Raw genomic sequence first — 113,084 nt, 5'->3', positions numbered from 1 at the left:
ACGCGGGCGGAGTGCGGGTAGGTGATGCTGCTCAACTGGTCGTTGCCGTTGTAGGCGTAGCGGGCGGTGAATACCTGGCTGTCGAGGGCGACGGTTTCGCTGGCCAGGTTGCCGGCGGCGTCGTAGGTCATGCTGTGGTTGCCGCTGGGGCTGACGCTGGCGAGCAGCTTGCCGGTGCGGTCGTAGGTGTTGCGGATGCTGTGGCCGTCGCTGGGGTAGAGCGCGGTGACCTGACGGTTCTGGCCATCGTAGGCGAAGGTGCTCACAGCGGAGGCGCCGACCTGGCGGCTGGTGAGGTTGCCGGCGATGTCGCGGCCGTAGGTGGTGGTGCCGGTTTCCGGCTGGGTGACGCTGGTCAGGTAGCCGTTGGCGTTGTAGCCGTAGGTACGGGTCTTGCCGCCCTGGGTGACCGTGGTGAGGCGGTCGGCACCGTCGCGGGCGAGGGTGACGCTGGCGCTGGGCTCGGGGGCGGCGATGGCCATCAGCTGCGGCTGGTTCGGGTCGCCATAGGCGCGGTAGGTGTAGGTGGTGGTCTGTCCGCGCTCATCGGTGACGCTGCGGCTGCCGGGGCCGTAGGCGATGGCCTGGAAGCTGTTGTCGGCGTGGGTGACGCGGGTCAGGCGGCCCAGCGGGTCGTACTGGTAGCGGGTGCCGGTAGCGGCATTGGGGGCGGAGACGAAGCTGCGCCGGCCCATGGCGTCGTACTCGTAGCGGGTGGTGATGCCGCCGAGGGTGGTGCTGGCGACGCGGCCGAAGGGGTCGTACTGGGTGGTTTCCACCAGGGCGCCACGGCTGGCGGTCTTGCTGGTGGCGGTGTAGGCGGTGGTCTGCGCGGTGCCCAGCGGCGGGGTCATGGCGGTGACGCGGTTCAGGCCGTCATAGGCGTAGCGGGTGGTGTGCTGCTCGCCGTCGGTGTAGGCGGTGACGTTGCCGGCGTCATCGACGACGCGGGCGATGACGACGCCTTCGGGCTGGGTCTCGTGCTGGGCGATGCCGCGCTTGTAGTTGGCGTAGCCATGCACGCGATTGCCGGGTAGGGTCTTGCTGGCGAGGTTGCCTTGGGCGTCGTAGGTGTAGCTGACGGGCACGCCGTTGCGGGTCATGTTCAGCAGCTTGCCGTTGGCGTCATAGCTGCGGGTGATGGCCAGGCCCGGGGAGGTCTCGTCCTTGGGCAGGCCGATGATCCAGCGGGCCGGGTCGTTGTGCCAGGTCAGGGTGGTGGTGCGGCTGCCGCCGTTGGGGCCGGTCTCGGTGCGGGTGCCGGGGTTGCCGTAGGCGTCGAAGGCCGAATAGACCGTCTTGTAGGTGGCGCCGTCGCGGACCACGGTCCGGCTCTGCAGATCGGCGGCCCAGGTCTTCTGGTCGGTGATCACGCCCAGCTCGAACATCCGGTCCCTGATACCCGAGACTTCGCGTGGCTGCCATTGATAGGTCTCGTAGCTGTTGTCCGGGAAGGTGTGCTTGATCAGCTTGCCGACACGCCACAGCGAATCCTGGAATGTCTGCTGGCCGGCCTGGTAGCTGGTGGCGATGGAAAAGCCCGGGCCCGCGAATTCATAGCGGTCGACGCCGTCCGGGCCGCTGACCTGGGTGGTGTCGTACTGGCCAATGCCGCCTCGAGTATAGGCATAGGTCCACTTCTGACCGGTGGACAAGGTCTTTTCCACCACCCGCTCCTGGCGCTTGGCCAAGGTGGTGGTGTTCTTGCCGCTGGAATGCTTGCTGGTGAACGGGACGGTCAGACTGACGAACGAGTAGCGGAACGTGGTGCTTGCGCCTTCCGGTCGTTCGATGGCGATGAGCTTGCGCGACGCGATGCCCACATCGGTCAGTGGAATCGTTCCGTAAGGTGACATGGAGCGGTGGAAGGTGCCGGGCTGGTACCTGTACTTCCAAGCCTCGCCGGTTGGGCCGGTGGCCTGGATCAGTACATTCGAATTGAGGGTGTCTTCAGGGCTGTAGGCGTATGTGACGCGCCGCTGGGCATTGTCGGCGATCCACTGCAAGCGACCGGAGGTCGCGTCATAGGTAAGGGTGACTTCACGGCCATCGCTGCTGCTGATTCGGGTCAGCTGATAGTTGCCGGTCGCGCTGGGATGATTGTACTGGGTGCCAGGAATTTCCCACTTTCCGGCATTGCCGAACTGGGTGTAGCTGTAGTTGACCCAGTTACCGTAGGCGTCGCTGGCTTTTTTCGCCACGTAATAGGTTTCTGACGAGGCGGGGTACCTGATGATGGTCGTGCCTTGGCTGAATGCGCCATCGGAGAACAGGAAACTGCCAAATTTCTTGTCACTCTGGTAGTTGCCGAGGTCGTAGTGAATGCCCTGTGGCGAGCGCAGGGTCAAGTTGCCCGCCGTGCACTCGAGCTGCCAGTTTTCCTTGCTGCGGGCCACGTACGGCGTGACGGGGTACAACGCCTGGTCGCTACCGTCGGCGAGTTGCACGCGCAGGCTCGGCGCGCCGTAGAGCCCGGCGAACGCACTGCCGGAACACAGGTCTCGAACGGTGTTGGTGACATAGCTGGCGCCAGGGCCCGTGCCGATCAGTCCGTAGGGGTTGGGCTGGTAGAGGCGCGGCGCGGCGGCGATCGTCCAGCCTGGGCCGAGCGCCATCCATTCGTAGCTGCGCTTGAAAGACGCCTGCAGGCCCGCCGAACTGCGCAACAGGTCATAGGTACGGTGCACGGTGATGTCCAGGCCTGCGGGGCCGGGCAACATCAGGTCCACATGATGCAGGGTCAGGTTGCCGGAGTGCGGGTCGACCCGGTCCACCTGTTGCGAGGGTGACTGGCGTTCCTGACGGCCGACGGTATCTTCATCGGAGGGAAGATCGGCAGCGCTTGCCGTGCCGAACGACATGGCGATGCCGAGCATCGCCCATGCGCCGCGCGAGGCCTGAGACTTCGTTGTCAATGGATAAGTCCTTTTGATCGAAATGACACCGCAAGCCGAAAAAAGAAGTTCTTCTGGCTCATTCATCTGCTCGAAACGAATGGTGGTGTTTTCGATTTACTGACAGGGACTTAAGTCTTGTGCCGAACAGCGAGTGGCCCTGTCAGTCAGAACCCATCGACTGGAACCGCGCTCATCGTTGGACGGGGCGCAACACCAGCCACAGCGCCGCGCCGATCAAGACTCCGCCATACAGGTGCGCCAGCGACAGCGGTTCATCCAGCAGCCACGCTCCCCACAGCACGCCAAACACAGGAATCAGGAAGGTCACGGTGCTGGCTTTGACCGGCCCGATCTCGTTGAGCAGGCGGAAGTACAGAATGTAGGCGAACGCCGTGCACAGCAGCCCGAGCCCCAGCAGCGACAGCCAAACCTGCCAGCCACCCCAACTGGCCGGTGGCTGGGTCAGGGCACTCCAGGCGAACAACGGGCTGAGCAGCAGCGTGGCGCCGAGCATGCTGCCCAGGGCCGACAGCCGGCTGTCCAGCGTGCCCACCCAGCGCCTGGCCAGAAAGCCGGCGAAGCCATAGCAGGTGGTGGCCGCGAGGCAGGCCAGGGCCCCCTGCGCCAGCGCCATGTCCAGCGCCACCGGCCCCGCGCCACTGAGAATGCCAACACCGAACAGCCCGAGGAAGATCCCGCAGAGCTTGGGCAGGGTCATCGCTTCGCGGAAGAACAGCGTGCCGATCAGCACGCCCATCAACGGCGTGGTGGCGTTGAAGATCGCCGAATAGCCGGCTGGCAACACCTGCGCCGCCACGGAATAGAAGGTGGCGGGGATGCCGGAGTTGATCATGCCCAGCACCAGGCAGGCGCCCAGCTTGCCCTCGAAGTCCCAGCGCACGCGGGCGGCGGCGAGAATGGCCATCAGCCCCAGGCAGGCGATCGAAACGCGAAAGAAGGCGGTCGGCACGGTGCCGAGTTCCGGGGCGATGATGCGCATGAACAGAAAGCTGGCACCCCAGACGGCGGCAAGGGTCAGCAGGCGGGCAAGGGCGATGGGGCTCACGGGGGGTCTCCGGCGGTGGGGCAGGGGCGCGAGTCTACGTCAGGGTGGGGGGGCGATTCTTGTGCTTTCTTGCTGTATGAGTCTGTTCGGTCGATCGCGGGGCAAGCCCGCTCCCACGATCCATGGCACGCAGCCTGCGAGCCGCCTGCGGACGACTAAGCTGTCTAACTCCACCTGCCTTGAGATCTCGCGCATGACCCAACCCTGGCCCGCCGTCGATATCGCCCGGATGATCCTCGATGGCTTCGACGACTACCGCGAGCATTTCCGGCGCATCACCCTGGGGGCCCGCGAGCGCTTCGAACAGGCGCGCTGGCAGGACATCCAGCTGGCCGCGGCGGCGCGCATCAATCTCTACGAAGAGAAGGTCGCCGAGGTCAGCGGCTGGCTGCGCAAGGCCTTCGACGCTGCCGTGCTGCTCGATGTCGAGCAATGGCCGCTGGTCAAGAACGCCTACATTCGCCTGATCGACCCCCGGCTCGACGATGAGCTGTCCGAGACCTGGTACAACTCGCTGTTCTGCAGTTTGTTCAGCCACGACCTGATCAGCGATGGCTGCATGTTCATCCACACCACGCGCCCATCCATGCGCGGTCACGAGCGAGCGGCGCAGACTCGCACCTATGCGCTCGATGGTGGGCTGAAGGGGTTGTTGCGGGCGATCTTTGCTGATTATGCGTTCAGCGTGCCGTATGGGGATCTGGAGGGGGATCTGGCGCGGATGGAGGAGCAACTGCGCGAGTGCCTGCCCGACTGGGTATGCAAAGACCCGGCGCTGGCCGTGGAGCTGTTCACCCCGGTGCTCTATCGCAACAAGGGTGCCTATCTGGTCGGTCGCCTGTACACCCTCGACGAGCAGTGGCCGCTGGTGATTCCGCTGCTGCACCGCGAAGGCCATGGCATCGAGGCCGATGCGTTGATCACCGACGAGGCGCAGGTGTCGATCATCTTCTCCTTCACCCGTTCGTACTTCATGGTCGATGTGCCGGTACCGGCGGAGTTCGTCAACTTTCTCAAGCGTATCCTGCCGGGCAAGCACATTGCCGAGCTGTACACCTCGATCGGCTTCTACAAGCATGGCAAGTCGGAGTTCTATCGCGCGCTGATCAACCACCTGGCCAGCAGCGACGACCGTTTCGTCATGGCGCCCGGGGTGCGCGGGATGGTCATGAGCGTGTTCACCCTGCCGGGTTTCAACACCGTGTTCAAGATCATCAAGGACCGCTTCTCGCCCTCGAAGACCGTCGATCGCGCGACCGTGATCGAAAAGTACCGCCTGGTGAAAAGCGTCGATCGGGTCGGGCGCATGGCCGACACCCAGGAGTTCGCCGACTTTCGCTTTCCGCGCGGCAAGTTCGATCCCGATTGCCTGGCGGAGCTGCTGGAGGTGGCGCCATCGACCGTGGCGCTGGAGGGGGACACGGTGTTGATCCGCCACTGCTGGACCGAGCGGCGCATGACGCCGCTCAACCTGTACCTCGAACACGCCAGCGAAGCCCAGGTGCTCGAGGCGCTGGAGGATTATGGGCTGGCAATCAAGCAGCTGGCGGCGGCGAACATCTTCCCGGGTGACATGCTGCTGAAGAACTTCGGTGTCACCCGTCATGGCCGGGTGGTGTTCTACGACTACGACGAGATCAGTTTCCTCACCGAGGTCAACTTCCGGCACATTCCGCCGCCGCGCTATCCGGAGGACGAGATGTCCGGTGAGCCGTGGTACTCCATCGGGCCACATGATGTGTTCCCCGAGGAGTTTCCGCCGTTCCTGTTCGCCGATATCGGCCAGCGTCGGTTGTTCAGCCGGCTGCATGGCGAACTGTATGACGCCGATTACTGGAAAAGCCTGCAGGAAGCGATTCGGGCAGGGAAGGTGATCGATGTGTTTCCGTATCGGCGCAAGGGGCGTTGACTGACGCTCGAACACGTCGCCTTGTAGGAACGGCCTTGTGTCGCGAAAGGGCCGCAACGCGGCCCCGGCAATTTCTGTTGCGAAGCTGAAACCCTGGGGCTGCTTTGCAGCCCTTTCGCGACACAAGGCCGCTCCTACACAGGGATTGCTTATGGCCTGGAGATGAGCTGCGCAATAGCCTTGTGATCTTCAACCTTTCAGGCATTTGAGCTCACTGAAATCCGCCCGCACCTTGATCAGCCGTTGCTGCAGGAACTGCCGTTGCGCCGCAGTGCTCTGCTTCATCAGGTCGACCATCAGGCTGCGTGCCTGTCGTTCGGTATTCTGGAACGCCTGACGGTACGCTGGCGTCCACAGGCTCTCTTTGCGTTGCAGCAGCTGCGCCAGGCGCGGCTCGAAGGCAGGGGTGTCGCGCTGGTTCATCGCCAGCACCAGTTGCTGCTGCCAGTGGGCGCGATTGGCGATCCACTGGCGATTCTGGTCGCCCAGGGCCTGCGACCAGCTCATCACGCGCAGGCGCTGCTCGGCGTTGAGCTCGCCCAGCCAGGGTTCGAGGCGCTTGCGCATGCGCGCGGCGCGGTTGTCGACCTGCTTGGCCAAGGGCGTGTCGACGTACTCCTTTTGACGTTTGTCGATATCCGCGCGAAAAGCCTGGCGCATCTCGTCGACCTGTCGGTCGCTCATGCCACGCAGCAGCTCGGCGGCGGACGGGGTGATCGCCTCGGTGACCCGGCCGATGGCCAGGCGCGCCTCGGCGGTACGCTGTTGCAGGGCTTCGTCGGTTACCGCGTCATTGGCGACCATCAGCCGCACACGATCGAGCCAGTCGAGGTAGCCGGGCAGTTGGGTCCTGCAATGCCAGGCCAGGTGTGTCTTGAGCCGTTCGTCGAGCAGTTGCTTCTGCTCGCGGTTCATGTCCAGGTAATCGTCCAGCGACCAGGGGACCAGGCGGTCGAGGTTGCGGTAGGCCAGGTCGATGCGGCTGCAGGCCGTCAGGGCCAGGGCTAAGCCGATGACGAGTAGCAGGGCGTGGGTCAGGCGTAGGGGCATGAGCGAATCCTTGCACGGGCTGGCCAGGCGGTGGACGCAAGGTGGGCCCGAGGGTTCCTGCGCATGCGCGCTCGGGCGGTCGGGCGGGTCAGGTGTTAGAATAGCCGCCTTGTCTTGAGGATCTTCGGAAATGGCTCTGCTTGGGCGTTACAACAGTTTGCAAATCGTTAAACACGTGGAATTCGGCCTGTACCTGGATGGCGGCGCCGACGGCGAGATCCTCCTGCCACGGCGTTACTTCCCCAAGGATGCCGAGCTCGAGCTGGACGACTGGCTCAACGTGTTCATCTACCTCGACAGCGAAGACCAGCTGATCGCCACCACCGAAAAACCGAAGATGCAGGTCGGTGAGTTCGCCAGCCTCAAGGTCAAGGACATCAACGGCGCGGGCATCTTCCTCGACTGGGGCCTGTCCAAGGACCTGTTGATGCCGTACTCGGAAGAGTCCCGCCCGCTGAAGATCGGCGACTACTGCGTGGTCCACGCCTACCTGGACAAACGCACCCGGCGCATCACCGCCACCGCCAAGCTCGATCGCTACCTGGACCGCACGCCGGTCGACTACCAGGTCGGTCAGCCCGTCGAGCTGCTGGTGGCCGGTGAGACGCCGATGGGCTTCAAGGCAATCATCAACAACCGCCACTGGGGACTGATCCACAAGAACGAGGTGTTCAAGTTCCTGCGCTCGGGCATGCACGAGAAGGGTTTCATCAAGGAAGTGCGGGCCGACGGCAAGATCGCCCTGAGCCTGCAGCCGGTGGGGCAGGCTCTGGCCGACGGCCTGCACGAGCAGATCATGCAGCGCCTGGAAGCCGCCGGTGGCGTGCTGCCGGTGTGCGACAAGAGCGATCCGGCGCTGATCAGCCAGATGTTCAATGTCAGCAAGGGCAATTTCAAGAAAGCCATCGGCGCACTGTTCAAGCAGGGCCGGATCGTCATCCATGACGATCGCATCGAGCGGGCCTGATCAGGCCTGCACGAAGCTGCGGAAATCCAGCTGCTCGCCGCCCGGGCGGGTGTCGCGCAGCAGCGAATCGCGATCGGCGCTCAGCGCCAGGCTGATGGTCGAGCGGCGCTTGCCGGCGTTGCGCACTTCCATCTGCTCCTGGTGCGCGCGCAGGAAGTTGGTCGGCACCTTCAGGTGCTGCAGTTCGTCGGTTTCCGGGGTGTGCAGCAACAGGTTGACCCAGTCGGGCTGGCCTTTGCGCAGCAGCGCCACCGGTACCTCGAACCACCACAGGTTGCGCTTCTTGTCGAGGATGGCGAAGAGGGTGTTGTCGCGGTCGAGCACCGGCCGGGTCAGCGCTTCGTTGCGCCGAGCAATGGCGGTGGGCTTGTCGAGTTTCATGCAGGTTCCTGCGGGTTGACGCTAGATTGGCCCGATATTGTGCGGGCGGGCCAATCGCGGGGCAAGCCCGCTCCCACGCAGGTGATCGTTATCACGGCGTTCGCTGCATGCCAGCGCAGCCCAAAGGGCAGGGCAAGCACCTGCCAGGCGCGCGCGAAGCCGTTGAGCTGGCGGCAGGCAAACCGATTGAAACTCCTGCCGATGGCCGTGGGTCGACTGGTTGTCGACACGATTTCCCGTGTCTTTCTCACTAGGAGACATCCCATGAGCGGCACCAAGGATAAAGCGAAAGGCCTGGCCAACGAGGCCGTGGGCAACATCAAGCAGGGCGTCGGCAAGGTGACCGGCAACGACAAGCTGCGCGCCGAGGGCAAGGCCCAGGAGCTCAAGGGCGAGGCGCAGCAGGCGGTGGGCAAGGTCAAGGATGCCGTGAAGAAACCTTGACCTCAGTGGCATTTTCGCGGGGCCAGCCCGTTCCCAACCGGTGGGAGCGGGCTGGCCCCGCGATTGCATTGTGCGCCAGCGAACAGCACGTCCGCCCTCTGGTCTATTAGACTTGTTGCATTGTCACCCCGATCAAGCGGCGAAAGGAGACGCTATGATTTTCCCCGACCTGCGCGGCCTGCCCCTGCACCGCGTGCTGGTGCGTACCGTCAAAGAGTTTCTCGACGACGAGATGTCCACCTATGCCTCCGCGCTGGCCTACCAGATGCTGTTCTCGTTGTTCCCCTTCCTGCTGTTCCTGATCGCCCTGATCGGTTTCCTGCACTTGCCCGACTTCTTTTCCTGGCTGCGCCTGCAGTCGGAGCTGGTATTGCCGCCCCAGGCGCTGGAACAGGTCAACCCGGTGATCGACCAGTTGCAGCAGTCCAAGGGTGGCTTGCTGTCGGTGGGTATCGTGATCGCCCTGTGGACGGCCTCGGCGGGCGTGCGCCTGATGATGAGCGCGATGAACGCGGCCTACGACGTAGCGGAAGGGCGTCCGGTGTGGAAGCGCTTTCCGCTGTCGATCATCTACACCGTCGGCATCGCCGGCATGTTGCTGGCGGCGGCGGCGCTGATGGTGCTCGGGCCGCAGGTCATGGAGTGGATCGCCGCCCAGGTGGGACTGCAGGAGGCGGTGGTCGTGGTCTGGACGGTACTGCGCTGGCCGGCGATCATCATCCTGATGATGGTGGCGGTGGCGCTGATCTACTACGTGATGCCCGATGTGAAGCAGAAATTCCGTTTCATCACCCCAGGCTCGGTGCTGGCGGTGGTGGTGTGGATCATCGCGTCGCTGGGCTTTGCCTACTACGTGAAGACCTTTGCCGACTACAACGCCATGTATGGCAGTATCGGGGCGATCATCGTGCTGTTGCTGTACTTCTACATCTCCGCTGCCGTGCTGCTGCTGGGGGCCGAGATGAACGCGGTGATCGAGCATATGTCCGCCGAGGGCAAGAACCCCGGCGAGAAGGAATTCGCCCAGGACAATCCGCAACAGACTGTCACCGTGCTAGGCCATGAGCACCCGGTGACTTCCGAACCCCAGACCCGCGAGCCGAATACCTGATGATCCGCGACATTCTCAAGATGGGCGACGAACGCCTGCTGCGCATCGCCCCGCCAGTGCCGGAGCACATGCTCGGCAGCCCCGAGCTCGAGCAACTGATCGACGACATGTTCGAGACCATGGCCCATGTCGGTGGTGTCGGCCTGGCCGCGCCGCAGGTCGGCATTGACCTGCAGCTGGTGATCTTCGGTTTCGAGCGCAGTGAGCGCTACCCGGACGCCGAGCCGGTACCGCGGACCATCTTGCTCAACCCAGTGATCACGCCGCTGGCAAGCGAAGTCGAGGATGGCTGGGAGGGCTGCCTGTCGGTCCCGGGTCTGCGTGGCGTGGTGCCGCGCTACAAGCACATCAGCTACTCGGGCATCGACCCGCAGGGCAACCCGATCAACCGCTTTGCCGACGGCTTCCACGCCAGGGTGGTGCAGCATGAATGCGACCACCTGATCGGCCGGTTGTACCCCTCGCGCATCCAGGACTTCAGCAAGTTCGGCTACACCGACGTGCTGTTCCCCGGGCTCGATGTGGCCGACGACTGATCCCGCACCAGCGCCACCAGGGGCTTGCTGCGCTGATAACGGGCCAGGCGCGCGGCCAGGGCTTCGGGCAGCGTGGTGGCTGGGGTGAAGGCCAGGCGCTGGTAGAAGGGCGTCAGATCCGGATGGCAGAACAGCCAGGTTGCGCAGCTGCTTTCGGCAAGCGCGGCGTCCACCAACTGAGAGGCGATCTGCTGGCCACGCCATTGTGGGGCGACGAACAGGCCGGTCAGCCAGTAGCCGCCCGCTATGGGTGACAGGTTCAGCCCGCCAATGATTTCACCGCTGCGCGTCACCCACTGCTCGCCGTCGCCAGCGGCGCGCATGCGCGAACCATGCTGGCGATAGAACAGGTCCAGCAGGCGGCGCTGGATCAGGGGTAGGCGGGAGCAGGTCAGGGGCGGCATGTGTGGTTCATAGGGCAGTGCAAGTCGCTGTCGCGGGCCAGGCAGAAAAAATGACGGTGCTTTGTCGCAGATTGTTGCAAATCCGGCAAGGGTGAATATCCGACTCCGGGGTTCAACTATTCTGACTGCGGAGTAGACTTTCACTCATCCCCCCGGCAGTACGATAAAGCGGGATCGGTACTTCGTGTCATCTTCGCAGTCGATGACAACTTCTCCGCGCCATTGACGGCATCAGAAGTCACGCGATCAGCTTGATAGCCATCAAGGTCGATACCCATGAAAGCCCTACTGATTCTTGCATTGGTCGGTATGTCCTCGCTCGCCTTCGCGGACCAGGTCAAGACCGCAGACACCCAACCCGTGGTCGAGCAGTACGACTATTCCACCAACCTCGACATCAAGCGCGTGATCAGCCTGTCGACGATCCCCAACGTCTGTGAAGTGGTGCCCGCCACCATGACCTACGAGGACCATCAAGGACAGGTGCACACCCTTCAATACCGCGCCCTGGGTGAGGGCTGCCGGTTGAATTGAGCCTTGCAATAGAGCCGTGCGCAATCCCTGTGGGAGCGGTCTTGTGTCGCGAAAGGGCTGCGTAGCAGCCCCAGGTTCAGTGTTGGCTTAGAGATCGCCGGGGCCGCGTTGCGGCCCTTTCGCGACACAAGGCCGCTCCCGCAGGGGCATGTGTATATCTTGAGCCCCCTGCAAGACTGTTGCCCCCACAAGCTCCAGCCCCTGCTTCAATTGCGCCCGGCTGTGCGCCGCCGACAGGCTGACCCGCACCGCCCGCACGCGCTCCGTGCCCACCGCGAACACGCTGGCTGGCACGATCTCCACCCCTTGCGCCCGACACCGGGCCACCACTGCCTCGGCTTCTCCAGGCGTGGCCAGCCAGGCATGGGGCGACGGCACGCCGGCGATCGGCAGTGCATCCCCCAGCAGTGCACGCGCCAGACGCCAGCGCTCGCCGAGTTCCTCCCGCTGCCAGGCCAGGCGCCGGGCAGCGGTCCCATCGGAAATCCATTGGCAAGCGATATGCAGGTTCAGCGGCGACACCGACCAGTGGGTGGCCTGGGCATAAGGATCGATCTGCTCCAGCAACCCTGGCCGGGCCACGATCCAGCCCAGGCGCAGACCGGCGGCCACGGTCTTGGACAAGCTGCTGATCAGCACGCCGCGACCTTCGAGCAAAGGATAGAGTGGCGGGCTATCGGTCAACGCGCCATACACGTCATCTTCGATCACCAGCAACTCATGACGCCTGGCGACCTCGGCCAGCGCCTGGCGCCGAGTCTCGCCCATGCACGCCCCGGTCGGGTTGTGCAGGGTCGGGGTGCTCACCAGTACCCGCGCGCCACTGGCTCGCACGACGCGGTCCAGCTCGTCCGGGCGCAGCCCCTGTTCATCCAGGGCCACGCCCTGCACCGGCAGGCGCAGCTGGCGGCAGGCCGCCTTGATGCCAGGGGCGGTCAGTGCTTCGACCATCACCGGTTCGCCCGGCTGGCACAACGACTGCAACACCAGGGTCAGGGCCTGCTGGGCGCCAGCGCAGAGCAGCACTTCCTCGGGTCTCAGGTCCAGGCCGCGGTTGCCTAGCCAGCGCGCGCCCTGGATCCGCCCCAGCAGCAGTCGCTCCGGTCCCAGGTAATGGTCGAGCAGGGCGGTTTCTCGCTGTTCGAGCAGTCTTTGCAGGCTGTGCTCGAGATCGAGATTGCGCGGGTCGGCCACCGGCACGTTGGTCGACAAGTCGATCACCTGGTGCTGGCGGTTGGGTTGCTTGAGGCGAAACAGCGTCGCTTCCTTGCTGCTGGCCAGCACATAGGTGCCGCGGCCCACCTCCCCGGATACCAGGTGCCGCGCCGCGGCTTCGCGATAGGCTTGTTGCGTGGTGCTCGGATTCAGGCCCAACGCCCAGGCCAGGCGGCGCTGGGGCGGCAGGCGTTCACCGGCTTTGAGTTCACCTCGTTCGATGGCGCCGGCGATGGCCTCGACCAGCGCCAGGTAACGCGGCTGGTCGTTGTCTGGCAGGGATGGAGTCCACACGAAATTGCTACCCATGCAATATATATTTGGACCCATACAATGAGCGGCGTTTAGGATCGCATCAAGCCCTACCGATGAAGGAAGATCGCCATGTTCGACTTGCCCGCCCTGCGTGAAGCCGCCGACTTTGTTCACCAGCACGTTCCGCCGACTCCGCAGCACGCCTGGCCGTTGCTGGCCGAGCGGCTGGGTTGCCAGTTGTGGGTCAAGCATGAGAACCATGCCCCCACCGGTGCCTTCAAGGTGCGTGGCGGGCTGGTCTATGTGCGTTCCCTGTTGGCCGGTGGCGACGTGCCCCGTGGGTTGGTCACCGCCACCCGAGGCAATCATGGCCAGAGCATGGCCCTGGCGGCGCGTCAGGCGCGGCTGCCGCTGGTGATCGTGGTGCCGCAAGGCAATTCGCGGGAGAAGAACGCGGCCATGCGCGCCCTGGGCGCGGAACTGGTGGAGCACGGCGTGGATTTCGACGTTGCCCGTGAGGAGGCGGCGCGCCTGGCCGATGAGCGCGGCTACGCGATGGTCCCGTCGTTCCACCCGGAACTGGTGCGCGGCGTGGCCACCTATGCGCTGGAACTGTTCGAGGCGGTGGCGGATCTGGATTGCGTGTACGTGCCGATCGGCATGGGCTCGGGCATTTGCGGGCTGATCCAGGCGCGCAACCTGCTGGGGCTGTCCACCGAGATCGTCGGCGTGGTGTCCTCTGCCGCGGACGCTTACGCCCGCAGCTTCGAGCTGGGCCGCATCGTCACCACCGCCAGCGCCGACACCTTCGCCGACGGCATGGCCTGTCGCGTGCCACACCCCGACGCCTTCGCTTTGGTCCGCGAGCATGCCGCACGTATCGTGCGAGTGAGCGACGACGAGATCGCCGAGGCCATGCGGCTCTATCACGAGACTACCCACAACACCGCCGAAGGGGCCGGCGCGGCCGCCCTGGCCGCATTGATGCAGGAGCGTGGGCGTCAGGCCGGCAAGCGTGTGGCGGTGGTGCTCAGTGGCGCCAACGTGGATCGCGGGCGCTATGCACAGGTGTTGATGGGGAATGAAAAATCCTGAATGAATGTTGGTGACGGGGATGCTATCTTTATTTGATAGCATTTTCCGATGAACACTCGATATCGCAAGATTCTGGACTGTATCTTCAGAACACCGACCACGCCTACGCTGCCGTTCGCCGAGATCGAGGCCCTTGTGCTGCACCTTGGCGGCCAGGTGCTCGAGCGCCAGGGCTCCAGGGTCAAGATCCTGCTGGGCGAGCAATGCTGGCGGTGTCATCGTCCCCATCCTGGCAAGGAGGCCAGGCGATATCAGATAGAAGAAGCCCGCGAGTTCCTGTTGCGGGCGGGAGTCCGACCATGAGCTGCATGCGCTACAAAGGCTACGCCGCCCGCATCGAGTACGACGAGCGCGACGACATCTTCGTCGGTCGTGTGCTGGGCATGCGCGACATCATCAGTTTCCACGCCAGTTCCGTCCCGGAACTGCACGAAGCGTTTCGCGAGGCGCTGGAGGACTATCTGGCCGATTGCGCCGAACAAGGCATCACCCCCGAGAAGCCGGCCTCAGGCAAGGTCATGCTGAGGATTCGTCCCGAAGTCCATGCCGCCGCGAGCATCGCCGCACGGGCGGCCGGAAAGAGCCTCAACCAGTGGGCCGACGAGGTATTCGAGCAGGCGGCGATGGCCTAGTGTGGTGTTTCACAAATAACGACCATAACTCGCGGCGCTTTTTGCAAAACACCACACTAGCGGGCGCAATTTTTTCCAATACGCACGTGGCCCGGCCACGGTTGAATGGCGTTTCCTTCCTCCTGTTCCGAGTGCTGCATGGCTTTTTCCAACGGTTTTCTGCTTAGCCTTTCCCTGTGCCTGGACATCGGCATGGCCAATATCGCGATGATCACCCTGGCCATGCAGCGCGGCTTTCTGCAGGGCTTCTGGCTGGGCCTGGGGACCTGTGTCGGCGACCTGGTCTATGCCATCGCCGCCTTGGCCGGGATGGCCGTGCTGCTGCAGTTCGAAGCCGTGCGCTGGACCCTTTGGCTAGGCGGTTCGGCGCTGCTGGTGTGGTTTGCCGTGAAGATGCTGCTGGCGGCCTGGCGTGGCGGGCATCTGGAGTCGCGGGGGCAGGTGGTGGCGGAGTCGGGCTGGCGCGAATTTCTGCGTGGGATCTTCCTGGCCATGTCCTCGCCCAGTGCGATCCTCTGGTTCGCTGCCGTGGGCGGGGTGCTGATTTCTCGTTCCGGAACTGGCGGCCCGCTTGAGGCCGGGCTGTTCCTGGCGGGGTTCTTCGCGGCCGGGTTGTTCTGGTGCGTGTCGCTGTGCGCTGTGGCCAGCCATGGCGGGCGGTTGCTCGGTGACCGGCTGCTGACCTGGTCCTATGTGCTGTCGGCGGCGATCTTCTGCTACTTCGCCGTCTACGTGATCGTTTCCGGCTATCGTGAGTTCATTCTCGCCAGCCCACCCCTGTAGCTCGCCGCATAGTGTTGCGGGGTGAAACCATGGGCGCGACGGAAGGCGGTGATGAAGTGGCTCTGGTCATAGAAGCCCAGGTCCAGCGCCACGTCCTGTGGATGCAGCCCCCGGCGCAGCCGATGGCGGGCCTCGATCAGGCGCAGTTGCATGTGGTACTGCAAGGGGCCCAGGCCCGTGGCCTTCTTGAAACAGCGGGCATAGTGGTACTTGCTCAGCCCGGCCAGTTCGGCCAGTTGCTCAAGCTCGAGGCGCCCATTCAGGTTGGCCCGCATCGCAGCCTGGCTGCGGGCGATGGCGGCTGACTGCTCGCCCGGCGTTGCGCAGGGTTGCTCCAGCAGTTGCGCGAGCAGCAGCAACAAACCTTGTTCTCGCTCGTCGTCGCGGGCCTCGGCCAACTCGGTCAGCGCTGAATAGAGCCCCTGGTGTGGCAGGACGCCCTGTTGAAAGGTCGGGGGCTGGTCAGTGGAGCGCAGGTTTTCGGCGCCGATCACCTGGCGCAGGGTGTCGGTCGGCAGGTGCAGGCTGATGTACTCCACGCCATCCGGGCCGAAGTTCGAACCCTGCACGGCCAATGGGTTGTACAGGGTGGCCTGACGGACCGGCACATCCATTTCCCGGCCATCCAGCCAGATCCGTTCGTGGCCGCACAGGTTGGCGCCCAGCACGTACTCGTCGTGGGTGTGCCGGGCAAAGCTGGCTGCGCCCTCGGCGCGGACCCAGGAAAGCTCCAGGTCGCTGCTGGTGTGCAGGGGGGCACAGGTCATCGGCATCGGTCGGCTCCCTCGGTCTGATCGGCGCTACGCTAGCGGAGGTCCAGGGCTGGGGTCAAAATTTTCCGTGGCTTGTCGATTTGCCGTTTTCCCGTTCGACCAGTGTTGAAAGCGTCACCACCAACGTTGATGAATCTTCGGAGGAAACACCGATGAACACTGCAGCCGAGCGTGAACTGGAGCAACTGATCGAACGGTGGATGCAAGCCGTGCGCGAGCGTGACGTGCACCGCATCGTCGCTCCCTACGCCGACGACATTGTCGCCTTCGACGCTATCCAGGCCTTGCAGTTCAAGGGCAAGGCCGCCTACCGCGCCCATTGGGAAATGTGCATGGGCATGTGCACCGGACCGATGGTGTTCGAGTTGGCGCAACTGACTGTGTACGCCGACGGCGACCTGGGCCTGGCCCACTGGCTCAACCGCTGTGGTCCGTCCGATGACGAGAGCCAGTGCGGGTTCATGCGGGCCACGGTCGGCTACCGGCGCAGCGGCGGCCAATGGCAGGTCATCCATGAACACTGGTCGGCACCGTTCGACATGGAAACGCAAAAAGCGTTGTTCGATCTCAAACCCTGAACGCCCATTGCCACTTCGCCCCGGAGACGATCATGAAATACCTGTGCCTGGTCTATTGTGATGAAGCACTGTTGCACAGCCTGCCCGATAGTCCGGAGGACGCCGAATGCATGGCCTACGCCGAATCCATCCAGACGTCCGGGCGCATGCTGGCCGCCGAGGCGCTCAAGCCGGTGCAGACCGCCACCACGGTGCGCGTGCGCGGTGGGCAGATGAGCCTCACCGATGGTCCGTTCGCCGAGACCAAGGAGCAACTGGCCGGCTTCTACCTGGTCGATGCCCGTGACCTGAACGAAGCGCTGAATATCGCCAGGGGCATTCCGGCGGCACGCGTGGGCAGCGTCGAGGTGCGGCCGGTGCGGGACCTGCAACCCTGACCCAGACGGAGAACAACAAGAATGACGCTGGTACAACCTGTGGTGGCGCAGCATGAGCTGTCCATCAGCCGCCTGATCGATGCGCCACCGGCCAAGGTGTTCCGAGCCTGGACCGACCCCGAGTGGCTGAAGCAGTGGTGGGGGCCGCACGGCATGACGACGCCTGAATGCGAGATGCAACTGTGGCCTGGAGGCCTGTTCCGCACGCTGATGCGAGCCCCCGACGGCACCGAATACCCTCATCAGGGGGTATTCCTGGAGATCCATGCGCCTGATCGCTTGGTGTTCACCGACGCCTTCCGCCCTGGCTGGGCGCCTTCGGACAAGGCGTTCATGACCGCGGTGGTGACCTTCGAACAGGAACAGGGCCGGACGCGCTACACCGCCCGCGCCTGGCACTGGAATGCCGCCGACCGCCGGGCCCACGAAGAAATGGGCTTTCACCAGGGCTGGGGAGAAAGCCTGGACCGCCTGGTGGAGGTGGTGACTCAGCGGATGCCGGACTGATGCTGGGCGATGCGCGCGCGCGCCAGGAAGTCGAGGCGGTCTATCGTCGCGACTCCCGGCGCATCCTGGCGACCCTGATTCGCCTGCTGGGGGACTTCGACCTGGCTGAGGAGGCCCTGCACGATGCCTTCTTCATCGCCGTCGAGCGCTGGCAGCGCGACGGCATTCCGGACAATCCGCGGGCCTGGCTGGTCTCCGCGGGCCGCTTCAAGGCCATCGACGCCTTGCGTCGCCGGGCCCGGTTCGATCGCTCCCAGGCGGACCTGATCATGCTGCTCGAAGGCCAGGCACACGACCCCGGCGATGAACAGCTGCTGGCCGATGATCGCCTGCGCCTGATCTTCACCTGTTGTCATCCGGCGCTGGCCTTCGACGCCCAGGTGCCGTTGACGTTGCGGGAAGTCTGCGACCTGACCACCGAGCAGATCGCCCGGGCGTTCTTGCAGAGCCCAGCGACCATCGCCCAGCGCATCGTGCGGGCCAAGGCCAAGATCCGCGACGCGCAGATTCCCTACCAGGTGCCGGAGCTGGCCGAGTTGCCTGAGCGCCTGGAGAGCGTGCTGCGGGTGATCTACCTGGTATTCAACGAGGGGTATTCGGCGTCCTCGGGCGAGGACGTGATCACGCGAGAACTGACCGACGAAGCTATCCGCCTGGGCCGATTGCTGGCGCAGCTGCTGCCGGATGCCGAAGTGCTCGGGCTGCTGGCGCTGATGCTGTTGCAGGCTTCGCGCCAGCAGACCCGCAGCGATGCCCACGGCGACCTGATCCTGCTCGACGAGCAGGATCGCAGCCTGTGGGATCGGGCGCAGATCGATGAGGGCTGCCAGCTGGTTCGGCGGGCGCTGCGCAGTCGGCAGTTCGGTCCCTACAGCGTGCAGGCGGCGATTGCCGCGCTGCATGCGCAGGCGCCCAGTGCCGAGGCCACCGACTGGGACGAGATCGTTGGCCTTTACGATGTGTTGCAGCACCACTGGCCGTCACCGGTGGTGGAGCTGAACCGGGCGGTGGCGCTGGCCAGACGTGACGGCGCCGCGGTGGGCTTGCAGGCGGTGGAGGCGATTCTCCAGCGCGGGGAGTTGGGCGAGTATCACCTGGCTTACGCGGCGCGGGCCGAACTGCATTGCCAGCTGGGCAATACCGCGCAGGCCCGCGAGGCCTGGCAACAGGCGCTGGCGCTGACCCGGCAAGGACCGGAGCGCCGGCACATCGAGCGGCGCCTGCGCGAGCTTGGCCGGCGATCCTGAGCCGTGCCTGGCGGAGCGGGCAAACCCGCTCCCACAGGGGGCGATCAGCTAGCCACGAAGTTAGGCGGGCTCACCAGTTCGACGGTCTGTTGCTTGCGTGGCGCGAGGATCTCGGCGACACCTTCGACCACCAGCTCATCGTTCTGGTTGTAGACGTTGGTGGCGATGCGCACCTTGAACTTGGGCAGTTTCTCGAGGATTTCCAGGCGCACGGTCAGCTGGTCGCCGATCTTCACCGGCTTCTGGAAGCTCATTTGCTGGCCCAGGTAGATGGTGCCAGGGCCGGGCAGGGTGCAGGCCACCGCGGCGCTGATCAGCGCGCCACTGAACATGCCATGGGCGATGCGTTCGCGAAACATGCTCTTGGCGGCGAACTCGGCGTCCAGGTGCACCGGGTTGTGGTCGCCGGACATCGCGGCGAACAGCTGGATGTCGCGCTCTTGCACGGACTTCTTGTACTCGGCTTTCTGGCCGACTTCGAGGGCTTCGTAAGGCGTGTTGGTGACCTGGGTCATCAGGGCTTCCTAGTTGGGGACGAGGGCCTGTCACTCGCTGCGGGCGGGCCGGCCAAGGGCCAGCGCCTGCTCCAGCCAGGCAATGATGTCGGCGCTGACCTCGTCGCGATGGGTTTCGTTGAGCACTTCATGGCGCGCGCCGGGGTAGACGTGCAACTGTACATGACGGTTGCCGGTCGCGCGCAACGCATTGGCCAGATCGGTGAGACGCTTGCCGGCGCTCACCGGATCACATTCGCCGCCGGTAACCAGTATCGGCAGGTTCGGATCGATCTGCGCCAGGTGCCGCGCCTGGCTGATCTGCGCCAGGCCATGCAGCAGGTCGAGCCACAGCTGGTTGCTGCAGCGAAAGCCGCACAGCGGATCGGCGACGTACTTGTCCACTTCGGCGTCATCCCGGCTGAGCCAGTCGAACGCGGTGCGATTGGGCCTGAACGCCTTGTTGAACGAGCCGAACGACAGCCAGTCGATCAGCGCGCTCTTGCCCAGTGGCCCCTGGCGCCAGGTCTCGAGCCGGGCGATCAGGCGTGCCGCGCGGTACAGCGTCGGCGACTGGAAGTTCGAGCCGCTGAGCACAGCGCCCTGCAAGCTGGCGCTGTGGTGCAGCAGGTAGGCCTGGGCGATGTAGCTGCCCATGCTGTGGCCGAACAGGAACAGTGGCGTGCCGGGGAATTGCTGGCCGATGTGCTGGGCGAGCAGGCCCAGGTCGTTGACCACGGCATTCCAGCCATTCTTCCGGGCGAACAGGCCCAGGCAGCCGAGCTCGGCGGTGCGGCCGTGACCGCGCAGGTCGGGCGCGAACAGGGCGTAGCCCGCCTCGTTGAGCGCATGCCCCAGGCGCTGGTAGCGCCCGGCATGCTCGGCCATGCCATGGGCCAGCAGCACCACGGCCTTGACCGGTGTGGCCGGCAGCCACTGGTGTACGTACAGGCTGCAATGCTCGCTGGCGGGTAGCCAGAAGGCGTCATAGGGCATGGCGGGTCCTTGCGCGCTGGGGTTGGTCAACAGTGTATGCGCAAAGCGGTGGATTGCAGGAAGGCCAGAAAAGAGATTCACAATGTTAATGGCGGTGCTTGGCGTATTTGCCACCTTCGACATTGCTGCTAACGTCGGCGCAACGCCTTTTTGCCATCAGGCGATCAGGTCAGGGATGCTCCCGGCAGAGGAACAACAATAAATGCAAGCCGATTTCTGGAATGACAAGCGCCCGGCGGGCGTGCCTTCCACCATTGACATGAATGCATACACATCCGTCGTCGACGTCTTCGAGCGCTCCTGCAAGCGCTTCGCCGACCGTCCGGCGTTCAGCAACCTGGGCGTAACCCTCAGCTATGCGGAACTGGAGCGCCATTCGGCAGCCTTCGCCGCCTGGTTGCAGCAGCACACCGACCTGCAGCCGGGGGATCGCATTGCGGTGCAGATGCCCAACGTTCTGCAGTATCCCATTGCCGTGTTCGGCGCGATGCGCGCCGGGCTGATCGTGGTCAACACCAATCCGCTGTACACCGAGCGCGAGATGCGCCACCAGTTCAAGGACTCCGGCGCGCGGGCCCTGGTCTACCTGAACATGTTCGGCAAGCGGGTGCAGGAGGTGTTGCCCGACACCGGCATCGAGTACCTGATCGAGGCGAAGATGGGCGACCTGTTGCCCAGCGCCAAGGGCTGGCTGGTCAACACCGTGGTCGACAAGCTGAAGAAGATGGTTCCGGCCTATCAGTTGCCCCAGGCCGTTTCATTCAAGCAGGTCCTGCGCCAGGGCCGCGAGCTGGGCCACAAGCCAGTTGTTCAGGCGCTGGGGGATGTCGCGGTGCTGCAGTACACCGGCGGCACCACGGGCCTGGCCAAGGGCGCCATGCTCACCCATGGCAACCTGGTCGCCAACATGCTCCAGGTGCTGGCCTGTTTCGCCCAGCACGGCCCCGATGGTCAGCCGCTGATCAAGGAAGGGCAGGAGGTGATGATCGCGCCGCTGCCGCTGTACCACATCTATGCCTTCACCGCGAACTGCATGTGCATGATGGTCACCGGCAATCACAACGTGCTCATCACCAATCCACGCGATATCCCAGGCTTCATCAAGGAGCTGGGCAAGTGGCGCTTCTCGGCCCTGCTCGGGCTCAACACCCTGTTCGTCGCGCTGATGGACAACCCGGGCTTCAAGTCCCTCGACTTTTCGGCGCTGAAGGTCACCAATTCCGGTGGCACCGCGCTGGTCAAGGCCACGGCCGAGCGCTGGGAGGCGCTGACCGGTTGCCGTATCGTCGAGGGCTATGGCCTGACCGAAACCTCGCCGGTGGCCAGCACCAACCCCTATGGCCAGCTGGCGCGCCTGGGGACTGTCGGTATCCCGGTGCCCGGCACCGCGTTCAAGGTGGTCGATGATGAAGGTCTCGAGCAGCCTCTGGGCGAGCGGGGCGAGCTGTGCATCAAGGGGCCGCAGGTGATGAAGGGCTACTGGCAGCAGCCGGAAGCCACCGCGCAGGCGCTGGATGTCGATGGCTGGTTCAAGACCGGCGACATCGCGATCATCGATGCCGATGGCTACACCCGCATCGTCGACCGCAAGAAGGACATGATCATCGTCTCAGGCTTCAACGTGTATCCCAACGAGATCGAGGACGTGGTGATGAGCCATCCGCAGGTGGCCAGTTGCGCGGCGATCGGCGTGCCCGACGATCGCTCCGGCGAAGCGGTGAAGCTGTTCGTCGTGCCGCGGGCGGGCGGGGTAAGCGTCGATGAGCTCAAGGCCTTCTGCAAGGCCAACTTCACGGGTTACAAGGTGCCCAAGCACATCGTGTTGCGTGAGTCGTTGCCGATGACTCCGGTGGGCAAGATCCTGCGCCGCGAATTGCGTGACATCGCCTGAAACGATAAAGCGGCAGGGTCGAGCGGGTGAAACCTCTCTAACCTGCCGCTTTCGGCCTGAATTGCGACATTTTGTATAATTACTCTAAAAATGACTTGCATTGTTCATTGAGTCATTTTTGTGACCTGTCGGCCCATTTCGGCCTCTAGGCGACCCCTGGCAAAGCTGTTACTCTCGGCGCGCTTTTGGAGGATCCGGTTTGCAATGAACCGGCCTCTCATATCAATAATAAGCGCATCGACGCGTACCGAATTCGCTGTTGCTGAAGGAGCGGGCTTCCATGATCGAACATTTTTGGAAGGATAAGTACCCAGCCGGAATTACGGCGGACATCAATCCTGACGAATTCCCCAATATCCAGGCGGTACTCAAGCAATCCTGCCAACGCTTTGCCGACAAACCTGCCTTTAGCAACCTGGGCAAGACCATCACCTACGGCGAGCTCTATACCCTGTCCGGCGCTTTCGCCGCCTGGCTGCAGCAGCACACCGACCTGAAACCCGGTGACCGCATCGCCGTCCAGTTGCCCAACGTCCTGCAATACCCTGTCGCCGTGTTCGGCGCCATGCGTGCCGGATTGATCGTGGTCAACACCAACCCGCTGTACACCGCGCGCGAGATGGAGCACCAGTTCAATGACTCCGGCGCCAAGGCGCTGGTCTGCCTGGCCAACATGGCGCACCTGGCCGAGAAAGTCGTGCCCAAGACCCAGGTCAAGCACGTCATTGTCACCGAAGTGGCCGACCTGTTGCCACCGCTCAAGCGCCTGCTGATCAACAGCGTCATCAAGTACGTGAAGAAAATGGTGCCGGCCTACAGCCTGCCGGGCGCCGTGCGCTTCAATGATGCCCTGGCACTGGGCAAGGGCGGCGCGGTTACCGAGGCCAACCCGCAAGCCGGCGATGTCGCCGTGCTGCAGTATACCGGCGGCACCACCGGCGTGGCCAAGGGCGCCATGCTGACGCATCGCAATCTCGTCGCCAACATGCTGCAGTGCCGGGCGCTGATGGGCTCGAACCTGCACGAAGGCTGCGAAATCCTCATCACCCCGCTGCCGCTGTACCACATCTACGCCTTCACCTTCCATTGCATGGCCATGATGCTGATCGGCAACCATAACGTGCTGATCAGCAACCCGCGCGACCTGCCGGCCATGGTCAAGGAACTCGGCAAGTGGAAGTTCAGCGGCTTCGTCGGCCTGAACACCCTGTTCGTTGCCCTGTGCAACAACGAGGCGTTCCGCAGCCTGGACTTCTCGGCGCTGAAAATTACCTTGTCCGGCGGCATGGCCCTGCAACTGAGCGTGGCCGAGCGCTGGAAGACCGTGACCGGCTGTGCCATCTGCGAAGGCTACGGCATGACCGAGACCAGCCCGGTGGCGGCGGTCAACCCGTCCGAGGCCAACCAGGTCGGCACCATCGGCATCCCGGTACCTTCCACCCTGTGCAAGATCATCGACGACAACGGCCAGGAACTGCCCCTGGGCGAAGTGGGTGAGCTGTGCGTGAAGGGCCCGCAGGTGATGAAGGGCTACTGGCAGCGCGAAGACGCTACCGCCGAGATCCTCGACGGCAATGGCTGGCTGAAGACCGGTGACATCGCGTTGATCCAGCCGGACGGCTACATGCGCATCGTCGACCGCAAGAAGGACATGATCCTGGTGTCGGGCTTCAACGTGTACCCCAACGAGCTCGAGGACGTGCTTGCCGCGTTGCCGGGCGTGCTGCAGTGCGCGGCCATCGGCATCCCGGACGAGAAGTCCGGCGAGGTGATCAAGGTGTTCATCGTGGTCAAGCCGGGCATGACCCTGACCAAGGAGCAGGTGATGGAGCACATGCGTGCCAACGTCACTGGCTACAAGGTGCCCAAGGCCATCGAGTTCCGCGACGCGCTGCCGACCACCAACGTCGGCAAGATCCTGCGCCGCGAGTTGCGTGATGAAGAACTGAAGAAGCAGGGCCTGAAGAAGATCGCCTGACTCGCAGCCTATGCGATCGATGTAGGAGCGGCCTTGTGTCGCGAAAGGGGTGCGAAGCACCCCCATCGATTGATGCTTTATCGTTGATACCCCGGGGCCGCTTCGCGACCCTTTCGCGACACAAGGCCGCTCCTACGGAGAGATTGCGCAGAGTTGCGGCTCAGCGCAGTTTTTCCAGCATCTGGTAGTACCACATCCCCGCCGCCAGCAGCGGATTGCCCAGCAGATCCCCCATCGGCACCTTGATGTGCTTGCACGCCGCGAAGGTGTCGAATTTCTCCAGCGTCCCGGTCAGCGCCTCGGCCATGATCTCGCCCATGATGTGGCTGGTGGCGATGCCGTGTCCGGAATACCCCTGGCAGTACCAGACGTTGTCCGACAGCTTGCCCAGCTGTGGGATGCGGTTGACCACGATACCCATGGCACAGCTCCACTGGAACGCGATCGGCACGCCCTTGAGCGCCGGGAAGGTGCGCTCGATGCACGGGCGCAGCTCGCCTTCGATGTCCCGTGAATCTCGCCCGGAGTAGTTGGCGCCACCACCGAACAGCAGGCGCTTGTCGGCCGTCAGACGGTAGTAGTCGAGCACGAAACGACAGTCGTAGACCGCCAGGTCTTGCGGATTGATCTGGTCGGCCAGCTCGCCCAGCGGCGCGGTGGTGACGATGCCGCCCATGGCCGGAAAGATCTTGCCCTTGAGCTGGCGTTTTTCCAGCTTGTGGTAGACGTCGCCGGCCAGCATCACCTGGCGCGCCTCGATCCGCCCCTGGGCGGTGACCACTGCCGGGCGTGGGCCGTGGACGATGTCGAGGACCTCGGAGTTCTCGAAGATCAGCGCGCCCAGTCCATGGGCGGCGCGGGCTTCGCCCAGACACAGGTTGAGTGGGTGCAGGTGCAGGTTGCGGCGGTTTTTCAGCGCGCCGAGGTACAGCGGGCTCTGCAGGTGGCTGGCCACCTCGGCGCGGTCGAGCAACTGCACCTGGTCGCCCATGCCGCGACGCTGGGCCTCGCTCTCGAAGGCGCGCAGCTCATTCATGTGCGAGGGCTTCATGGCGGCGTGCAAATGTCCGTGCTTGAGGTCGCACTGGATACCGTAGCGCTCGACGCGCTGCTCGATGACCTGGTGTCCGCGCCAGCGCAGGTGCCAGATGAAATCATCCACCTCGCTGCCCAGGCGCTGGCGCATCTGGGTGCGCATGGCTTCGTCACCCGACAGGCTGCCGGTGACCTGCCCGCCATTGCGCCCGCTGGCGCCCCAGCCGATGCGGTTGGTTTCGACGATGGCCACCTTCAGGCCGCGTTCGGCCAGTTCCACCGCGGTGGCCACGCCGGTGAAGCCGCCGCCGATGATCGCCACGTCCACCTGCACCGTGCCCTCGAGCGTGGGGTATTCGCTGTGGTCGTTGAGGGTGGCGCTGTAATAGGACGGCGCGCGCTGGGCCGGTCCATTGCGGGTTGCTGCGTTCATGAGTGTTCCTTGTTGTAATGCATGTCTCAAGCCTGGTGCAGGTACCAGCGCCAGTCCTGTTCGCCGACTTCGGCCATGAACTGGCGGTACTCGGCGCGCTTGACCTTCAGGTAGACGCCGAGGAAAGCCTCGCCCAGTGCTTCCCGAGCCCAGTTCGAACGCTCCAGGGCATCGAGGGCGGTCAGCCAGTCGGTGGGCAGGTGTTCGCTGGCCTGGGCGTAGCCGTTGCCTTCTACCGGCGCACCGGGATCCAGCTGCTGGCGGATGCCCGCGTGGCTGGCGGCGAGAATCGCCGCCGCGGCCAGGTAGGGGTTGGCGTCGGCGCCACAGATGCGGTGTTCCACATGACGGCTGTTGGCCGGACCACCAGGGACCCGCAGGCTGACGGTACGGTTGTCTACCCCCCAGGTGGGTGCCAGCGGGGCGTAGCTGTTGGCCTGGAAGCGACGGAACGAGTTGGCGTTCGGGCAGAACAGCAGCAGCGACTCGTGCAGATGGCGCAGCATGCCGGCCACCGCCTGGCGCAGCAGCGGGGTGCCGGCCTTGTCCTCGCTGGCGAACAGATTGTTGCCGGCGGCGTCGGCCAGGCTCAGGTGCATGTGCATGCCGGTGCCGGCCAACCGAGCGAACGGCTTGGCCATGAAGCAGGCTTGCATGCCGTGGGCGTTGGCCACGCCTTTGACCAGGCGCTTGTAGCGCACCGCCTGGTCCATCGCGGCGAGGGCGTCGCCGTGCTCCAGGGTGATTTCCACCTGGCCCGGCGCGTACTCCGAGATCGCCGTGCGGGCCGGAATACCCTGGGCCTTGCAGGCGGCATAGAGATCGGCGAGGAACGGCTCGATCTGCTCCAGTTCGCGCAACCCATAGACCTGGGTGTCACGCGGGCGGCCACCGTCGCTGTCCAGCGCCGGCTGCGGATGGCCTTGTGCATCGCGCTGCTGGTCGAGCAGGTAGAACTCCAGTTCACAGGCCATCACCGGGTGGTAGCCGTCGGCCTTGAGTGCGTCGATGACTTTCAGCAGCACATGGCGTGGATCGGCCACGCTGGCCGGCAGGCCCTCGCTGGGGTGCATGCTGACCTGCACCGCGGCGGTCGGCACCCGACGCCAGGGCAGGCGTACCAGGCTGTCGTCCAGAGGGTAGGCGCGGCAATCGATATCGCCGACATCCCAGACCAGGCCGGAGTTTTCCACGTCGTCGCCGTTGACGGTCAGGCCAAGGATGGTACTCGGCAGTGGTCGACCGCTCTCGTACACCGCCAACAGCTCGTCGCGGTGCAGCAGCTTGCCGCGTGGCACGCCGTTGGCGTCGAGGATGAACAGCTCGATCAGGTCGATATCGGGGTTGTCGGCCAGGAAACGCCTGGCGTGTTCTGCGGGGGCAAAGTGCATGGTGAATTCGCTCTGGGGCACACGGGACCGCCGCGCAGGCGAGCGGTCAGGCTGAGTCAATCGGCCAGAGGATGGCCGGGTCGGGTCAGGGGTGCGTGAGCGAAGTGTCCGGTGGGCGCGCGTGACGGCAATGCCACAGCGCCCAGAACGCCAGGATGATATGGACCAGTGGATTTTCACCGGCACGGGCCCGGGCCTTCGGCAGCGAAGGGGGGGGCAGCGGGCGGGCGATCATCGGGTCGGGAAGCATCCCCGGATACTCACATGGCCTTTAAGGTTGATTAAAGCAGTGAATGGCGACGTTCATTCCGGTGGCAGCTAAACATTGGCAAGGTCTTTCCGCCGCGTCGTAGCAGCTTAGGAAGCTTCCCATAGTTTTATCGGACCCAGGCTAATTGGCAGGGCCGGGGCCAGAGGTGAAAGTCCCTATGTTTTGCCGGATAGGTAGGCGACAGGGACAGCCATGCAAGCGCAAAGGACTTATCAGGTAATCGCCCATCACGCGATCGTCTTCGATGTCAGCGAGTTCATCATCCAGCCAGGGGAATGTTGTCAGATCCGGCAAACGGGCCTGCCACGGGTGCATGCCGGGCACTATCGGGTCGTTGAAAAAATGGCGGAGCTTTACGACCGGATGCTGGCAGGGCAGCGGCCTTGTCTGATGACGGTGGCGGTATCGCGGCCGTTAACTCGCCAGCAGGGGGACAGCCTCAATCAGCAGAGGTACAGGGTTTCGGGCATTTTCAGTACCGCAGCGGGTAAAGCGACGGCGGATGTTGCGCTAGCAATGGCAGGTGGGCCTGCGGCGGCGGTCGCAGGGATCGCCGTCTCCGGAGCTGTGGCGTGGTTGATTCAGAATAAGATTCCTACTTTTCATGCTGGGGATGTACTGGCATCGCTGTCAGCAACCGTGAAAGGCGGTATTGGTCCCCAATCCAGCAGCCTGATGTTGATTATCTGAAGGGGAGCGGATATGTGGGTGCTTTATGGTATTTGCTATGCCCTCGTGGTCGGCACGTTGGTCGACTGGGCATGCCGGTCAAGGTGCATCAGGTTTCTTCTCTATATCGTCTTCAACGTCACGGGGATTACCGCCTGTAATCAACTGGGTGAAGAGCAGTTCCTGCAACTTGATGGTATTGGCTGGTCAGCTTTTTTCGTGGCAATTGCTACCCCGTTGTTGTTCAAGCGCTCCCGCTATTTCGAGCGTGATCGCGACTGAACGGCGGGCACAGGCAGCATCGATTTCGCAAATCTGCGACAATCCGGCCTCTTACGCCTGCCGATCATGAAAAAGCAGCACTCGCCTGCATCATTAAAAAGCCCCATGACAGACCACGCCATCGACCAACTGCTGAACAACCTCGACCACGCCATGATCGCCGACCGCCATCGGTTGCGCCGGCAATTGCACGAGCTGCGCAAGCGCCCCGACGAGGGCAAGCTCGCGCAGTGGGTGGAAAAGGTCCAGGCCTCCTGCGCCCAGGTCACCGCGCGCCAGCAGAGCGTGCCGAGCATTCGCTACGACGACAGCCTGCCCATCGCGGCCAAGCGCGACGAGATCAAGAAGGCCCTGGCCGAGCACCAGGTGCTGGTGATCGCCGGCGAGACCGGCTCGGGCAAGACCACCCAGTTGCCGAAGATCTGCCTGGAGCTGGGGCGCGGCAGCCATGGCCTGATTGCCCACACCCAGCCCCGGCGGATCGCCGCGCGCAGCGTGGCGGCGCGGGTCGCGGAGGAACTGGGCACGCCGCTGGGGGCGCTGGTCGGCTACCAGGTGCGCTTCGAGGACCAGAGCGATTCGAACACCCTGGTCAAGTTGATGACCGACGGCATCCTGCTGGCCGAAACGCAGCACGACCGCTTTCTCGAGCGCTACGACACGATCATCGTCGACGAGGCCCACGAACGCAGCCTGAACATCGACTTCCTGCTCGGCTACCTCAAGACCCTGCTGCATCGCCGTCCGGATCTGAAGCTGATCATCACTTCGGCGACCATCGACCTGGAACGTTTCTCCAAGCACTTCGACGGCGCGCCGATCATCGAGGTGTCTGGCCGTACCTACCCGGTGGAGACCTGGTATCGGCCGCTGACCAGCGAACAGGACGAGGAGGGCAATCAGGTCGAGGAAGACCTTTCCGTCGACCAGGCGATCCTCGCCAGCCTCGACGAGATCGCCCAGCACGAACGCAGCCAGGGCAAGGGCCCGGGCGATGTGTTGGTGTTCCTGCCCGGCGAGCGCGAGATCCGCGACGCCGCCGAGATCCTGCGCAAGGCGCAGTTGCGCCACACCGAGATCCTGCCGTTGTATGCGCGGCTGTCGCCGGCCGAGCAGCAGCGGATCTTCCAGTCCCACAGCGGTCGTCGCGTGGTCCTGGCCACCAACGTCGCCGAAACCTCGCTGACGGTGCCGGGCATCCGCTACGTGATCGACAGCGGCACCGCGCGCATCAGCCGTTACAGCTACCGGGCCAAGGTCCAGCGCCTGCCTATCGAGGCGGTGTCCCAGGCCAGCGCCAACCAGCGTAAAGGCCGTTGCGGCCGGGTCGAGCCGGGCATCTGCATTCGCCTGTACAGCGAGGACGATTTCAATGGCCGGCCGGCGTTCACCGACCCGGAGATCCTGCGCACCAACCTGGCTGCGGTGATCCTGCAGATGCTGCACCTGCGCCTGGGCGCGATCGATGCCTTCCCGTTCATCGAACCGCCGGATGGCAAGGCCATCAGCGACGGCTTCAACCTGTTGCAGGAACTCTCGGCGGTCAACCGCGAGAACCAGCTCACGCCGCTGGGCCGCCAGTTGGCGCGCCTGCCGATCGACCCGCGGCTGGGGCGCATGCTGCTCGAAGGCGCCCGCCAGGGCAGCCTGCAGGAGGTACTGATCGTCGCCAGTGCGCTGTCGGTGCAAGACCCACGCGAGCGTCCGCCGGAGCGCCAGCAGGCCGCCGACCAGGCGCACGCGCAGTGGAAGGATGTCGACTCCGACTTCGCCGCCCTGGTCAATCTGTGGCGCGGTTTCGAGGAGCAGCGCCAGGCGCTGACCGCCAACCCGCTGCGCAACTGGTGCCGCAAGAACTTCCTCAACTACCTGCGCCTTCGCGAGTGGCGCGACGCCCATCGCCAGCTGGCGCTGATCTGCCGTGACCTGCAATTGGCGGTGAACAAGGAGGCTTGTGACTATCAGCCCCTGCACAAGGCGATTCTCAGCGGCCTGCTCAGTCAGATCGGCCAGAAGACCGAGGAGGGCGACTACCAGGGCGCGCGTCAGCGGCGTTTCTGGATTCATCCCTCGTCGGGCATCGGTCGCAAGCGTCCGCAGTGGGTGATGGCTGCCGAGCTGGTGGAAACCACCAAGCTCTATGCACGCATGGTGGCCAAGATCGAACCAGACTGGATCGAGCCGCTGGCCACCCACCTGATCAAGAAGAACCACTTCGAACCGCACTGGGAGAAGAAGCGCGGGCAGGTGGTGGCCTACGAGCAGATCACCTTGTACGGGTTGATCATTGTCGGCCGCAGGCCCGTGCACTTCGGCCCGATCGACCCGGCCACTTCGCGCGAACTGTTCATCCGCGAGGGTCTGGTAGGTGGCGAGATCCAGTCGCGGGCCAAGTGCCTGGCGGCCAACAAGCGCCTGCTCGAGCAACTGGACGAACTGGAGGCCAAGGCTCGCCGACGCGATATCCTCGCCGACGAAGAGACGCTGTACGCCTTCTACGAGGCCCGCCTGCCCGAAGAGATCCACCAGACCGCGACCTTCGACAGCTGGTACCGGATGAACAGCCAGAAGGATCCTAACCTGCTGATCATGCGTGAAGAGGACGTGCTCGCCCGCGAGGCCAGCGAGGTCACCGCAGCGCAGTATCCCGACCACCTGCAGGTGGGTGAGCTGCGCCTGTCGCTGAGCTATCACTTCGAACCGAACCATCCGCGTGACGGCGTGACCGTGCGGGTGCCGGCGCCGTTGTTGCCGAACCTGCCGGGCGAGCGCCTGGAGTGGCTGGTGCCCGGCCTGCTGGAAGCCAAGTGCATCGCCCTGGTGCGCAACCTGCCCAAGGCCCTGCGCAAGAACTTCGTGCCGGTGCCGGACTTCGTCAAGGCTGCCCTGTCGCGCATGGTGTTCGGCCAGGGTGCGTTGCCGCAGGCCCTGGGCCAGGAGTTGCTGCGCATGACCGGGGCGCGGGTGTCGGACGAGGCCTGGGCTGAAGCGGCGGGGCTGGTGGAAGGGCACTTGCGCATGAACATCGAGGTGGTCGACGCCCAGGGCAAGTTCCTTGGCGAAGGCCGCGACCTGGCCGAACTGACCGCGCGCTTCGCCGCCGCCAGCCAGGCCGCCTTGGCCCTGCCGCGCAGCGAGAAGGCCGAGCAGCCGGTACAGGCCAAGGCCTTCGCGCAGGTGGCGCAGACCGCCCAGCAGAAGATCGCCGGGCTGTCGATGACGGTCTATCCGGCGTTGGTCGAGGACAACGGGAGCGTGCGCGAAGGGCGTTTCTCGACCCAGGCCGAAGCTGAGTTCCAGCATCGTCGAGCCTTGCAGCGCCTGTTGCTGCAACAGCTGGCGGAACCGGCCAAGTTCCTGCGCGGCAAGCTGCCGGGGCTGACCGAGCTGGGGCTGCTGTACCGCGAGCTGGGCCGGGTCGAGGCGCTGGTCGAGGACATTCTGCTCGCCAGCCTCGACAGCTGTGTGCTGGAAGGCGAAGAGCCACTGCCGCGTGATGGCGCGGGCTTGGCTTCGCTGGCCGAACGCAAGCGCGGCAGCTGGACCGAGCATGCCGAACGCTTGGCCCGCCAGACCCTGGAGGTGCTGAAGCTGTGGCACGGCCTGCAGAAGCGCTTCAAGGGCAAGATCGACCTGAGCCAGGCCGTGGCGCTCAACGACATCAAGCAACAGTTGGCCAATCTGGTGTACCCGGGCTTCGTGCGAGAGACGCCGGGCGCTTGGTTCAAGGAGTTGCCGCGTTATCTGAAGGCGGTGGAGCTGCGCCTGGAGAAGCTGGGTTCGCAGGTGCAGAAAGACCGGGTATGGAGCGGCGAGCTGGCCAATTGCTGGGCGCAGTACCAGGCCCGCGCCGACAAGCATGCCCAGGAGGGCAAGCGCGATGAGCAGTTGACCCTGTACCGCTGGCTGCTGGAGGAATACCGGGTGTCGTTGTTTGCCCAGCAACTGGGGACGAAGGTGCCGGTTTCCGACAAGCGACTGAGCAAACAGTGGAGTCAGGTGGAAGCCTAAGCGCCCCAAGTTGTGGCAAACTTGGTGGAATTTGGGCCGCTTTGCGGCCCATTCGCGGGCAAGCCCGCCCCCACAGGATTATCGTCGGTTCTGAAAATGGCGATGTCCTGTGGGAGCGGGTTTACCCGCGAACGAGGGCGAAGCCCTCGTCTACAAACTGGTACCAAGGTGCCAGTATCGACCTTTTTTCGGCCAGCGCCCGTTTGGCGATGGCCTCTGACAGAGGAACGACCGTGCACAACGTCGTGATCAGCGGCACCGGCCTGTACACCCCGGCTCAAAGCATTTCCAACGAAGAACTGGTGGAATCCTTCAACGCCTGGGCGCAGCGTTTCAACCGTGACAACGCCGCCGCCATCGAGCGTGGCGAGGTCGAGGCGGCGCCGCTGTCCGACGCCGCTTTCATCGAGAAGGCTTCGGGCATCAAGAGCCGCTTCGTCATGGACAAGGCCGGCATTCTCGACCCACAGCGCATGAAGCCGCGCCTGCCGGAGCGTTCCAACGACGAGCAATCGATCCTCTGCGAGATGGGCGTGGCCGCCGCCCGCCAGGCCCTGGAGCGTGCTGGCCGCAGCGCCGCCGATGTCGATGGGGTGATCGTCGCCTGTTCCAACCTGCAGCGCCCGTATCCGGCCATCGCCATCGAAGTGCAGCAGGCGCTGGGTATCCAGGGCTTCGCCTTCGACATGAACGTGGCCTGCTCGTCGGCCACCTTCGGTATCCAGACCGCGGCCAACAGCGTGCAGCTGGGTCAGTCGCGCGCCGTGCTGGTGGTCAACCCGGAAATTTGCACCGGCCACCTGAACTTCCGCGACCGCGACAGCCACTTCATCTTTGGCGACGCCGCCACTGCCGTGCTGATCGAGCGTGCCGACCTGGCTACCTCCGAACACCAGTTCGACATCGTCAGCACCAAGCTGCTGACCGCGTTCTCCAACAATATCCGCAACAACTTCGGCTTCCTCAACCGCGCGGCGGAAGAGGGCATCGGTGCCCGTGACAAGCTGTTCGTGCAGGAAGGCCGCAAGGTGTTCAAGGAAGTCTGCCCGATGGTCGCCGAACTGATCGGCCAGCACCTGGCCGAGAACGACCTGCAGCCTTCGGACGTCAAGCGTTTCTGGCTGCATCAGGCGAACCTGAGCATGAACCACCTGATCGTCAAGAAGCTGCTGGGGCGTGAAGTGGCCGAGGAAGATGCGCCGGTGATCCTGGATCGCTATGCCAACACCAGTTCGGCGGGGTCGGTGATTGCCTTCCACCTGTATCAGGATGACCTGGCCAAGGGTTCGCTGGGGGTACTGAGCTCGTTTGGTGCTGGATATTCGATTGGTAGTGTGGTTCTGCGTAAACGCTGATACCTACTTTTACTTCTCTATCGCTGGGGCCGCTTTGCGGCCCTTTCGCGACACAAGGCCGCTCCTACAGGAGAACGCATTCCCCTGTAGGAGCGGCCTTGTGTCGCGAAAGGGCTGCGAAGCAGCCCCGGCTTTCTGACAGGTAAACAAAAAAAGCGAGAAATGCCGGATGGGGTCGGCATTTCCCGCCTCAGGGTGAAGCAAAGGCGCGTAGTGCTTAGAACTTGGCTTCCAGGTCGACCTGCAGGGTGTCGACGTCAGCATTGTTGTTCGGCAGCTGCGACAGGTCGGTCTTGGCCATCAGGTAGGCCGCGCCCAGGGAGAAGTTCTTGTCGATCTCGTAGCCGACCTTGAACTTGTGACCACGCGAACCGGTGAAGCCGGCACCGAAGTCGGAGTCGGTGAACAGGCTGACCACGGCGTTGCGCTGCACGTCGCGGTAGTTGTAGTCCAGGCTCCAGGCGCCCAGCTTGGTCTTCAGGCCAGCCAACCAGGCTTTGTCCTCGCCGTCGGTGCTGTCGGTGTTCTTGACGAACTGGCCATAGGCCGACAGCGGGATGGCGAAGCCGGTGAAGTCCACCTGGCCAAAGCCTTCGGCCAGGTTGAACTCGGTGGTGGTGTTGCCGAAGCTGCGCAGCACGGCCGACTTCTTGTCGTTGTCGAAGCCGTAGAGGCTGCCGCCGACGGTGACCTTGACGCTGTCGGCCAGGTTGAACTTGGTGCCCAGCTGGCCATGGTAGAGCTGGGCGTCGTGCTTGAATTGCACGCCGTCGCCGTCGACGTTGTCCTTGAGCGTGTAGTGACCGGCGCTGCCGAACACTTCGGCGCCGCCCAGGTTGGTCTTGTAGGTGACGGCCACGCCTTCAGGGTTGATGTCGCTGTCCCAGATGATGTCGCCCATGCTCACCCAGGGCTGCATCATCTTGCCGCCGATCAGGTGCAGGTTGGGCACGGCGGTCGGGTGCCAGTCGAGGTAGGCAAGGTCCACCCACAGCGATTTCTTGTCGAAGTAGTTGTCCAGGCTCTGGTTGGTCGAGCGAGCGTCCGAACTGCTGCCAGTGGCCACGCGAATACCGGCGTCGACCTGCGGGTTGATCTCGCTGTAGAAGCCGACGCGGGCACGTACGCGCTCGCGGTCCTGGTTGCCGCTGCGGCTGTTGGGGTTGTCGACGTTGACGTCTTCGTAGCGCAGGCGCACATCGCCCTTGATCTGGGTCTTGGCGGCCCATGCCACTTTCTGTTCGAACGAGCTCAGACGCTCGGACTGGGCTTTCTGGTCGGCCTTTTCCTTGGTTTCCTTTGCCAGGTCGCCCTGCAGTTCGTTGTACTGCGCCTGGTTGATCGAGCCATTGGCGCGGAGCATTTCGAGCAGCTTGGCGTCGACAGCAGCACTGGCCGGAGTACTCAGAGCCAGCATCATGCCGGTGAGGCTCACCCCGGTAAGTGTAGAAACAAGACGCATAAGGTTCTCCCTGTTGGAAAAAGTGGGGAGGCTCAAGCGCCCGCCCCCAAGTTGGCATGTCTTCGGAAAGGGCCTGTATAGACAGGTTCTGGGGTTCCGGAAAACAGGCGCAAGTATTGCGGGGGCGAATGACAGAATAATGTCTAAACAGTGGCACTGTTGTTAAGTAAACGGCGCGTCATTTGAGTGTCACGGCCGCTTTGGCAATACTGGCGCTCTGTTCCCAAGCGAGTCGGTATCGTGATCAGCCTTCACAGCCTTGCCCATCTGCGCGACCTGCCGGCAGCCACCTGGGATGCCCTGGTGCCAGCCGGCCAGCCGTTCCTGCGCCATGCCTTCCTCACGGCCATGGAGGACAGCGGCAGTGTCGTTCCTGCAACCGGTTGGGCCGCCGAGCATCTGGTGCTGGAGCGCGACGGCGAGGTACGAGCGCTGTTGCCGGCCTACCGCAAGTGGCATTCGTTCGGCGAGTACGTGTTCGATCATGGCTGGGCCGATGCCTGCGAGCGCGCGGGCGTCGCCTACTACCCCAAGTTGCTCGGCGCCGTACCGTTCAGCCCGGTGAGCGGGCCGCGGCTGCTGGCTGCCGACCAGGCCGATGGCATGCTGCTGTTGCAGGCGATCCCGGAGTACCTGGGCAAGGGCGGATTGTCCGGGGCGCATATCAACTTCACCGACCCGGCACTGGATGAAGCCATCGGCGGGCTGCCAGGCTGGATGGAGCGCCTGGGTTGCCAGTTCCACTGGCGCAATCCTGGCTACCGGGACTTCCAGGATTTTCTCGACACCCTCAGCTCGCGCAAGCGCAAGCAGATGCGCAAGGAGCGCGAGCAGGTGGCGGGGCAGGGGATCGACTTCGCCTGGTATCGCGGTGGTGAATTGAGCGAGGCGCAATGGGATTTCATCTACCGCTGCTATGCCAACACCTATGTGGTACGGCGACGGACGCCGTACCTGACCCGTGAATTCTTCAGCCTGGTGGCCGAGCGCATGGCCGAGGCGATTCGCGTGGTGATCGCTCGACAACAAGGACGCGAGGTGGCCATGGCTTTCAGTCTGGTGGGTGGCGACAGCCTGTACGGACGTTACTGGGGTTGCCTGGACGAATTCGACCGCCTGCATTTCGAGACCTGTTTCTACCAGGGCATGGACTTTGCGATCGGCGAAGGCTTGCAGCGCTTCGATGCCGGTGCCCAGGGCGAGCACAAGCTGATTCGCGGGTTCGAGCCGGTGATCACGCGATCGTGGCATTACCTGCTGCACCCGGGGTTGCGCCGGGCGGTCGCGGACTTCCTGAGCCAGGAGCGCGAAGGGGTGATGGCCTACGCCGAGGAGGCGCGGGGGATGTTGCCGTATCGCCAGGTTTGACTGCCTTTGCGTAGGAGAGCGGGGGCGTGGGAGCGGGCTTGCCCCGCGATAGCGTACGTCTCGGTCATCGCCATCGCGGGGCAAGCCCGCTCCCACGAACACCCGCCCATCAAACCTGCGTCAATCGACGCCGACGAACCCACCGGTCTGGTGATGCCACAACCGCGCATACAACCCGCGCTGTGCCAGCAACTCACCGTGGCTGCCGCTCTCGACGATATGCCCTTTGTCCAGCACGATCAGCCGATCCATCCGGGCGATGGTCGACAGGCGGTGGGCAATGGCGATCACTGTCTTGCCTTGCATCAGCGTCTCCAGGCTTTCCTGGATCGCCGCCTCGACCTCGGAGTCCAGCGCCGAGGTGGCCTCGTCCATGATCAGGATCGGCGCGTTCTTCAGCAGTACCCGGGCGATGGCGATGCGCTGGCGCTGGCCGCCGGAGAGCTTGACGCCGCGCTCGCCGACATGGGCGTCGAAGCCGGTACGGCCTTGGGCATCGGACAGCTGCGGGATGAACTCGTCGGCCCGGGCCCGGCGCACCGCCTCCCAGACCTCCTCGTCGCTGGCATCCGGCCGCCCGTACAGCAAGTTGTCGCGGATCGAGCGGTGCAGCAGCGAGGTGTCCTGGGTAATCATGCCGATCTGCGCGCGCAGGCTGGCCTGGTTGACTTCGGCGATATCCTGGCCGTCGATGAGGATGCGTCCGCTGTCGATGTCGTACAGACGCAGCAGCAGGTTGACCAGGGTCGACTTGCCGGCGCCGGACGGGCCGATCAGGCCGATCTTTTCACCAGGGCGAATGTCCAGGTTCAACGCATCGATGACCTTGCCGCCCTTGCCGTAGTGGAAGTCCACATGGTCGAAGCGTACCGCGCCGCGGCTGACCTTGAGCGCGGGGGCCGCGGGCTTGTCGCTGACGGTGACGGGCTGGGCGATGGTCTGCAGGCCGTCCTGGACCATGCCGATGTTCTCGAAGATGCCGTTGACCACCCACATGATCCAGCCGGACATGTTGACGATGCGGATCACCAGGCCGGTGGCCAGGGCGATGGCGCCCACGCTGATCAGCGACTGGCTCCACAGCCACAGGGCAAGGCCGGTGGTGGTGACCACCAGCAGGCCGTTCAGCGAGGTAATGACCACATCCATGCTGGTGATCACCCGCGAGGCCAGCTGGGTCTTCTCGGTCTGTTCGCTGATCGCTTCGCGCGCGTACTGCTGCTCGTAGTCGGTGTGGGCGAACAACTTGAGCGTGGCGATGTTGGTGTAGCCATCGACAATGCGCCCCATCAGCTTGGAACGGGCATCCGAGGAGATCACCGAGCGCTCCTTGACCCTTGGCACGAAGTAGTACAGCGCGCCGATGTAGCAGGCGATCCACACCAGCAACGGCAGCATCAGCCGCCAGTCCGCCTCGGCGAACAGCACCAGCGAGCTGATGGCGTAGATCAGCACGTGCCAAAGGGCATCCACGGCTTGCACTGCCGAGTCGCGCAGGGAGTTGCCGGTCTGCATGATGCGTTGGGCAATGCGTCCGGCGAAGTCGCTCTGGAAGAAGTTCAGGCTCTGCTTGAGCACGTAGGTGTGGTTCTGCCAGCGGATCAGGCTGGTCATGCCCGGGCTGATGGTCTGGTGCACCAGCAGGTCGTGCAGGCCGAAGAACACCGGGCGCAGCACCAGCACCACCACCAGCATCCAGATCAGCTCGCCGCTGTGCTCGCTGAAGAAGTTGACGTTGGGCGTGCCCTGGGCCAGGTCGATGATCCGGCTCAGGTAGCTGAACAGCGCGACCTCGATCAGCGAGGCGACAAGCCCGACGATCAGCAGGGCGAGAAAGCTCGGCCAGACCTGGCGCAGGTAGTAGAGGTAGAACGGCCAGACCTTGCCGGGAGGCGCCTCGCTGGGCGCCTCGCGGAAAATATCGATCAACTGCTCGAAACGACGGTACAGCATGGGTGACGACACTCCTGTTCGACCCGACTCACATCCCTGTGCGAGGCGGGATCAGTCGATGCGTTTGGCCGACTTGATGTACACCGGGTCCGCCGGTACATCGCGCATGCCTTTCTTGACGGTGGTTGGCGAGTTGACGATCTGGTCGACCACCTCCATTCCCTTGGTGACCTTGCCGAACACCGCATAGCCACGGTCGCGGCCCGGGTTGAGGAAGTCGTTGTCGGCAACGTTGATGAAGAACTGGCTGGTGGCCGAGTTCGGGTCGGAGGTGCGGGCCATGGACAAGGTGCCGCGGGTGTTCTGCAGGCCGTTGCTCGCCTCGTTGCGGATCGGGTCCTTGGTGCTCTTCTGCACCATCTGGTCGGTGAAGCCGCCGCCCTGGACCATGAAGCCCGGGATCACCCGATGGAAGATGGTGTTGTTGTAGAAGCCGCTGTCGACATATTCGAGGAAGTTCTTCGTGCTGATCGGGGCTTTTTCTGCGTTCAGCTCGATCTCGACCTGGCCGAAGCTGGTGTCCAGCAGCACGTGCGGGGTCTTGTCGGAAGCCATGACGCTGGTGGCGAAGGCGACCGAGCAGGCGGTGAGCAGAAGTTTTTTCAGCATGGGCTCAAAGATCCTTGAGAGGTGGAGGCGGCTGCGAGGAATTGCAGTAGCGTGAGGTTGAAGACCTCGGGTTGGTCAAGCGGCGTAGCGTGCCGCGAATCGTCGATGACCGCCAGCCTGGCATTGGGCATCATCGCAACATAACGCTCTTTCAGTTGTATCGGTGTGTAATCGTGGTCGGCGGCGATCACCAGCGTGGGACAACGGATCTGGCCGATGCGTTCCTGCACGCCCCAGTCGACGATGGCGTCGAAGCTCTTGAGGTAGGCACGTTTGTCGTTGCGCGCCCAGCGCTCGGCCATCTTGCGCCGCAGCTCGGCCTGCTCCGGCTTGGGAAACAGCCGTTCGGCCAGGCCCTTGCCGACCGTCTCGACGCTGAGCAGGCGCGCCAGGCCCCAGCGCTTGAACCACCAGATCCAGTCGCCGCGGGTGCGGCGCTTGACCTCGGGGGCGCTGTTGACGATGCACAGGCTGCGCAGCCAGTCGGGGTGGTCGACGGCGAACTGGAAGCCGACCATGCCGCCCATGGACAGGCCGACGAAGTGCACCGGGCCGGTGTCCAGGTGCCTGAGCAGGGCCAGCAGGTCCTCGCTGAAGGTCTTTATCTGGTAGCCCGCGCGTGGCTTGGAAGACTGCCCATGGCCGCGGATATCCATGAGGATCACCCGATAGTGACGGCTGAGTTCGGGCACCTGCAGTTCCCAGTCCTGGCTGCTCGAACCCAGGCCATGCAGCAGTACCAGGGGCTGGCCCTGGCCGTGTTGCTCGTAATGCAGCAGGCATCCGTCATGTTCGAAACAGGCCATGGGCGCGGTCCTCTCAGGCTTGCGGGGGGGCTGCGAAGGGCACGTCCAGCGGTGCGGTGTCGAAATTGCGCAGCAGTTCGATGAGGATCTGCGTGGCCGGGCCCAGGGTCTTTTCCTTGCTGGAGTAAAGGTAGAACAGCGGATGGCGACTGCCACCCTGATCCAGCGGCAGCGGCTTGAGCACGCCGTCACGCAGCTCGCGCTCGATCATGTGCCGAGGTAGCCAGGCAAAGCCCAGGCCGCTGCTGACGAAGGTAGTGGCGGTGCCCAGGCTGCCGACGGTCCAGCGCTGTTCGGCGCCGAGCCAGCCGACATCGCGCGGTTGCGCCCGACCGGAGTCGCGAATCACCACCTGCAGCTGGCTTTCCAGGTCCTGGAAGGTGATCTCGCGCCCCATGCGGTGCAGGGCGTGTTCGGGGTGGGCGACAGCGACGAACTCCACCGGGCTGAGTTCGGTGCCCAGGTAGCCGCCGATGTTGAAGCTGCTGATGGCAAGGTCGGCGATGCCTTCGTGCAGCACTTCCTCGACGCCCGATAGCACCTCCTCGCGCAGGCGTACCCGGCAGCCGCGGCTCTGCGGCATGAATGCGCTCAGGGCTCGGACCAGGCGGGCGCTTGGGTAGGCGGCGTCGACCACCAGTCGCACCTCGGCCTCCCAACCTTGCTCCATGTGGTGGGCCAGGTCCTCGAGCTGGCTGGCCTGCTTGACCAGTTGTCGCGAACGGCGCAGCAGCACGCTGCCGGCCTCGGTGAGCACCGCCTTGCGCCCGTCGATGCGCAGCAGCGGCACACCCAGTTGCTCCTGCATGCGCGCCACCGTGTAGCTCACCGACGACTGCGAGCGGTGCAGGGCGTCGGCGGCCTGGGCGAACCCGCCGTGATCGACCACCGCCTGCAGGGTCCGCCACTGATCAAGAGTTACGCGCGGCGCTTTCATCCAAGGCTCCTGTTGTCCTAAGCTGCGCTCTTCTCAAGGAGAGCGCCCGTATGAAGAAATGTTGTGCGGCTTTGCTGCTGTGCCTGCCCCTCGGGGCGATGGCATACCCTATCGATGTGGAGAAGGAAATGACCGGGGTCAAGGTCGACTACACCGCCTACGACACGGCCTACGACATCGGCTCGATCAGCCTCAACAACTATGGGCAGGTCCCGGCCGCCTGCAAGGTCACGTTCCGCAATGGTCCCGAGGCGCCGCGCGTGCGTCGGGTCAATGTGCCGGCCGGCAGGAGCGTGGATGTCACCGCCAAGTTCAACCGGCAGATCATCAAACTGCGCATCGCCGTGGACTGCAAAGCGGAATAAACTGATAAATCGATAGATTGATCCCACTTTTTACGCTTTTTTATCGATAGGTCAACATTTAATCTCACCTCCATCGAATCGCCACCCCTTACCGCCGATGGAGGCACCCATGTCCCGCGTACTGATCATCGAAAGCAGCGCCCGTCAGCAGGATTCCGTTTCCCGTCAACTGACCCAGGATTTCATCCGGCAATGGCAGGCGGCTCACCCAGCCGACGAGATCACGGTGCGCGACTTGGCCGTGACCCCTGTGCCACACCTGGATGCCAACCTGCTCGGTGGCTGGATGAAGCCGGACGAGCAGCGCAGCGCCGCCGAGCGTGCAGCGTTGGAGCGTTCCAATGAACTGACCGACGAGCTGCTGGCTGCCGACGTGCTGGTGATGGCCGCGCCGATGTACAACTTCACCATCCCCAGCACGCTGAAGGCCTGGCTGGACCACGTGTTGCGCGCCGGCATCACCTTCAAGTACACCCCGACCGGGCCACAGGGCCTGCTCAACGGCAAGCGCGCCATCGTCCTCACCGCCCGCGGCGGCATCCATGCCGGTGCCAGCAGCGACCACCAGGAACCCTACCTGCGCCAGGTGATGGCCTTCATCGGCATTCACGATGTGGACTTCATCCACGCCGAAGGCCTGAACATGAGCGGCGAGTTCCACGAGAAGGGCCTGAACCAGGCCAAGGCAAGACTGGCCGCGGTGGCCTGAGCCGCGACGAATTCCCAACCCTGACACCTTGTTGCTCCTTTGGGTGTGCCTGCCCGGCCAGTTCATGGCCGGGCTTTTTTATGCTCGTAAGAACGACGTGGGAGAACGGCGTGGGAGCGGGCTTGCCCCGCGATAGCGCCAGATCGGTCGATGATGTTTGCCGGGCCTGTGCCATCGCGGGGCAAGCCCGCTCCCACGCCTATCCGCCAGGCGAGCGTGCAACCAAGGAGGGCGATGACCCCAAGCACCCGCACATTTCCCATGGTTGAACTGCCCGGACCCAACCCGCTAAGGTCGCCGCCTTGATCCTCGAGAGGCCACCATGGGCTACCTGATAATCGTCGCGCTGATCCAGGCGTACTCCTTCAACCTGATCGGTGAATACCTGGCCGGCCATGTCGACAGCTACTTCGCCGTGCTCGCCAGGGTGCTGCTGGCCGGGCTGGTGTTCCTGCCGCTGACCCGCTGGCGCCAGGTCGAGCCGCGCTTCCTGCGCTCGATGCTGCTGATCGGCGCGCTGCAATACGGCATCACCTATGTCTGCCTGTACCTCAGCTTCCGCGTGCTGACGGTGCCGGAGGTGCTGTTGTTCACCATCCTCACCCCATTGCACGTCACGCTGATCGAGGATGCCCTGAACCGGCGCTTCAATCCCTGGGCGCTGCTGGCCGCGCTGGTGGCGGTGGCCGGGGCGGCGGTGATTCGCTTCGATACCATCTCGGGCGAGTTCTTCATCGGCTTTTTGCTGCTGCAACTGGCCAACTTCACCTATGCCGCCGGCCAGGTGCTGTACCGACATCTGGTTGCCCGTCACCCCAGCGACCTGCCGCACTACCGCCGATTCGGCTACTTCTACCTGGGCGCCCTGATCGTGGTACTGCCGGCATTCCTGCTGTTCGGCAATGCCCAGCACTTGCCGAGCACCGATACCCAGTGGCTGGTGCTGCTGTTCCTGGGCCTGTGCCCGACGGCGCTGGGGCTGTACTGGTGGAACAAGGGCGCCTGCCTGGTCTCCGGTGCCACCTTGGCGGTCATGAACAACCTGCATGTGCCAGTGGGTTTGCTGCTCAACCTGCTGATCTGGAACCAGGACGAACCACTCGGGCGCCTCGCCATTGGCGGTTCGGTGATCCTGGCATCGGTATGGTTGAGCCGCTTGGGTGGCCAGCGTGCGAGGGTGCCGGGAGCCGCCTGAGGGTCATTGCCGGCGCGGCAGGCCAGTGTGCACGGCCAGGCACAATGGCAGGGTCAGCAGCAGCGTGCCTGCCAGCGCCATCAATCCCTGTTCCACCCCGGTGTGGTCGGATATCGCGCCGATCAGCACCGGCGCCAGCGCGCCGCCACCGACGGTGCCGGTATAGAAGCAGGCGAACACCCGCTCGCGCTGTTCGCGGCCGGCGAAGTCCGGCACCAGCCCGGTCAGCACCGACGAGGTGCCGTTGAGGGCCACGCCGATCAGAGGCATCACCAGCATCAACGGCAGGTAGGGCAGCAGCAGCGCCACCAGGATCAATCCTGCGGTCAGCAGTTCGGTACAGATCACGGTGCGTACCGGCCCCAGCCGGGCGCCCAGGTAGCCACAGAACAGCTTGCCGAAGGCGCCGCCGATGAACAGCAATGTCAGGGCCAGGCCTATCTGCGCGGTCGTCGCGCCCTTGCTCTGCAGCAGGAACGGCAGGAAGGTCAGAAAACCCATGCGCACGCCACTGTCGAGGGTGCCGGTGGCGATCAGCGCCGCCAGCCCCGACCTTGAGCCAACCCGGTCCTGGCCCGTGGCCTTGCGCGCTGATCGTCCTGCGGGTGGCGCCTGGCGCAACAGCCACCATAGCGCCGCTGCCGCCCCCAGGCCGAGCAGGCCAAGCGCGGTGGCGTTGGCCTGCCATGACACATACACCAGCACCAGGCCGACCAGGCCCGGGATCAGCGCCTTGCCGATATCCCCGGCGAAGTTGTATTGGGCCAGGGCCTGCTTCACCTTGCCGCTGCCTTCGTAGGCATCGGCGACCAGCGCGCTGGCCAGCGGATGCTGGGTGCTGGCGCCGAGGCCGGCGAGCATCAGGGCGATCAGCAGAAGGCTGAGGTCACTGGCCTGGGCGGCCAGCAGGTAGGCCAGCCCGGCCAGCGCGGTGCCCCGGACCAACAGGGCTTCGCGGCCCCAGCGCCGGGCGCCTTTGCTGGCCAGCAGCTGAAAACCCGCCATCATGCCGGCGTAGGCGCCGCGCAGCAGTCCGACCTGGGCGTAGCTGAGGCCGAAGGCGACCTGCCAGAGGGGCAGCAACACGTAGATGACATCGGTCAGGCCGTCATGCACGCCATGGGCGAGGCTGGCGGCGACGAGGGCCTTGCGCCGAGGCGATGGCGGGGCGTCTTGCAGTGAAACGCTGGAAATGTCCTGGGGCATGGCTCGCTCACGAAGGCTGTGGCAGGCGTCTGTCGAGCGTCAGGGATGGGCGTGGCGAGTGGGCCGTCGATCTTCCGTGATGACGTCGTCCTGGATGGCCCTAGGGTAGTGCGCCTTGGGGGCGCAATGCAAAGGGCGCCCGGTCGGGCGCCCCGGTTGCACGGTCAGGCCTCGCTTAGCGCGTCCAGGCTGCGTGGCTGGGGCTGAGGCTGCGGCCTGGCCGCCAGCCCGGCACGCATGTCGTTGCCGCTTGGCTGCTGGTACAGGCTCAGCCCGAACTCCGGCAGCACCGCCAGCAGGTAGTCGAAGATATCGCCCTGGATACGCTCGTACTCGGCCCACGCCGTGGTGGTGGTGAAGCAGTAGATCTCCAGCGGCACGCCTTCGGCGGTGGCCTGCATCTGGCGGACCATGCAGGTCATGTTCGCATGCACGTTGGGATGGTTCTTCAGATAGGCCAGGGCGAACGCGCGGAAGGTGCCGATATTGGTCAGTTTGCGCCGATTGGCCGCCAGTTCCGCCACCGGTCCCAGCGCTTCGTTCCAGCTGTGCAGCTCCTGGCGTTTCTGCGAGAGGTAGTCACCGAGCAGGCGGATCTGGCCCAGGCGCTGTTCTTCCTCCGCGGTGAGGAAGCGCACGCCGCCGGCATCGATGAACAGGCTGCGCTTGATCCGCCGCCCGCCCGACTGCTGCATGCCGCGGTAGTTGCGAAACGACTCGCTCATCAGGCGCCAGGTGGGGATCGAGACGATGGTCTTGTCGAAGTTCTGCACCTTGACCGTGTGCAGGGTGATGTCCACCACGTCGCCGTCGGCACCGGCCTGGGGCATCTCGATCCAGTCGCCGACGTGCAGCATGTCGTTGCTGGTCAGCTGCACACTGGCGACGAACGACAGCAGGGTGTCCTTGTACACCAACAGCAGCACCGCCGACATGGCGCCCAGACCCGACAGCAGCAACAGCGGCGAGCGGTCGATCAGGGTGGCGACGATGACGATGGCGGCGAAGATCCACAGCATCATCTTGGCCAGCTGCATGTAGCCCTTGATCGAGCGGGTGCGGGCGTGTTCGGTGCGTGCGTAGATATCCAGCAGGGCGTCGAGCAGGCAGGACAGGGCGCGGGTCATGAACAGCAGGGTCACGGCCAGGGCGAGGTTGCCGAGGAAGTGCTGGGCGGTGGCCGACAGCTCCGGCACCAGCTTCAGGCCGAACTGCACCACCAGTGACGGGGTGGTCTGCGCCAGGCGGTGGAACACCTTGTTGTGGCGCAGGTCGTCCAGCCATCTGAGCGCCTGCTGGCGGGCCAGCAGGCGGCTGGAGTGCAGCACCAGGAAGCGCGCCAGACGGCCGATCAGCAGTGAGACGAGCAGCAGCACGATCAGGCCGAGCGTGGCATGCAGCAGCGGGTGTTGGTCGAGGGTGCCCCAGAGGTCGAGGGCATCGCGCCAGAATCGTTGGATGTCCATAGGCGTATAAACAGTCTGTGTTGCGGTACGAAGCGGCATTAGAGCGTGGATCGGTGCAAAGTTGCCAAAAGAAATTCGGTTCTGGCCACGGAAAACGTTACCCTATGCAACTTGAATTTTTCGCACTTGCCCGAGGTTACCCCCGTGTTTTCCCAATTCGCCCTGCACGAACGCCTGCTCAAAGCCGTGGCCGAGCTGAAATTTGTCGAGCCGACGCCGGTGCAGGCAGCGGCCATTCCCCTGGCCCTGCAAGGGTGTGACCTGCGGGTGACGGCGCAGACCGGCAGTGGCAAGACCGCCGCGTTCGTGCTGCCGCTGCTCAACCGCCTGGTCGACCGCAGCGGCCCGAGCGTGGAGATTCGTGCGCTGATCCTGTTGCCGACCCGCGAGCTGGCCCAGCAGACCCTCAAGCAGGTGCAACTGTTCTCCCAGTTCACCTACATCAAGTCGGGCCTGGTCACCGGCGGTGAAGACTTCAAGGAACAGGCCGCGATGCTGCGCAAGGTGCCGGACGTGCTGATCGGCACCCCCGGTCGTCTGCTCGAGCAGCTCAATGCCGGCAACCTGGACCTGTCGCACGTGGAGGTGCTGATCCTCGACGAAGCCGATCGCATGCTCGACATGGGCTTTGCCGAAGACATGGAGCGCCTGTGCAAGGAGTGCGAGAACCGCAAGCAGACTCTGCTGTTCTCCGCCACCACTGGCGGCGCGGCCCTGCGCGACATCATCGGCAAGGTGCTGAAGGACCCCGAGCACCTGATGCTCAACAGCGTCTCGCAGCTCGCCGAAGGCACCCGCCAGCAGATCATCACCGCCGACCACGACCAGCATAAAGAGCAGATCGTCCAGTGGCTGCTGGCCAACGAGACCTTCGACAAGGCGATCATCTTCACCAATACCCGCGCTCTGGCCGACCGCATCTACGGCCACCTGGTGGCCAAGGATGTGAAAGCCTTCGTGCTGCATGGCGAGAAGGACCAGAAAGACCGCAAGCTCGCCATCGAGCGCTTCAAGCAAGGCAGCTCCAAGGTGCTGGTGGCCACCGACGTCGCCGCCCGTGGCCTGGACATCGATGGCCTGGACCTGGTGATCAACTTCGACATGCCGCGCAGCGGCGACGAATATGTGCACCGCGTGGGGCGTACCGGCCGTGCCGGCGGCGAAGGCCTGGCGATCTCGCTGATCACCCACAACGACTGGAACCTGATGTCGAGCATCGAACGCTACCTCAAGCAGCAGTTCGAGCGTCGCGTCATCAAGGAGGTCAAGGGCACTTACAGCGGACCGAAGAAGGTCAAGGCCTCGGGCAAGGCGGCCGGCAGCAAGAAGAAAAAAGTCGAGAAGAAGGCCGGTGCCGACAAGAAGGGCGCGGCCAAGAAAAAGCCTACCGCCAAGCCGAAGGCCAATGCTCCTCTGGCCAGCTCCGACGGCCTGGCACCGCTGAAAAAGCGCAAGCCAGCGGCTGAGTAAGTTTTCGTGCTGCAAGCCCGCCACCGCAAGGGTGGCGGGTTGTTTCACCGTTTTCCCCAAGGCTCGTAGCCTGTTTCCCAAAGCGCGTTTTGCCCCGCGCATTTTGCCGCCCGCCCCCCACACTCCCTCTGGCGTGATTCACGAAGGAGGAGTAGCGTATGTACAGCTGTCAATACGAGGTGTCCCATGCGCTTTGAATGGGACGCGGAAAAGAATCTGCTCAACATTCGCAAGCACGGCGTCGATTTCAATGATGTGCCCGAGATGTTCCGGCACCCGATGTTGGCGCTGCAGGACGAACGATTCGATTACGAGGAAGCGCGCTGGATCAGCATGGGATGGATCAATGCCTGGGTCAGCGTGGTTGCCTATACCGAACGGCAGGGTGAGGTGATCCGCATCATCTCTGCCAGAAGAGCTACCTGACGCGAGGTGATGCGCTATGTCGAAACCGTCCAGACACCCTGAGCAACAGACTGTCGATACTTCGGATATTCCCGAACTCGACGATGACTTCTTCCGTCGTGCCGAGCTGCGGGTACCCGCCAAGCAGGCGGTAACCATCCGCCTGGATGCCGATGTCCTCGAGTGGTTCAAGGAGCAGGGCGCCGGTTACCAGACCCGTATCAACCAGTTGCTGCGCCAGTACATGCTCGCCCAGCAGCGCCGCTGAACCTGAACAGCTTCAGGTTTTTTTCTCCGCTTCCTTCAGCTCCTCGATTCGCTTGTCGATCAGCTGGCATTTGTCCGGCAGGTCCTTGCTGGCTGTCCCGAGCTGCATGTGCTGGAGCTCGTCGTTTATTTCCTTGGCCTTCTGTGGATTCTGCTCGGTCAGGCGGCTGACCAGCCCGGCCAATTCCTCTCTTTTCTGCGTGGCTTGCTCCGGTGTGCATGCCCAAGCGGGCAGGGCGCAGAGCAGGCTGGTCGCACAGATGATGGTCAGCAGTGGTTTCATGCTGTTTCCCTCCAGTGATGTGCCTGCCCGGTGGAGTGAGCCCGATGCCGGGAAGTTCAGTCGGTTGTCATCGAGCCGAGCACGCAGTGCCAACGGAGAAATTTAGGCTGGCATCGGCAACGCCGGGCACCCGATAATCTGGATCCATTTTCACTGCCGAGCCTTGCCCATGACATTCATCCAGCACAGGGGGCGCTCATGACCGCGGCCCGCAAGAACCCCGATGCGTTCGCGTTCCAGATCATGCTGGGGCTATGCCTGATCTGGGGTTGCCAGCAGGTGTTGATCAAGTCGGCCGCGGTGGACATCGCGCCGGTGATGCAGGCGGCATTTCGCAATGGCATCGCCGCCGTGCTGGTGGGGCTGTTGATCTGCTGGCGAGGTGGCTGGGGCCAGGTGGGTAGCACCTGGCGTGCCGGGTTGCTGGCTGGCGGATTGTTCGGTGTGGAGTTCCTGTTCATCGCCGAGGGGCTGAAGCTGACCTCGGCGGCGCACATGTCGGTGTTTCTCTACACCGCGCCGATCTTCACCGCGTTGGGGCTGCATTTCATGATGCCCAGCGAGCGGCTGCGGTTGTTGCAGTGGCTGGGCATCCTGCTGGCGTTCGGCGGAATCGCCCTGGCCTTCGCTGGCGGCGTTTCGCTCGAGCATCTGGACGGGCGCATGTTGCTGGGCGATGCCCTGGCGATCCTGGCGGGCCTGGCCTGGGGGGCGACCACCGTGGTGGTGCGCGGCTCGCGACTGTCGGAGGCGCCGGCGACCCTGACCCTGTTCTACCAGCTTGCGGTGGGGTTTGCCGGGCTGGTGCTGATGGCCCTGGTGAGCGGGCAGATCGGCGACTTCTCGTTCACGCCGCTGGCGGTAGGCAGCGTGTTGTTTCAGGGCATCATGGTGTCGTTCGTCAGCTACCTGACCTGGTTTTGGCTGCTGCGCAAGTACCTGGCGTCCAATCTGGCGGTGTTTTCGTTCATCACGCCGTTGTTCGGCGTGACGTTTGGCGTGCTGTTGCTGGACGAACCATTGAGCCTGAACTTTGTGATCGGGGCAGTGATGGTGCTGCTTGGCGTGATCATGGTCAGTGCCGAAGCCTGGGTGCGTCAGCAATTGCGCAGGGTGCTGGGTTAAGCGTTCGGCCGACCCCATCAGCCTGCCTCAGGCTGGCGCAGGGTTGCGAGCGCGAGAAGCCTGCGACCAGCACGCCGGCCAGCCCCATCCCGGCTGCTGCCAGCAGCAACGCTGGCTGCAGCCCGCCACTGAAATAGCTGCTCGAGGCCGCCAGCAACGGCCCACTCAGCTGTCCAAGGGCGAAGCACGCGGTCAACAGTCCGGCATTGCGCTGCGTGGCATGGGGCGCCAGCTCTCGCGAGCGTTGCATCACCAGTTGCATGCAGGCCAGGAACGGCCCGCCGCACAACAACACCCCCAGTGCCAGGCCGGCGCCGCCACCCAGCAGGCAGGCCAGCACGCCCACCCCTTGCAGCCAGAGCGTCGCGGCGAGCCAGCGCGAGGTTTGCCCTGGCCGGCGCAGGCTGACGATCACCACGCCCAGCGCCGATGCCAGGCCGAACGCTGGCCAGAACAAGTCCGCCAGCCATTGTCCGTGAAAGTGCTGGCTGGCCATCTGCGACAGAAAGGTGGCTGGCAGGATGTAGCCGATCCCGTAGAGCCCATAGACCAGGCCCAGCCGACCGATGCCGTGGCCACGCCCCTGGTCGGCACCGGTAGCCACGCCGGCAGCAGGCTGCACGGCCCTTGGCAGCCATGGCAGCACGACCAGGAGCATCACCAGCGCCGCCACGCCGTAGACCAGCCACAGGGCCGCCGAATCCAGCTCCAGCAGATGTGCGCCCAGTGCCAGCACGCCGGTCACCGCGATACCCACGCCGGGCCCGGCGAACACCATGGCGCCCAGGCGCTGGTGGCCGTGGGCACTGGCCAGTTGCTGGCTGAGGCTGGCGATCATCACCAGGACCCAGGCACTGGCCACGCCGGTGCCAAAGCGCAGCAGCAAGTGGCCCCAGAACCCATTGGCCGCCCAGGACGCGAGGGTCAACAGCACGCATAGCCACAGGCCGCCATGCAGACGCAGGCGCACCTGGGCCGGCTGGCGAGCGTGCATGGCGTCGACGGCGCCGAGGAAGTAGCCCAGGTAGTTGGCGGCAGCGATCAGGCCGCCGGCGGTCAGGTCCAGCTGGCCCTCGGCAATCAGCCGGGGCAATTGCGGGGTGAGGGCGAAGCGGCCGATACCCATGGCCATCATCAGCGCCACGGCGCTGGCCAGCAGTTGCACGATGGGCGACATGGAAAGTCTCCTGTACGAAGGGATGCGATGGCTGGCAGGGTAGGGCGGATTGACTTTCAACAAAATTGAATAATGATGATCAAGTTATTCTGTTTTGGAGAACGATGTGGAATTCAGCCAGTTGCGTATCTTTCAGGCCGTTGCTGAGGAGGGCTCGGTGACCCGCGCCGCCGAGCGCCTGCATCGGGTGCCATCGAACCTGTCGACTCGTCTGCGCCAGCTCGAAGAACAGCTGGGCGTAGAGCTGTTCCTGCGCGAGCGTCAACGTTTGCAGCTATCGCCGGCCGGCAAGGTCCTGCTGGACTATGCCAATCGCCTGTCGGCCTTGCGCGACGAAGCCGTGGCGGCGGTGCAGGGCGGGCAACCGGCTGGCGATTTCGTGCTGGGCACCATGTACAGCACGGCGGCCATTCATTTGCCGCCCTTGCTGGCGCGCTACCATCAGGCTTACCCGGCGGTGAACCTGCAGGTCCAGGCGGCGCCCAGTCGGGACCTGCTCGAAGGTCTGCTCGGGCACAAGTTGGATGCAGCACTGGTGGACGGGCCATTGAGCCTGGCCGGCCTGGACGGCGTGCCCCTGTGCGAAGAGGAACTGGTGCTGATCACCAGTCCCGAGCATCCAGCCGTGCGCAGTGCCCGGGACGTCGCCGGCAAGGCCGTGTTCACCTTCCGCCAGGGGTGTTCGTATCGCATGCGTCTGGAAGCCTGGTATGCCCATGCCCATACGCCGATGGTGCGGGTGATGGAGATCGAGTCGTACCAGAGCATGCTGGCCTGCGTGATCGCCGGTGCCGGCGTGGCGATGATGGCGCAATCGATGCTCGACAGCTTGCCAGGGCGTGATCGGGTAATGGCGCACCGTTTGCAGGCACCGTTCGATCAGGCCACCACCTGGCTGATGTGGCGACAGGGCATGCGCGGGGCGAATCTGCAGGCGTGGATCGACCTGCAACAAAGCGAAACGATTAACCGGCCGTCGGAAGCTGCCGCCTCGGCTTGATCCGGGTCAAAATCGCCCCTATCTGTAAGAGCAGAGGCATGCGCAATACAGGACATCGGACTATGATCTGTATGACGCATCGCAGGATTGATTGACCGTGAGGCTGACCCGTCAAGGGGGCAATATGAACGAACGCATGTACAACTGGCTCCACGACCTAGCCGTCGCCTTGGGCTTGCTCCCGCCACCCCTACAGCCGGTGCCGATTCCTACCGACGAAGAACAGCGCAAGCGCCAGCCGCGTCGGCGCTGACAACCGACAAAAGGCCGCCGCATCTGCATGATGCGGCGGCCTTTTGCGTTTTGACGATCGCTGTAGGAGCGGCCTTGTGCCGCGAACGGGCCGCTCCTACAAGGTTTGGCGTGGGGCATCTGGCCTCAGGCCAGGTTCACCGCGCTGACCGGTTTGCGCGAGGCCAGGCTGACCACCACGAAGCTGACCAGGCCGATCGCCAGGCTGTAGTAGATCGGCGAGTTGGCGTCCAGGCCATCCTTGAACATGAAGAACAGTGCGGTGGCAAAGCCCAGGGACATGCTGGCGAGGGCGCCGGCGGTGGTTGCGCGCTTCCAGAAGATCGCACCGATCAGCGGGATCAGCATGCCGCCTACCAGCAGGTTGTAGGCCAGGGTCAGGGCACTGATCACATCGTTCACTGCCAGGGCGATGCCCAGCACCACCAGGCCGGTGATCAGGGTGAACAGGCGGTTGATGCCCAGGCTCGACTGCTTGCCGCCACGCAGCTTGGGCAGCAGGTCCTCGGTGAGCGTGGTCGAGGCGGCCAGCAGACCCGCGCTGGCGGTGGACATCATCGCGGCCAGGGCGGCGGCCATCAGCAGGCCGCGGATGCCTTCGGGCAGCTGCCCCTTGATCATCTCGGCGAAGGCGTTGTTCGGGTTCGCCAGGTCAGGCATCAGCACATGAGCGGCCATGCCGATCAGCGCGCAGGCCAGGCCATACAGCACGCAGTAGATACCGGCGGTGGTACCGGCGCGCTTGCAGACCTTCTCGTCACGAGCGGTGAACACCCGCTGCCAGATGTCCTGGCCGATCAGGATGCCGAAGAAGTAGATCAGGAAGTAGGTGATGATGGTGTCCCAGCCGATGGTGGTCCAGCTGAAGCTGGCCGCTGGCAACTTGGCCACCAGGGCATCCCAGCCACCGGCCTTGTACAGGCACACTGGCAGCAGGATGAACATCAGGCCCACGGTCTTGATGACGAACTGGACGATGTCGGTCAGGGTCAGTGACCACATGCCGCCGATGGTCGAGTACACCACTACCACGCCACCACCGAACAGCAGGGCCATCCAGAACGGCACGTCGAGCAGGACCTGCAGCACGGTGCCCATGGCCAGGGTCGAGGTGACCGCGATCATCAGGGCGTAGGCGAGCATGATCGCCGCGCTGGCCTGGCGGGCCATCGGGTTGTAGCGACGCTCCAGTACCTGGGTGACGGTGAAGATCTTCAGGCGCAGCAGCGGCTTGGCCAGGAACAGGTTCAGCGCGATGATGCCCAGACCCAGCGCGGCGCACAGCCAGAAACCGGAGATGCCGTGAACGTAGCCCAGGCGCACGGTGCCGACGGTGGAGGCGCCGCCGAGCACGGTGGTGGCCATGGTGCCCATGTACAGGGTCGGGCCGAGGTTGCGCCCGGCCACCAGATAGTCTTCGTGGGTCTTCGCGCGCCGCATGCCGTACCAGCCAAGCCCGAGCATGCCGGCGGCATAGATCAGTACAACGATGATGTCCAAGGCCATTGGGGGTCTCCCGATTATCTTTATTATGGCGAGATCGGCCGTCCGGGCGCTGCACGGCGCCCGGCGGTCCTGTCTTGTGTTGGCGGGCCTCTATGGCCCTCCCGAATGGCTCCTGCCGGGGTCAAGCAATCGATTGCAGCGCAGCGCCTTGTAGGAGCGGCCTTGTGTCGCGAAAGGGCTGCAAGGCAGCCCCGGCCTTCTATGCGAAAACGCCGGAAATCGGGGGCGCTGTGCGCCCCTTTCGCGACACAAGGCCGCTCCTACACGGGTGGTGCTTTACGGCTAGCGGCGCACCACGCCCGGCAGCACGCAGAGCATTTCGAACAGCAGGTTGGCCCCCAGCAGCGAGGTGTTGCCGGTGGTGTCGTAGGGTGGGGAGACTTCGACCAGGTCGCAGCCGATCAGGTCCAGGCCGTGGCAGCCGCGGATGATCTCCATCGCCTGGATGGTGGTCAAGCCGCCGATCTCCGGCGTGCCGGTGCCGGGCGCCCAGGCCGGGTCGATACCGTCGATGTCGAACGACAGGTACACCGGGCCGCCGCCGACCTTCTCGCGCACTTCGGCCATCAACGGTGCCAGTGACTTGTGCCAGCATTCTTCGGCCTGGACCACACGGAAGCCCTGGCGGCGGCTCCAGTTGAAGTCGTCGGCGGTGTAGCCCTGGGCGCGCAGGCCGATCTGCACCACGCGTTCGCAGTCGAGCAGGCCCTCTTCCACGGCGCGGCGGAAGGTGGTGCCGTGGGCGATCTTCTCGCCGAACATGTGGTCGTTGACGTCGGCGTGGGCATCGATGTGCACCAGGCCGATCTTGCCGTGTTTCTTGTGCAGGGCACGCAGGATCGGCAGGGTGATGGTGTGGTCGCCACCCAGGGTCAACGGGATGATGTTGTGCTCGAGGATTTCGTCGTAGGCCTCTTCGATGATGCGCACGGCGTCGAGCAGGTTGAAGGTGTTGATCGCCACGTCACCGATGTCGGCCACCGACAGCGAGTCGAATGGCGCGGCGCCGGTGGCCATGTTGTACGGGCGGATCATCACCGACTCGGCGCGGATCTGCCGTGGGCCGAAGCGGGTGCCGGAGCGCAGCGAGGTGCCGATGTCCAGGGGCACGCCGATGAACGCGGCATCAAGGCCTTCGGCGCTTTGCAGGTGGGGGAGGCGGAGCATGGTGGCGATGCCGCCGAAACGCGGCATTTCGTTGCCGCCCAGTGGTTGGTGGAGAATCTTGTCCACGGTGGGCCTCATCAGTCGGTCGATTGTTCTGTTTGTTCGAACCTGTGCCGCCGCGCGCCTCGTTCGTCTGGTCTTGTCGGCGGGCAGGGACATTTCGGCCAAGTCTGCGCAAGGTAGTGCGCTGGAAGAATCGCTACCGACAAATACTTACTTCAGGAAAATCTGAACTATCGACCTGCAGGCAGGTTAGACTCTGGTGCTTTCCAGCCTGCGGAACCCAGCGCCATGGCCTCATCGCTGCCCGATCTGAAACTGCTGCGTATCTTCGCCAGCGTGGTGCGCCATCAGGGGTTCGCCACCGCCCAGCGCGACCTCAACCTGTCCACCTCGGCCATCAGTACCTACATGAGCCAGTTGGAGGGGGCGCTGGGGATCGTGCTTTGTCATCGTGGCCGTGGTGGTTTCAGCCTGACCAGCAAGGGCGAGCTGTTCCATCAGGAGACGTTGCGCCTGCTCGGCGAGCTGGACGGCTTCGAGCAGTACGCGGCGGCGCTCAAGGGCGAGCTGCGCGGCACCCTCAACCTGGGCGTGATCGACTCCACCGTCGGCGATCGCGCCCTGCCGCTGGCCGAGGCGATCGGCGCCTACAGCCAGGAGCACCCGGCCGTGCACCTGCACCTGTCGGTCTCCAGTCCCTACGAGCTGCAGTTGGGCGTGCAGGACAATCGCCTGGATCTGGCGATCGGTGCGTTCTCCTCGCGCATGAGCGGGCTGGTCTACCAGCCGCTGTATCGCGAGCAGCACTGGCTCTACTGCAGCAATCGTCACCCGCTGTTCGGCGAGCGGCGTATCCCGGAGCCGGTGATCACCCAGCAGCGCATGGTCGGGCGTGGCTACTGGAGCCAGGCGGAGCTGGCCCGGCATGGCTTCAAGCACAGCGCGGCGACGGTGGAGAGCATGGAGGCGCAGCTGATCCTGATCCTTTCCGGCGCCTACATTGGCTACCTGCCCGAGCATTACGCCCAGGCCTGGGTCGACAAGGGCGACCTGCGGGTACTGTCGCCCGCGACGTTCGGCTACCAGGCACCGTTCTCACTGATCATTCGCCGTGGCCGGAGCCGTGAACCCTTGATCCAGACGTTCCGCGACCTGCTAAAGAGCCAGCTCAACGTGGGCTGAGCGAGGTCGTTTTCAGCGCATTCCGTCTGCTTCAGACCATTTCCTACAAAACTTGACCGATGGCGTGCTGGCCATCTGCTAAATATCTACTTGCTCTGATGATTTTCCCATTCATCTGGATAAGCAAGGGACCGCCAACGATGCGCATGAATTTGCCCGTCACTGAGCACGAAAGAACCTTTCCCCAGGACCAGCGGCTGATCTCCACCACCGACCTGAACAGCCGCATCACCTATTGCAACGACGCATTCGTGGCCATCAGCGGTTTCACCTACGACGAACTGGTCGGCCAGCCGCACAACCTGGTACGCCACCCCGACATGCCGCCAGCGGTCTTCGGTCATATGTGGGACACCATCAAGCAGGGCAAGCCCTGGATGGGTGTGGTCAAGAACCGCGCCAAGAACGGGGATTTCTACTGGGTCAGCGCCTATGTCACGGCGGTTTACGAGAATGGTCGGATCAGCGGCTACGAGTCGGTACGCTCGGTACCGACCCGGGACCAGATCCGCCGTGCCGAGAAACTGTATGCCCGCCTGCGTGCCGGGCGCTCGCCGGTACCGCTTGCCGCACGCCTGGGGCATGACGTCGGCCATGGCTGGCCGCTGATCGTCGCGGGACTGCTGTCGGCCGCCGCTTATCTCTGGCTGCCGTCCTATGCCGCGCTGGGCGTGCTGACGGCCAGCCTGCTGGCGGCCTGGTACGTGGTCGAGCACCGGCAGAACCAGTCGATTCGGCGCACGCTCGACGAGCACCCCAAAGCTTTCACCAGCCCGCTGGTGGCGCTGACCTACAGTGACAATCCGGGCCTGCAGGGGCAACTCGACCTGGCGATCATCAGCGAGGAGGCCCGTCTGCAGACCGCGCTGACCCGGCTGGTCGACGCCGGTGTCGGGGTCAAGTCGCGGGCTGCGCAGTCCGCCGGTCTGTCCGATGCGCAGGCGCAGATGCTCGACCGCCAGCGCAGCGAGACCGACCAGTCGGCCACCGCCATCGCGCAGATGGCGGCGACCATCCAGCAGGTCACCCACAACGTGCAGACCACCGCCCATGCCGCCAGCGACGCCGACCAACTGGCCCAGCAGGGCAGCGAACTGGCGCAACAGAGCTTGCGGGCCATGGGCAGCATGAGCGAGGCGGTGAGCGATATCGGACAGGCGGTCAACGCCCTGGCCGAGCAGACCCAGTCGATCGGCAGCGTGGTGGATGTGATCACCTCGATCGCCGAACAGACCAATCTGCTGGCGCTCAACGCGGCCATCGAGGCGGCTCGGGCCGGCGAGCAGGGCAGGGGCTTCGCCGTGGTCGCCGATGAAGTCCGTTCCCTGGCGCAGCGCACCCGTGCCTCGACCGACGAGATCCATCACATCATCTCCACCTTGCGTAGCGGGGCCGATCGCGCGGTGGCCAGTGCCAGCCGTGGGCAGCAGATCTCCAGTGACAGCGTGCACAGTGTCGAGGCGGTGCAGGGGGCGTTGTCGGGCATCGCCCAGGCGGTCAGCCGCATCACCGGCATGAGCCAGCAGATGGCCACGGCGTCCGAGCAGCAGAGCCATGTGGCCGAAGACATCAACCAGCAGATCGTGCGCATCGCCCATCTGTGCGACGAGAGCGCGGGTCAGGCCAAACAAGGAGCCGAGATCAGCCAGGACCTTGAACGGATGGCGGAGTACCTGCATAGCCTGGCTGAGCGGTTCAACCGATAAGCCCAGGTTTGCAGGCCCATTCGCGGGCAAGCCCGCTCCCACAGCGGCCAGGCTGACGTCAAGTCATGTGCTGTTTCTGTGGGAGCGGGTTTACCCGCGAACAGCCCGCAAAGCGGGCCCAAGATCCCGGTCTGTGGCAAAATCCCTCCGCCAACGGAGCCCCTCATGTCCAGACCTCGCTGCGAGCGTTGCCAGCGCCCGCTCACCCATTGCCTTTGCCCACTGATCCCGCGCCTCGACAGCCGCACCCGCGTGGTCGTGCTGCAACACCCCAGTGAAACCAGCCATGCCCTGAACACCGCACGTCTTGCTGCCCTTGGGCTGGCCAATGCCGAGCTGCGGATCGGCGAAGTGTTCGACAATCTGGACGCGCTACTGGCCACGCCGGGCTATCGCCCGGTGCTGCTGTTCCCCGGTGACGAGGCCGAGGTCCTGCAAGGCTATGGGCAAGGCGCCGGCCTGCCGCTGATGCTGATCGTGCCGGATGGCACCTGGCGCAAGGCGCGCAAGCTGCTGTACCTGAATCCACTGCTCGATGCATTGCCACGGGTGACCCTGGGCAGCGTCCAGCCATCGCGCTATCGCTTGCGCAAGGCACCGGAGCCGGGCGCCTTGTCGACGCTCGAAGCGGTGGTGCGAGCATTGAATGTGCTGGAGGCACCGGCAGGGTTCGATGCCTTGTTGCGCCCGTTCGAGGTATTGATCGAAGGCCAGATCGAGGCCATGGGGGCCGAGACGTTCCAGCGCAATCACGGGCCAGGCTGAGGGGGCTGTCAGCGCTCGCGCAGGGCCTCCGTGCGCGCCTTCATCACAGGTTTCAACAGGTAGTCCAGCACGCTCTTCTGCCCGGTGATGATATCCACCGTGGCCACCATTCCCGGAATGATCAGCAGCGGCTTGTTGTCGCCGCCCAGGTGGTTCTTGTCGGTGCGCACCTGGATCAGGTAGAACGCATTGCCCTTGTCGTCGGTGACGGTATCGGCGCCGATCAGCTCCAGCTTGGCCTTCAACCCACCGTAGATGGTGTAGTCGTAGGCGCTGAACTTGACCATCGCGGTCTGCCCCGGATGCAGGAACGCCACGTCCTGCGGCCGCACCTTGGCTTCGATCAGCAGGTTGTCCTCGATCGGCACGATCTCCACCAGGTCGCTGCCGGGCTGCACCACGCCGCCGATGGTGTTGACCTTGAGCAGCTTGACGATGCCGCGCACCGGCGACACCACGGTGGTGCGGTTGACCCGGTCGTCGATGGCGATGCTGGTGGCGGTGATCTTGGAAAGCTCCGTGCGCTTGTCGTTGAGCTCCTTGGCGGCGTCGGAGCGGAAACTGGCGTCCGATTCCTGGATCTTGCTGCGAATCTCGGCGATCGCCGCCTCGGCGCGGGGGATGGCGAGGTTGGTGGCGTTGAGCTGGCCGCGCGCTTCGACCGTGCGCTGCTTGAGGCGCAGGATTTCCACCGGGGAGATCGCGCCCTTGCCCACCAGCGGCGCGGACATGTCCAGTTCCTGCTGCAGCAGGCCGAGGGCGGAGCGGTACTGCTCGACCTTGGAGCGGAACTCGGCCAGCTCCTGGGTCTTCTGCCGCAGCTGTTCGTTGAGGGTCTGCTTCTCGCTGGCCAGGCGGCGCTGGCGCGAGTCGTACAGGGCGGCTTCATCCTCGGCGACCTGTGGCGCCTTGGCGCGTACTTCCTGCGACAACACGAAAGGACGGCCTTCGGACTCGGCCGATAGCCGTTCCACCTGAGCGGTGAGGGCATAGCGGTCGGCCTCGCTCTCACCCTTGTTCGATTTGAAGCGGGTATCGTCCAGGCGCAGCAGGGTGGCGCCTTTGTCGACCATCTGGCCTTCGCGCACGAAAATCTCGGTGACGATGCCGCCTTCGAGGTTCTGCACCACCTGCACCTTGCTCGACGGAATGGCTTTGCCTTCGCCGACGGTGACTTCGTCGAGCACCGCGAAGTTGGCCCAGGCCAGCGCCACCAGCAACAGGATCGCCGCCAGCCATACGGTCAGGCGTGACAGGCTGGGCGAGTCCTGCAGGGTGGCGCCAGCCAGCTCCGGCATGTAGTCGCGTTCGGCGCGCTTGTCGGTGCCCTGGAGGTAGCTGCGTATGCTGTGGATGAGGGGCATGTTTTACCTCCGATGCAGACCGGGGCCTTTGTGGGAGCGGGCTTGCCCCGCGATGACGCTATCGCGGGGCAAGCCCGCTCCCACCGGGATCTCTGATAGTTGGTTCACAACGCCGCGCCGATACGGCCCTTGCGCAGCGCGTCGATGACTGCGTCCTTCGGCCCGTCGGCGACGATCTTGCCGTTGTCCAGCACCAGTAGCCGGTCCACCAGGCTGAGCATCGAGGTGCGGTGGGTGACCAGCAGCAGGGTCTTGCCCGGCACCCAGTTCAGCAGGCGCTGGCGCAGTTGCTCCTCGCTGCTGTTGTCCATGTGGCTGGTGGGCTCGTCGAGGATCAGGATCGGTGGTTCCAGCAGCAGTGCCCTGGCCAGCAGCACCGCCTGGCGCTGGCCGCCGGAAAGCAGTTGGCCGCGCTCGCCCACCGGGCGGTCGAATCCTTGCGGATGCTGGCGGGCCAGCTCGCTGACACCCGCCAGTTCCGCCACTTCGAGCATGCGCGCGTCGCTGACGTGACGAGCGCCCAGGGTCAGGTTGTCGCGCAGGCTGCCGGCCAGCAGCGGCAGATCGTGGGCCACGTAGCCGAGCTGATTGCGCAGGTCGGCGATGTCCAGTTGGCGCAGGTCGAGGTTGTCCAGCAGCACCTGGCCTTCGTCGGGATGATGGAAGCCCATCAGCAGGCGCGCCAGGGTGCTCTTGCCCGAACCGCTGCGGCCGATGATGCCGATCCGCTCGCCTGGCTTGACCGTGACGCTCACGTCATTGAGGGCCGGAGCGCTCTGGCCCGGGTAGCGGAAGGTGGCGTGGTTGATGCCGATGCCGCCCTGCAGCGCGGTGTGTTCCAGGGCCTGCTGGTCAGCCTGGCGCTCCTGGGGCAGGCTCATCAGCGCATCGGTGCTGCGCATGGTCAGTTGCGCTTGCTGGTAGCGGGTGATCAGCCCGGCGATCTGCCCCAGCGGCGCGAGCACCCGGCTGCCGAGCATGTAGCTGGCCACCAGCGCGCCGACGCTGAGGTTGCCGGCGATGATGCTGTAGACCCCGGCGACGATGGTGGCCATGCCGCAGAACTGCTGGATGAACAGGGTGCCGTTGCTGGCCAGTGACGACAGGTTGCGGGCATGGGCGTCGAGGCGGGCGATGGCGCCATTGGTGTGCTCCCACTGGTACTGGCGCTCGCTTTCGGCGCCACAGGCCTTGAGGGTTTCCAGGCCGCCCAGGGTCTCGATCAGCAGGGCCTGGCGCACCGCGCCCAGGCTCAGGCTCTTTTGTACCGTGTCACGCAGGCGTACCTGGATGAACAGGGCCAGGCCCACGGCCACCGGGAACGCGATCAGCGGGATCACCACCAGCCAACCGCCGAGCAGGCCGATCACCAGCAGCATCAGGGCCACGAATGGCAGGTCGATGATGCTGGTCAGGGTCACGGCGGTGAGGAATTCGCGCAGCCCCTGGAAGTCATGGATGCTCTGGGCGAAGCCGCCGATGGTGGCCGGGCGGGCCTTCATGCTCATGCCGGTGATGCGTTCGAACAGGGTGGCGGAGAGAATCAGGTCGGTCTTCTTGCCGGCCTGGTCCAGCAGGTGGGCGCGCACCGTGCGCAGCACCAGCTCGAAGGCGGTGCCGATGAACAGGCCGGCTACCAGTACCCACAGGGTGGACGTCGCCTGGTTGGGCACCACGCGGTCGTAAGTCTGCATGACGAACAACGGCACCATCAGCCCCAGCAGGTTGATCAGCAGGCTGGCCAGCAGGGCGTCGCCATATAGCCAGCGGGAGTGGCGCAGGGTGTCGCGGAACCAGGCGTTGACCCGAGGGATCAGGGGCGCACGCACGTCTTCCAGGGTGTGCCGGGGGCGCGCGAACAGCGCCTGGCCACTGTAGGCCTCGGCCAGGGCCTCGCGCTCGACCCACTGCTCGCCGCCTTCGGCTTCGCACGGCAACAGCAATGCCCGGCCATGCTCGCCCCAGCGTTGCAGCACGGCGCTGCGGCCGTCATTGAGGATCAGCAGCACGGGCAGGTTGAGCGGGGAGATGGCGTCCAGGTCGCGCCGCAGCACGCGTGCCTGCAGTCCGGCGCGGGCGGCGGCGCGAGGCAGCAGGGCCAGGTCCAGGTGCTGCTCGGCCAACGGCAGGCCGCTGCACAGACTGGCACGGCTGGCCATGCAGCCGTGCAGCTTGCACAGGATCAGCAGGCCATCGAGCAACGGATCATCAACATCCAGGCGCGGTTGCGCACTTTGCATACTGGTCACGATGGCCTGCTCCTGCCGCGGTGGACGGGAAATGGGCGCTGGCGGAACGTCCCTGGTCGGCTCCAGAACCTAACGCATGTCGGGCAACCTGGCTTCGTTGCGCACTTCGGTCTTGGCGATGGCCTCCGGCGGCAGCGAGATGCGTTGCTTGCTCAGCAGTTCGCCCATGGTCGCCAGCACCCGGTACATGGAGAACTCTTCGGTGTAGCGCACCTCGGTGTAGCGGCGGTTGGCGTTGTACAGCTCGTTCTCGCTGTCGAGCACATCGAGCAGGGTGCGCTGGCCCAGGCCGAACTGGTCCTGGTAGGCGGCGCGCACCCGTTGCGTGGTTTCGGCGTACTCGCGGGCGCTCGGGGTCTGCTTGCGGGCGTTGTTCATCGCGTTCCAGGCCAGGCTCAGGTTCTCGTTGAGCTCGCGCAGGGCATTGTTGCGGATGTCCATGGCCTGGTTGATCTTGTGCGCGTCGGACTGCAGGCGGGCCTTGTCGCTGCCGCCGCGGAACAGGTTGTAGCTGAGCTCGACACCTGCCTGCCAATCGTTGTTGGCGTGGCCTTCCTGGCCGCCGATGTTGTTGTTCGCGCCGGTGGCCAGCACCGCATCCAGACGTGGATAGAAGGGCGACTTGGCCACTTCGTATTGCTGCTCGGCGGAACGCACGTCGGCCTGGGCCGACTTGAGGTAGGGGTTGTTCTCCAGCATGCCCTGGCGAGCATTCTGCAGATCGCCCGGCATTTCGCCCTTGACCGTGACCGGCGTCTCCAGCTCGTCGGGCATGCGGCCGACTACGCTGTAGAAGTTGGCCTCGGCGTCGGCCAGGTCGACCTCGGCGGTATCCAGGTTGTTCTCGGCCAGGGCGCGACGGGCGCGGGACTGGTCGAGGTCGGCGGTGCTGCCCACGCCACGTTCGCTGCGCAGGCCGATCTGGTCGTTGACCCGCAGGTGGGCCTGCAGGTTGTTCTTGGCCAGGGTCACCAGCTCGCGGCGCTTGAGCACTTCGAGGTAGACCTCGATGGCGCGCAGGGCCACGGTCTCGGCGGTGGCCTGGGTGTAGTAGGCGCGCGAGGTGGCCACCGCTTCGGTGCGGGCGACCTCGTTGGAGGTGTTGAAGCCGTCGAACAGCATCTGCCGCAGGCGCAGTTCGGATTGGGTGTAGTTGAGTGTCTTCTTGTCATGGTTCCGCGTGCCGTCGGTGTCGAACGTGCGGGTGTTGGTGTTGTCGGAGCGTTGCCGGCCATAGCCTGCGACCAGATCGACGGTTGGGTAGTAGCCCCCGCGCGCGAACTTCACATCCTCGTCGGCGGACAGCCTGCTGTTGCGGCTGGCGCTGATTTCCGGATGCTGGTCCACGGCGTTCTGGACAGCCTCGGTGATCGACATCGCCTGACTGTTGGCACACGCCATGGCCAACAAAATCGCACTGGTGATGGGGGTTAAAGCGCGCATGGGGTACATCTCCCTGGTCTCGAATAATGTCCTGCTGTTCGCCAAAAAAATGACGAAAATTTAGAATCAAACCGTTTCAGGTTTGTAACAACAGAGCTAAGAACATTTAACGGGCGAGCTAAGAAGATTTTTTCATAAGTTATATGCAAAAAAAAACTTATGCGGTCTAAGAAATCCGGGACATTGTTTCATTCAGGTGGTTACGGGAATTGGCTGGGACAAGCGATTTTCGGGCCTCGGAGAAAGTTCCAGATTTTTTGCAGCTAAGGAGACAGGGGAGGAAGGCGAAAGCGGAATTTGGCGACAAAAAAATGGCACTAAATAATGGCCATTCACCATCTTCTCTATCGCGGCAGTCGTCACAAGGAGCGTGTTTTCTCACGAACGTGACAGCAACGATCCGTGAACCCGGAACGTTGTGGGATCTACTACCCGACCAGCCTTGAACTGCGAAAAACCCATCGGCAGGGGAGGCGTACGCTCATGGCTAAATTAGTCGGTGTGGTCAGCAAGGTAGTCGGCCAGGTATTCGCGGTAAGTGACGACGGCCATCGCCGTGCGCTGGTGGAGGGCGACCGCCTGTTCGCCGGCGAGCAGCTGGAGACCGGCAGCGCCGGCGCGGTGGCCGTTCGCTTGCACAACGGCGCCGAACTTACCCTGGGCCGTGGCAGCAGCCTGGAGATGACCCCCGACCTGCTGGCCAATCGCGCGCCCCATGTACAGGCGCCGGACTCGGCGCCCAGCGAGGCCCAGCTCAGCGATGTCGAGCAGTTGCAGCGCGCCATCGCCGCCGGGGCCGACCCGACGCAGGAAGGCGAGGCGACCGCGGCGGGTGGCAATCCCACTGGCGTGGCGGGCGCGCTCGGCGGCGGGCATAGTTTCGTGATCCTGACCGAGGTCGCCGGACGGGTGGATCCGACCATCGGATTCCCCACGGCGGGGTTCAACGGTATTCCCGAACTGGCCAACCGCGAACTTGGTGCGCTCGACGGCAATGACGACCGAGCGCCGCTGCAGGACAACCCGCTACCACCTGACAATCCCGTCAGCCTCCAGGGGCTGGATGTCAGCCCCGCCGAACTGACCCTGGACGAGGCCAATCTGCAGCAGGGTTCGGCCAGCAACCCGGCGGCGCTGACCCAGTCCGGCAGCTTCACGGTCGTCGCGCCCGACGGCGTGTTCAACCTCAGCGTGGGGGGCATCAACGTCGTCACGGGTGGCGTGGTGACTGGCGTCGGTCAGTCCATCGTCACTGGGCTGGGCAACGTGCTGACCATCACCGGCTACAACCCGACCACCGGCGTGGTGAGCTACAGCTATACCCTGACCGGCGCAGAGCAGCACCCGGATGGCGCGGGCAGCAATTCCCTGGGCGAGCACTTCCCGGTGCTGGTCAGCGATACCGACGGCGATGTGGCCAGCGGCACCCTGGATGTGATCATTCGCGACGACGTGCCCAGGGCCGTGAACGACAGCAATGCCGTCACCGCCACCGAGCAGCATGTGGAACTCACCGGCAACGTGCTGGATAACGACATCCAGGGCGCCGACCGTATCCCCAGTGGCCCGGTGGTGGCCGGGACCTTTGTCGGCACCTATGGCACGCTGGTGCTGGCAGCGGACGGTTCCTACACCTACACCCTCAACACGGACGACCCTGACTTCAAGAACCTGCACGGCGGCGGCAGTGGCGTGGAGACCTTCAGCTACACGTTGAAGGACGCCGACGGCGATACCAGCACGGCGACGCTGACCCTCAATGTCACCAACCTCGATGATCCGGTAACCCTTGGCGGCCTGGACGTCAACGGTGGCGAGCTGACGGTCTACGAGAAGAACCTGGCCGACGGCAGCGCACCGAACAGCGGTGCCCTGACCCAGAGCGGCACCTTCACGGTCACCGCGCCGGATGGCCTGCAGAGCCTGAGCGTCGGTGGCATCACGGTGGTCAGCGGCGGCGTGGCGGCGAGCTTCCCGCAGTCGATCACCACGGCGTTGGGCAATACCCTGACCATCACCGGCTACAACGCGGCCACCGGGGTGGTGAGCTACAGCTACACCCTGCTGGACAATGAAAACCATGCCAACGGCGACGGTGCCAACAGCCTTTCCGAGCACTTCACCGTCACCGCCACGGACACTGATGGCAGCACGGCCAACGGTTCGCTGGACGTCAACATCATCGATGACCTGCCCAAGGCCAACCCGGACTCGGCCAGTGTCGCCGAGGGCGGCACGGTCAGTGGCAATGTGCTGGACAATGACGTTTCCGGCGCCGACCTGAGGGCCGACGGTCGTTATGTGGTCGGCGTGCGTGCCGGTTCCGATACCTCCACCTCGGCCAGCGGCAACCTCGGCAATCCGATCCAGGGCCAGTACGGCTACTTGACCCTCGACGCCCAGGGCAATGCTACCTATCACGCCAACCCCAACAGCGTGGCGCCGGCCGGGGCGAGCGATGTGTTCGTCTATACCGTGCGCGACAACGATGGCGACGAAAGCACCACCACCATCACCATCGACGTGCGCGATTGCTCGCTGATCGCCGGGCCGGACAGCGAGGTCACGGTCTACGAGAAAGCGCTGGACCTGAACAAGGACGGCAACGACCTGGCTGGTGGCACGGTCACAGGCAGCGAACCAGGGTCGACCGGCGAAACCGCCAGCGGCTCGCTGGCCGGATCGGTCAGTGGTGGGGTCGGGGCCTTGACCTTTACCCTGGTCGGCAACGCGACCGGTCAATACGGCCAGATCCAGCTCAATGCCGATGGCACCTATACCTACACCCTGACATCCGCGCCCAACTCGCCGAACCATGTCAACGACGGCCCGAATGTGCTGACAGAGTCCTTCACCTACGAGGTGAAGGACTCGCTGGGCAACTCGACCACCAGCACCATCGTCATCAACATCGTCGACGATGTGCCCAAGGCCTACAGCGACTTTGCCAATGTCTACGAGGGCGGCAGCGTCAGTGGCAATGTGCTGGTCAACGATGTGATCGGCGCGGACGTGCCCGCCGATGGCAAGTACGTGGTCGGCGTGCGGGCAGGCTCCGACACCTCCACCTCGGCCATTGGCCAGCTGGGTAGCAATGTGGCCGGGCAGTACGGTTACCTGACCCTCGACGCCCAGGGCAACGCCACCTATCACGCCAACCCAAACAGCGTGGCGCCGGCCGGGGCCACGGATGTGTTCGTCTACACCATCCGCGACGCCGACGGTGACGAAAGCACCACCACCATCACCATCAATGTGCACGACAACTCGCTGGTCGCTTGCCCGGACGATACGGCCAAGGTCTACGAGAAGGCGCTCGATCTGGTCAAGGACGGCAACGACCTGGCCGCGGGCACTGTCACCGGCAGCGATCCGCAATCGAACGCGGAGACCACGGGCGGCTCGCTGGCCGGATCGGTCAGCGGGGGCATCGGTGCCTTGACCTTCAGCCTGGTCGGCAGCGCCACCGGCCAGTATGGCCAGATCCAGCTCAATGCCGATGGTACCTATACCTACACCCTGACATCCGCGCCCAACTCGCCGAGTCATGTCAACGATGGTCCGAATGTGCTGACAGAATCCTTCACTTACCAAGTGAAGGACTCGCTGGGCAATACGACCACCAGCACCATCGTGGTCAGCATCGTCGACGATGTACCCAAGGCCCACAGCGACTTCGTCAACGTCTACGAGGGCGGCAGCGTCAGTGGCAATGTGCTGGTCAACGATGTGATCGGCGCGGACGTGCCTGCCGATGGCAAGTACGTGGTCGGCGTGCGGGCCGGCTCCGACACTTCCACCTCGGCCATTGGCCAGCTGGGCAGCAATGTGGCCGGGCAGTACGGCTACCTGACCCTCGACGCCCAGGGCAACGCCACCTATCACGCCAACCCAAACAGCGTGGCGCCGGCCGGGGCCACGGATGTGTTCGTCTACACCATCCGCGACGCCGACGGTGACGAAAGCACCACCACCATCACCATCAACGTGCACGACATCTCGCTGGTCGCCTGCCCGGACGACACGGCCAAGGTCTACGAGAAGGCGCTCGACCTGGTCAAGGACGGCAACGACCTGGCCGCAGGCACTGTCACCGGCAGCGATCCGCACTCCAGCGCGGAGACCACCAGCGGCTCGCTGGCCGGCTCGATCAGCGGGGGCATCGGCGCCTTGACCTTCACCCTGGTTGGCAATGCCGCAGGTCAGTACGGTCAGATCCAGCTCAATGCCGATGGCTCCTACGCCTATACCCTGACGTCCGCAGCCAATTCGCCCAACCACGCCAATGATGGCCCGAACGTCGTGACCGAGAGTTTCACCTACGAGGTCAAGGACTCGCTGGGCAACTCGACCACCAGCACCATCGTCATCAACATCGTCGACGACGTGCCCAAGGCCCATTGCGACGAGGCGTCGGTCAAGGAGGGCGGCAGCGTCAGCGGCAATGTGCTGGACAACGATGTGATCGGCGCTGACGTGCGTGCCGACGGGCAATACGTGGTCGGGGTGCGCGCAGGTTCCGATACTTCGACTGCAGCCAGCGGCCATGTGGGCGAGACGATCGTCGGCCAGTACGGCTACCTGACCCTGGACAGCCAGGGCAATGCCACCTATCACGCCAACCCCGATAGTGTGCCGCCCGCCGGGGCGACCGACAGTTTCGTCTACACCATCCGCGACGCTGATGGCGACGAGAGCACCACTACCATCCGCATCCATGTGCAGGACAGCAAGCTGGTTGCCTGCGAGGACAGCGATGTCACTGTCTACGAGAAAGCCCTGGACCTGCACAAGGATGGCAATGATCTGGCCGCCGGCACCGTGACCGGCAGCGAGCCCGGCTCAAGCGGTGAAACGGCGTCCGGCAGCCTGGTGGGATCGGTTGGTGGTGGCGTTGGCGCATTGACCTACAGTCTGGTTGGCAATGCCGTAGGCCAGTACGGTCAGATCCAGCTCAACGCCGATGGCTCCTACACCTACACCCTGACCTCGGCGCCCAAGACGCCGGGCGGTGCCAACGATGGGGCCAACACCGTCAACGAGTACTTCACCTACAAGGCCACCGATGCGCTGGGCAACAGCGTGACCAGCACCATCGCCATCAACATCGTCGACGATGTGCCGAAGGTCGAATGCGCGGTGCGCAGCATCACCCCGGGCCAGGTGGACTCCAACATCCTGCTGGTGGTGGATGTTTCCAGCAGCATGGCCGCAGGCTCAGGCGTGCCGGGACTGACCCGCCTGGAGCTGGCCAAGCAGGCCATCAACGCCTTGCTCGACAAGTACGACGAAATGGGCGACATCAAGGTGCAGATCGTCACCTTCGGCACCGGCGCCGAGGTGAAGACGCCGATATGGGTCTCGATCAGCGAGGCCAAGAGCCTGATCGCCGGGCTCACCCCTGGCGGCTCGACCTACTACGACTCGGCGGCCACCAAGGCCCAGGAAGCCTTCGCCACCACCGGCAAGCTGGTGGGGGCGCAGAACATCAGCTACTTCTTCTCCGACGGCGAGCCCACCAACGGCCACGCCATGACGGCGCCGCGCGAGGCCGCCTGGGAAACCTTCCTCGACAGCAATGGCATCAAGTCCTACGCCATCGGCATGGGCAGCGGCGTCAACGAAGGCAACCTCAACCCGTTGGCCTATGACGGCAGCAGCCATACCGACACCAACTCGGTGGTGGTCACCGATCTCAGCCAGCTCAGCGCGGTGCTCTCCGGCACGGTGCAGGGCGCACCGATCACCGGCAGCCTGATGAGCGGCGGCGACTTCGGCGCCGACGGCGGCTTCATCAAGGCATTGCTGGTGGATGGCACCACCTATACCTACGATCCCAAGGCCAATGGCGGGCAAGGCGGCTACTCGGTCAGTGGCGGCGCGGACAAGGCGTCGTTCGATACCGTCAGCAACAGCCTGAACATCAAGACCGGTCTGGGCGGCACCCTGGTGGTGAACATGGACAGTGGCGATTTCACCTATACGCCGCCGAAGGACAACGGCAGCGGGCAGGTGGAGAAGATCGGCTTTACCGCCAGCGACAACGACGGCGACACCCGCAGTGCCAGCCTGACGGTGCATATCAACAGCAATGGCGCGCCGGTGGCTGGCGCCGACCACATCATCACCAACATTGCAGGGGCCACGGTGACCGTGCCGGCAGAAGCCCTGCTGGCCAACGACAGCGACCCGGACCACGACCGGCTCAGTGCCGCGCCCATCACCTTCAATACCGGCTTCGGCGACAAGGGGGCGGGATTCACCGCTGGCACGCAGGCGCAGACCATCAAGTTCGACGCGACCCCCAACAGGGCCGAGAACCAGTTCCGCGACCTGGCCCGCAGCGAGTTCACCAGCCTCAACGGCACCATGACGGCGGCGCTGGTGGTCGCGGGCTACCTGGGCTCGATCAGTACCAGCAATGCCAATGACGAGGACACGCTGACGGTCACCCTGCGCAAGGGCGAGACCCTGACCCTCGATCATGACCGCCCCGCCGGCAACCTGCTGATGGAGTGGAAGGATGCCAGCGGCAGTTACCAGACCATTGCCGATGGTGGCAGCTTCACCGCCAGCCATGACGGGGTGTACAGCATCCATGTGATCAACACCGAGAACGCCTCCGGCAACAGCAAGGCCGCCGAGAACTACAAACTGAGCATGGTGGTGGACTACAGCAACGCCAGCAATGACGTCTATCACGGTAGCTACACCGTCAGCGACAACCATGGCGGCACGGCCACCGGCGCGGTGGACATCACCTACCAGTCCGGCAATGTGCTCACGGGCACCGCGGCGGACGACGTGCTGCTGGCCGGAGCGGGGGATGCCACCTTGCACGGCGGTGCTGGCAACGATGTGCTGGTGGCTGGCAGCGGCAACAACAGCCTGTATGGCGGTGAAGGTGACGACCTGCTGATCGGCGGACCGGGCAATGACCTGCTCGACGGTGGGGCGGGCAACGACACCGCCAGCTATGCCAGGGCCGGTAGCGGCGTGACCGTCGACCTGAGCCATGTCGGTCAGCAGAACACCGTAGGTGCGGGCCTGGACACCCTGACCGGCATCGAGAACCTGGTCGGCTCCGACTACAACGACACGCTGATCGGCAATGACGGCGACAATGTGCTCAACGGCGGGGCGGGCAATGACGTGCTCAAGGGCGGTGCCGGCAACGACATCCTGATCGGTGGGCCCGGTGACGATATGCTGACCGGTGGCAGCGGCAACGACACCTTCGTCTGGCAGAAGGGCGACACGGGGCATGACACCGTGACCGACTTCACTCCGGGCAGTGACCGGCTGGACCTGTCGCAGTTGCTGCAGGGCGAGAGCGCCACCAGTGCTTCGCTGGACGATTACCTGCAGTTCAAGGTCAGTGGTAGCGGCGCGAATGTCGTGTCGACCATTCAGGTCAGCAGTGTCGCTGGCGCGGCACCGACCCAGACCATCGACCTGGCCGGGGTGGATCTGGCGCAGCACTACGGGGTCTCGGCCGGGGCGGGCGGGGTGATCGCATCGGGGCATGACACGGCGACCATCATCAACGGCATGCTCAATGATCATTCGTTGAAGGTGGATACGGTGTAAGCGGCGGGGAGATGAACCGAGGCGTGCTGTTACGCATTCCCCTGTAGGAGCGGCCTTGTGTCGCGAAAGGGCCGCAAAGCGGCCCCGGCGATCTTTGCATCAATGCTGAAATCCTGGGGCCGCTTCGCGCCCCTTTCCGACCGGTCCGACGCCTCGGCAAGGCCGCTCCTACAGGGGGATTGTGCTTGGCCATCCGGCTCAATTCGGTCGCTGCAAGGTCTTCTGCTTGAGGATGTAGAGGCTGACCAGCACCGCGCTGGTCAGCATGAACACCCGTGCCCAGAACAACGGCACCAGGTAGCAGGACAGCCCGATGCTGGCCCACATCAGGCCGATCGCATAGACCTTGCCCCGCAGCGGAATCCCCTCGCCGCTGAGGTAGTCACGGATCCACGGCCCGAGTTGCGGATGATTCACCAACCAGTGGTGAAAGCGCGGCGAGCTTCGGGCGAAGCAGGCCGCCGCCAGCAGCAGGAACGGGGTGGTGGGCAAGACCGGCAGGAAGATCCCGGCCACCCCCAGCGCGACGCTGAGCCAGCCGATGGCCAGCAGCAGGTAGCGCACCACCGCGATCAGTGGTGACGTGGCTTGAGCAGGGCAGGTTTTTCTTCCGGCGCGTGCAGCAGCAGGAACAGCGCGCTGAGTGCCTCGGGAATCTGCACGATCATGTCGTCCTGCAGGTTGGCGTTGCTGGCGATGTCGGCGAACTCCGGCTGCTCGTCGAACAAGCCCGAGCCGACCATGATCGGCAGCAGCATCTCGCTGACTTCTTCCTCGGCGTTCTCGAACCAGGCCTCTTCACGCAGGAACACGCCTTCCATGAAGCCGATGCACCAGCCACGCAGGTCGGAGTCGTCCGGCTCGTCGGTCAGGTCCAGCTCGCAAGGCAGGTCGAATTCCTCGTCGCTGGCCAGCTGGCGGGCGATGTGGCCCTTGAGGGCGACCAGGGTGGCCTCGATCTCGGTGCGCTGGGCATCGCTGGCGTAATGGGGTTCTTCGGCGAACAGCGCGTCGATCCATTCGCGTTCGGGTACTTCCTCCGAGCAGATCGACAGCGCGGTCAGGTAGCCGTGGGCGGCGACGTAGTCCAGCGCTTCTTCGTGCAGCTCATCGGCGTCGAGGAAGGCTTGCAGGCGGGTCAGTTGCTCGGCGAAGGACATTACAGGGCTACCTTGGGGGAATAAACGATAGTGGATTCTAGCACCTTGCGGCAGCCGAGGGGCAAAGGGAACGTCTGTCACCGGGGCATGCCGGGGGAGGGGCAGTCGGGTATACTCTGCGGTTTTTCGTGCCCGGTGGCGTTTTGCGGCCATCCGGCAAAAACCGCTTACGCATTCGATGTGTGCGCGGCGGATTTATCGTCCAGCCTGAGTCCAGGATGGTACGGCGATTTTGGAGTGGCAAATGCTCGAACAGGCTCAGCGCGTCCTCAAGGATGTCTTCGGTTACGACAGTTTCCGCGGGCGCCAGGCAGCGATCATCGAATGCGTGGCAGGTGGCGGCGACGCCCTGGTGCTGATGCCCACCGGCGGCGGCAAGTCGTTGTGCTTCCAGGTGCCGGGGTTGTTGCGTCCGGGCCTGACGGTGGTGGTGTCGCCGCTGATCGCGCTGATGGACGATCAGGTCGCCACCCTCGACGAGCTAGGGGTGGCCGCCGCCGCGCTGAACTCCACCCTCAGCGCCGAGCAGCAGCGCGAGCTGGCCGGTCGCCTGCGCCGTGGTGAAGTGAAGATGCTCTACCTGGCCCCCGAGCGCCTGGTGCAACCGCGCATGCTGGAGTTCCTGCGCGACCTGGACATCGCCCTGTTCGCCATCGACGAGGCCCACTGCGTGTCGCAATGGGGCCACGACTTCCGCCCGGAATACCTGCAGTTGGGTCAGCTCGCCGAGCTGTTCCCCCACGTGCCGCGCATCGCCCTGACCGCCACCGCCGACATGCGTACCCGCGAGGAGATCGTCCAGCGCCTGCACCTGCAGTGTGCCGAGCGCTTCCTGTCGAGCTTCGACCGACCGAACATCTTCTACCGCATCGTGCCCAAGGAGTCGCCGCGCAAGCAGTTGATGGCCTTCCTCGGCGAGCGCCGCGGCAACGCTGGCATCGTCTATTGCCTGTCGCGCAAGAAGGTCGACGAGACCGCAGCGTTCCTCTGCGACCAGGGCTTCCCGGCACTGCCGTACCACGCAGGCCTGGCCGCCGAGACCCGCGCCGCCAACCAGCACCGTTTCCTCAACGAGGAAGGGCTGATCATGGTCGCCACCATCGCCTTCGGCATGGGCATCGACAAACCCAACGTGCGCTTCGTCGCCCACCTCGACCTGCCCAAGTCGCTCGAGGCCTATTACCAGGAGACCGGCCGCGCCGGCCGCGACGGCCTGCCCTCGGACGCCTGGATGGCCTACGGCCTGCAGGACATGGTGATGCTCAAGCAGATGCTGCAGAACTCCGAGGGCGACGAGCGTCACAAGCGCATCGAGCAGCACAAGCTCGACGCCATGCTGGCGCTGTGTGAGGAAACCCGCTGCCGCCGCCAGTCGCTGCTGGCGTACTTCGACGAGGTACTCGAGCAACCCTGCGGCCACTGCGACAACTGTGTCGACCAGGTGCAGACCTGGGACGCCACCGAGCCCGCGCGCCAGGCGCTGTCGACGGTGTTCCGCACCGGCCAGCGCTACGGCGTCGGTCACCTGGTCGACGTGCTGCTGGGCAAGGACACCGAGAAAGTGCGCAATTTCGGCCACGAGAAGCTGTCGGTGTTCGGCGTCGGCAAGGCGCTGGCCGAGGCCGAGTGGCGCTCGCTGTTCCGCCAGTTGGTGGCTCGTGGGCTGGTGGACATCGATCTGGAGGGCTATGGCGGCCTGCGCCTGTCCGACAGCTGCCGACCGCTGTTACGCGGCGAGGTGAACCTGCAGCTGCGCCGTGATCTCAAGCCGCAGACGGTGGCCAAGTCGTCCGGCGGCAGTGGTGGCAGCCCGGCGAGCCAGCTGGTGCGGGCCGAGGAGCGCGAGCTGTGGGAAGCGCTGCGCACCCTGCGGCGCAAGTTGGCCGAGGAGCACAGCGTACCGCCCTACGTCATCTTCCCCGACTCCACCCTGCTGGAGATGCTGCGCAGCATGCCCACCAGCCTCAGCGACATGGCCCAGGTCAGTGGCGTCGGCGCGCGCAAGCTGGAGCGCTACGGCCAGGCTTTCCTCGAAGTGCTCAATGGCGCCGGTGGCACCGAGGAGGCGCCGAAGGTGGTGCTCGACCTGCGCCACGAACTGGTCAGCCTGGCCCGCGCCGGCATGACCCCGGCGCAGATCGCCGGGCAGTTGAACTGCAGCGAGAAGAACGTCTATGGCCTGCTGGCCGAGGCCATCGGCCGCCAGGAACTGAGCCTGGAGCAGGCGCTGGACCTGCCGGAAGAGCTGATGATGGAGGTGCAGGATGCCTTCCTCGACGGTGAGGGCGAGCTGCCTGCGGTGTCCACCGTGGCGCCGCTGTTTGGCCAGCGAGTGCCCGAAGGTGTGCTGCACTGCGTGCGCGCGGCACTGGCGGTGGAGTTCGAACTCTGAGCGCTGGCATTTGCGCCAATTGCTGATCTTTGTCATACGCTTACATCGATATCAGTCATTTCGGCAGCGCTGAGCCTTGCCTGATCGCTCGGGGCATGATTAGCTGACTAATAATTAGTTCTATTCATTGAGTTGCTTATGCCCTTGACTGACAACCAACACCGTTTCGGCATGCAGCTGGCCCAGATGTCCCGGGGTTGGCGTGCCGAACTGGATCGCCGCCTGGCCGGGCTCAATCTCTCGCAAGCGCGCTGGCTGGTGCTGTTGCACCTGGCGCGATTCGACGAGGCGCCGACCCAGCGCGAGCTGGCCCAGAGCGTGGGCGTCGAAGGTCCGACGCTGGCCCGCCTGCTGGACAGTCTGGAAAGCCAGGGCCTGGTGCGTCGCCAGGCGGTGATGGAAGATCGCCGCGCCAAGAAGATCCTGCTGTGCCCGCCGGCCAAGCCGTTGATCGAGCAGATCGAGACCATTGCCAACGCCTTGCGGGTCGAGTTGTTCACCGGCATCGACGAGGCCGACATGGAAGTGTGCATGCGGGTGCATGCGAAGATCCTGGGTAATCTCGAGAAGTCCTGACCGCAGCTGCAAGCTTCAAGCTGCAAGCTTCAAGAAAAAGCGGATCGGTTTATCTACGCGGTCCGCTTTTTCTTGCAGCTTGCAGCTTAGAAGGTATGCCCCAGGTTCAGGTAAACCGCCTTCTCATGGGCATCGTTGGCCCCATAGCTCAGGTTCAGCGGCCCCAGCGGCGTCTCCAGCCCCAGGAATATGCTCGCGGCGTTGATGTAGCCGCTGTCGAACTCATTGTCGTTGTTCCATGCCCGTCCGCGTTCCAGCGACCCGCCCAGGTACAGCGGGAAGTCCAGCGGCAGGTAGGCCCGTGGCGTCAGGCGCCGGTAGTAGACCATGCGCAGCAGGCTCATGTTCTGCCCGGAAATCGAGTCCTGGCGGAAGCCCGACAGTTGCCGGGCACCGCCGAATACGAAGCTGGAAGTGACCACTTCGGCCTCATCCAGGGTGCGCCCGTAGCGTCCGCCCAGCACCAGGGTGTTCGGCCCGCTGCTGAAGGCCTTGTCCAGATTCAACAGCCACTGTCGGTAGTTTTCGTCCGAGTCCAGCGACTTGTCGTACTTGCGCACGGTCAGGCCGATCTCTTCGCCACTGTGGGGGAAGTAGACGTTGTCGAAGGTGTCGAAGGAATACTTCAGCTCGTAGAACCCCTCGTTGAAGCTGACCTTGGGCAGGTCCTGGTCGCCGATGCGCACCTCGGCGTTGCCCCAGGCCTTGCCCACGCCCAGGCGTACCTCGCCGTAGGTGCCGATCTGCCGCCCGACGTTGAGGCCGAAGCCATAGCGCTCCAGGCGGTACTCGGCGACCGGGTCGTTGTCCAGGGTGGCCTCGACGTTCTGCGAGCCCAGGGCCAGGTAGGGGGCGATGAAGTAGCGTGAGCCCACGTCCAGTGGCTGGTAGAACTCGCTGTACAGTTCCTGCTCGTCACCGATCTGCGCGCGGGTCAGCCATTCCGCGCCGAGCCGGTTGATGCCGTTGACCCGGTAGCTGGCACCCAGGTTGAAGGCACTGTCACCACGCAGATCATCGGACAGGTTCAGGCCCAGGCGCAGATAGTCGGTGCCGCCACGCCGGCCACGGGCGTTGATGACCAGGGTGTGCTCATCGCCTTTGTGCGTCACGCGATATTGCACCTGGTCGAAGTAGTCCAATCCGTACAGCGTCCCCATGTCGGTCTGCAGGCGGTCGAGGTCCAGTGGTTCGCCGATCGGCTGGCGGACGTAGTAGCGGATCACATCGTCGCTGACCTTGGAGTCGTTCTCCACCTTGATGGCGGTAATGATCGGCGTGCGCAGCTTTGGCGAACGTGCCACCGCCAGGTTGCTGTCGCCCTCGGCCTGGCGGAGCGACGCCAGCCGTGGATCCAGGGCGCGGGTGGCGCGGTAGCCTGCGTCGATCATGTCCTGGGCACGGCCGAAGTCGGTGACGCCGAAGCTGGCCAGCGGCGGTTGCACCAGGATGTCCTCGCGGCGCAGCGTGGCCAACTGCTCCTCGGAATTGCGTCGGGTCATCAGGGTGATCGACTGGTTGAGCACATCGACCACCGTGGCCAGTTGTTTGCGGTTGCGCAGCGGCGTACCGATGTCGACGACGATGGCCAGGTCCACGCCCATCTCGCGCACCACGTCCACCGGGATGTTGTCGGTCATGCCGCCATCGACCAACAGGCGTCCACCGAGCTCGACGGGAGCGAACACCGCGGGTATCGACATGCTGGCGCGGATCACCTGGGGCAGATGGCCGCGGCTGAAGACCACTTTCTCGCCCGTGGTGATGTCGGTGGCCACGGCCCGGAACGGAATCGGCAGCTTGTCGAAGTCGCGGATGTCGGCGGTGTGGGCCAGCTTGCTTTCCAGCAGCAAGGCCAGATTCTGGCCCTGGATCACGCCCAGCGGCAGGCCAAGGCTGCCGTCGTCGCGAAAGCTCAGCTTCTGCTTGACCAGAAAGTCACGGTCATCCTGCTTGCGCCTGAACGGCACATCCTTGCGCGGCGGGGCGTCGGACAGGGCCTGTTGCCAGTCCAGCGTGGTGGCGAGCTTCTCCAGTTCGGCGATGCTGTAGCCGGAGGCGTACAGCCCGCCGACCACCGCGCCCATGCTGGTGCCGGCGATGGCGTCGATACGCACGCCTTGCTCCTCCAGCGCCTTGAGCACACCGATATGGGCCAGGCCGCGGGCGGCCCCACCGGACAGTACCAGGCCGATCTTTGGCCGGGATGCCTCGGCGGCAAGCACGCCGAAGGAAGTGAGCGTCAGCAAAAGGCAGAACAGCAGGCGGCGCATCGTGAGTCTCAAACCTGAGGGTAAAGACCGGTAGTATAAGCGGCCCCTTACCTGGAGTTGCGCGACATGGCCGACAGCAAACCGCGAATTGTCATTACATATTGCACGCAGTGCCAGTGGCTGCTGCGCGCGGCCTGGCTGGCCCAGGAGCTGCTCAGCACCTTCGCCGACGACCTCGGCCAGGTGGCACTGGAGCCTGGCACCGGTGGCGTCTTTCGCATCACCTGCGATGGCGTGCAGCTCTGGGAGCGCAAGGCCGACGGTGGTTTCCCCGAGGCCAAGGTGCTCAAGCAGCGTGTGCGCGACCAGATCGATCCGCAGCGCGACCTGGGGCACAACGATCGTTGATCAGGCGCCTTCGGCCGCTGTCGGCCTTGCCGGCTGCTCGGCGGCCATGCGGCTGGACAGCGCGATGGCGAAGATGATCAACGCGCCACCGGCGAGCATGCGCAGGGTCGGTTGCTCGGCGAACACGACCCAGGCCACGGCAATGCCATAGACCGGTTCCAGGGTGAACACCATCGCCGCGGTTCGCGCCTTGATCACCGCCAGGCTGGCGACGAACAGGCTATGGGCGATGCCGGTGCAGAAAATGCCGAGCAGGGCGATCCACAGCCAGTCCATCGGCGCCACGGCGGCCAGGCCCGGCGCGGCGAGGGGCAGCAGGCAGACGGTCACCACCAGGTTCTGCCACAGCGCCGCCTGCACCGCCGGCAGGCGCCCGGAGCCGGCGCGGTTGGTCAGTGACAGCAGCGAGAACAGCAACCCCGACAGCAGCGCCCAGAGCAGCCCGCCAGTGGCATTGCTGGCCAGGTTGAACTCTGGTGTCACCAGAACCAGGCCGATGCTCACCAGCAGCACCAGGATCGCTTCGTTGCGACGGATGCGCTCACGGAACAGCAGGCTTTCGAGGATCACCGTGAAGGCCGGAAAGCTGGCGAAACCGAGGGTGGCGATCGCCACGCCACCGACCTTGACCGCGATGAAGAAGCTCACCCAATGCCCGGCCAGCAGCAGGCCGCCGAGCAACAGGCGGCGCAGGTCCTGGCCATGCAGCGGTTGCCAGGCCTGGCGTGCGAGGCTGGCGAACAGGCCCAGCGCCAGCACCGCGAACGCGGCACGGCCGAAGACGATGATCGAGGGGCTGGCGCTGGCGGCCAGCTTGCCGAAGACGCCGGTCAGGCCGAAGAACAGCGCGCCGATGTGCAAGGCGCCGAGGGCGGTGCGGTGGTTCATGGTGGTCCTTTGCATTCGCAGGTGCCTGTGCCGGCCTCTTCGCGGGTAAACCCGCTCCCACAGATTTCGCGTTGGCCTGTGGGAGCGGGTTTACCCGCGAAAAGGACGGAGCAGGCAGAGAAGATCTTGGCGGTCAGTGTAAGAGCCTGGTCTGTGGGTGTCTGTCGCCCACCTCGCGTCAGTTGTCGCCAGACTCGCGCCGCAACGCCAGCGGCGTACAACCGAATGCCCGCAGCACCGCGGCGCTGAAGGCGCTCTGCGAGCCATACCCCACGCGCGCGGCGATCTCGCCCACCGGCAGCAGGCTCTCGCGCAGCAACTGCCGCGCCATCAGCAGCCGCCGCTGGCGGATGTAATCCATGGGGGTCATGCCGGTCTCGCCGACGAACCGGGCGTGCAAGCGCGCGCTGGAGAGTCCGGCCAGTCGCGCCAGGTCGGCCACCTGCAAGGGGTAGGCGGCGCATTGTTCGATATGGGCGTCGAAGGCGGCATAGGGCAACCGCCTGCTGGCCTGCACCGGGGCGCCGGCCCTGGCATTGAGGCTGGCCAGCAGCAGCACGGCACCTTGCCGGGCGATCAGCGGGTCGTCCACGGGGCTTGCGGCCAGCCAGTCCACCAATTGCTGCTGGCGACTGTCCAGGGCCAGCGCACCGGGGTGATCGAGCAGGCGGCGGCTGTCGTCGGCATGCTCGCCAAGGTGTTCGGCGAGCCAGGGCTCGCCTGGAATGTCCAGCACCAGGCAACGGCTGCCACCGGGGCTGCCGCAGGCGTGGTGGGCGCCGGCTGGCACCACCATCAAGTCCTGGCGGTCGACTTGTCCGCCACGGCCATCGACCTCGAAATCCAGGCGCCCGCCGAGGCCGAACACCAGCTGTGGGTGATCGTGGCTGTGGGCGATCAGGTCATGGCGGTAGCGGCGCAGCGACAGCAATGGGCCGGTGGTCATGGTGAGTCCTCGCGGGGCAGGGCAGCAGTGTACACCCTGCGCCGCGCGCGACGCCGGTTCAGGATGGTCATCGGACTGCCACCAACCTGTCACCTGCGCCTGCCAGTCTCCAGCAAACAGCGCCGGAGCCTGCTCATGACCCAAGCCGAACCTCTTCGCCCTTCGCGCAAGCAGCGGGTGCGCACCTTGTGGATCTCCGATGTGCACCTGGGCACCCGCGACTGTCAGGCCGAGCACCTGTCGCACTTTCTCAAGGGCCACCAGGCGGACCGCATCTATCTGGTCGGCGACATCATCGATGGCTGGAAACTGCGCGGCGGCATCTACTGGCCGCAGGCGCACACCAATGTCATCCGCCGCCTGTTGACCATGAGCAAGCGCGGCACCGAGGTGATCTACGTCACCGGCAACCATGACGAGTTCCTGCGTCGATACTCGAAACTGATCCTCGGCAACATCCACTTGGTCGACGAGGCCGAGCACCTGACCGCGGATGGCCGGCGCCTGCTGGTGATCCACGGTGACCAGTTCGACGTGATCACCCGCTATCACCGCTGGCTGGCTTTCCTGGGCGATCGCGCCTACGAGTTCACCCTGGTGCTCAACCGTTGGCTCAACCATTGGCGTGCGCGCTATGGCTACGGTTACTGGTCGCTGTCGGCGTACCTGAAGCACAAGGTCAAGGGCGCGGTGAATTTCATCAGCGACTTCGAGGACGCGATTGCCCACGAATGCACCCGGCGCGGCTTCCAGGGCGTGGTATGCGGGCACATTCACCATGCCGAGATCCGTCAGGTGGGCGAGGTGGAGTACCTCAACTGTGGCGACTGGGTGGAGTCATGCACGGCGCTGATCGAGCACTGGGACGGGCGGATCGAGCTATACCGGTTTGCCGATGCCCAGGCGCGCGAAGCCGCGTCGCGGCTGGCGGAGCTGGGCGAGCCGGCCTAGGTCGGCTTGCGCGCCTCTTCAGGTCATGCGCAGTCCTTGTAGGAGCGGCCTTGTGTCGCGAACGGGCTGCGCAGCAGCCCCGACCAACTTGAGACATACCCAAGATCCTGGGGCTGCTGCGCAGCCCTTTCGCGACACAAGGCCGCTCCTACAGGTGACGGGGACCCAGAATCAGGCTGAGGCCTTCAAGGCCGCCTTGTATATCGATTGCCTGGGCTGGGCGAACACCCGCTCCATCATCGGCTCGAAGAACGACAGCGGCAGGCTCTGGTAATCCGGGTCGAATGCCGCGGCATCGTAGCGTGCGCAGAATTCGATGGTCCGCTGGTACTGCGGGTGGTCGCTGAATTGCTCGCGCAGGTGCCGGTCCATGCCCAGGTGGTGGAAGAAGTAGTAGCCCTGGAAGATCCCGTGCTTTTCGATCATCCACAGGTTCTCGGCGCTGACGAAGGGCTTGAGGATCGCCGCCGCGATATCCGGATGGTTGTAGCTGCCCAGGGTGTCGCCGATGTCGTGCAGCAGCGCACAGACCACGTATTCCTCGTCACGACCGTCACGGTAGGCGCGGGTGGCGGTCTGCAGGGAGTGGCTCAGGCGATCGATGGGAAAACCGCCGAAGTCGCCATCGAGCAGGCGCAGGTGCGCAACAATGCGCTGTGGCAGCTGGCGGGCATAGGCGCGGAAGTCGTCGGCGATGATCGCCCAGTCCTGGGCGGTGCCATCGCGCATGTGGCTGAAGTTCGCTTGCTTGTTCATCGCGTCGAGGCCACTCGTATCGGGAGTCTGCCGGCAGTGTTGGCCAGGGCCGTGGCTTTGGCAGTGGCCAGGCGAGACGCGAACCTGGCCTTGCGGGCCGATTCAGAGGCTGATGCGGCCCAGCAAGATGTCGCGGAACATCGCGAAGTCGCCGACCAGGCTGTACCAGGGGTGGGTGAAGGTGGCCGGGCGGTTCTTCTCGAAGAAAAAGTGCCCGACCCAGGCGAAACCATAGCCGGCCAGCGGAACGGCCAGCAGCAACGGCCACTTGCCGCTGCCGATGCTGTAGGCGAGCAGGGCGATCACCAGGCTGGTGCCGATGAAATGCAGGCGTCGGCACGTGGGGTTGCTGTGCTCGCCCAGATAGTAGGGATAGAACTCGGCAAAACTGCGGAACTGCACGGTGCTGGTCATGGCGAGGGTTTCCGAATCTGCGGGTCTTGCAACAGGATACACGGCGTGGAGCCTGAATCGAGTCTAGAGTCACGAGGGGCGGTGACCAGTGACAATAAGCGCCAATTGACTATCCTTTCGATTCACCGCAGGAGCGGTCAGCATAAGAAGCCTGTCATGAGTGAGAGAACCACGTCAGCCAGCTGGGCATCAGGGATCGTCAAGGCGCTCGAGCTGGAAGGGCTCGATTGCCAGGCCATGTTCAAGCAGCTGGGCCTCGATTTCGCCGCGCTGGACGATCCGGATGCGCGCTTTCCCCAGGATGCCATGACCCGGCTGTGGCAACTGGCGGTCGATCTGTCGGGCAATGAAGCCATCGGCCTGAACATGGCACGGGTGGTACGCCCGGCCTCGTTTCACGTGGTGGGGTACGCGCTGATGTCCAGCCGCACCCTGGCCGAAGGGTTCGAGCGCCTGGTGCGCTATCAGCGGATCATCGCCGAAAGCGCGGAGCTGAGCTTTCGCCGTGAGCCCGACGGCTACGCCCTGGTGTTGACCGTGCACGGTGATCACCTCCCTCCCACCCGGCATAGCGCCGAGGCCTCGCTGGCCTGCGCGCTGGCGCTGTGCACCTGGCTCAGCGGGCGGCCGATCCAGCCGCGACGTGTGTTGATCCAGGGGGGGCAGCCCAAGCATGTCGAGCCGTACCGGGTGGCCTTCCATGCCCCGTTGCAGTTCGGCGCGGCCCATGACGCGCTGGTGTTCGAGCGCGCCGACATGGAAGCGCCGTTGCCCACCGCCAACGAGGCGATGGCGGTGCTGCACGATCGTTTCGCCGGGGAATACCTGGCGCGCTTTTCGGAAAGCCGCGTGACCCATCGGGTGCGCCAGGTGCTGTGCCGCATCCTGCCGCAGGGCGAGCCCAAGCGCGAAACGGTGGCCCATGCCCTGCACCTGTCCCAGCGTACCTTGCAGCGGCGCCTGCAGGACGAGGGCACCAGCTTCCAGACCTTGCTCGACGATACCCGCCGCGAACTGGCCGAGCAGTACCTCGCCCAGCCTGGCACCACTTTGCTGGAAACCGCCTACCTGCTGGGCTTCGCCGACCCGAGCAACTTCTATCGGGCGTTCCGCCGCTGGTTCGACGCCACCCCGAGCGAGTACCGCGCGCGGTTGGCGGTCAGTGGCGCCAGAACGCCGGCATGCACAATACCAGCACCGTGATGATCTCCAGGCGGCCCAGCAGCATGCCACCCGCCAGGATCCACTTGGCGGCGTCCGGCAGGCTGGCGTAGTTGCCGGCCGGGCCGATCACCTCGCCGAGGCCCGGTCCCACGCCGGATACCGTGCCAGCTGCGCCGGTCAGCGCGGTCATCCAGTCCACGCCCAGCAGCGACAGCAGCAGGGCGATGAAGCAGATGGTGAAGGCGAAGAAGAACGAGAAGGTCAGGATCGAGCGCACGATCTCTTCGTCGAGGCGATGGCCGTTGTACTTCTGCTTGATCACCGCCCGAGGGTGGATCAGCTGGTTGAGGTTGGCCTTGAGCAGGATGTAGGCGACCTGGAAACGGAAGATCTTGATGCCGCCGGCCGTGGAGCCGGAGCAGCCGCCGACGAAGCCGAGGTAGAAGAACAGCATCAGCGAGAAGTTGCCCCACATGCTGTAGTCGCCCAGGGCGAAGCCGGTGGTGGTGACCACCGAGGTGACGTTCAGCGCCACGTGGCGCAGGGCGTCCAGCCAGTGCAGGTTGGTCGTGGCCCAGTACCAAGTGCCGAGCACCAGCCAGGTGCCCACCAGCATCAGGAGCAGGCCCTGCACCTGCTGGTCCTTGATCAGCGCCCTGCGGTGGCCGCGCAGGGTGGCCACGTACAGGGTGAAGGGCACGCTGCCCATGATCATCACCACCACCGCGACCCAATGCACCGCCGGAATGTCCCACTTGGCCAGCGACTGGTCGGAGGTGGAGAAACCACCGGTGGAGATCGCCGACATGGCATGGTTGATCGCGTCGAACGGGCTCATGCCGGCCCACCAGAAGGCCAGGCTGCCGAGCACGGTGATGCCGACGTACACCGCGACGATCGACTTGGCCACCATGTGCGAGCGCGGCATGACCTTCTCCGAGCGGTCGGAGGACTCGGTCTGGAACAGGCGCATGCCGCCGATGCGCAGCAGCGGCAGGATCGCCACCGCCATGCCGATGAAACCGATGCCGCCCAGCCAGTGCAGCATCGAGCGCCACATCAGGATGCCCGGCGACATGTTGTCCAGCCCGCTGAGCACGGTGGCGCCGGTGGCGGTGATGCCGGACATGCTTTCGAAGAAGGCATCGGTGTAGCTGATGTGCTGGGTGAGCAGGAAGGGCAGGGCGGCGAACACGCACACCACCAGCCAGCTGCTGACGGTCAGCAGGTACATGTCGCGAGGGCGCAGGTGCACATGTTCGGGGCGACCCGGCACCACCAGGCCGAGCCCGGCGATGAAGGTGATGAGGCTGGACCAGAGGAACGAGGGCATGTCGCCGGTGCGTTCGAAGACCACCAGGGTCGCCATGGGCACCACCATGCTCACCGCCAGGGTGATCAGGAAGATGCCGATGATGAAACCAATGATCCTTAAGGTCGGCAACGCCATGTGATCTGCTCTGACTCGCTACGGAAAGGGCGCCATTTTAAGGCGCAAGTTGCAAGCTGCAAGCGTCAAGCACCAATGAGGCTTGCGAAGGCTGTTTTTCTTGTGGCTTGCAGCTTGATGCTTGCAGCTTGAGAATGGCCGCACTTTCAATCTGCCAGGAGGGTAGCCGATGGAGGCTCTCGATGCATTGCTCAACCGTGTTTCCGTGCCACGCCTGACTGAACCTGCGCCCAATGCCGCCCAGCGCGAGGCGCTGTTCCAGGCCGCGTTGCGGGCGCCGGATCATGGCCAACTGCGTCCCTGGCGCTTCCTGACCATCGAGGGGCAGGGCCGCGAGAAGCTCGGCGAGTTGTTCGCCGAAGCGGTGCAGGCCAAGGGCGATGCAACCCAGGCCGCGCTCGACAAGGCCCGGGCGATGCCGCTGCGGGCGCCGCTGCTGATCGTGGTGGTCGCCAAGCTGCAGGACCATTTCAAAGTACCGAAGATCGAGCAGCAACTGGCCGCCGGCTGCGCCGCTCATGGCATCCTGATCGCCGCCCATGCTCAGGGTATCGGCGCGGTGTGGCGCACCGGCGACATGGCGTTCGATGCCCATGTGCGCAAGGGGTTGGGGCTGCAGGCGAATGAAGAAGTGATCGGTTACCTGTATGTCGGCACGCCTGTCGGCGAGCCGCGCACGGCGCCGGTCCTGGAGACCGCCCAGTACGTCAGCGCCTGGGGTGAGTGATGTGAGGCGGGGCCGCTCTGCGGCCCATCGCGGGTAAACCCGCTCCCACAGGATTTATGGGAGCGGGTTTACTCGCGATGGGCTGCAAGGCAGCCCCGAGAAACATCAGGCAGTACTCACATTGCAAGGCAGCTCCAGCGTCGCGATGAACCCACCCTGCGAATGATTGCCCAGCACCAGGCTGCCGCCATGGCGCTCCGCCGCCTTGCGTGCGATCGCCAGCCCCAGTCCATGCCCCGGCGTCTCCTGTCCCGGTGCCCGGAAGAACGGTTCGCCCAGCTGCGCCAGATGTTCTGCCGCCACCCCAGGCCCATGGTCGCGTACGCTCAGCACGATGCGATCCTGCTCGCGGCGGGCATGCACCTCGATCGGCTGTCCTGCCGGATTGAAGCGCAAGGCATTGCGCAACAGATTGTCCAGCGCCCGCTCGATCAAGGTCGGCCAGCCCTGCAAGGTCAGCCCGGGTTGCATCTCCAACCGTACCTCCTGCTCGGGCGCGGCCAGCTGGGCGTCCTTGCGCACGCCGCCAAGCAAGGCATTGAGGTCCACGGATTCGGCATGGGCCTGTTCGGCATCCACTCGGGCCAGTACCAGGATCTCGCTGATCAGGTCCTCCAGGCGGTCGCACTCGCGGGTCAGGCGCGGCCACAATGCCTGGCGCTGCTCCGGTTCGGCGCGCTCGGCCAGGGCCAGGGCGATGCGCAGGCGCGCCAACGGTGATCGCAGTTCGTGGGAGACATCGCGCAGCAGCTGGCGTTGGCTGCCGATCAGGCTTTGCAGGCGCGCGCCCATCTTGTTGAAGTCGTTGGCCAGCACGCCGAACTCGTCGCGACGCACGGCCAGGCGCGCCAGGCTGTTCTGCTGGTAGCTGGTCTGCCCCAGGTCGTGCACGGCACCGCGCAGGCGGCTGAGCGGGCGGGTGATCGACAGGGTGACCAGCAGGCTGAACAGTGTCAGCACCACCAGGGCTATGCCCAAGGCGCTGAGCGGCCAGATCAGGCTCTCGCGATGCCAGGCTGCCAGCTCCGGGTGTGGAATGCGGTAGATCAGCAGGTAGGTTTCGCCGCTGCCGGGGCTGGTGTATTCCTCGGTCAGGCGGCGCCAGGGCAGGCGGCGTTCGTCGTTGTGCTGGCGTGCCTCGAAGGCGGCGGCGCGGCGCGGGAAGGTGCCGGGCACCACCGCGTCGCCGCTGTCGTCCAGCACCTGCACGTCGATCTTGTAGCGCTGCTTGCGTCTTTCGAGGAAGCGCTGCGACGACTCCAGGCCTTCCTGCTCGTAGTGTTGGGCCCAGTGGCTGGCCAGGTTGCTCAGGCCCGGGTGGCGGCTGAGGATCCAGGTGTCCTGGTTGAGCATGTGCCCAAGCAGGATCGACAGCCCGGCGACCAGGGCGATGGCCAGCCAGAAACTGGCCAGGATGCGCCAGAACAGTGAACGCAAGAAGCACCTCCAGGAAATGGCCAAGGCCCGGCCCGCTTTGGGGCGGGCCGGGCATCGGCAGACAGCTTACTGGGCCTTGCCGGCTTTTTCAGCCTTCCAGGCCTGGAACTCCTTCCATTCGGCCTTGCGCGCGGCGCGCTCTTTCTGCAGGTCGTCGAACTTCTTCTGCTGCTCTGGCTTGAGCAGTGCGCGGATCTGACCTTCGGTCTTGTCGTGGCTGGCCTTGAGCTCGTCCTTCAGGGCTTTCTGCTCGGCGGCCGGCAACTTGTCGATGTAACGCTCGGTGATATCGCGGCGTTGCTTCATCTGTTCGCCCATCAGCTTGCCGATCTGCTGGCGTTGGTCGCGGCTCAGGTCCAGCTGGGCGAAAGGCGCGTCACCGCGGTGATGCGGGCCGTCGTGGCGCGGGCCACCTTCGGGCATGGCCATGGCCACGGTCGGCAGGGCGGCGGCGAACATCAGGGCGATAAGGGTCTTGCGCATGGTGTCTCTCCTTTCAGGGGCCGGTGGTTACCGGATGAGCCCAGTCTAGGGAGATCAAGGTCAAGGGCGGTCAGGCGAGGGTAAAGACAGCGTAAAGTTGGCGGTAGCCGCCGTGCGGATCCTGTAGGAGCGGCCTTGTGTCGCGATGGGCTGCACAGCAGCCCCGGCAATTTTGCATACCGTCGTGATTCTGGGGCCGCTTCGCGCCCCATCGCGACACAAGGCCGCTCCTACAGAGATCGTGTTGTCTGTCAGAGGCTGTAGTAGTAGCCGCGGCTGCGCAGGGCGACGATGCGTGGGCGGCCATCCGGGTGCGGGCCGATCTTCTTGCGCAGGTTGCTGACGTGCATGTCCAGGCTGCGGTCGTAGAGCGTGAGCTTGCGGCCCAGGCCGATCTGCGCCAGCTCCTGCTTGTCCAGCGGTTCGCCGGGCTGGCGCAGCAGGGCTTCGAGGATGCGGCTTTCCGAAAGGGTAAGGGTCATTTCGCGCTCGTCGATGCTGACCACGCCGCGTACCGGGCTGAACGTCAGGTCACCGATCTCGACCTGGCCGCTGGGCGAGCTGGGGTGGCTGCGGCGCAACACGGCGCGCAGCCGGGCGGTGAGCTCACGGGGATCGCAAGGCTTGGCCAGGTAGTCGTCGGCGCCCAGCTCCAGGCCCAGGATACGGTCCAGCGGCTCGCCCCGGGCCGACAGCATCAGCACCGGCAGTTCGGCGTGTTCGCTGCGCAGCTGCTTGAGCAGTTCCAGGCCGCTGCCGTCGGGCAGCATGACGTCCAGCACCACTGCCGCCGGGGCATGGCTGGCCAAGGCCTGTCGCGCGCTCTGGCCATCGTGGCAGGCGCGTACCGCGAACCCTTCCTGGGTCAGCCAGCTGCCGAGCAGCTCGCACAGTTCCTGGTCATCATCAATCAGTAACAGCTCGCTCATGTCTCACTCAATTCAACCATTGACGGCGTCTTCTGTGTCCGCCGCTGGCTAAGATACCGCAGACTGCCGACAACAGTGCAACGACCGAGCCGATCAGGAACCACTGCTGCTGCTCGGTGAGCAGGCGTTGCGGGGTGTTGGTGCCGGCCTGAAGCTCCTTGATCGCCATCTTCAGGCGTTGGTTGTCCTGACGCAGGCGGGTCAGCTGGGCGCTTTCACGCTCGCTGTCCTGGTGTTGCAACTGTTGGGTCAGTTGGCTGCGTTGCTGCTCGCTTTCTTCCAGGCGCTGCTGCAGCTCGGTGATCCGCGCCCCGGCTTCCAGCGACAGCGGCTGCTCGGCCGCGGCGAAAGGGGAGAGCAGCAACAGGCAAAGCAGCAGGGACATCGGACCTTGACGCATTGGAACTCCTGATTGATATCGGTTCAGGAGGTTGTCGGCCGGTTGTCGGAATAAATGAGTGGTCAAGAACCGAGTCGCCCCCTTCGCGGGCAAGCCCGCTCCCACAGATTCGGCGCAACGCTGTGGGAGCGGGCTTGCCCGCGAAGGGGGCGATTCGAGCTTGAACTATGGCAGGACTTGCTTGAACGGCTTGACCACGACCTTGTCGTAGACGCCCGCGGCGATGTACGGGTCGGCGTCGGCCCAGGCCTGGGCGGCGGCCAGCGAGTCGAATTCGGCGACGATCAGGCTGCCACTGAAGCCGGCCGCACCGGGGTCGTTGCTGTCGATGGCCGGATGCGGACCGGCCAGGACCACGCGGCCCTCGGCCTTGAGCTGCTGCAGACGCTCGATGTGGGCAGGTCGGGCTGCCAGGCGTTTTTCCAGGGAGTTGGCGACGTCGCTGGCGATGATGGCGTAGAGCATGTCAGTCCTTGGGCTTGGAGGGAGAGGGGTCGGTATCGTGCAGGTGGCGCGAAAGATAGACACCTTGGGCCACCAGGAAGATCACGGTCATGCCGAGGCTGCCGAATACCTTGAAGTCGACCCAGATGTCCTGGAAGGTGAACGCGACGAACAGGTTGGCGGCGCCGCAGACCAGGAAGAAGGCGATCCACGCCAGGTTCAGGCGGGTCCAGATCGCTTCGGGAAGTGTCAGGGCGTGGCCCATGATGCGCTTGATCAGCACGCGGTCGCCGATGAAGTGGCTGCCGGCGAAGGCCAGGGCGAACAGCCAGTTGACCACCGGCGCCTTCCACTTGAGGAAGGTCTCGCTGTGGAACGCCAGGGTCAGGCCGCCGAACACCAGGCAGGCGACCAAGGTCAGCAACTGGCCTTTCTCCAGCTTGCGATGGCGCAGGAACAGCGCGCCGTAGACCACCACGGAGCTGACGATCAGCATGGCGGTGGCGCTGTAGATCCCGCCGAACTCGAAGCCGTGGCCGGCGAATTCGACCGGGCGTGGGTCCAGTTTGTAGACGATGAAGAACAGCAGCAGCGGGATGAAATCGATGAATTGTTTCACAGTGGCAGCCAGAAGCGGGATGTGACGGCATAATAACAAACATCGATTCCGGCGAAAGCGCTCCTCCATGAATGTTGATCTGCACTGTCACAGCACGGCCTCCGACGGCGCCCTGTCGCCCACGGCTCTGGTCGCCCGGGCCCATGAGCACGGGGTGCGAACCTTGGCGCTCACCGACCACGACACCCTCGAAGGCCTGCCCGAGGCGCGCCAGGCCTGCCGGGACAACGGCATGCACTGGGTCAGTGGGGTGGAGCTTTCCTGTACCTGGGGCGGCGCCACCATTCATGTGCTGGGCTACGATTTTGCGCTGGATGCGCCGCCGTTGCTCGAAGCCATCGAAAACCTGCACCGTGGCCGCTGGCTGCGCGCCGAGGAGATCGACCGCAAGCTGGCGGCCAAGGGCATGCCCGGCGCGTTGTCGGGTGCGCGGGCGGTCCAGCAAGAGTTGGGCGACAGCGGCAATGCTCCGGCTCGCCCGCATTTCGCTGAATTTCTGGTGCGCGCAGGCTTCGTCAAGGATCGCGGCGAAGCCTTTCGCAAGTGGCTGGGGGCCGGCAAGTTGGGGGACGTCAAGCTGCACTGGCCGACGCTGGAGGAAACCGTCGCCACCCTGCGCCAGTCCAATGCCTGGGTGAGCCTGGCGCATCCGATGCACTACGATCTGACCCGCAGCAAGCGCAGACGGCTGATTGCCGACTATATTCAGGCTGGAGGGCAGGCACTGGAAGTGGTGAATGGAATGATGCCGCCCGAACAGGTGGGGACGATGTCCATCCTCACCCGTGAATTCGGCCTGCTGGCAAGTGCCGGCAGCGATTTCCACGGCCCCGGCACCTGGGGCGAGATCGGTGCCTACCGGCCATTGCCCGAGGACCTGCCACCCCTGTGGCGCCGATTCCGACATGAACAGCCTATGGCGGTATGAACAGGACGACTACGTGAGCCAATTTTTCCAGATTCATCCGGAGAACCCGCAGCCGCGCCTGATTCGCCAGGCGGTCGAGATCATCCGCAAGGGCGGGGTGGTGGTCTATCCGACGGACTCGGCCTATGCCCTGGGTTGCCAGATCGGTGACAAGGCTGCCATCGAGCGAGTTCGGCGCCTGCGTGGCCTGGACAAGTCCCACAACTTCACCCTGATGTGCTGCGACATGTCCCAGCTGGGGGTCTACGCCAAGGTCGACACGGGCACCTTCCGTCTGCTCAAGGCCCATATCCCCGGCCCCTATACCTTCATTCTCAACGGCACCCGCGAAGTACCGCGCCTGCTGCTGCACGAGAAGCGTCGCACCATCGGCCTGCGCGTGCCCGACCATGCGATCACCCTGGCGCTGCTGGCCGAGCTGGGCGAGCCACTGATGAGCGTCAGCCTGATCCTGCCGGGAGACGCCGAGCCGATGACCGATCCCTACGAAATCCGCGAGCGCCTGGAGCATCATGTCGACCTGATCATCGACGGCGGTTTCGGTGACCTGAAGGCATCCACCATCATCGATCTGTCTGGTGACGAGCCCGAGTTGATCCGTGAGGGGTGCGGCGATCCCAGCCCATTCCTGGTCAACGCGTGAGCCAGGTGGACGCGCCCGAGGCGCCGGCCAGCGAGGCCGAGACGCCTTTCCAGTTGCAACTGGCCCTGGTCTATGGCGAGGCTCTCACCGAAATGCCGGTGGACCTGTACATTCCACCGGATGCCCTTGAGGTCTTCCTGGAAGCTTTCGAAGGCCCGCTGGACCTGTTGCTGTACCTGATCCGCAAGCAGAACGTCGACATCCTCGATATTCCGGTGGCGGAAATCACCCGTCAGTACATGAGCTATGTCGAGCTGATGAAGAGCGTGCGCCTGGAACTGGCCGCCGAGTATCTGGTGATGGCCGCCATGCTCGCCGAGATCAAGTCGCGCATGCTGCTGCCACGCTCCAGCGAGGTGGAAGAAGAGGAGGGCGACCCGCGCGCCGAGCTGATCCGTCGCCTGCAGGAATATGAACGCTTCAAGGCTGCCGCCGAGGGCATCGACGAGTTGCCACGGGTCGGCCGCGAGGTGGTGGTGCCACGCCTGGAGGCCCCTCAGGCCAAGGTGCGCAAGCTGCTGCCGGAGGTCGCCCTGGAAGAGATCCTGCTGTCCATGGCCGAGGTCATGCGCCGCAACGACCTGTTCGAAAGTCACCAGATCACCCGCGAAACGCTGTCCACCCGCGAGCGCATGAGCGAAGTGCTCGAACGCCTCAAGGGCGGCGCTTTCGTGCCGTTCGTCGAGCTGTTCACCCGCGAGGAGGGCAAGCTTGGGGTGGTGGTCACCTTCATGGCGATTCTTGAACTGGTGAAGGAATCGCTGATCGAACTGGTGCAAAATGAGCCTTTCGCCCCGATCCACGTCCGTGCCCGGGCAGAGTGACCTGACGACTACCGATGAACCTGAACGAACCCCGCGAACTGGCGTCGCTGATCGAGGCCTTCCTGCTCGCCTCGGGCAAGCCGCAATCCCTCGAGCGCCTGTACGAGCTTTTCGAGGAGGCCGAGCGCCCGGCCCCCGCCGTTTTCAAGAAGGCCCTGGAGGTACTGGGCAAGTCCTGTAGCGGCCGTGCCTTCGAGCTCAAGGAAGTGGCCAGCGGCTATCGCCTGCAAATCCGTGAAGACTACGCGCCCTGGGTCGGCCGCCTGTGGGAGGAACGCCCGCAGCGCTATTCCCGCGCGCTGCTGGAAACCATGGCGCTGATCGCCTACCGCCAGCCCATCACCCGTGGCGAGATCGAGGATGTGCGCGGCGTGGCGGTCAACAGCAACATCATCAAGACCCTGATGGAGCGCGAGTGGATTCGCATCGTCGGCTACCGCGAGGTGCCTGGCCGGCCGGCGATGTTCGCCACCACCAAGGCGTTTCTCGATCATTTCAATCTCAAGAGCCTCGACGAGCTGCCTGCGCTGGCCGAACTACGCGAGTTGGAGCCTGAGCCGGTGCTCGACCCGGACGAAGCGCCGGTGCCGGCGCACTTGCAGGCGCTGGCCGATGCCAGCCTGGGCGAGGAGGGTGAAGAAGTGGAGCCCAGGGAGGAGACCAGCTTCCGATCGCTGCTGGTGGAGCTCGATGCCATGGAAGACGGGCTCAAGACCGATTTCGATGATTTGCGCGAAGAAGAGCCTGAGGCGTCGGAGCAGGAACAGTACAAGTTACAGCCCTGATTCTTGTGCTGGCAGCATCGGCCCCTTCGCGGGTAAACCCGCTCCCACAGACGGTGATGTCCCTGTGGGAGCGGGTTCACCCGCGAAGAGGCCGGCACAGGCCTAGCCTGACCGTCAGGCAGAAAGCCTTCTAGTGCCTGCAAAAACCTTCTACCCTCCAGTGCGTTCCCCCGCCGAACCGCGTATGATGCGCGCCCGCTTTCACTACTACACCGGGAGGTGCCCAGATGAGTGACAAAGACCTGCAAGACCAACAACCCACCCCGCCATCCGGCGAAAAGCTGCAGAAAGTGCTGGCCCGCATCGGCGTCGGCTCGCGTCGTGACGTCGAGGCCTGGATCAGCCAGGGCCGCATCAAGGTCAACGGCGTCGAGGCCACCCTGGGCCTGCGCGTCGACCTGCACGACGCCATCACCGTCGACGGCAAGCTGATCAAGCGCGTCGAGGCCAGCGAGGCCACGCGCCGCGTGATCATGTACAACAAGCCCGATGGCGAAATCTGCACCCGCGACGACCCTGAAGGCCGCCCGACCGTGTTCGACCGCCTGCCACGTCCGAAAGAAGGCCGCTGGATCAACATCGGCCGCCTGGACATCAACACCACCGGTTTGCTGCTGTTCACCACCGATGGTGAACTGGCCAACCGCCTGATGCACCCGTCCTACGAGATGGACCGCGAATATGCGGTGCGTGTGCGCGGTGAGGTCGACGACGACATGATCGACCGACTCAAGGCTGGGGTGATGCTCGAGGACGGCCCGGCCAAGTTCACCGATATCCAGAAAGCACCCGGTGGTGAAGGTTTCAACCACTGGTACCACTGCGTGGTGATGGAAGGCCGCAACCGTGAGGTGCGTCGCCTGTGGGAGTCCCAGGGCATGGTGGTCAGCCGTCTGAAGCGCGTGCGTTTCGGCCCGGTGTTCCTCAATTCCGACCTGCCGATGGGCCGCTGGCGTGAAATGAGTCAGGGCGAGATCGACATCCTGGCGGCGGAAGTCGGCTTGCAGCCGGTGGCGCTGCCGGAAATGAAGCTCAAGGCCAAGGACAAGCTCGAGCGTCTGCAGCGCAAGTCCACCCGTCCGCTGGGGCGTGGTGAGCGTGTACGCACCCTGCGTCCCGCCCAGGAGGGTCAGGGCGAGCGCCCGGCACGCCCGGCGCGTGAAGAGTCGGCGCCGCGCAAGAGTGGCCGTGGCAGTACCGTGGCCGAGCGCCCGAGCGAGATGCGCAAGCGTCCGGCCCGTCCCGACGGCGACAAGCCGGCAGGCCGTGGTCGCGGCAAGCCTCGTGGTTGATCCGACCTGCCAGTGAAAAGCCAGCCTTCGGGCTGGCTTTTTTGTGCCCGTCGAGCGTCTGCGGCTTAGCGCAATCCCTGTGGGGGCGGGCTTGCCCGCGATAGGCCGCAGAGCGGCCCCAAGTGCTTGAGCGCATAGATATTTTTCGACTTGTGGAAAGTTTTTAGACCGGCTTGTAAAGAAATTTATACGGTTTTGGCCTGTTTTTTCGATTTCCCCAATGTCTGTAACATTAACTTTCCATAACCCTTGCGCCAGAGCCGCTCCGCCCGGATCTCCCCCCTTCCCAAACCCCCGCCCAGCCGCTGAGATAGCGCCATTGCGTGTACAAAGCCAGGCAGGATCGCCAGGCACCAAGAACAACAACATGGAGGCGCCATGCACGCCGATCACTCCGCCTTTTCAGGCTTTCTCCCCGGGACCGCTGCGTTTTTTCCACAGGAAACGATGCAACGCGTTGACGCCTGCGCGTTTGCAGGGGTATACAATGCGCCGCGTTTTACCTGTGACTCCTTTGCGTACCGCGCACTCTTGCTGACACCCGGTTGATTCGCCTGGGCCTCACGCCCAATGCGCACGACCCGTCCAAGAACCCAAGGTAACCACCTTGCCCATTCCGCTGCGCCACGAGCGCGGTGGGTCCGATTCCGTCACAGATAAAAACAAGCAGGTGACTTCGTTCATGAGTGGACATAATTCACAGTCCGGCGAACTCAAGCGTGGCTTGAAGAACCGCCATATCCAGCTGATCGCCCTCGGTGGCGCGATCGGTACCGGATTGTTCCTTGGCTCGGCTGGCGTGATGAAATCCGCTGGTCCGTCGATGATCCTCGGCTACGCCATCTGCGGCTTCATCGCCTTCATGATCATGCGCCAGCTCGGTGAGATGATCGTCGAGGAGCCGGTGGCCGGCTCCTTCAGCCATTTCGCGCACAAGTACTGGGGCGGTTTCGCCGGCTTCCTGTCGGGCTGGAACTGCTGGGTGCTGTACATCCTGGTCGGCATGTCGGAGCTGTCGGCGGTGGGCAAGTATGTCCATTACTGGTGGCCGGAAATCCCGACCTGGGTAACGGCGGCAGCGTTCTTTCTGCTGATCAACGCCATCAACCTGATGAACGTGAAGTTCTTCGGCGAGGCCGAGTTCTGGTTCGCGATCATCAAGGTCGCCGCCATCGTCGGCATGATCGGCCTGGGCGCCTACCTGCTGACCAGCGGCAATGGCGGTCCCGACGCGTCGGTGACCAACCTGTGGGCCCATGGTGGTTTCTTCCCGCACGGCGTCAGCGGCCTGGTGATGGCCCTGGCCTTCATCATGTTCTCCTTCGGCGGCCTGGAAATGCTCGGTTTCACCGCGGCCGAGGCCGACAAGCCGAGGACCGTGATCCCCAAGGCGATCAACCAGGTCATCTACCGTATCCTGATCTTCTATGTAGGCGCCCTGGTGGTGCTGCTGTCGCTGACCCCGTGGGACAGCCTGGTGGCCAGCATCGACGCTTCCGGTGGCAGCTATGGCAGCAGCCCGTTCGTCCAGGTCTTCTCGCTGCTGGGCAGCGATGTCGCAGCGCACCTGCTGAACTTCGTGGTCCTGACCGCCGCGCTGTCGGTGTACAACAGCGGCACCTACTGCAACGCCCGCATGCTCCTGGGCATGGCCGAGCAGGGTGATGCTCCTGCGGCGCTGGCCAAGGTCGACCGTCGCGGCGTGCCAGTGCGTTCGATCCTGGTGTCGGCGGCCGTGACGCTGATCGCGGTGCTGCTCAACTACCTGATGCCGCAGAACGCCCTGGAGCTGCTGATGTCGCTGGTGGTCGCGACCCTGGTGATCAACTGGGCGATGATCAGCTACTCGCACCTGAAGTTCCGCCAGCACCTTGACCGCACCGGCCAGAAGCCGCTGTTCAAGGCGCTGTGGTACCCGTACGGCAACTACCTGGTACTGGCGTTCGTGGTGCTGATTCTGGGCATCATGCTGCAGATTCCTGGCATCCAAGTGTCGGTGTACGCGATGCCGGTGTGGCTGGTGGTGATGTATGTGTTCTACGTGCTCAAGAGCAAGCGTGGGGCGCAGGCCAACGGTACTGCGGGTAGCGTGGCCAAGTAAGCGCCGAGGCGCTTCGAGAAAACCCGATGCCAGGTGACTGGCATCGGGTTTTTTGTTGCCTGTGCCCCCGCTCCCACAGAGAGCGCAGTACCTGTGGGAGCGGGTTTACCCGCGAAGAGGCCAGTTCTGGCAACCAGTCACTCAGATCTGTTCCAGCAACCAGCCACGAAACGCTCGCAGCGAAGGCAATGCCTCATTCCTCGGCGGATAGATCAGGTAATAGCTGCGCTGGCTGGCAAACGGCGGGCCCGGGCTGAACAGCTCGCCGCTGGCCAGCTCCTCCTCCACCAGAATGCGCGGCACCAGCCCGATGCCGATGCCTGCGCGCACCGCCTGGATCAGGTGCGAGGTCAGCTCGAAACTCGGCCCCAGGCGCATCGAGCGATGGGGCAGGGCCTGGTGGGAGAACCACTCCCCCCAGGCATGGGGGTTGTTGGCGACGTTGAGCAGCACCTCTTCGCTGATCCGCGCCGGGCTCCAGTCCTGGCCGTCGCGAGCGCTGTCCGGCGGCAGGATCACCACCAGCTCCTCGGCGTGCAGGCGATGGCAGACCAGGCCGGGCAGGTCGTGGGTGGCGACGCCGATGGCCGCGTCGATCTCGCTGGTGTCGAAGTTGATCGCTTCGATACGGGAATGAATGTGCACCAGCATGCCGGGGTGCGCGCTGTAGAACGCATGCAGGCGCGGCAGCAGCCATTTCGAGCCGAAGGTCGGCAGCGTCGCCAGGCGCAGGGTGCCGACGCCGGACTGATAGGCAAGGGCCTGCAAGGTAGCGCTGCGGATGCGTCCGAGGGCCTCGCTGAGCTCGCGCTGGTACAGGCGGCCGACATCGGTCAGTTGCACCTGGCGCCCTTCGCGGCGGAACAGGGTGAGCCCCAGTTGCTGCTCCAGCGCCTGCACCTGCCGGCTCACCGCGCTCTGCGTCAGCGACAGCTCGGCGGCGGCGCGGGTGTAGCTTTCATGCCGCGCGGCCGCCTCGAAGGCCAGCAGCAGCGACATGGACGGTGTGAGGTGGCGGTAATTCATTCATAAAGCTCATCGATAGCGGCAGGAATATCCGTTTGCCCCTGGCGCGAAACTACAGGAACATGGGCGCACTCGTCATGCGGTATAAATCATTCATACCGTAGTCGCAGGAAACACAACATCTCGTGGGAGCGGGCTTGCCCCGCGATGACGTCATCGCGGGGCAAGCCCGCTCCCACGAGATGTTGTAATGCCTGGAACCCGTGAATTAGCCAATATCGAATAGAGGCCATCCTTCGATGATCGCCCAGCTGCCGCCCCGTGCGCCTGCCGCCCACTACCCTGAATTCCTCGAAGCCCTGAAGAACAGCGGCTTTCGTGGCCAGATCAGCGCCGATTACGGCACCCGCACCGTGCTGGCCACCGACAACTCCATCTACCAACGCCTGCCCCAGGCGGCGGTGTTCCCGCAGGATGCCGACGATGTGGCGCGGATCGCCACGCTCATGGCCGAGCCACGCTTTCGCGACATCAAGCTGACCCCGCGTGGCGGTGGCACCGGCACCAACGGCCAGTCGCTGACCGACGGCATCGTCGTCGATCTGTCGCGGCACATGAACGGCATTCTCGAAATCAACGTCGAGCAACGCTGGGTGCGGGTCCAGGCAGGCGTGGTCAAAGACCAGCTCAATGCTGCGTTGAAACCCCACGGGCTGTTCTTCGCGCCGGAGCTGTCCACCTCCAATCGCGCCACCGTCGGCGGCATGATCAACACCGACGCCAGCGGCCAGGGCAGCTGCACCTACGGCAAGACCCGCGACCATGTGCTGGAGCTGCACAGCGTGCTGCTGGGCGGCGAGCGCCTGCACAGCCTGCCGATCGACGATGCCACGCTGGAGCAGGTCTGCGCCGCGCCCGGCCGGGTCGGCGAGGTATACCGCATGGCCCGCGAGATCCAGCAAACCCAGGCCGAGCTGATCGAAAGCACTTTCCCCAAGCTCAACCGCTGCCTGACCGGCTACGACCTGGCGCACCTGCGTGACGAGCAGGGCCGCTTCAACCTCAACAGCGTGCTGTGCGGCGCCGAAGGCTCGCTGGGCTATGTGGTCGAGGCCAAGCTCAACGTGCTGCCGATCCCGAAGTACGCGGTGCTGGTCAATGTGCGTTACACCAGCTTCATGGACGCCCTGCGCGACGCCAATGCGCTGATGGCGCACAGGCCGCTGTCGATCGAGACCGTCGACTCCAAGGTGCTGATGCTGGCGATGAAAGACATCGTCTGGCACAGCGTTGCCGAATACTTCCCCGCCGACCCTGAGCGGCCGACCCTGGGTATCAACCTGGTGGAGTTCTGCGGCGACGAGCCGGCCGAGGTCAACGCCCGGGTACAGGCCTTCGTCGAGCACCTGCAGGCCGACGCCAGCGTCGAGCGCCTGGGTCACACCCTGGCCGAAGGTTCCGAGGCCGTGACCCGTGTATACGTGATGCGCAAGCGCTCGGTGGGCCTGCTGGGCAACGTCGAAGGTGAAGTGCGCCCGCAGCCATTCGTCGAGGACACTGCGGTGCCGCCGGAGCAACTGGCGGACTACATCGCCGACTTCCGTGCGCTGCTCGATGGCTACGGCCTGGCCTACGGCATGTTCGGTCATGTCGATGCCGGCGTGCTGCATGTGCGCCCGGCGCTGGACATGAAAGACCCGGCCCAGGCCGCGCTGGTCAAGCCGATCTCCGATGCGGTGGCGGCGTTGACCAAAAGCTATGGCGGCCTGCTGTGGGGTGAGCATGGCAAGGGCCTGCGCTCGGAATACGTGCCGGAGTACTTCGGCGAGCTGTACCCGGCGTTGCAGCGGCTCAAGGGCGCGTTCGATCCGCACAACCAGCTCAATCCCGGCAAGATCTGTACCCCGCCTGGCAGCGCCGAAGGCTTGACCCCGGTCGATGGCGTGACCCTGCGCGGTGATCTGGACCGTGCCATCGACGAGCGCGTGTGGCAGGACTTCGGCAGCGCCGTGTACTGCAACGGCAACGGCGCTTGCTACAACTACGACCCTAACGACGCCATGTGCCCGTCATGGAAGGCCACCCGCGAACGCCAGCATTCGCCCAAGGGGCGCGCCTCGCTGATCCGCGAATGGCTGCGCCTGCAGGGCGAGGCGAATATCGATGTGCTCGCCGCCGCCCAACGCAAGGCGTCCTGGTTCAAGGGGCTGCCGGCTCGCCTGCGCAACAGCCGTGCGCGCCAGCAGGGGCAGGAGGACTTCTCCCATGAGGTGTACGACGCCATGGCCGGCTGTCTGGCGTGCAAGTCCTGCGCCGGGCAGTGCCCGATCAAGGTCAACGTGCCGGACTTCCGCTCGCGTTTCCTCGAGCTGTATCACGGCCGCTACCAGCGCCCGTTGCGCGACTACCTGATCGGGTCGCTGGAGTTCACCATCCCGTACCTGGCGCATGCGCCGGGCCTGTACAACGCGGTGATGGGCTCGAAGTGGGTGAGCAGGCTGCTGGCGGACAAGGTCGGCATGGTCGACAGCCCGCTGATCAGCCGCTTCAACTTCCAGTCCACCCTGACCCGTTGCCGGGTTCAAGTGGCGAGCGTGCCGGCCCTGCGCGAGCTCACCCCAGCCCAGCGCGAGCGCAGCATCGTGCTGGTGCAGGATGCCTTCACCCGCTATTTCGAGACGCCGCTGTTGGCCTCGTTCATCGAATTGGCCCATCGTCTGGGGCACAGGGTGTTCCTTGCGCCATACAGCGCCAACGGCAAGCCGCTGCATGTGCAGGGGTTCCTCGGTGCCTTCGCCAAGGCGGCGATCCGCAACGCCACCCAGCTCAAGGCCCTGGCCGACTGCGGCGTGCCGCTGGTAGGGCTGGACCCGGCGATGACCTTGGTCTACCGCCAGGAGTACCAGAAGGTCGATGGCGTGGAGTGCCCGTCGGTGCTGCTGCCCCAGGAATGGCTGATGGACGTGCTGCCCGAGCAGGCGCCGGCCAAGGCCGACAGCTTCCGCCTGATGGCTCACTGCACCGAGAAGACCAATGTGCCGGCCAGTACCAAGCAGTGGGAGCAGGTGTTCGCCCGCCTGGGGCTGAAGCTGGTCACCGAGGCCACTGGCTGCTGCGGCATGTCCGGTACCTATGGGCACGAGGCGCGCAACCAGGAAACTTCGAAGACCATCTTCGAGCAGTCCTGGGCGACCAAGCTGGACAAGCAAGGAGAGGCGCTGGCCACTGGGTATTCGTGCCGTAGCCAGGTCAAGCGCATGACCGAACGGCAACTGCGCCATCCGCTGGAGGTGGTGCTGCAGTACGCGCAGCGCTGAGGCGCATCATTCGGTGCAGGCCTCTTCGCGGGTAAACCCGCGAAGAAGCCTGTGGCGAGTTTCAGGTTTTCAGAGGTTTTGCCGCAAGCGCCGCGCCTGGCGATGCAGATACAGGCTCAACACCAGCCCGCAAGCCGCCGCCGCTGCGGCGAACAGAAACATCGAGGCAAACCCGAACCCCGCCGCCACCGCGCCCACCAGCGGCCCGGTGATGCCCAGCGACAGGTCGATGAACAGCGAATAGGCACCGACCGCCGCGCCGCGATTGGCCGCCGACACTTGGTTTACCGCCTCCACCCCCAGCGCCGGGAACACCAGCGAGAAGCCGAACCCGCTTAGCGCCGCGCCCGCCAGGGCCATTCCGGCATTAGGCGCCAGCCACAGCATCAGCAGTCCGATGGTTTCCACCGACAGGCAGGCGATCGCCACGCGAAAGCCGCCGATGCGGTTGATCAGGTTGCCGAACAGCAGCCGCGCGCAGATGAAGCTGGCGCCGAACAGGCTCAGGGTCAGCGCCGCATTCGGCCAGTCGCGGCTGGCGTAGTACAGCGTGATGAAGGTGGCGATGGTGCCGAAGCCGATCGAGCCCAGGGCCAGCCCGGAGCCGTGTGGGAACACCTTGCCCAGCACCCGCAGGAACGGCAGGCGCACACCGGTGACCACGGGGGCGGCACGCTTGGGCCAGGCCAGCAGCAGGCCGAGCACGCCCAGCAGGATGATGCTCGCGCCCATGCTCCACAGGCCGAGGCTCTTGACCATCAGCACGCCCAGCGGCGCGCCGATGGCCAGGGCGCCGTAGCTGGCGATGCCGTTCCAGGAGATCACCTTGGCGGTATTTTCCGAGCCGACCCGGCCGATCCCCCAGCCGATCGACCCCGAGCCCACCAGGCTTTCGGCGCTGCCCAGCACCAGGCGCCCGACCAGCAGGCAGGCCAGGCTCAGCCAGGGCAGGTGGGTGAGGAAGCTGCAGGCGAGCATGAACACGCCGCTCAGGCCGCAGCCGAGCAGGCCGTACATCACCGCCTTCTTGCTGCCGAGATTGTCGATGATGCGGCTGGCGGTGGGGCGGCTGAGCAGCGTGGCCAGGTACTGCACGCTGATCACCAGGCCCGCGACCACGGCGCTGAAACCGAGGTCGTTGTGCACGTAGCCGGGCAGCACGGCCAGGGGGATGCCGATGTTCAGGTAGCCGATGAAGGTAAACAGGACGATGGAAACGACTTGCAGGGTGACCGCAAGGGGGCGCGGTGAGTCGGGCATGAGGGCCTTCGGCTTAGAAGTTCTGGACGGTGTGAAAACGCGATGACGGGGATATCCCGCAGGTCAGCCGTTTTCACACAGTCGGGAGGGGTGCGCGATTATTCCTGGTCGGCGCTGGATTGATCGTCACCGTCCTGGTCGACGGCGGGCGTCGGCTCGGCGTGGGCGGCAACGGATTGCTCTTCGGGGTTCAGGCTTGGGAAGGGAAGATTCGGGATTTCATGCATCTCGTCGTTCCTCGCAAGTGTGAGTGAAAAGGCGGCGCCAGGGCGCATATGTGGCTTCGAAAAGCTGGGGCAGGATACAGCAGTCTGGATGACAGTTTCAGATTTTTGCCGGACACCGGTCGGTTTTAGCGGGCGGATATCGGACAGGGGCGTGCCAGGAGAGGGCGTGGGAGCGGGCTTGCCCCGCGATAGCACTTATCGCGGGGCAAGCCCGCTCCCACGCAGCGTCGGCCAGATTTCAGCGGCAGACGTCGGCGATGGCCGCCGCCAGTTGCTCCAGGCGCTGTGCATCGGCCCCGGCGATGTTCGCCCTGCCAGTCCCGACCATGTACACGCTGTGTTTTTCGCGCAGCAGGCGTACCTGCTCCGGGTTCAGCCCGGTGTAGGAGAACATCCCGCGTTGCTCGGCAATGTGCGCGAAGCGCTCGGCCAGGCCATGTGGGGCCAGCGCCCGCACCAGGCCTTCGCGCAGTTCGGCGATGCGCTGGCGCATGGCGTTCACTTCCTCGACCCACAGCGCCTTGAGCGCCGGGTCGGCGAGAATCTCGGCGACCACCGCCGCGCCATGATCCGGTGGCGTCGACCACAGGTTGCGCGCGATGAATGCCAGCTGGCTGCGCACATCCTGCAGTTTTTCGGCATCGTGGCTGCACACCAGCAGGGCGCCGGTGCGATCACGGTACAGGCCGAAGTTCTTCGAGCACGAGCTGGTAATCAGCAGTTCCGGCAGCTCGGCGGCGAACAGACGTACCGCCCAGGCATCCTGTTCCAGGCCGTCACCGAAGCCCTGGTAGGCGAAGTCGATCAGCGGCAGCAGGTTGCGTCGCTTGACGATGTCGAGCACCGCGCGCCAGTCGTCCTGGCCCAGGTCGAAACCGGTGGGGTTGTGGCAGCACGCGTGCAGCAGCACTACGTCGCCTTGCGGCGCCTGCTCCAGCGTGGCGAGCAGGCCGGCGACGTCCAGGCGATTGTCCTTGCCCACGTAGGGGTAGTGGGACACCTTGAGCCCGGCGCCAGCGAAGATCGTCTCGTGGATCGGCCAGGTTGGATCGCTCAGCCAGATGCCGCGACCGGGCAGGCAGTGGGCGATGAACTCCGCCGCCAGGCGCAGGGCGCCGGTGCCGCCCGGGGTCTGGGTGGCGCCGGCACGCTGGGCGGCCAGTAGTGGCGAGTCGCCGCCCAGCACCAGTTCGCTGATCAGGCGGCCGAAGGCCGGGTCACCGTGGCCACCGATGTAGCTCTTGGTGGCCTGGCGCTCGACCAGGCGCTGTTCGGCCTGCTTGACTGCCGCAGGAATCGGCGTGAGGCCCTGGGCGTCCTTGAACACGCCGACGCCCAGGTCGAACTTGGCCGGATTGGCGTCGCGTGCGTAGGCGTCCATCAGCCCGAGGATCGGGTCGCCGGGGACCCGTGCGATCGCCGCGAAGTGCATCACTTGCGCCCTTCGGCGGTCTCGGCGACCTTGTCGGTGCGCGCGCACATGATGAAATCGTTGCGGTGCAGGCCCTTGATCGAGTGGCTCCACCAGGTCACGGTGACCTTGCCCCACTCGGTCAGCAGGCCCGGGTGGTGGCCTTCGGCCTCGGCGATCTCGCCGATGGCATTGGTGAAAGCCAGGGCGTGCTTGAAGTTCTTGAACAGGAACACGCGCTCGAGCTCCATGTGGCCGTCACGGACTTCGATGTTCCAGTCCGGGATCTCGCGGATCAGTACCGCCAGTTCTTCGTCGGTGACTTTCGGCGCATCGGCGCGGCAGGCTTCGCAGTGGGCTTGGTTCAAGGCGTTCATGAGTGTTTTCCGGTTTGAGTTGTTATCGACAGGGCAGCTCAGGCGGCTGCCTTGGGTGGAAACTTCGGTGCGTGCAGGCCCAGCTGCATGGCGTTGTGGACCATTGCCATGATGTCTTCGTGGGCCAGGTCGAACAGGCGCTTCATGTTCGGCAGGACGAAATACAGGGGCTGCAGGATATCGATGCGGTACGGCGTGCGCATGGCTTCGATCGGATCGAAAGCCTGGTGCTCGGGCTCGCCGGACAGGCTGTAGACGGTCTCTTTCGGCGACGAGAGGATGCCGCCGCCGTAGATCTTGCGGCCCTGCGAGGTTTCCATCAGGCCAAACTCGATGGTCATCCAGTACAGGCGCGCCAGGTAGACGCGTTGTTCCTTGGTCGCTGCCAGGCCGAGCTTGCCGTAGGTGTGGGTGAATTCGGCGAACCACGGGTTGGTCAGCAGCGGGCAGTGGCCGAAGATCTCGTGGAAGATGTCGGGCTCCTGCAGGTAGTCCAGCTCTTCCGGGGTGCGGATGAAGGTGGCGACCGGGAAGCGCTTGCTGGCCAGCAGTTCGAAGAAAGTCTGGAAGGGGATCAGTGCCGGCACGCGGGCGACTTGCCAGCCGGTGGTGGCGCCCAGGACCTTGTTGATCTCGCCGAGCTGCGGGATGCGGTCATGAGGCAGCTTGAGCTGGTCGATGCCGTCCAGGTATTCCTGGCACGCCCGGCCTTCGATCACTTTCAGCTGGCGGGTGATCAGGGTGTTCCACACCGCGTGCTCTTGCTGCGGGTAGTCGATAAAACCCTGCGCATCGGGCTCGCGTGCCACGTATTGCGTCTGTTTCATGTGGCTCTCCTGGGAGGACGTTCTTGTTATGTTCAGGACATGCCCTAGGAATAACCCCGTCCTTGACGCTTTGCACGGGTGTCCAGCGCTCTTCGTGACATCCGTTTGCAGGGTTTTTGTAACGAAAATTTTACAAAAAAGGCTTGATCCCGGAAAATGGCGCTTATCGGGCTGGCCTTTGGTGTGATTTTGTCAGTTTATCTTTACGACTTTTCCGTGGCCCAACTAAATTTTTGCCTGCTTCGAGAGCTCCCATGCGTATCAAAGTGCATTGCCAGAACCGTATCGGCATCCTGCGAGACATCCTCAACCTGCTGGTGGAGTATGGCATCAACGTGTTGCGGGGCGAGGTAGGAGGAGATCATGGCAATGCCATCTACCTGCACTGCCCGAACCTGATCAACTTGCAGTTCCAGGCGCTGCGGCCGAAGTTCGAGTCCATCGCCGGGGTGTTCGGGGTCAAGCGCGTCGGGCTGATGCCCAGCGAACGTCGGCATATGGAGCTGAACGCGCTGCTGGGGGCGTTGGACTTTCCGGTGCTGTCGATCGACATGGGCGGCAGTATCGTCGCCGCCAACCGTGGCGCGGCGCAGCTGCTCGGGGTGCGTGTGGACGAGGTGCCGGGCATTGCGCTGTCGCGTTATGTCGAGGAGTTCGACCTGCCGGAGTTGATACGCGCCAACAAGTCGCGGATCAACGGCCTGCGCATCAAGGTCAAGGGTGATGTGTTCCTGGCCGATATCGCACCGTTGCAGTCCGAGCATGACGACAGCGAGGCCTTGGCCGGCGCGGTCATCACCTTGCACCGGGCCGACCGCATCGGGGAGCGCATCTATAACGTGCGCAAGCAGGAGCTGCGTGGTTTCGACAGCATCTTCCAGAGCTCGAAAGTGATGGCAGCCGTGGTGCGCGAGGCGCGGCGCATGGCGCCGCTGGATGCGCCGCTGCTGATCGAGGGCGAGACCGGTACTGGCAAGGAATTGCTGGCGCGCGCCTGCCATCTGGCCAGCCCGCGTGGCCAGGCGCCATTGATGGCGCTCAATTGCGCCGGTCTGCCGGAGTCGATGGCCGAGACCGAATTGTTCGGCTATGGCCCGGGCGCGTTCGAGGGGGCGCGGGCCGAGGGCAAGCTCGGGCTGCTGGAACTCACGGCCGGCGGGACGCTGTTTCTCGATGGTGTCGCAGAGATGAGCCCGCGTCTGCAGGTCAAGCTGCTGCGCTTCCTGCAGGACGGCTGCTTCCGCCGGGTCGGCAGCGACGAGGAGGTTTACCTGGATGTGCGGGTGATCTGCGCCACCCAGGTCGATCTGTCCGAGCTGTGTGCCCGTGGCGAGTTCCGCCAGGATCTCTACCATCGCCTCAATGTGCTGTCGCTGCATATCCCGCCGCTGCGCGAATGCATGGATGGCCTGGAGGGGCTGGTGCAGCATTTTCTCGACCAGGCCAGTCGGCAGATAGGCTGCCCGATGCCGCGACTCGCGTCGGCGGCGATGGACAAGCTTGGCCAGTATCACTGGCCGGGCAATGTGCGCCAGTTGGAGAACGTGTTGTTCCAGGCCGTATCGCTGTGCGATGGCGGAGTGGTGAAAGGCGAACATATTCGCCTGCCGGATTATGGCGTGCGCCAGCCGCTGGGTGAGTTCTCACTGGATGGCGATCTTTCGCAGATTGTCGGACGCTTTGAAAGGGCGGTATTGGAAAGTTTGATGAGTGAGTTTCCAAGTAGCCGGGTGTTGGGGAAAAGATTGGGTGTTTCCCATACGACCATTGCCAACAAGTTGCGCGATTATTCGTTGAACAAGTCGGGGGAGTGAGTGTGGCTAGTTACCTTGAAAGTTACACTTATTCCTGTAGGAGCGGCCTTGTGTCGCGCAAGGGCCGCGTAGCGGCCCCGGCGATCTTTGTTCACTACTGAAGTCTGGGGCTGCCACGCAGCCCTTTCGCGACACAAGGCCGCTCCTACAGGGATGGTGCAAGGCTGGCCTCAGCCGTTGGAACAACCGTTCCCCATCACGCGGTATTCGAGAATGTGCTTCTGGCCCTGGGAGTCTTCATAGGTCATGCGCGCCGGCACTACTTCGCAGACGTTCGGCACTTCGCTCATGGAAATGACGCGGGCGATGTCCAGGTGCTGCGAGTAACTGTACTGTTCAACCGGAATCTGCTCGACATCTTTTGCTTCGCTGGCCAATGCCGCGCCGCAAAAACCGCCAAGTACCAATACCAGTAAAGCTTTCATTTTCAATTTACCTGTCTAAGGTCGTGAGGGGGCACGCGGCGCTTATGGCGCCGCGAGTACAGCAAGTTTCAACTATCAGGATGGGGTGCGAATTAACGTTGCCTTCGTGGGGGCTGTTACCAAGTTAATCGCGTTGCCGTTGCTGGCGAGGTGAATTTTATGGGGGTGGCCGGGGCTGAAACAGAGGGGGTTTTGATAAAGTCTTTTGACAGAATCTGTAACAATCCCTTCGCCGGCGTGCGTTTTTTCTTGTCTGCGTGGTCGAAAGCCACGAGCTAGAGCGATTGTGGTGGCGTGGTGGAGTGCCGCTTCGTCGCGTTACTACCAACGTCGAATGGTCTTTGCCGCTCTGGTACAGTTACAAACGGTTCCATATACAAAAACAACTATTACACCGAGGTAACACAGATGAGTGCGGCTCCACTGTATCCCGTTCGTCCCGAGGTTGCGGCCAGTACCCTGACCGACGAGGCCACCTACAAGGCCATGTACCAGCAATCGGTGATCAACCCGGACGGCTTCTGGCGCGAGCAGGCCCAGCGTCTGGACTGGATCAAGCCCTTCACCAAGGTCAAGCAGACCTCGTTCGACGACCACCATGTCGATATCAAGTGGTTCGCCGACGGCACTCTGAACGTTTCCTATAACTGCCTGGACCGCCATCTTGCAGAGCGCGGCGACCAGCTGGCGATCATTTGGGAAGGCGACGACCCTTCCGAACATCGCAACATCACCTACCGCGAGCTTCACGAGCAGGTCTGCAAGTTCGCCAACGCCCTGCGTGGCCAGGACGTGCACCGTGGCGACGTGGTGACCATCTACATGCCGATGATCCCCGAGGCCGTGGTCGCCATGCTGGCCTGTGCCCGCATCGGTGCGATCCACTCGGTGGTGTTCGGCGGCTTCTCGCCGGAGGCGCTGGCCGGTCGCATCATCGACTGCAAGTCGAAAGTGGTGATCACCGCCGACGAGGGGCTGCGCGGTGGCCGTCGCACCCCGCTCAAGGCCAACGTCGACCTGGCCCTGACCAACCCTGAAACCAACAGCGTGCAGAAGATCATCGTGTGCAAGCGCACCGGTGGCGACATCGCCTGGCACCAGCATCGTGATATCTGGTACGAAGACCTGATGAAGGTTGCCTCCAGCCACTGCGCGCCGAAAGAGATGGGCGCCGAGGAGGCGCTGTTCATCCTCTATACCTCCGGTTCCACCGGCAAGCCCAAGGGCGTGCTGCACACCACCGGCGGTTATCTGGTGTATGCCGCGCTGACCCATGAGCGCGTGTTCGACTACCGCCCGGGCGAGGTCTACTGGTGCACCGCCGACGTGGGCTGGGTCACCGGCCACAGCTACATCGTCTATGGCCCGCTGGCCAACGGCGCCACCACGCTGCTGTTCGAAGGCGTGCCGAACTATCCGGACATCACCCGGGTGTCGAAGATCGTCGACAAGCACAAGGTCAACATCCTCTACACCGCGCCGACCGCCATTCGCGCCATGATGGCCGAAGGCGAGGCGGCGGTGGCCGGTGCCGATGGATCGAGCCTGCGCCTGCTGGGCTCGGTGGGCGAGCCGATCAACCCTGAGGCCTGGAACTGGTACTACAAGACCGTCGGCAAGGAGCGTTGCCCGATCGTCGATACCTGGTGGCAGACGGAGACGGGTGGTGTGCTGATCAGCCCGCTGCCGGGCGCCACCGCGCTGAAGCCAGGGTCCGCGACCCGTCCATTCTTCGGCGTGGTGCCGGCGTTGGTGGATAACCTGGGTAACCTTATTGAAGGCGCCGCCGAAGGCAACCTGGTGATCCTCGATTCCTGGCCAGGCCAGTCGCGCTCGCTGTACGGCGACCATGACCGCTTCGTCGACACCTACTTCAAGACCTTCCGTGGCATGTACTTCACCGGTGACGGTGCTCGTCGCGACGAAGATGGCTACTACTGGATCACTGGGCGCGTCGATGATGTGCTCAACGTCTCCGGGCACCGCATGGGTACCGCCGAGATCGAGAGCGCGATGGTGGCGCACCCGAAAGTCGCCGAGGCGGCGGTGGTGGGGGTGCCGCATGACATCAAGGGGCAGGGCATCTATGTCTATGTCACCCTCAATGCCGGTGAGGAGTCGAACGAGCAGCTGCGCCTGGAGCTGAAGAACTGGGTACGCAAGGAAATCGGCCCGATCGCTTCGCCGGACGTGATCCAGTGGGCGCCGGGGCTGCCGAAGACCCGTTCGGGCAAGATCATGCGCCGTATCCTGCGCAAGATCGCCACCGGCGAGTACGATGCGCTGGGTGATATCTCCACCCTGGCCGACCCGGGCGTGGTGCAGCACCTGATCGACACCCACAAGGCGATGAGCCTCGCTACCGCCTGATCATCCGGAGGCACCCGAGGTCATCAGCAGAAACCCCGTCGAGCAATCGGCGGGGTTTTTGCTTGTGGGTACGGGCTGTTACTCCGACATTCATCGGTAACCTCCGCTGTCACCGAATTCGCACAAAAGCGGGGCTTCCAGAAACATTCATGTGCCAATCTGGGGCGATTCTGTGAGCATTTCATGCAGGGTTGCACGCTGCGCTTGCCGGAATACAAGGCTTTGCCAATAATAGGCCCGCTTATTGCTTGAGGTATGGGTTATTTCTCTTTTGCTCTTGCATATCTCGCAGGAGCTGTCAATATCGCCCGCCGCGGTTCCTGGCGCTTCTGTAATTAGTTGTCGCTTTGAAGAAATATCGACTACCGGGCTGTCGTTAAAATGCCACTCACTCGCTCGTGGTCTGCGACCTTGGTCGAAACCTGCGCGGCTCGCGTTGTACCCATTCGCATATCGGGCAGCCGTTACAACTGCCTTGTATTGCCCCGTACCGATGGAGTTACCTGATGAAGAAGCTCGCACTGCTTGGCGCCCTGGCGCTTTCCGTGTTTTCCCTGGTATCGCAGGCCGATGAGAAGCCGTTGAAGATCGGTATCGAGGCCGCCTACCCACCCTTCGCCTTCAAGCAACCCGATGGCAGCCTCGCCGGCTTCGACTACGACATCGGCAACGCCCTGTGCGAAGAGATGAAAGCCAAGTGCACCTGGGTCGAGCAGGAATTCGATGGCCTGATCCCGGCGCTGAAGGTGCGCAAGATCGACGCGATCCTGTCGTCCATGTCGATCACTGAAGACCGCAAGAAATCGGTCGACTTCACCAAGCGCTACTACCTGACCCCAGCGCGCCTGGTGATGAAGGACGGCACCGTCGTCAGCGAGAGCCTGGACGAACTCAAGGGCAAGAAGATCGGCGTGCAGCGCGGCTCGATCCACGATCGCTTCGCCAAGGAAGTCTTTGCCCCGAAAGGCGCTACCGTCGTGCCGTACGGCACCCAGAACGAGATCTACCTGGACGTCGCCGCTGGCCGCTTGGACGGTACCGTGGCCGATGCCACCCTGCTCGAAGATGGTTTCCTGAAGACTGACGCTGGCAAGGGCTTCGCGTTCGTCGGTCCATCGTTCACTGACGTGAAGTACTTCGGTGATGGCGTCGGTATCGCCGTGCGCAAGGGCGACAAGGCCAATGCCGAGCGCATCAACGCGGCCATCGACGCGATTCGCGCCAATGGTAAATACAAAGAGATCGAGAAGAAGTACTTCAACTTCGACATCTACGGTCCAGACTCGAAGTAAGCCATCGAGTTTCACCTGTGCAATGGTGCAAACAGCAGAATCTCTGAGGTTTGCACCATTTTTCATTCCCAAGCCCTGAGGAATCCGAATCATGTTGAAAGGCTATGGGGCAGTCATCCTCGACGGAGCGTGGCTGACGCTGCAGCTCGCCCTGTCGTCGATGGCCCTGGCCATCGTCCTCGGCCTGATCGGCGTGGCGCTGCGCTTGTCGCCGGTGCGCTGGCTGGCCTGGCTGGGGGACCTGTATTCCACGGTGATCCGCGGTATCCCCGACCTGGTCCTGATCCTGCTGATCTTCTACGGCGGCCAGGACATCATCAACCGGGTAGCGCCGCTGCTCGGCTATGACGACTACATCGACCTGAACCCATTGATCGCCGGCATCGGCACCCTGGGGTTCATCTTCGGCGCCTATCTGTCGGAAACCTTCCGTGGTGCGTTCCTGGGCATTCCCAAGGGGCAGGCCGAGGCGGGCGCCGCCTATGGCATGAGCGGCTTCCAGGTGTTCTTCCGGATCATGGTGCCGCAGATGATCCGCCTGGCGATCCCGGGCTTCACCAACAACTGGCTGGTGCTGACCAAGGCCACCGCGTTGATTTCGGTGGTCGGCCTGCAGGACATGATGTTCAAGGCAAAGCAGGCGGCGGACGCCACCCGCGAACCCTTTACCTTCTTCCTCGCGGTGGCGGCGTTGTACCTGGTGCTGACCAGTGTCTCGCTGCTGGCGCTGAAGTATCTCGAGAAGCGCTACTCGGTGGGCGTCAAGGCGGCTGAACTATGATCTTCGACTACAACGTCATCTGGGAGGCCATGCCGCTGTACCTCGGCGGCTTGCTGACCACCCTCAAGCTGCTGGCGCTGTCGCTGTTCTTCGGCCTGCTGGCGGCTGTGCCGCTGGGCCTGATGCGCGTCTCGAAGCAGCCGCTGGTGAACATGACCGCCTGGCTGTACACCTACGTGATCCGCGGCACGCCGATGCTGGTGCAGCTGTTCCTGATCTACTACGGGCTGGCCCAGTTCGAGGCGGTGCGCGAAAGCATCTTCTGGCCATGGCTGTCCAGCGCGACCTTCTGTGCTTGCCTGGCCTTCGCCATCAACACCAGCGCCTATACTGCCGAGATCATCGCCGGCAGCCTCAAGGCCACGCCCCATGGCGAGATCGAGGCGGCCAAGGCCATCGGCATGTCACGCATGAAGATGTATCGCCGCATCCTGCTGCCATCCGCGCTGCGCCGGGCTCTGCCGCAGTACAGCAACGAAGTGATCATGATGCTGCAGACCACCAGCCTGGCGTCGATCGTCACCCTGATCGACATCACCGGTGCCGCGCGCACGGTCAACGCCCAGTACTACCTGCCTTTCGAGGCCTACATCACGGCGGGCGTGTTCTACCTGTGCCTGACCTTCATCCTCGTGCGCCTGTTCAAGATGGCCGAACGCCGCTGGCTCGGCTACCTGGCGCCGCGCAAGCACTGACCGCTCTGTGAGATCCGACAGCATGTACAAACTCCAAATCCAAGACCTGCACAAGCGCTACGGCAGCCACGAGGTGCTCAAGGGTGTCTCCCTCGAAGCCAAGGCAGGCGACGTGATCAGCATCATCGGCTCCAGCGGCTCGGGCAAATCGACCTTCCTGCGCTGCATCAACCTGCTGGAGCAGCCGCACGCGGGCAAGATCCTGCTCAACAACGAAGAGCTCAAGCTGGTCGCCGGCAAGGATGGCGCGCTCAAGGCGGCCGATCCGAAGCAGCTGCAGCGCATGCGCTCGCGCCTGTCGATGGTGTTCCAGCACTTCAACCTGTGGTCGCACATGACCGCGCTGGAGAACATCATCGAGGCACCGGTGCATGTGCTGGGCGTGAACAAGAAAGAGGCGCTGGAGAAGGCCGAGCATTACCTGGCCAAGGTGGGCGTGGCGCATCGCAAGGACGCTTTCCCTGGGCACATGTCCGGCGGCGAGCAGCAGCGCGTGGCCATCGCCCGCGCCCTGGCGATGGAGCCTGAGGTGATGCTGTTCGACGAGCCGACTTCGGCGCTCGACCCGGAGCTGGTGGGCGATGTGCTCAAGGTGATGCAGTCGCTGGCCCAGGAGGGGCGCACCATGGTCGTGGTCACCCACGAGATGGGCTTCGCCCGTGAAGTCTCCAACCAGTTGGTGTTCCTGCACAAGGGCCTGGTCGAGGAGCGGGGCTGCCCGCGCGAGGTGCTGGCCAATCCGCAATCGGAGCGCCTGCAGCAGTTCCTCTCCGGCAGCCTCAAGTAATCGCTGCACTTTTGCACCAGGATGGGGCATGCTGCGCAACGCATGCAGCCTGCCCCCGGCGCCACAAGCGCTAACCTCCCTTCCCAGGTTTCGGACCACGCCCTATGACCACCCAGCGAATTGGATTTCTCATCTGGCCCGGCACCAAGCCGCTGACTCTGGCGCTGGCGGACGAGGTGTTGCAGGTGGCTCAGCGGGTCCATCCGGATGTGGTCTACGAGCTGACCTACCTGCAGGCCGAGGCCGGGCAGGAGAGTGCCTGGCGCCTGCCGGGCGAGCCGTGGAGCGGTCGCCTGGAAGGGTGTCACAAGCTGTTCCTGCTGGCCGACGAGCCGCCTGCGGCGGTCGGTTCCGCGCTGTCGGCCGCGCTCAAGCAGCTGGCGCGCGGCGGTTGCATGATCGGCGGGTTGTCCGCTGGGGTGTACCCGCTGGCGGCGCTGGGCCTGCTCGATGGCTACCGTGCCGCGGTGCACTGGCGTTGGCAGGACGACTTTGCCGAGCGCTTCCCCAAGGTGATCGCCACCAGCCATCTGTTCGACTGGGATCGTGATCGGCTGACCGCGTGCGGCGGCATGGCGGTGACCGACCTGCTGCTGGCCGTGCTGGCCCGGGATCATGGCGCGGAACTTGCCGGGGCGGTGTCGGAGGAGCTGGTGGTCGAGCGCATTCGCGAGGGTGGCGAGCGCCAGCGCATCCCGCTGCAGAATCGCCTGGGCTCCAGCCATCCCAAGCTCACCCAGGCGGTGCTGCTGATGGAGGCCAATATCGAAGAGCCGCTGACCACCGACGAGATCGCCCAGCATGTGTGTGTTTCGCGTCGTCAGTTGGAGCGGATCTTCAAGCAGTACCTCAATCGCGTGCCCAGCCAGTATTACCTGGAGCTGCGTCTGAACAAGGCGCGGCAGATGCTGATGCAGACCAGCAAGTCGATCATCCAGATCGGCCTGTCCTGCGGGTTCTCCTCCGGGCCGCATTTCTCCAGCGCGTACCGCAACTTCTTTGGCGCCA

General features: G+C 64.4%; 100 protein-coding genes (2 of these 100 only partly in view). 54 read left to right on the top strand and 46 right to left on the bottom strand.

What is annotated here, in order from left to right; translation table 11 throughout:
• Both ACYUME_RS19320 and ACYUME_RS19315 read right to left on the bottom strand, forming a co-directional pair.
• Positions 1–2,915, bottom strand: the 5' portion of a protein-coding gene (locus ACYUME_RS19320; RefSeq protein WP_460416353.1) for a hypothetical protein. The gene continues 730 nt to the left of window position 1, outside the view; 2,915 of the gene's 3,645 nt are visible here — the first part of the coding sequence; it begins with the start codon at positions 2,913–2,915; its stop codon lies beyond the left edge, outside the window.
• A gap of 172 nt (positions 2,916–3,087) precedes the next feature.
• Positions 3,088–3,963, bottom strand: a complete 876-nt coding sequence (locus ACYUME_RS19315; protein WP_279888918.1) for a DMT family transporter — start codon at positions 3,961–3,963, stop codon at positions 3,088–3,090.
• A gap of 193 nt (positions 3,964–4,156) precedes the next feature.
• Between ACYUME_RS19315 and aceK the strand changes: the two genes are divergently transcribed.
• On the top strand, positions 4,157–5,872 hold the full coding sequence (gene aceK, locus ACYUME_RS19310; protein WP_279888920.1) for a bifunctional isocitrate dehydrogenase kinase/phosphatase: 1,716 nt from the start codon (positions 4,157–4,159) through the stop codon (positions 5,870–5,872).
• 189 nt (positions 5,873–6,061) lie between these two features.
• Here aceK and ACYUME_RS19305 read toward each other — a convergent pair whose 3' ends face one another.
• Complete coding sequence (locus ACYUME_RS19305; protein WP_279884064.1) at positions 6,062–6,922, bottom strand: DUF6279 family lipoprotein; 861 nt, start codon at positions 6,920–6,922, stop codon at positions 6,062–6,064.
• A 130-nt stretch (positions 6,923–7,052) separates the two neighbouring features.
• On the opposite strand from ACYUME_RS19305, the gene ACYUME_RS19300 reads away from it, so the two are divergent.
• On the top strand, positions 7,053–7,889 hold the full coding sequence (locus ACYUME_RS19300) for a CvfB family protein (RefSeq protein ID WP_279884066.1): 837 nt from the start codon (positions 7,053–7,055) through the stop codon (positions 7,887–7,889).
• Here the strand turns inward: ACYUME_RS19300 and ACYUME_RS19295 are convergent, their stop codons facing one another.
• On the bottom strand, positions 7,890–8,270 hold the full coding sequence (locus ACYUME_RS19295; protein WP_279884068.1) for a hypothetical protein: 381 nt from the start codon (positions 8,268–8,270) through the stop codon (positions 7,890–7,892).
• Between the two features lie 264 nt (positions 8,271–8,534).
• Here ACYUME_RS19295 and ACYUME_RS19290 point away from each other — a divergent pair, with 264 nt between their 5' ends.
• The 3 genes from ACYUME_RS19290 (at position 8,535) to def (ending at position 10,361) form a co-directional block, all read left to right on the top strand.
• On the top strand, positions 8,535–8,714 hold the full coding sequence (locus tag ACYUME_RS19290; RefSeq protein ID WP_186661155.1) for a CsbD family protein: 180 nt from the start codon (positions 8,535–8,537) through the stop codon (positions 8,712–8,714).
• 154 nt (positions 8,715–8,868) lie between these two features.
• A complete protein-coding gene (locus ACYUME_RS19285; RefSeq protein WP_460416349.1) occupies positions 8,869–9,825 on the top strand; it encodes a YihY/virulence factor BrkB family protein in 957 nt (318 codons plus the stop codon).
• Positions 9,825–10,361, top strand: coding sequence for a peptide deformylase (gene def / locus ACYUME_RS19280; RefSeq protein WP_460416348.1), 537 nt, complete (start codon positions 9,825–9,827; stop codon positions 10,359–10,361). Before ACYUME_RS19285 ends, def begins: the two co-directional genes overlap by 1 nt.
• On the opposite strand, the gene ACYUME_RS19275 is transcribed toward def, so the two are convergent.
• Positions 10,316–10,765, bottom strand: coding sequence for a GNAT family N-acetyltransferase (locus tag ACYUME_RS19275; RefSeq protein ID WP_460416347.1), 450 nt, complete (start codon positions 10,763–10,765; stop codon positions 10,316–10,318). The two genes, def and ACYUME_RS19275, sit on opposite strands and share 46 nt — an antisense overlap.
• A 276-nt stretch (positions 10,766–11,041) precedes the next feature.
• Here ACYUME_RS19275 and ACYUME_RS19270 point away from each other — a divergent pair, with 276 nt between their 5' ends.
• The gene (locus tag ACYUME_RS19270) at positions 11,042–11,299 is read left to right on the top strand and encodes a DUF2790 domain-containing protein (protein ID WP_028693053.1); all 258 of its coding nucleotides are present in this window, start codon (positions 11,042–11,044) and stop codon (positions 11,297–11,299) included.
• Between the two features lie 87 nt (positions 11,300–11,386).
• Here ACYUME_RS19270 and ACYUME_RS19265 read toward each other — a convergent pair whose 3' ends face one another.
• Complete coding sequence (locus ACYUME_RS19265; RefSeq protein WP_460416345.1) at positions 11,387–12,808, bottom strand: aminotransferase-like domain-containing protein; 1,422 nt, start codon at positions 12,806–12,808, stop codon at positions 11,387–11,389.
• A 90-nt stretch (positions 12,809–12,898) separates the two neighbouring features.
• On the opposite strand from ACYUME_RS19265, the gene ACYUME_RS19260 reads away from it, so the two are divergent.
• From ACYUME_RS19260 to ACYUME_RS19245, 4 genes are all read left to right on the top strand, one after another.
• Positions 12,899–13,864: a threonine dehydratase gene (locus tag ACYUME_RS19260; RefSeq protein WP_279884079.1), complete on the top strand. Its 966-nt coding sequence runs from the start codon at positions 12,899–12,901 to the stop codon at positions 13,862–13,864.
• Positions 13,865–13,912: 48 nt separating this feature from the next.
• Positions 13,913–14,167, top strand: a complete 255-nt coding sequence (locus ACYUME_RS19255; protein ID WP_460416344.1) for a type II toxin-antitoxin system HicA family toxin — start codon at positions 13,913–13,915, stop codon at positions 14,165–14,167.
• A complete protein-coding gene (locus ACYUME_RS19250; RefSeq protein WP_460416342.1) occupies positions 14,164–14,496 on the top strand; it encodes a type II toxin-antitoxin system HicB family antitoxin in 333 nt (110 codons plus the stop codon). Before ACYUME_RS19255 ends, ACYUME_RS19250 begins: the two co-directional genes overlap by 4 nt.
• 138 nt (positions 14,497–14,634) lie before the next feature.
• On the top strand, positions 14,635–15,279 hold the full coding sequence (locus tag ACYUME_RS19245) for a LysE family translocator (protein WP_460416340.1): 645 nt from the start codon (positions 14,635–14,637) through the stop codon (positions 15,277–15,279).
• Here ACYUME_RS19245 and ACYUME_RS19240 read toward each other — a convergent pair.
• Entirely contained in the window at positions 15,243–16,052 is an 810-nt protein-coding gene (locus tag ACYUME_RS19240) for a helix-turn-helix domain-containing protein (protein WP_460416338.1), read from the bottom strand. The two genes, ACYUME_RS19245 and ACYUME_RS19240, sit on opposite strands and share 37 nt — an antisense overlap.
• A 152-nt stretch (positions 16,053–16,204) precedes the next feature.
• Between ACYUME_RS19240 and ACYUME_RS19235 the strand changes: the two genes are divergently transcribed.
• The 4 genes from ACYUME_RS19235 to ACYUME_RS19220 are packed head-to-tail and all read left to right on the top strand — an operon-like array spanning position 16,205 to position 18,761.
• The gene (locus ACYUME_RS19235; protein ID WP_460416336.1) at positions 16,205–16,630 is read left to right on the top strand and encodes a YybH family protein; all 426 of its coding nucleotides are present in this window, start codon (positions 16,205–16,207) and stop codon (positions 16,628–16,630) included.
• Positions 16,631–16,662: 32 nt separating this feature from the next.
• Positions 16,663–17,007, top strand: a complete 345-nt coding sequence (locus ACYUME_RS19230) for a YciI family protein (RefSeq protein WP_279884091.1) — start codon at positions 16,663–16,665, stop codon at positions 17,005–17,007.
• 21 nt (positions 17,008–17,028) lie between these two features.
• The gene (locus ACYUME_RS19225) at positions 17,029–17,514 is read left to right on the top strand and encodes an SRPBCC family protein (protein ID WP_460416334.1); all 486 of its coding nucleotides are present in this window, start codon (positions 17,029–17,031) and stop codon (positions 17,512–17,514) included.
• On the top strand, positions 17,514–18,761 hold the full coding sequence (locus ACYUME_RS19220; protein WP_460416332.1) for an RNA polymerase sigma factor: 1,248 nt from the start codon (positions 17,514–17,516) through the stop codon (positions 18,759–18,761). Before ACYUME_RS19225 ends, ACYUME_RS19220 begins: the two co-directional genes overlap by 1 nt.
• 44 nt (positions 18,762–18,805) lie before the next feature.
• On the opposite strand, the gene ACYUME_RS19215 is transcribed toward ACYUME_RS19220, so the two are convergent.
• Together ACYUME_RS19215 and ACYUME_RS19210 are read right to left on the bottom strand one after the other, a co-directional pair.
• The gene (locus tag ACYUME_RS19215; RefSeq protein ID WP_279884096.1) at positions 18,806–19,276 is read right to left on the bottom strand and encodes a MaoC family dehydratase; all 471 of its coding nucleotides are present in this window, start codon (positions 19,274–19,276) and stop codon (positions 18,806–18,808) included.
• Between the two features lie 30 nt (positions 19,277–19,306).
• Complete coding sequence (locus tag ACYUME_RS19210; protein ID WP_460416330.1) at positions 19,307–20,251, bottom strand: lysophospholipase; 945 nt, start codon at positions 20,249–20,251, stop codon at positions 19,307–19,309.
• A 202-nt stretch (positions 20,252–20,453) separates the two neighbouring features.
• Here ACYUME_RS19210 and fadD2 point away from each other — a divergent pair, with 202 nt between their 5' ends.
• The gene (gene fadD2 / locus ACYUME_RS19205; RefSeq protein WP_460416328.1) at positions 20,454–22,142 is read left to right on the top strand and encodes a long-chain-fatty-acid--CoA ligase FadD2; all 1,689 of its coding nucleotides are present in this window, start codon (positions 20,454–20,456) and stop codon (positions 22,140–22,142) included.
• A gap of 280 nt (positions 22,143–22,422) precedes the next feature.
• Positions 22,423–24,120 carry a long-chain-fatty-acid--CoA ligase FadD1 gene (fadD1, locus tag ACYUME_RS19200; RefSeq protein ID WP_460416326.1) on the top strand — a complete coding sequence of 566 codons (1,698 nt, stop codon included), beginning with the start codon at positions 22,423–22,425 and terminating at the stop codon, positions 24,118–24,120.
• A gap of 160 nt (positions 24,121–24,280) precedes the next feature.
• On the opposite strand, the gene ACYUME_RS19195 is transcribed toward fadD1, so the two are convergent.
• Both ACYUME_RS19195 and ACYUME_RS19190 read right to left on the bottom strand, forming a co-directional pair.
• Positions 24,281–25,588, bottom strand: a complete 1,308-nt coding sequence (locus tag ACYUME_RS19195) for an NAD(P)/FAD-dependent oxidoreductase (RefSeq protein WP_460416324.1) — start codon at positions 25,586–25,588, stop codon at positions 24,281–24,283.
• Between the two features lie 26 nt (positions 25,589–25,614).
• Entirely contained in the window at positions 25,615–26,979 is a 1,365-nt protein-coding gene (locus ACYUME_RS19190; RefSeq protein ID WP_460416322.1) for a glutamine synthetase family protein, read from the bottom strand.
• A 463-nt stretch (positions 26,980–27,442) separates the two neighbouring features.
• Between ACYUME_RS19190 and ACYUME_RS19185 the strand changes: the two genes are divergently transcribed.
• The 4 genes from ACYUME_RS19185 to ACYUME_RS19170 all read left to right on the top strand — a co-directional run bounded on the left by ACYUME_RS19185 (position 27,443) and on the right by ACYUME_RS19170 (position 33,567).
• Entirely contained in the window at positions 27,443–27,940 is a 498-nt protein-coding gene (locus ACYUME_RS19185; RefSeq protein ID WP_460416321.1) for a hypothetical protein, read from the top strand.
• A gap of 12 nt (positions 27,941–27,952) precedes the next feature.
• Positions 27,953–28,201, top strand: coding sequence for a hypothetical protein (locus ACYUME_RS19180; protein WP_203651406.1), 249 nt, complete (start codon positions 27,953–27,955; stop codon positions 28,199–28,201).
• Positions 28,202–28,306: 105 nt separating this feature from the next.
• On the top strand, positions 28,307–32,212 hold the full coding sequence (gene hrpA, locus ACYUME_RS19175) for an ATP-dependent RNA helicase HrpA (RefSeq protein WP_460416320.1): 3,906 nt from the start codon (positions 28,307–28,309) through the stop codon (positions 32,210–32,212).
• A gap of 233 nt (positions 32,213–32,445) precedes the next feature.
• On the top strand, positions 32,446–33,567 hold the full coding sequence (locus ACYUME_RS19170; RefSeq protein WP_460416318.1) for a beta-ketoacyl-ACP synthase III: 1,122 nt from the start codon (positions 32,446–32,448) through the stop codon (positions 33,565–33,567).
• Between the two features lie 217 nt (positions 33,568–33,784).
• On the opposite strand, the gene ACYUME_RS19165 is transcribed toward ACYUME_RS19170, so the two are convergent.
• Complete coding sequence (locus ACYUME_RS19165) at positions 33,785–35,029, bottom strand: putative porin (RefSeq protein ID WP_279884116.1); 1,245 nt, start codon at positions 35,027–35,029, stop codon at positions 33,785–33,787.
• A 240-nt stretch (positions 35,030–35,269) separates the two neighbouring features.
• On the opposite strand from ACYUME_RS19165, the gene ACYUME_RS19160 reads away from it, so the two are divergent.
• Positions 35,270–36,397 (top strand): GNAT family N-acetyltransferase, encoded by a 1,128-nt coding sequence (locus ACYUME_RS19160; RefSeq protein WP_460416316.1) that lies wholly within the window; start codon positions 35,270–35,272, stop codon positions 36,395–36,397.
• Between the two features lie 120 nt (positions 36,398–36,517).
• Here the strand turns inward: ACYUME_RS19160 and ACYUME_RS19155 are convergent, their stop codons facing one another.
• Genes ACYUME_RS19155 through ACYUME_RS19140 form a run of 4 tightly spaced genes read right to left on the bottom strand, consistent with a single transcriptional unit; the run spans position 36,518 to position 40,702 of the window.
• Positions 36,518–38,350, bottom strand: coding sequence for an ABC transporter ATP-binding protein (locus ACYUME_RS19155; RefSeq protein WP_279884119.1), 1,833 nt, complete (start codon positions 38,348–38,350; stop codon positions 36,518–36,520).
• Positions 38,351–38,401: 51 nt separating this feature from the next.
• On the bottom strand, positions 38,402–38,959 hold the full coding sequence (locus ACYUME_RS19150; protein WP_252825359.1) for a peptidylprolyl isomerase: 558 nt from the start codon (positions 38,957–38,959) through the stop codon (positions 38,402–38,404).
• Positions 38,953–39,765 carry an alpha/beta fold hydrolase gene (locus tag ACYUME_RS19145; RefSeq protein WP_460416313.1) on the bottom strand — a complete coding sequence of 271 codons (813 nt, stop codon included), beginning with the start codon at positions 39,763–39,765 and terminating at the stop codon, positions 38,953–38,955. The genes ACYUME_RS19150 and ACYUME_RS19145 overlap by 7 nt, the downstream gene beginning before the upstream one ends.
• A gap of 13 nt (positions 39,766–39,778) precedes the next feature.
• Positions 39,779–40,702: a LysR family transcriptional regulator gene (locus ACYUME_RS19140; RefSeq protein WP_279884125.1), complete on the bottom strand. Its 924-nt coding sequence runs from the start codon at positions 40,700–40,702 to the stop codon at positions 39,779–39,781.
• A 50-nt stretch (positions 40,703–40,752) separates the two neighbouring features.
• Here ACYUME_RS19140 and ACYUME_RS19135 point away from each other — a divergent pair, with 50 nt between their 5' ends.
• From ACYUME_RS19135 to ACYUME_RS19125, 3 genes are all read left to right on the top strand, one after another.
• Positions 40,753–41,067, top strand: coding sequence for a 3-phosphoglycerate kinase (locus tag ACYUME_RS19135; protein WP_279884127.1), 315 nt, complete (start codon positions 40,753–40,755; stop codon positions 41,065–41,067).
• A gap of 109 nt (positions 41,068–41,176) precedes the next feature.
• The gene (locus ACYUME_RS19130) at positions 41,177–41,776 is read left to right on the top strand and encodes an FMN-dependent NADH-azoreductase (protein ID WP_460416310.1); all 600 of its coding nucleotides are present in this window, start codon (positions 41,177–41,179) and stop codon (positions 41,774–41,776) included.
• A gap of 322 nt (positions 41,777–42,098) precedes the next feature.
• The gene (locus ACYUME_RS19125; protein ID WP_460416308.1) at positions 42,099–42,971 is read left to right on the top strand and encodes a carboxylate/amino acid/amine transporter; all 873 of its coding nucleotides are present in this window, start codon (positions 42,099–42,101) and stop codon (positions 42,969–42,971) included.
• Between the two features lie 3 nt (positions 42,972–42,974).
• Here ACYUME_RS19125 and ACYUME_RS19120 read toward each other — a convergent pair whose 3' ends face one another.
• Together ACYUME_RS19120 and ACYUME_RS19115 are read right to left on the bottom strand one after the other, a co-directional pair.
• Positions 42,975–44,177 carry an MFS transporter gene (locus ACYUME_RS19120; RefSeq protein WP_460416306.1) on the bottom strand — a complete coding sequence of 401 codons (1,203 nt, stop codon included), beginning with the start codon at positions 44,175–44,177 and terminating at the stop codon, positions 42,975–42,977.
• A 164-nt stretch (positions 44,178–44,341) separates the two neighbouring features.
• Positions 44,342–45,643, bottom strand: coding sequence for a mechanosensitive ion channel family protein (locus ACYUME_RS19115; RefSeq protein WP_279884135.1), 1,302 nt, complete (start codon positions 45,641–45,643; stop codon positions 44,342–44,344).
• Positions 45,644–45,787: 144 nt separating this feature from the next.
• On the opposite strand from ACYUME_RS19115, the gene ACYUME_RS19110 reads away from it, so the two are divergent.
• From ACYUME_RS19110 to ACYUME_RS19100, 3 genes are all read left to right on the top strand, one after another.
• Positions 45,788–47,113: a DEAD/DEAH box helicase gene (locus ACYUME_RS19110; RefSeq protein ID WP_460416304.1), complete on the top strand. Its 1,326-nt coding sequence runs from the start codon at positions 45,788–45,790 to the stop codon at positions 47,111–47,113.
• Positions 47,114–47,299: 186 nt separating this feature from the next.
• The gene (locus ACYUME_RS19105; protein WP_460416303.1) at positions 47,300–47,539 is read left to right on the top strand and encodes a BrnT family toxin; all 240 of its coding nucleotides are present in this window, start codon (positions 47,300–47,302) and stop codon (positions 47,537–47,539) included.
• Positions 47,540–47,555: 16 nt separating this feature from the next.
• A complete protein-coding gene (locus ACYUME_RS19100) occupies positions 47,556–47,786 on the top strand; it encodes a BrnA antitoxin family protein (protein WP_460416301.1) in 231 nt (76 codons plus the stop codon).
• A gap of 12 nt (positions 47,787–47,798) precedes the next feature.
• Here ACYUME_RS19100 and ACYUME_RS19095 read toward each other — a convergent pair whose 3' ends face one another.
• Entirely contained in the window at positions 47,799–48,068 is a 270-nt protein-coding gene (locus ACYUME_RS19095) for a hypothetical protein (RefSeq protein ID WP_279884143.1), read from the bottom strand.
• 198 nt (positions 48,069–48,266) lie between these two features.
• Between ACYUME_RS19095 and ACYUME_RS19090 the strand changes: the two genes are divergently transcribed.
• Positions 48,267–49,193: a DMT family transporter gene (locus tag ACYUME_RS19090; RefSeq protein WP_460416299.1), complete on the top strand. Its 927-nt coding sequence runs from the start codon at positions 48,267–48,269 to the stop codon at positions 49,191–49,193.
• Here the strand turns inward: ACYUME_RS19090 and ACYUME_RS19085 are convergent.
• Positions 49,144–50,370, bottom strand: a complete 1,227-nt coding sequence (locus ACYUME_RS19085; protein ID WP_460416297.1) for an MFS transporter — start codon at positions 50,368–50,370, stop codon at positions 49,144–49,146. The genes ACYUME_RS19090 and ACYUME_RS19085 overlap by 50 nt on opposite strands.
• A 106-nt stretch (positions 50,371–50,476) precedes the next feature.
• Between ACYUME_RS19085 and ptrR the strand changes: the two genes are divergently transcribed.
• Positions 50,477–51,370, top strand: coding sequence for a putrescine utilization regulator PtrR (gene ptrR / locus ACYUME_RS19080; RefSeq protein ID WP_279884149.1), 894 nt, complete (start codon positions 50,477–50,479; stop codon positions 51,368–51,370).
• A 124-nt stretch (positions 51,371–51,494) separates the two neighbouring features.
• Positions 51,495–51,623, top strand: a complete 129-nt coding sequence (locus ACYUME_RS19075) for a PA1414 family protein (RefSeq protein ID WP_256206021.1) — start codon at positions 51,495–51,497, stop codon at positions 51,621–51,623.
• A 125-nt stretch (positions 51,624–51,748) separates the two neighbouring features.
• Here ACYUME_RS19075 and ACYUME_RS19070 read toward each other — a convergent pair whose 3' ends face one another.
• Positions 51,749–53,128, bottom strand: coding sequence for a sodium:solute symporter family protein (locus ACYUME_RS19070; protein ID WP_279911449.1), 1,380 nt, complete (start codon positions 53,126–53,128; stop codon positions 51,749–51,751).
• A 282-nt stretch (positions 53,129–53,410) separates the two neighbouring features.
• The gene (gene speB / locus ACYUME_RS19065) at positions 53,411–54,361 is read right to left on the bottom strand and encodes an agmatinase (protein WP_279888103.1); all 951 of its coding nucleotides are present in this window, start codon (positions 54,359–54,361) and stop codon (positions 53,411–53,413) included.
• Positions 54,362–54,586: 225 nt separating this feature from the next.
• On the opposite strand from speB, the gene ACYUME_RS19060 reads away from it, so the two are divergent.
• The 3 genes from ACYUME_RS19060 to ACYUME_RS19050 all read left to right on the top strand — a co-directional run bounded on the left by ACYUME_RS19060 (position 54,587) and on the right by ACYUME_RS19050 (position 57,951).
• Positions 54,587–55,480: a LysR family transcriptional regulator gene (locus tag ACYUME_RS19060; RefSeq protein WP_460416295.1), complete on the top strand. Its 894-nt coding sequence runs from the start codon at positions 54,587–54,589 to the stop codon at positions 55,478–55,480.
• A 140-nt stretch (positions 55,481–55,620) separates the two neighbouring features.
• Positions 55,621–57,186, top strand: coding sequence for a methyl-accepting chemotaxis protein (locus ACYUME_RS19055; protein ID WP_279888101.1), 1,566 nt, complete (start codon positions 55,621–55,623; stop codon positions 57,184–57,186).
• Positions 57,187–57,351: 165 nt separating this feature from the next.
• Complete coding sequence (locus tag ACYUME_RS19050) at positions 57,352–57,951, top strand: tRNA-uridine aminocarboxypropyltransferase (protein ID WP_460416293.1); 600 nt, start codon at positions 57,352–57,354, stop codon at positions 57,949–57,951.
• Between the two features lie 8 nt (positions 57,952–57,959).
• On the opposite strand, the gene ACYUME_RS19045 is transcribed toward ACYUME_RS19050, so the two are convergent.
• The 3 genes from ACYUME_RS19045 to ACYUME_RS19035 all read right to left on the bottom strand — a co-directional run bounded on the left by ACYUME_RS19045 (position 57,960) and on the right by ACYUME_RS19035 (position 63,007).
• On the bottom strand, positions 57,960–59,315 hold the full coding sequence (locus ACYUME_RS19045; RefSeq protein ID WP_460416291.1) for an HlyD family type I secretion periplasmic adaptor subunit: 1,356 nt from the start codon (positions 59,313–59,315) through the stop codon (positions 57,960–57,962).
• A gap of 104 nt (positions 59,316–59,419) precedes the next feature.
• Complete coding sequence (locus ACYUME_RS19040) at positions 59,420–61,555, bottom strand: type I secretion system permease/ATPase (protein WP_460419396.1); 2,136 nt, start codon at positions 61,553–61,555, stop codon at positions 59,420–59,422.
• A 78-nt stretch (positions 61,556–61,633) separates the two neighbouring features.
• Positions 61,634–63,007 carry a TolC family outer membrane protein gene (locus ACYUME_RS19035; RefSeq protein ID WP_279888098.1) on the bottom strand — a complete coding sequence of 458 codons (1,374 nt, stop codon included), beginning with the start codon at positions 63,005–63,007 and terminating at the stop codon, positions 61,634–61,636.
• A 483-nt stretch (positions 63,008–63,490) separates the two neighbouring features.
• Here ACYUME_RS19035 and ACYUME_RS19030 point away from each other — a divergent pair, with 483 nt between their 5' ends.
• The gene (locus ACYUME_RS19030) at positions 63,491–70,597 is read left to right on the top strand and encodes a retention module-containing protein (RefSeq protein ID WP_460416290.1); all 7,107 of its coding nucleotides are present in this window, start codon (positions 63,491–63,493) and stop codon (positions 70,595–70,597) included.
• 198 nt (positions 70,598–70,795) lie between these two features.
• On the opposite strand, the gene ACYUME_RS19025 is transcribed toward ACYUME_RS19030, so the two are convergent.
• Together ACYUME_RS19025 and ACYUME_RS19020 are read right to left on the bottom strand one after the other, a co-directional pair.
• A complete protein-coding gene (locus ACYUME_RS19025) occupies positions 70,796–71,173 on the bottom strand; it encodes a YbaN family protein (protein WP_460419395.1) in 378 nt (125 codons plus the stop codon).
• On the bottom strand, positions 71,170–71,757 hold the full coding sequence (locus tag ACYUME_RS19020; RefSeq protein ID WP_134690972.1) for a YecA/YgfB family protein: 588 nt from the start codon (positions 71,755–71,757) through the stop codon (positions 71,170–71,172). Before ACYUME_RS19020 ends, ACYUME_RS19025 begins: the two co-directional genes overlap by 4 nt.
• Positions 71,758–72,001: 244 nt before the next feature.
• Between ACYUME_RS19020 and recQ the strand changes: the two genes are divergently transcribed.
• Together recQ and ACYUME_RS19010 are read left to right on the top strand one after the other, a co-directional pair.
• On the top strand, positions 72,002–74,149 hold the full coding sequence (recQ, locus tag ACYUME_RS19015) for a DNA helicase RecQ (protein WP_460416288.1): 2,148 nt from the start codon (positions 72,002–72,004) through the stop codon (positions 74,147–74,149).
• Between the two features lie 138 nt (positions 74,150–74,287).
• Complete coding sequence (locus ACYUME_RS19010) at positions 74,288–74,725, top strand: MarR family transcriptional regulator (RefSeq protein WP_217849147.1); 438 nt, start codon at positions 74,288–74,290, stop codon at positions 74,723–74,725.
• 86 nt (positions 74,726–74,811) lie between these two features.
• On the opposite strand, the gene ACYUME_RS19005 is transcribed toward ACYUME_RS19010, so the two are convergent.
• Positions 74,812–76,998 carry a patatin-like phospholipase family protein gene (locus ACYUME_RS19005; RefSeq protein WP_460416287.1) on the bottom strand — a complete coding sequence of 729 codons (2,187 nt, stop codon included), beginning with the start codon at positions 76,996–76,998 and terminating at the stop codon, positions 74,812–74,814.
• 66 nt (positions 76,999–77,064) lie between these two features.
• Between ACYUME_RS19005 and ACYUME_RS19000 the strand changes: the two genes are divergently transcribed.
• Positions 77,065–77,346 carry an Rdx family protein gene (locus ACYUME_RS19000; RefSeq protein ID WP_460416285.1) on the top strand — a complete coding sequence of 94 codons (282 nt, stop codon included), beginning with the start codon at positions 77,065–77,067 and terminating at the stop codon, positions 77,344–77,346.
• Here ACYUME_RS19000 and ACYUME_RS18995 read toward each other — a convergent pair whose 3' ends face one another.
• Both ACYUME_RS18995 and ACYUME_RS18990 read right to left on the bottom strand, forming a co-directional pair.
• Positions 77,347–78,234, bottom strand: a complete 888-nt coding sequence (locus ACYUME_RS18995) for a DMT family transporter (RefSeq protein WP_460416284.1) — start codon at positions 78,232–78,234, stop codon at positions 77,347–77,349.
• Positions 78,235–78,412: 178 nt separating this feature from the next.
• Positions 78,413–79,180 carry a helix-turn-helix transcriptional regulator gene (locus ACYUME_RS18990; RefSeq protein WP_460416283.1) on the bottom strand — a complete coding sequence of 256 codons (768 nt, stop codon included), beginning with the start codon at positions 79,178–79,180 and terminating at the stop codon, positions 78,413–78,415.
• Between the two features lie 135 nt (positions 79,181–79,315).
• Here ACYUME_RS18990 and ACYUME_RS18985 point away from each other — a divergent pair, with 135 nt between their 5' ends.
• Positions 79,316–80,131, top strand: a complete 816-nt coding sequence (locus ACYUME_RS18985; protein ID WP_460416281.1) for a UDP-2,3-diacylglucosamine diphosphatase — start codon at positions 79,316–79,318, stop codon at positions 80,129–80,131.
• 171 nt (positions 80,132–80,302) lie between these two features.
• Here ACYUME_RS18985 and ACYUME_RS18980 read toward each other — a convergent pair whose 3' ends face one another.
• Together ACYUME_RS18980 and ACYUME_RS18975 are read right to left on the bottom strand one after the other, a co-directional pair.
• Positions 80,303–80,887, bottom strand: a complete 585-nt coding sequence (locus ACYUME_RS18980; RefSeq protein ID WP_279888179.1) for an HD domain-containing protein — start codon at positions 80,885–80,887, stop codon at positions 80,303–80,305.
• A gap of 102 nt (positions 80,888–80,989) precedes the next feature.
• Positions 80,990–81,301: an Mpo1-like protein gene (locus tag ACYUME_RS18975; protein ID WP_279888177.1), complete on the bottom strand. Its 312-nt coding sequence runs from the start codon at positions 81,299–81,301 to the stop codon at positions 80,990–80,992.
• 156 nt (positions 81,302–81,457) lie between these two features.
• Between ACYUME_RS18975 and ACYUME_RS18970 the strand changes: the two genes are divergently transcribed.
• The gene (locus tag ACYUME_RS18970; protein ID WP_279888176.1) at positions 81,458–82,504 is read left to right on the top strand and encodes an AraC family transcriptional regulator; all 1,047 of its coding nucleotides are present in this window, start codon (positions 81,458–81,460) and stop codon (positions 82,502–82,504) included.
• Here the strand turns inward: ACYUME_RS18970 and ACYUME_RS18965 are convergent.
• Positions 82,461–83,915 carry a TrkH family potassium uptake protein gene (locus ACYUME_RS18965; protein WP_460416279.1) on the bottom strand — a complete coding sequence of 485 codons (1,455 nt, stop codon included), beginning with the start codon at positions 83,913–83,915 and terminating at the stop codon, positions 82,461–82,463. The genes ACYUME_RS18970 and ACYUME_RS18965 overlap by 44 nt on opposite strands.
• A gap of 169 nt (positions 83,916–84,084) precedes the next feature.
• Between ACYUME_RS18965 and ACYUME_RS18960 the strand changes: the two genes are divergently transcribed.
• Complete coding sequence (locus ACYUME_RS18960; protein WP_460416278.1) at positions 84,085–84,642, top strand: NAD(P)H nitroreductase; 558 nt, start codon at positions 84,085–84,087, stop codon at positions 84,640–84,642.
• A gap of 105 nt (positions 84,643–84,747) precedes the next feature.
• Here ACYUME_RS18960 and ACYUME_RS18955 read toward each other — a convergent pair whose 3' ends face one another.
• The 6 genes from ACYUME_RS18955 to ACYUME_RS18930 form a co-directional block, all read right to left on the bottom strand.
• Positions 84,748–86,079 (bottom strand): sensor histidine kinase, encoded by a 1,332-nt coding sequence (locus ACYUME_RS18955; protein ID WP_460416277.1) that lies wholly within the window; start codon positions 86,077–86,079, stop codon positions 84,748–84,750.
• Between the two features lie 66 nt (positions 86,080–86,145).
• Positions 86,146–86,562, bottom strand: a complete 417-nt coding sequence (locus ACYUME_RS18950; RefSeq protein WP_279888169.1) for a Spy/CpxP family protein refolding chaperone — start codon at positions 86,560–86,562, stop codon at positions 86,146–86,148.
• 251 nt (positions 86,563–86,813) lie between these two features.
• Positions 86,814–87,491, bottom strand: a complete 678-nt coding sequence (locus ACYUME_RS18945; protein ID WP_279888168.1) for a response regulator transcription factor — start codon at positions 87,489–87,491, stop codon at positions 86,814–86,816.
• A 7-nt stretch (positions 87,492–87,498) separates the two neighbouring features.
• Positions 87,499–87,891, bottom strand: coding sequence for a translation initiation factor 2 (locus ACYUME_RS18940; RefSeq protein WP_460416275.1), 393 nt, complete (start codon positions 87,889–87,891; stop codon positions 87,499–87,501).
• Between the two features lie 165 nt (positions 87,892–88,056).
• Positions 88,057–88,356 carry a YciI family protein gene (locus ACYUME_RS18935; protein ID WP_051099393.1) on the bottom strand — a complete coding sequence of 100 codons (300 nt, stop codon included), beginning with the start codon at positions 88,354–88,356 and terminating at the stop codon, positions 88,057–88,059.
• Between the two features lies 1 nt (position 88,357).
• Entirely contained in the window at positions 88,358–88,954 is a 597-nt protein-coding gene (locus ACYUME_RS18930) for a septation protein A (RefSeq protein WP_279888691.1), read from the bottom strand.
• Positions 88,955–89,021: 67 nt separating this feature from the next.
• On the opposite strand from ACYUME_RS18930, the gene ACYUME_RS18925 reads away from it, so the two are divergent.
• From ACYUME_RS18925 to ACYUME_RS18900, 6 genes are all read left to right on the top strand, one after another.
• Positions 89,022–89,882 (top strand): PHP domain-containing protein, encoded by an 861-nt coding sequence (locus ACYUME_RS18925; RefSeq protein WP_460416273.1) that lies wholly within the window; start codon positions 89,022–89,024, stop codon positions 89,880–89,882.
• 13 nt (positions 89,883–89,895) lie between these two features.
• Positions 89,896–90,525 carry an L-threonylcarbamoyladenylate synthase gene (locus ACYUME_RS18920; protein WP_460416271.1) on the top strand — a complete coding sequence of 210 codons (630 nt, stop codon included), beginning with the start codon at positions 89,896–89,898 and terminating at the stop codon, positions 90,523–90,525.
• Between the two features lie 92 nt (positions 90,526–90,617).
• On the top strand, positions 90,618–91,349 hold the full coding sequence (locus ACYUME_RS18915; RefSeq protein WP_460419393.1) for a segregation and condensation protein A: 732 nt from the start codon (positions 90,618–90,620) through the stop codon (positions 91,347–91,349).
• Between the two features lie 14 nt (positions 91,350–91,363).
• Positions 91,364–92,134, top strand: coding sequence for an SMC-Scp complex subunit ScpB (gene scpB, locus ACYUME_RS18910; RefSeq protein WP_460416270.1), 771 nt, complete (start codon positions 91,364–91,366; stop codon positions 92,132–92,134).
• 227 nt (positions 92,135–92,361) lie between these two features.
• Complete coding sequence (gene rluB, locus ACYUME_RS18905; RefSeq protein WP_460416269.1) at positions 92,362–93,426, top strand: 23S rRNA pseudouridine(2605) synthase RluB; 1,065 nt, start codon at positions 92,362–92,364, stop codon at positions 93,424–93,426.
• A 682-nt stretch (positions 93,427–94,108) separates the two neighbouring features.
• Entirely contained in the window at positions 94,109–95,527 is a 1,419-nt protein-coding gene (locus tag ACYUME_RS18900) for an amino acid permease (protein WP_460416268.1), read from the top strand.
• A gap of 141 nt (positions 95,528–95,668) precedes the next feature.
• Here ACYUME_RS18900 and ACYUME_RS18895 read toward each other — a convergent pair whose 3' ends face one another.
• A complete protein-coding gene (locus ACYUME_RS18895) occupies positions 95,669–96,553 on the bottom strand; it encodes a LysR substrate-binding domain-containing protein (RefSeq protein ID WP_279888698.1) in 885 nt (294 codons plus the stop codon).
• Between the two features lie 239 nt (positions 96,554–96,792).
• Here ACYUME_RS18895 and ydiJ point away from each other — a divergent pair, with 239 nt between their 5' ends.
• Positions 96,793–99,810: a D-2-hydroxyglutarate dehydrogenase YdiJ gene (ydiJ, locus tag ACYUME_RS18890; RefSeq protein ID WP_460416266.1), complete on the top strand. Its 3,018-nt coding sequence runs from the start codon at positions 96,793–96,795 to the stop codon at positions 99,808–99,810.
• A gap of 69 nt (positions 99,811–99,879) precedes the next feature.
• Here ydiJ and ACYUME_RS18885 read toward each other — a convergent pair whose 3' ends face one another.
• The 5 genes from ACYUME_RS18885 to phhA all read right to left on the bottom strand — a co-directional run bounded on the left by ACYUME_RS18885 (position 99,880) and on the right by phhA (position 103,912).
• On the bottom strand, positions 99,880–101,070 hold the full coding sequence (locus ACYUME_RS18885; RefSeq protein WP_460416265.1) for an MFS transporter: 1,191 nt from the start codon (positions 101,068–101,070) through the stop codon (positions 99,880–99,882).
• 98 nt (positions 101,071–101,168) lie between these two features.
• The gene (locus ACYUME_RS18880; protein ID WP_256582346.1) at positions 101,169–101,297 is read right to left on the bottom strand and encodes a hypothetical protein; all 129 of its coding nucleotides are present in this window, start codon (positions 101,295–101,297) and stop codon (positions 101,169–101,171) included.
• Between the two features lie 238 nt (positions 101,298–101,535).
• Positions 101,536–102,732 carry an amino acid aminotransferase gene (locus tag ACYUME_RS18875; RefSeq protein ID WP_279888658.1) on the bottom strand — a complete coding sequence of 399 codons (1,197 nt, stop codon included), beginning with the start codon at positions 102,730–102,732 and terminating at the stop codon, positions 101,536–101,538.
• A complete protein-coding gene (locus ACYUME_RS18870; protein ID WP_279888657.1) occupies positions 102,729–103,085 on the bottom strand; it encodes a 4a-hydroxytetrahydrobiopterin dehydratase in 357 nt (118 codons plus the stop codon). The genes ACYUME_RS18875 and ACYUME_RS18870 overlap by 4 nt, the downstream gene beginning before the upstream one ends.
• Before the next feature lie 38 nt (positions 103,086–103,123).
• Complete coding sequence (gene phhA / locus ACYUME_RS18865; RefSeq protein WP_279888655.1) at positions 103,124–103,912, bottom strand: phenylalanine 4-monooxygenase; 789 nt, start codon at positions 103,910–103,912, stop codon at positions 103,124–103,126.
• A gap of 254 nt (positions 103,913–104,166) precedes the next feature.
• Between phhA and ACYUME_RS18860 the strand changes: the two genes are divergently transcribed.
• Positions 104,167–105,726 carry a sigma-54-dependent transcriptional regulator gene (locus tag ACYUME_RS18860; RefSeq protein WP_460416263.1) on the top strand — a complete coding sequence of 520 codons (1,560 nt, stop codon included), beginning with the start codon at positions 104,167–104,169 and terminating at the stop codon, positions 105,724–105,726.
• 170 nt (positions 105,727–105,896) lie between these two features.
• Here the strand turns inward: ACYUME_RS18860 and ACYUME_RS18855 are convergent, their stop codons facing one another.
• Positions 105,897–106,151 carry a DUF2790 domain-containing protein gene (locus ACYUME_RS18855; RefSeq protein WP_279911491.1) on the bottom strand — a complete coding sequence of 85 codons (255 nt, stop codon included), beginning with the start codon at positions 106,149–106,151 and terminating at the stop codon, positions 105,897–105,899.
• 408 nt (positions 106,152–106,559) lie between these two features.
• Between ACYUME_RS18855 and acs the strand changes: the two genes are divergently transcribed.
• The 6 genes from acs to argR form a co-directional block, all read left to right on the top strand.
• Complete coding sequence (gene acs / locus ACYUME_RS18850) at positions 106,560–108,521, top strand: acetate--CoA ligase (protein ID WP_279888808.1); 1,962 nt, start codon at positions 106,560–106,562, stop codon at positions 108,519–108,521.
• A 506-nt stretch (positions 108,522–109,027) separates the two neighbouring features.
• Positions 109,028–109,813, top strand: coding sequence for an ABC transporter substrate-binding protein (locus ACYUME_RS18845; RefSeq protein ID WP_279888810.1), 786 nt, complete (start codon positions 109,028–109,030; stop codon positions 109,811–109,813).
• Positions 109,814–109,904: 91 nt separating this feature from the next.
• Positions 109,905–110,594: an ABC transporter permease gene (locus tag ACYUME_RS18840; protein WP_279888811.1), complete on the top strand. Its 690-nt coding sequence runs from the start codon at positions 109,905–109,907 to the stop codon at positions 110,592–110,594.
• Positions 110,591–111,289: an ABC transporter permease gene (locus ACYUME_RS18835; RefSeq protein WP_279804702.1), complete on the top strand. Its 699-nt coding sequence runs from the start codon at positions 110,591–110,593 to the stop codon at positions 111,287–111,289. The genes ACYUME_RS18840 and ACYUME_RS18835 overlap by 4 nt, the downstream gene beginning before the upstream one ends.
• Positions 111,290–111,311: 22 nt before the next feature.
• Positions 111,312–112,076, top strand: a complete 765-nt coding sequence (locus ACYUME_RS18830) for an ABC transporter ATP-binding protein (protein WP_279888813.1) — start codon at positions 111,312–111,314, stop codon at positions 112,074–112,076.
• Between the two features lie 104 nt (positions 112,077–112,180).
• Positions 112,181–113,084, top strand: partial view of a GlxA family transcriptional regulator gene (argR, locus tag ACYUME_RS18825; protein WP_279911490.1) — the 5' portion only. The gene runs 77 nt beyond the window's last position; the window shows 904 of its 981 coding nt (coding positions 1–904); it begins with the start codon at positions 112,181–112,183; the stop codon falls past the right edge of the window.

It is taken from the genome of Pseudomonas sp. microsymbiont 2 (assembly GCF_054788395.1).
Note: the sequence above shows the minus strand (reverse complement) of the source record. Positions and strands in the feature narration are given on the sequence as shown.

What these genes read in the sequence shown, in the direction of transcription:
- ACYUME_RS19040 (WP_460419396.1), bottom strand. Translation starts at nt 61,555, where the DNA reads ATGCAAAGTGCGCAACCGCGCCTGGATGTTGATGATCCGTTGCTCGAT.
- ACYUME_RS19150 (WP_252825359.1), bottom strand. Translation starts at nt 38,959, where the DNA reads ATGCTGAAAAAACTTCTGCTCACCGCCTGCTCGGTCGCCTTCGCCACC.
- ACYUME_RS18940 (WP_460416275.1), bottom strand. Translation starts at nt 87,891, where the DNA reads ATGCGTCAAGGTCCGATGTCCCTGCTGCTTTGCCTGTTGCTGCTCTCC.
- ACYUME_RS18830 (WP_279888813.1), top strand. Translation starts at nt 111,312, where the DNA reads ATGTACAAACTCCAAATCCAAGACCTGCACAAGCGCTACGGCAGCCAC.
- ACYUME_RS19240 (WP_460416338.1), bottom strand. Translation starts at nt 16,052, where the DNA reads ATGCCGATGACCTGTGCCCCCCTGCACACCAGCAGCGACCTGGAGCTT.
- ACYUME_RS19225 (WP_460416334.1), top strand. Translation starts at nt 17,029, where the DNA reads ATGACGCTGGTACAACCTGTGGTGGCGCAGCATGAGCTGTCCATCAGC.
- ACYUME_RS19095 (WP_279884143.1), bottom strand. Translation starts at nt 48,068, where the DNA reads ATGAAACCACTGCTGACCATCATCTGTGCGACCAGCCTGCTCTGCGCC.
- ACYUME_RS18985 (WP_460416281.1), top strand. Translation starts at nt 79,316, where the DNA reads ATGACCCAAGCCGAACCTCTTCGCCCTTCGCGCAAGCAGCGGGTGCGC.
- ACYUME_RS19070 (WP_279911449.1), bottom strand. Translation starts at nt 53,128, where the DNA reads ATGGCCTTGGACATCATCGTTGTACTGATCTATGCCGCCGGCATGCTC.
- acs (WP_279888808.1), top strand. Translation starts at nt 106,560, where the DNA reads ATGAGTGCGGCTCCACTGTATCCCGTTCGTCCCGAGGTTGCGGCCAGT.
- ACYUME_RS19085 (WP_460416297.1), bottom strand. Translation starts at nt 50,370, where the DNA reads ATGTCGCCCATCGTGCAACTGCTGGCCAGCGCCGTGGCGCTGATGATG.
- ACYUME_RS19140 (WP_279884125.1), bottom strand. Translation starts at nt 40,702, where the DNA reads ATGAAAGCGCCGCGCGTAACTCTTGATCAGTGGCGGACCCTGCAGGCG.
- ACYUME_RS18855 (WP_279911491.1), bottom strand. Translation starts at nt 106,151, where the DNA reads ATGAAAGCTTTACTGGTATTGGTACTTGGCGGTTTTTGCGGCGCGGCA.
- ACYUME_RS18935 (WP_051099393.1), bottom strand. Translation starts at nt 88,356, where the DNA reads ATGCTCTACGCCATCATCGCCAGCGACGTCGCCAACTCCCTGGAAAAA.
- ACYUME_RS19000 (WP_460416285.1), top strand. Translation starts at nt 77,065, where the DNA reads ATGGCCGACAGCAAACCGCGAATTGTCATTACATATTGCACGCAGTGC.
- ACYUME_RS18965 (WP_460416279.1), bottom strand. Translation starts at nt 83,915, where the DNA reads ATGGCGTTGCCGACCTTAAGGATCATTGGTTTCATCATCGGCATCTTC.
- ACYUME_RS18990 (WP_460416283.1), bottom strand. Translation starts at nt 79,180, where the DNA reads ATGACCACCGGCCCATTGCTGTCGCTGCGCCGCTACCGCCATGACCTG.
- ACYUME_RS19305 (WP_279884064.1), bottom strand. Translation starts at nt 6,922, where the DNA reads ATGCCCCTACGCCTGACCCACGCCCTGCTACTCGTCATCGGCTTAGCC.
- fadD2 (WP_460416328.1), top strand. Translation starts at nt 20,454, where the DNA reads ATGCAAGCCGATTTCTGGAATGACAAGCGCCCGGCGGGCGTGCCTTCC.
- ACYUME_RS19260 (WP_279884079.1), top strand. Translation starts at nt 12,899, where the DNA reads ATGTTCGACTTGCCCGCCCTGCGTGAAGCCGCCGACTTTGTTCACCAG.
- ACYUME_RS19300 (WP_279884066.1), top strand. Translation starts at nt 7,053, where the DNA reads ATGGCTCTGCTTGGGCGTTACAACAGTTTGCAAATCGTTAAACACGTG.
- ACYUME_RS19120 (WP_460416306.1), bottom strand. Translation starts at nt 44,177, where the DNA reads ATGCCCCAGGACATTTCCAGCGTTTCACTGCAAGACGCCCCGCCATCG.
- ACYUME_RS19130 (WP_460416310.1), top strand. Translation starts at nt 41,177, where the DNA reads ATGTCCCGCGTACTGATCATCGAAAGCAGCGCCCGTCAGCAGGATTCC.
- ACYUME_RS19135 (WP_279884127.1), top strand. Translation starts at nt 40,753, where the DNA reads ATGAAGAAATGTTGTGCGGCTTTGCTGCTGTGCCTGCCCCTCGGGGCG.
- ACYUME_RS19115 (WP_279884135.1), bottom strand. Translation starts at nt 45,643, where the DNA reads ATGGACATCCAACGATTCTGGCGCGATGCCCTCGACCTCTGGGGCACC.
- ACYUME_RS19180 (WP_203651406.1), top strand. Translation starts at nt 27,953, where the DNA reads ATGTGGGTGCTTTATGGTATTTGCTATGCCCTCGTGGTCGGCACGTTG.
- ACYUME_RS18880 (WP_256582346.1), bottom strand. Translation starts at nt 101,297, where the DNA reads ATGCATGAAATCCCGAATCTTCCCTTCCCAAGCCTGAACCCCGAAGAG.
- ACYUME_RS18980 (WP_279888179.1), bottom strand. Translation starts at nt 80,887, where the DNA reads ATGAACAAGCAAGCGAACTTCAGCCACATGCGCGATGGCACCGCCCAG.
- ACYUME_RS19155 (WP_279884119.1), bottom strand. Translation starts at nt 38,350, where the DNA reads ATGCTGTACCGTCGTTTCGAGCAGTTGATCGATATTTTCCGCGAGGCG.
- ACYUME_RS19275 (WP_460416347.1), bottom strand. Translation starts at nt 10,765, where the DNA reads ATGCCGCCCCTGACCTGCTCCCGCCTACCCCTGATCCAGCGCCGCCTG.
- aceK (WP_279888920.1), top strand. Translation starts at nt 4,157, where the DNA reads ATGACCCAACCCTGGCCCGCCGTCGATATCGCCCGGATGATCCTCGAT.
- ACYUME_RS19195 (WP_460416324.1), bottom strand. Translation starts at nt 25,588, where the DNA reads ATGAACGCAGCAACCCGCAATGGACCGGCCCAGCGCGCGCCGTCCTAT.
- ACYUME_RS18860 (WP_460416263.1), top strand. Translation starts at nt 104,167, where the DNA reads ATGCGTATCAAAGTGCATTGCCAGAACCGTATCGGCATCCTGCGAGAC.
- ACYUME_RS19220 (WP_460416332.1), top strand. Translation starts at nt 17,514, where the DNA reads ATGCTGGGCGATGCGCGCGCGCGCCAGGAAGTCGAGGCGGTCTATCGT.
- def (WP_460416348.1), top strand. Translation starts at nt 9,825, where the DNA reads ATGATCCGCGACATTCTCAAGATGGGCGACGAACGCCTGCTGCGCATC.
- ACYUME_RS19090 (WP_460416299.1), top strand. Translation starts at nt 48,267, where the DNA reads ATGACCGCGGCCCGCAAGAACCCCGATGCGTTCGCGTTCCAGATCATG.
- ACYUME_RS19030 (WP_460416290.1), top strand. Translation starts at nt 63,491, where the DNA reads ATGGCTAAATTAGTCGGTGTGGTCAGCAAGGTAGTCGGCCAGGTATTC.
- ACYUME_RS19270 (WP_028693053.1), top strand. Translation starts at nt 11,042, where the DNA reads ATGAAAGCCCTACTGATTCTTGCATTGGTCGGTATGTCCTCGCTCGCC.
- phhA (WP_279888655.1), bottom strand. Translation starts at nt 103,912, where the DNA reads ATGAAACAGACGCAATACGTGGCACGCGAGCCCGATGCGCAGGGTTTT.
- ACYUME_RS18895 (WP_279888698.1), bottom strand. Translation starts at nt 96,553, where the DNA reads ATGAATTACCGCCACCTCACACCGTCCATGTCGCTGCTGCTGGCCTTC.
- ACYUME_RS18970 (WP_279888176.1), top strand. Translation starts at nt 81,458, where the DNA reads ATGAGTGAGAGAACCACGTCAGCCAGCTGGGCATCAGGGATCGTCAAG.
- ACYUME_RS19020 (WP_134690972.1), bottom strand. Translation starts at nt 71,757, where the DNA reads ATGTCCTTCGCCGAGCAACTGACCCGCCTGCAAGCCTTCCTCGACGCC.
- ACYUME_RS18845 (WP_279888810.1), top strand. Translation starts at nt 109,028, where the DNA reads ATGAAGAAGCTCGCACTGCTTGGCGCCCTGGCGCTTTCCGTGTTTTCC.
- scpB (WP_460416270.1), top strand. Translation starts at nt 91,364, where the DNA reads ATGAACCTGAACGAACCCCGCGAACTGGCGTCGCTGATCGAGGCCTTC.
- rluB (WP_460416269.1), top strand. Translation starts at nt 92,362, where the DNA reads ATGAGTGACAAAGACCTGCAAGACCAACAACCCACCCCGCCATCCGGC.
- ACYUME_RS18885 (WP_460416265.1), bottom strand. Translation starts at nt 101,070, where the DNA reads ATGCCCGACTCACCGCGCCCCCTTGCGGTCACCCTGCAAGTCGTTTCC.
- ACYUME_RS19125 (WP_460416308.1), top strand. Translation starts at nt 42,099, where the DNA reads ATGGGCTACCTGATAATCGTCGCGCTGATCCAGGCGTACTCCTTCAAC.
- ACYUME_RS18870 (WP_279888657.1), bottom strand. Translation starts at nt 103,085, where the DNA reads ATGAACGCCTTGAACCAAGCCCACTGCGAAGCCTGCCGCGCCGATGCG.
- ACYUME_RS19165 (WP_279884116.1), bottom strand. Translation starts at nt 35,029, where the DNA reads ATGCGTCTTGTTTCTACACTTACCGGGGTGAGCCTCACCGGCATGATG.
- ACYUME_RS19290 (WP_186661155.1), top strand. Translation starts at nt 8,535, where the DNA reads ATGAGCGGCACCAAGGATAAAGCGAAAGGCCTGGCCAACGAGGCCGTG.
- ACYUME_RS18960 (WP_460416278.1), top strand. Translation starts at nt 84,085, where the DNA reads ATGGAGGCTCTCGATGCATTGCTCAACCGTGTTTCCGTGCCACGCCTG.
- ACYUME_RS18900 (WP_460416268.1), top strand. Translation starts at nt 94,109, where the DNA reads ATGAGTGGACATAATTCACAGTCCGGCGAACTCAAGCGTGGCTTGAAG.
- ACYUME_RS19050 (WP_460416293.1), top strand. Translation starts at nt 57,352, where the DNA reads ATGTCCAGACCTCGCTGCGAGCGTTGCCAGCGCCCGCTCACCCATTGC.
- ACYUME_RS19255 (WP_460416344.1), top strand. Translation starts at nt 13,913, where the DNA reads ATGAACACTCGATATCGCAAGATTCTGGACTGTATCTTCAGAACACCG.
- ACYUME_RS19190 (WP_460416322.1), bottom strand. Translation starts at nt 26,979, where the DNA reads ATGCACTTTGCCCCCGCAGAACACGCCAGGCGTTTCCTGGCCGACAAC.
- ACYUME_RS19005 (WP_460416287.1), bottom strand. Translation starts at nt 76,998, where the DNA reads ATGCGCCGCCTGCTGTTCTGCCTTTTGCTGACGCTCACTTCCTTCGGC.
- ACYUME_RS19045 (WP_460416291.1), bottom strand. Translation starts at nt 59,315, where the DNA reads ATGCCCCTCATCCACAGCATACGCAGCTACCTCCAGGGCACCGACAAG.
- ACYUME_RS18840 (WP_279888811.1), top strand. Translation starts at nt 109,905, where the DNA reads ATGTTGAAAGGCTATGGGGCAGTCATCCTCGACGGAGCGTGGCTGACG.
- ACYUME_RS18975 (WP_279888177.1), bottom strand. Translation starts at nt 81,301, where the DNA reads ATGACCAGCACCGTGCAGTTCCGCAGTTTTGCCGAGTTCTATCCCTAC.
- ACYUME_RS19215 (WP_279884096.1), bottom strand. Translation starts at nt 19,276, where the DNA reads ATGACCCAGGTCACCAACACGCCTTACGAAGCCCTCGAAGTCGGCCAG.
- fadD1 (WP_460416326.1), top strand. Translation starts at nt 22,423, where the DNA reads ATGATCGAACATTTTTGGAAGGATAAGTACCCAGCCGGAATTACGGCG.
- ACYUME_RS19075 (WP_256206021.1), top strand. Translation starts at nt 51,495, where the DNA reads ATGAACGAACGCATGTACAACTGGCTCCACGACCTAGCCGTCGCCTTG.
- ACYUME_RS19060 (WP_460416295.1), top strand. Translation starts at nt 54,587, where the DNA reads ATGGCCTCATCGCTGCCCGATCTGAAACTGCTGCGTATCTTCGCCAGC.
- ACYUME_RS18915 (WP_460419393.1), top strand. Translation starts at nt 90,618, where the DNA reads ATGCCGGTGGACCTGTACATTCCACCGGATGCCCTTGAGGTCTTCCTG.
- ACYUME_RS19055 (WP_279888101.1), top strand. Translation starts at nt 55,621, where the DNA reads ATGCGCATGAATTTGCCCGTCACTGAGCACGAAAGAACCTTTCCCCAG.
- ACYUME_RS19105 (WP_460416303.1), top strand. Translation starts at nt 47,300, where the DNA reads ATGCGCTTTGAATGGGACGCGGAAAAGAATCTGCTCAACATTCGCAAG.
- hrpA (WP_460416320.1), top strand. Translation starts at nt 28,307, where the DNA reads ATGACAGACCACGCCATCGACCAACTGCTGAACAACCTCGACCACGCC.
- ACYUME_RS19145 (WP_460416313.1), bottom strand. Translation starts at nt 39,765, where the DNA reads ATGGCCTGTTTCGAACATGACGGATGCCTGCTGCATTACGAGCAACAC.
- ACYUME_RS18945 (WP_279888168.1), bottom strand. Translation starts at nt 87,491, where the DNA reads ATGAGCGAGCTGTTACTGATTGATGATGACCAGGAACTGTGCGAGCTG.
- recQ (WP_460416288.1), top strand. Translation starts at nt 72,002, where the DNA reads ATGCTCGAACAGGCTCAGCGCGTCCTCAAGGATGTCTTCGGTTACGAC.
- ACYUME_RS19210 (WP_460416330.1), bottom strand. Translation starts at nt 20,251, where the DNA reads ATGCCCTATGACGCCTTCTGGCTACCCGCCAGCGAGCATTGCAGCCTG.
- ACYUME_RS19245 (WP_460416340.1), top strand. Translation starts at nt 14,635, where the DNA reads ATGGCTTTTTCCAACGGTTTTCTGCTTAGCCTTTCCCTGTGCCTGGAC.
- ACYUME_RS19295 (WP_279884068.1), bottom strand. Translation starts at nt 8,270, where the DNA reads ATGAAACTCGACAAGCCCACCGCCATTGCTCGGCGCAACGAAGCGCTG.
- ACYUME_RS19285 (WP_460416349.1), top strand. Translation starts at nt 8,869, where the DNA reads ATGATTTTCCCCGACCTGCGCGGCCTGCCCCTGCACCGCGTGCTGGTG.
- ACYUME_RS19185 (WP_460416321.1), top strand. Translation starts at nt 27,443, where the DNA reads ATGCAAGCGCAAAGGACTTATCAGGTAATCGCCCATCACGCGATCGTC.
- ydiJ (WP_460416266.1), top strand. Translation starts at nt 96,793, where the DNA reads ATGATCGCCCAGCTGCCGCCCCGTGCGCCTGCCGCCCACTACCCTGAA.
- ACYUME_RS19250 (WP_460416342.1), top strand. Translation starts at nt 14,164, where the DNA reads ATGAGCTGCATGCGCTACAAAGGCTACGCCGCCCGCATCGAGTACGAC.
- ACYUME_RS18995 (WP_460416284.1), bottom strand. Translation starts at nt 78,234, where the DNA reads ATGAACCACCGCACCGCCCTCGGCGCCTTGCACATCGGCGCGCTGTTC.
- ACYUME_RS19230 (WP_279884091.1), top strand. Translation starts at nt 16,663, where the DNA reads ATGAAATACCTGTGCCTGGTCTATTGTGATGAAGCACTGTTGCACAGC.
- ACYUME_RS19235 (WP_460416336.1), top strand. Translation starts at nt 16,205, where the DNA reads ATGAACACTGCAGCCGAGCGTGAACTGGAGCAACTGATCGAACGGTGG.
- ACYUME_RS18925 (WP_460416273.1), top strand. Translation starts at nt 89,022, where the DNA reads ATGAATGTTGATCTGCACTGTCACAGCACGGCCTCCGACGGCGCCCTG.
- ACYUME_RS18950 (WP_279888169.1), bottom strand. Translation starts at nt 86,562, where the DNA reads ATGCGCAAGACCCTTATCGCCCTGATGTTCGCCGCCGCCCTGCCGACC.
- ACYUME_RS19035 (WP_279888098.1), bottom strand. Translation starts at nt 63,007, where the DNA reads ATGCGCGCTTTAACCCCCATCACCAGTGCGATTTTGTTGGCCATGGCG.
- ACYUME_RS19010 (WP_217849147.1), top strand. Translation starts at nt 74,288, where the DNA reads ATGCCCTTGACTGACAACCAACACCGTTTCGGCATGCAGCTGGCCCAG.
- ACYUME_RS19100 (WP_460416301.1), top strand. Translation starts at nt 47,556, where the DNA reads ATGTCGAAACCGTCCAGACACCCTGAGCAACAGACTGTCGATACTTCG.
- ACYUME_RS18835 (WP_279804702.1), top strand. Translation starts at nt 110,591, where the DNA reads ATGATCTTCGACTACAACGTCATCTGGGAGGCCATGCCGCTGTACCTC.